General features: G+C 67.8%; 78 protein-coding genes (1 of these 78 cut by a window edge). 45 read left to right on the plus strand and 33 right to left on the minus strand.

Annotation, left to right across the window (positions count from 1 at the left end; genetic code table 11):
* Together AB0M15_RS36510 and AB0M15_RS36515 are read left to right on the plus strand one after the other, a co-directional pair.
* Positions 1 to 525, plus strand: the 3' portion of a protein-coding gene (locus AB0M15_RS36510; protein WP_363829513.1) for a sugar ABC transporter permease. The gene continues 447 nt to the left of window position 1, outside the view; only the last 525 of its 972 coding nucleotides appear in the window; its start codon lies beyond the left edge, outside the window; it ends in the stop codon at positions 523 to 525.
* On the plus strand, positions 522 to 1,355 hold the full coding sequence (locus AB0M15_RS36515; protein ID WP_363829515.1) for a carbohydrate ABC transporter permease: 834 nt from the start codon (positions 522 to 524) through the stop codon (positions 1,353 to 1,355). The genes AB0M15_RS36510 and AB0M15_RS36515 overlap by 4 nt, the downstream gene beginning before the upstream one ends.
* Here the strand turns inward: AB0M15_RS36515 and AB0M15_RS36520 are convergent.
* Positions 1,352 to 2,062 (minus strand): GntR family transcriptional regulator, encoded by a 711-nt coding sequence (locus AB0M15_RS36520; protein WP_363829518.1) that lies wholly within the window; start codon positions 2,060 to 2,062, stop codon positions 1,352 to 1,354. The two genes, AB0M15_RS36515 and AB0M15_RS36520, sit on opposite strands and share 4 nt — an antisense overlap.
* 128 nt (positions 2,063 to 2,190) lie before the next feature.
* On the opposite strand from AB0M15_RS36520, the gene AB0M15_RS36525 reads away from it, so the two are divergent.
* From AB0M15_RS36525 to AB0M15_RS36555, 7 genes are all read left to right on the plus strand, one after another.
* Positions 2,191 to 3,129, plus strand: coding sequence for a glycoside hydrolase family 16 protein (locus tag AB0M15_RS36525; protein ID WP_363829520.1), 939 nt, complete (start codon positions 2,191 to 2,193; stop codon positions 3,127 to 3,129).
* A gap of 343 nt (positions 3,130 to 3,472) precedes the next feature.
* Complete coding sequence (locus tag AB0M15_RS36530; protein ID WP_363829523.1) at positions 3,473 to 3,970, plus strand: SigE family RNA polymerase sigma factor; 498 nt, start codon at positions 3,473 to 3,475, stop codon at positions 3,968 to 3,970.
* On the plus strand, positions 3,967 to 4,683 hold the full coding sequence (locus AB0M15_RS36535) for a hypothetical protein (protein WP_363829526.1): 717 nt from the start codon (positions 3,967 to 3,969) through the stop codon (positions 4,681 to 4,683). Before AB0M15_RS36530 ends, AB0M15_RS36535 begins: the two co-directional genes overlap by 4 nt.
* A gap of 123 nt (positions 4,684 to 4,806) precedes the next feature.
* Positions 4,807 to 5,946, plus strand: a complete 1,140-nt coding sequence (locus tag AB0M15_RS36540) for an endonuclease (RefSeq protein WP_363829529.1) — start codon at positions 4,807 to 4,809, stop codon at positions 5,944 to 5,946.
* 26 nt (positions 5,947 to 5,972) lie between these two features.
* Positions 5,973 to 6,395 carry a VOC family protein gene (locus tag AB0M15_RS36545; RefSeq protein WP_363829533.1) on the plus strand — a complete coding sequence of 141 codons (423 nt, stop codon included), beginning with the start codon at positions 5,973 to 5,975 and terminating at the stop codon, positions 6,393 to 6,395.
* Between the two features lie 841 nt (positions 6,396 to 7,236).
* Complete coding sequence (locus AB0M15_RS36550; RefSeq protein ID WP_363829540.1) at positions 7,237 to 7,566, plus strand: metalloregulator ArsR/SmtB family transcription factor; 330 nt, start codon at positions 7,237 to 7,239, stop codon at positions 7,564 to 7,566.
* Complete coding sequence (locus AB0M15_RS36555; protein ID WP_363829547.1) at positions 7,563 to 8,306, plus strand: cation transporter; 744 nt, start codon at positions 7,563 to 7,565, stop codon at positions 8,304 to 8,306. The genes AB0M15_RS36550 and AB0M15_RS36555 overlap by 4 nt, the downstream gene beginning before the upstream one ends.
* A gap of 1 nt (position 8,307) precedes the next feature.
* On the opposite strand, the gene AB0M15_RS36560 is transcribed toward AB0M15_RS36555, so the two are convergent.
* Positions 8,308 to 9,636: an ATP-binding protein gene (locus AB0M15_RS36560; protein WP_363829554.1), complete on the minus strand. Its 1,329-nt coding sequence runs from the start codon at positions 9,634 to 9,636 to the stop codon at positions 8,308 to 8,310.
* A gap of 205 nt (positions 9,637 to 9,841) precedes the next feature.
* Between AB0M15_RS36560 and AB0M15_RS36565 the strand changes: the two genes are divergently transcribed.
* From AB0M15_RS36565 to AB0M15_RS36580, 4 genes are all read left to right on the plus strand, one after another.
* Positions 9,842 to 10,906, plus strand: a complete 1,065-nt coding sequence (locus tag AB0M15_RS36565; RefSeq protein WP_363829559.1) for a hypothetical protein — start codon at positions 9,842 to 9,844, stop codon at positions 10,904 to 10,906.
* Positions 10,906 to 11,967, plus strand: a complete 1,062-nt coding sequence (locus tag AB0M15_RS36570; protein WP_363829566.1) for a hypothetical protein — start codon at positions 10,906 to 10,908, stop codon at positions 11,965 to 11,967. The genes AB0M15_RS36565 and AB0M15_RS36570 overlap by 1 nt, the downstream gene beginning before the upstream one ends.
* An 81-nt stretch (positions 11,968 to 12,048) precedes the next feature.
* Positions 12,049 to 12,879: a siderophore-interacting protein gene (locus AB0M15_RS36575; protein WP_363829572.1), complete on the plus strand. Its 831-nt coding sequence runs from the start codon at positions 12,049 to 12,051 to the stop codon at positions 12,877 to 12,879.
* A 70-nt stretch (positions 12,880 to 12,949) separates the two neighbouring features.
* Positions 12,950 to 13,609 carry an NADPH-dependent F420 reductase gene (locus tag AB0M15_RS36580; RefSeq protein ID WP_363829579.1) on the plus strand — a complete coding sequence of 220 codons (660 nt, stop codon included), beginning with the start codon at positions 12,950 to 12,952 and terminating at the stop codon, positions 13,607 to 13,609.
* Here the strand turns inward: AB0M15_RS36580 and AB0M15_RS36585 are convergent.
* Positions 13,599 to 14,348, minus strand: coding sequence for a hypothetical protein (locus AB0M15_RS36585; RefSeq protein WP_363829587.1), 750 nt, complete (start codon positions 14,346 to 14,348; stop codon positions 13,599 to 13,601). The two genes, AB0M15_RS36580 and AB0M15_RS36585, sit on opposite strands and share 11 nt — an antisense overlap.
* Before the next feature lie 48 nt (positions 14,349 to 14,396).
* Here AB0M15_RS36585 and AB0M15_RS36590 point away from each other — a divergent pair, with 48 nt between their 5' ends.
* From AB0M15_RS36590 to AB0M15_RS36610, 5 genes are all read left to right on the plus strand, one after another.
* Positions 14,397 to 15,317, plus strand: coding sequence for an aminoglycoside phosphotransferase family protein (locus AB0M15_RS36590; protein WP_363829596.1), 921 nt, complete (start codon positions 14,397 to 14,399; stop codon positions 15,315 to 15,317).
* Positions 15,314 to 15,772, plus strand: a complete 459-nt coding sequence (locus AB0M15_RS36595; RefSeq protein WP_363829604.1) for a group II truncated hemoglobin — start codon at positions 15,314 to 15,316, stop codon at positions 15,770 to 15,772. Before AB0M15_RS36590 ends, AB0M15_RS36595 begins: the two co-directional genes overlap by 4 nt.
* 171 nt (positions 15,773 to 15,943) lie before the next feature.
* Positions 15,944 to 17,026, plus strand: coding sequence for a glycine betaine/L-proline ABC transporter ATP-binding protein (locus tag AB0M15_RS36600; RefSeq protein ID WP_363829614.1), 1,083 nt, complete (start codon positions 15,944 to 15,946; stop codon positions 17,024 to 17,026).
* Position 17,027: 1 nt separating this feature from the next.
* Positions 17,028 to 18,989, plus strand: coding sequence for an ABC transporter permease subunit (locus AB0M15_RS36605; protein ID WP_363829622.1), 1,962 nt, complete (start codon positions 17,028 to 17,030; stop codon positions 18,987 to 18,989).
* The gene (locus AB0M15_RS36610) at positions 18,983 to 19,948 is read left to right on the plus strand and encodes an ABC transporter substrate-binding protein (RefSeq protein ID WP_363829631.1); all 966 of its coding nucleotides are present in this window, start codon (positions 18,983 to 18,985) and stop codon (positions 19,946 to 19,948) included. The genes AB0M15_RS36605 and AB0M15_RS36610 overlap by 7 nt, the downstream gene beginning before the upstream one ends.
* A 3-nt stretch (positions 19,949 to 19,951) precedes the next feature.
* Here AB0M15_RS36610 and AB0M15_RS36615 read toward each other — a convergent pair whose 3' ends face one another.
* Complete coding sequence (locus AB0M15_RS36615; RefSeq protein WP_363829640.1) at positions 19,952 to 21,295, minus strand: FAD-binding protein; 1,344 nt, start codon at positions 21,293 to 21,295, stop codon at positions 19,952 to 19,954.
* Positions 21,296 to 21,371: 76 nt separating this feature from the next.
* Here AB0M15_RS36615 and AB0M15_RS36620 point away from each other — a divergent pair, with 76 nt between their 5' ends.
* On the plus strand, positions 21,372 to 21,968 hold the full coding sequence (locus AB0M15_RS36620; protein ID WP_164597010.1) for a ParA family protein: 597 nt from the start codon (positions 21,372 to 21,374) through the stop codon (positions 21,966 to 21,968).
* Between the two features lie 297 nt (positions 21,969 to 22,265).
* Here AB0M15_RS36620 and AB0M15_RS36625 read toward each other — a convergent pair whose 3' ends face one another.
* Positions 22,266 to 23,477 (minus strand): ROK family transcriptional regulator, encoded by a 1,212-nt coding sequence (locus AB0M15_RS36625; RefSeq protein WP_363829655.1) that lies wholly within the window; start codon positions 23,475 to 23,477, stop codon positions 22,266 to 22,268.
* Positions 23,478 to 23,639: 162 nt separating this feature from the next.
* On the opposite strand from AB0M15_RS36625, the gene AB0M15_RS36630 reads away from it, so the two are divergent.
* Positions 23,640 to 24,485, plus strand: a complete 846-nt coding sequence (locus AB0M15_RS36630) for an SAM-dependent methyltransferase (RefSeq protein WP_363829663.1) — start codon at positions 23,640 to 23,642, stop codon at positions 24,483 to 24,485.
* Here AB0M15_RS36630 and AB0M15_RS36635 read toward each other — a convergent pair.
* Positions 24,482 to 25,393, minus strand: coding sequence for an oxygenase MpaB family protein (locus AB0M15_RS36635; RefSeq protein ID WP_363829671.1), 912 nt, complete (start codon positions 25,391 to 25,393; stop codon positions 24,482 to 24,484). The two genes, AB0M15_RS36630 and AB0M15_RS36635, sit on opposite strands and share 4 nt — an antisense overlap.
* A 36-nt stretch (positions 25,394 to 25,429) precedes the next feature.
* Entirely contained in the window at positions 25,430 to 27,094 is a 1,665-nt protein-coding gene (locus AB0M15_RS36640; RefSeq protein ID WP_363829680.1) for a PHP domain-containing protein, read from the minus strand.
* Positions 27,095 to 27,224: 130 nt separating this feature from the next.
* On the opposite strand from AB0M15_RS36640, the gene AB0M15_RS36645 reads away from it, so the two are divergent.
* Positions 27,225 to 27,563: a PadR family transcriptional regulator gene (locus tag AB0M15_RS36645; protein WP_363829689.1), complete on the plus strand. Its 339-nt coding sequence runs from the start codon at positions 27,225 to 27,227 to the stop codon at positions 27,561 to 27,563.
* Complete coding sequence (locus AB0M15_RS36650) at positions 27,560 to 28,627, plus strand: hypothetical protein (protein ID WP_363829696.1); 1,068 nt, start codon at positions 27,560 to 27,562, stop codon at positions 28,625 to 28,627. The genes AB0M15_RS36645 and AB0M15_RS36650 overlap by 4 nt, the downstream gene beginning before the upstream one ends.
* Here the strand turns inward: AB0M15_RS36650 and AB0M15_RS36655 are convergent.
* Positions 28,591 to 29,127 (minus strand): GNAT family protein, encoded by a 537-nt coding sequence (locus AB0M15_RS36655; protein ID WP_363829704.1) that lies wholly within the window; start codon positions 29,125 to 29,127, stop codon positions 28,591 to 28,593. The genes AB0M15_RS36650 and AB0M15_RS36655 overlap by 37 nt on opposite strands.
* 8 nt (positions 29,128 to 29,135) lie before the next feature.
* Positions 29,136 to 30,431 (minus strand): XRE family transcriptional regulator, encoded by a 1,296-nt coding sequence (locus AB0M15_RS36660; protein WP_343967702.1) that lies wholly within the window; start codon positions 30,429 to 30,431, stop codon positions 29,136 to 29,138.
* A 230-nt stretch (positions 30,432 to 30,661) separates the two neighbouring features.
* Between AB0M15_RS36660 and AB0M15_RS36665 the strand changes: the two genes are divergently transcribed.
* A complete protein-coding gene (locus tag AB0M15_RS36665) occupies positions 30,662 to 30,844 on the plus strand; it encodes a hypothetical protein (protein WP_363829722.1) in 183 nt (60 codons plus the stop codon).
* Positions 30,845 to 31,222: 378 nt separating this feature from the next.
* Here AB0M15_RS36665 and AB0M15_RS36670 read toward each other — a convergent pair whose 3' ends face one another.
* Positions 31,223 to 31,642: a hypothetical protein gene (locus AB0M15_RS36670; RefSeq protein WP_363829729.1), complete on the minus strand. Its 420-nt coding sequence runs from the start codon at positions 31,640 to 31,642 to the stop codon at positions 31,223 to 31,225.
* Positions 31,643 to 31,670: 28 nt separating this feature from the next.
* Between AB0M15_RS36670 and AB0M15_RS36675 the strand changes: the two genes are divergently transcribed.
* Positions 31,671 to 32,102 carry a MarR family winged helix-turn-helix transcriptional regulator gene (locus AB0M15_RS36675; RefSeq protein ID WP_363829740.1) on the plus strand — a complete coding sequence of 144 codons (432 nt, stop codon included), beginning with the start codon at positions 31,671 to 31,673 and terminating at the stop codon, positions 32,100 to 32,102.
* Here AB0M15_RS36675 and AB0M15_RS36680 read toward each other — a convergent pair.
* Positions 32,089 to 33,186: a GNAT family N-acetyltransferase gene (locus tag AB0M15_RS36680; RefSeq protein WP_363829747.1), complete on the minus strand. Its 1,098-nt coding sequence runs from the start codon at positions 33,184 to 33,186 to the stop codon at positions 32,089 to 32,091. The genes AB0M15_RS36675 and AB0M15_RS36680 overlap by 14 nt on opposite strands.
* Before the next feature lie 69 nt (positions 33,187 to 33,255).
* On the opposite strand from AB0M15_RS36680, the gene AB0M15_RS36685 reads away from it, so the two are divergent.
* Positions 33,256 to 34,131, plus strand: a complete 876-nt coding sequence (locus tag AB0M15_RS36685) for a proline dehydrogenase family protein (RefSeq protein ID WP_363829754.1) — start codon at positions 33,256 to 33,258, stop codon at positions 34,129 to 34,131.
* Between the two features lie 16 nt (positions 34,132 to 34,147).
* On the opposite strand, the gene AB0M15_RS36690 is transcribed toward AB0M15_RS36685, so the two are convergent.
* The gene (locus AB0M15_RS36690; RefSeq protein WP_363829762.1) at positions 34,148 to 35,596 is read right to left on the minus strand and encodes an MDR family MFS transporter; all 1,449 of its coding nucleotides are present in this window, start codon (positions 35,594 to 35,596) and stop codon (positions 34,148 to 34,150) included.
* Positions 35,597 to 35,712: 116 nt separating this feature from the next.
* Here AB0M15_RS36690 and AB0M15_RS36695 point away from each other — a divergent pair, with 116 nt between their 5' ends.
* Positions 35,713 to 37,995 carry an NACHT domain-containing protein gene (locus tag AB0M15_RS36695; protein WP_363829923.1) on the plus strand — a complete coding sequence of 761 codons (2,283 nt, stop codon included), beginning with the start codon at positions 35,713 to 35,715 and terminating at the stop codon, positions 37,993 to 37,995.
* Here the strand turns inward: AB0M15_RS36695 and AB0M15_RS36700 are convergent.
* From AB0M15_RS36700 to AB0M15_RS36740, 9 genes are read right to left on the minus strand one after another with little or no spacing between them, the layout of a single operon-like run.
* Entirely contained in the window at positions 37,978 to 38,586 is a 609-nt protein-coding gene (locus tag AB0M15_RS36700; protein WP_363829770.1) for a TetR/AcrR family transcriptional regulator, read from the minus strand. The two genes, AB0M15_RS36695 and AB0M15_RS36700, sit on opposite strands and share 18 nt — an antisense overlap.
* Entirely contained in the window at positions 38,583 to 39,410 is an 828-nt protein-coding gene (locus AB0M15_RS36705; RefSeq protein ID WP_363829778.1) for an NAD(P)-dependent oxidoreductase, read from the minus strand. Before AB0M15_RS36705 ends, AB0M15_RS36700 begins: the two co-directional genes overlap by 4 nt.
* A complete protein-coding gene (locus AB0M15_RS36710; protein WP_363829782.1) occupies positions 39,403 to 40,959 on the minus strand; it encodes an AMP-binding protein in 1,557 nt (518 codons plus the stop codon). The genes AB0M15_RS36705 and AB0M15_RS36710 overlap by 8 nt, the downstream gene beginning before the upstream one ends.
* Before the next feature lie 47 nt (positions 40,960 to 41,006).
* Complete coding sequence (locus tag AB0M15_RS36715; RefSeq protein ID WP_363829785.1) at positions 41,007 to 42,164, minus strand: acyl-CoA dehydrogenase; 1,158 nt, start codon at positions 42,162 to 42,164, stop codon at positions 41,007 to 41,009.
* On the minus strand, positions 42,161 to 44,104 hold the full coding sequence (locus tag AB0M15_RS36720) for a biotin carboxylase N-terminal domain-containing protein (protein WP_363829788.1): 1,944 nt from the start codon (positions 44,102 to 44,104) through the stop codon (positions 42,161 to 42,163). Before AB0M15_RS36720 ends, AB0M15_RS36715 begins: the two co-directional genes overlap by 4 nt.
* A gap of 5 nt (positions 44,105 to 44,109) precedes the next feature.
* A complete protein-coding gene (locus tag AB0M15_RS36725) occupies positions 44,110 to 45,675 on the minus strand; it encodes a carboxyl transferase domain-containing protein (RefSeq protein ID WP_363829791.1) in 1,566 nt (521 codons plus the stop codon).
* On the minus strand, positions 45,672 to 46,793 hold the full coding sequence (locus tag AB0M15_RS36730; RefSeq protein ID WP_363829794.1) for an acyl-CoA dehydrogenase family protein: 1,122 nt from the start codon (positions 46,791 to 46,793) through the stop codon (positions 45,672 to 45,674). Before AB0M15_RS36730 ends, AB0M15_RS36725 begins: the two co-directional genes overlap by 4 nt.
* Positions 46,790 to 48,511 carry an acyclic terpene utilization AtuA family protein gene (locus tag AB0M15_RS36735; RefSeq protein WP_363829797.1) on the minus strand — a complete coding sequence of 574 codons (1,722 nt, stop codon included), beginning with the start codon at positions 48,509 to 48,511 and terminating at the stop codon, positions 46,790 to 46,792. Before AB0M15_RS36735 ends, AB0M15_RS36730 begins: the two co-directional genes overlap by 4 nt.
* Positions 48,508 to 49,296 (minus strand): TIGR03084 family metal-binding protein, encoded by a 789-nt coding sequence (locus AB0M15_RS36740; protein ID WP_363829801.1) that lies wholly within the window; start codon positions 49,294 to 49,296, stop codon positions 48,508 to 48,510. Before AB0M15_RS36740 ends, AB0M15_RS36735 begins: the two co-directional genes overlap by 4 nt.
* A gap of 175 nt (positions 49,297 to 49,471) precedes the next feature.
* On the opposite strand from AB0M15_RS36740, the gene AB0M15_RS36745 reads away from it, so the two are divergent.
* Positions 49,472 to 50,188: a GntR family transcriptional regulator gene (locus tag AB0M15_RS36745; RefSeq protein ID WP_363829808.1), complete on the plus strand. Its 717-nt coding sequence runs from the start codon at positions 49,472 to 49,474 to the stop codon at positions 50,186 to 50,188.
* Here AB0M15_RS36745 and AB0M15_RS36750 read toward each other — a convergent pair.
* Together AB0M15_RS36750 and AB0M15_RS36755 are read right to left on the minus strand one after the other, a co-directional pair.
* A complete protein-coding gene (locus AB0M15_RS36750; RefSeq protein ID WP_363829815.1) occupies positions 50,149 to 50,607 on the minus strand; it encodes a MarR family transcriptional regulator in 459 nt (152 codons plus the stop codon). The two genes, AB0M15_RS36745 and AB0M15_RS36750, sit on opposite strands and share 40 nt — an antisense overlap.
* 29 nt (positions 50,608 to 50,636) lie before the next feature.
* Positions 50,637 to 51,794, minus strand: a complete 1,158-nt coding sequence (locus AB0M15_RS36755; protein WP_363829824.1) for an ROK family transcriptional regulator — start codon at positions 51,792 to 51,794, stop codon at positions 50,637 to 50,639.
* Between the two features lie 99 nt (positions 51,795 to 51,893).
* On the opposite strand from AB0M15_RS36755, the gene AB0M15_RS36760 reads away from it, so the two are divergent.
* The 5 genes from AB0M15_RS36760 to AB0M15_RS36780 are packed head-to-tail and all read left to right on the plus strand — an operon-like array spanning position 51,894 to position 56,841.
* A complete protein-coding gene (locus tag AB0M15_RS36760) occupies positions 51,894 to 53,186 on the plus strand; it encodes an extracellular solute-binding protein (RefSeq protein ID WP_363829827.1) in 1,293 nt (430 codons plus the stop codon).
* Positions 53,183 to 54,070, plus strand: coding sequence for a sugar ABC transporter permease (locus AB0M15_RS36765; RefSeq protein ID WP_363829830.1), 888 nt, complete (start codon positions 53,183 to 53,185; stop codon positions 54,068 to 54,070). Before AB0M15_RS36760 ends, AB0M15_RS36765 begins: the two co-directional genes overlap by 4 nt.
* On the plus strand, positions 54,070 to 54,912 hold the full coding sequence (locus AB0M15_RS36770; protein WP_363829833.1) for a carbohydrate ABC transporter permease: 843 nt from the start codon (positions 54,070 to 54,072) through the stop codon (positions 54,910 to 54,912). The genes AB0M15_RS36765 and AB0M15_RS36770 overlap by 1 nt, the downstream gene beginning before the upstream one ends.
* Positions 54,909 to 55,889, plus strand: coding sequence for an SIS domain-containing protein (locus AB0M15_RS36775; RefSeq protein WP_363829836.1), 981 nt, complete (start codon positions 54,909 to 54,911; stop codon positions 55,887 to 55,889). Before AB0M15_RS36770 ends, AB0M15_RS36775 begins: the two co-directional genes overlap by 4 nt.
* 4 nt (positions 55,890 to 55,893) lie before the next feature.
* The gene (locus AB0M15_RS36780) at positions 55,894 to 56,841 is read left to right on the plus strand and encodes a carbohydrate kinase family protein (RefSeq protein WP_363829839.1); all 948 of its coding nucleotides are present in this window, start codon (positions 55,894 to 55,896) and stop codon (positions 56,839 to 56,841) included.
* 191 nt (positions 56,842 to 57,032) lie between these two features.
* Here the strand turns inward: AB0M15_RS36780 and AB0M15_RS36785 are convergent, their stop codons facing one another.
* A complete protein-coding gene (locus tag AB0M15_RS36785; protein WP_363829842.1) occupies positions 57,033 to 57,458 on the minus strand; it encodes a MarR family winged helix-turn-helix transcriptional regulator in 426 nt (141 codons plus the stop codon).
* 57 nt (positions 57,459 to 57,515) lie between these two features.
* On the opposite strand from AB0M15_RS36785, the gene AB0M15_RS36790 reads away from it, so the two are divergent.
* Together AB0M15_RS36790 and AB0M15_RS36795 are read left to right on the plus strand one after the other, a co-directional pair.
* On the plus strand, positions 57,516 to 58,658 hold the full coding sequence (locus AB0M15_RS36790; RefSeq protein ID WP_363829845.1) for a phosphotransferase: 1,143 nt from the start codon (positions 57,516 to 57,518) through the stop codon (positions 58,656 to 58,658).
* 71 nt (positions 58,659 to 58,729) lie between these two features.
* The gene (locus AB0M15_RS36795) at positions 58,730 to 59,443 is read left to right on the plus strand and encodes a hypothetical protein (protein ID WP_363829848.1); all 714 of its coding nucleotides are present in this window, start codon (positions 58,730 to 58,732) and stop codon (positions 59,441 to 59,443) included.
* Here AB0M15_RS36795 and AB0M15_RS36800 read toward each other — a convergent pair whose 3' ends face one another.
* The 3 genes from AB0M15_RS36800 to AB0M15_RS36810 all read right to left on the minus strand — a co-directional run bounded on the left by AB0M15_RS36800 (position 59,444) and on the right by AB0M15_RS36810 (position 62,544).
* Complete coding sequence (locus tag AB0M15_RS36800) at positions 59,444 to 60,637, minus strand: aminotransferase class I/II-fold pyridoxal phosphate-dependent enzyme (protein WP_363829851.1); 1,194 nt, start codon at positions 60,635 to 60,637, stop codon at positions 59,444 to 59,446. It abuts the gene before it with no gap.
* A 72-nt stretch (positions 60,638 to 60,709) separates the two neighbouring features.
* Complete coding sequence (locus AB0M15_RS36805) at positions 60,710 to 62,077, minus strand: FAD-binding oxidoreductase (protein WP_363829854.1); 1,368 nt, start codon at positions 62,075 to 62,077, stop codon at positions 60,710 to 60,712.
* A complete protein-coding gene (locus AB0M15_RS36810) occupies positions 62,062 to 62,544 on the minus strand; it encodes an Lrp/AsnC family transcriptional regulator (RefSeq protein ID WP_328331787.1) in 483 nt (160 codons plus the stop codon). The genes AB0M15_RS36805 and AB0M15_RS36810 overlap by 16 nt, the downstream gene beginning before the upstream one ends.
* Before the next feature lie 147 nt (positions 62,545 to 62,691).
* Here AB0M15_RS36810 and AB0M15_RS36815 point away from each other — a divergent pair, with 147 nt between their 5' ends.
* From AB0M15_RS36815 to AB0M15_RS36835, 5 genes are read left to right on the plus strand one after another with little or no spacing between them, the layout of a single operon-like run.
* Positions 62,692 to 63,879, plus strand: a complete 1,188-nt coding sequence (locus AB0M15_RS36815; RefSeq protein ID WP_363829858.1) for a spermidine/putrescine ABC transporter substrate-binding protein — start codon at positions 62,692 to 62,694, stop codon at positions 63,877 to 63,879.
* 6 nt (positions 63,880 to 63,885) lie between these two features.
* On the plus strand, positions 63,886 to 65,052 hold the full coding sequence (locus AB0M15_RS36820) for an ABC transporter ATP-binding protein (protein ID WP_363829861.1): 1,167 nt from the start codon (positions 63,886 to 63,888) through the stop codon (positions 65,050 to 65,052).
* On the plus strand, positions 65,049 to 65,963 hold the full coding sequence (locus AB0M15_RS36825) for an ABC transporter permease (RefSeq protein ID WP_363829864.1): 915 nt from the start codon (positions 65,049 to 65,051) through the stop codon (positions 65,961 to 65,963). Before AB0M15_RS36820 ends, AB0M15_RS36825 begins: the two co-directional genes overlap by 4 nt.
* The gene (locus tag AB0M15_RS36830) at positions 65,960 to 66,769 is read left to right on the plus strand and encodes an ABC transporter permease (protein ID WP_363829867.1); all 810 of its coding nucleotides are present in this window, start codon (positions 65,960 to 65,962) and stop codon (positions 66,767 to 66,769) included. Before AB0M15_RS36825 ends, AB0M15_RS36830 begins: the two co-directional genes overlap by 4 nt.
* Positions 66,759 to 68,126 carry an FAD-dependent oxidoreductase gene (locus tag AB0M15_RS36835; RefSeq protein WP_363829870.1) on the plus strand — a complete coding sequence of 456 codons (1,368 nt, stop codon included), beginning with the start codon at positions 66,759 to 66,761 and terminating at the stop codon, positions 68,124 to 68,126. The genes AB0M15_RS36830 and AB0M15_RS36835 overlap by 11 nt, the downstream gene beginning before the upstream one ends.
* On the opposite strand, the gene AB0M15_RS36840 is transcribed toward AB0M15_RS36835, so the two are convergent.
* The gene (locus AB0M15_RS36840) at positions 68,123 to 69,514 is read right to left on the minus strand and encodes an aspartate aminotransferase family protein (RefSeq protein WP_363829873.1); all 1,392 of its coding nucleotides are present in this window, start codon (positions 69,512 to 69,514) and stop codon (positions 68,123 to 68,125) included. The genes AB0M15_RS36835 and AB0M15_RS36840 overlap by 4 nt on opposite strands.
* 154 nt (positions 69,515 to 69,668) lie before the next feature.
* On the opposite strand from AB0M15_RS36840, the gene AB0M15_RS36845 reads away from it, so the two are divergent.
* Positions 69,669 to 71,366: an amidohydrolase family protein gene (locus AB0M15_RS36845; RefSeq protein ID WP_363829876.1), complete on the plus strand. Its 1,698-nt coding sequence runs from the start codon at positions 69,669 to 69,671 to the stop codon at positions 71,364 to 71,366.
* Between the two features lie 63 nt (positions 71,367 to 71,429).
* Entirely contained in the window at positions 71,430 to 72,854 is a 1,425-nt protein-coding gene (locus AB0M15_RS36850; RefSeq protein ID WP_363829880.1) for a gamma-aminobutyraldehyde dehydrogenase, read from the plus strand.
* Between the two features lie 3 nt (positions 72,855 to 72,857).
* Here AB0M15_RS36850 and AB0M15_RS36855 read toward each other — a convergent pair whose 3' ends face one another.
* Positions 72,858 to 73,688, minus strand: coding sequence for an LLM class flavin-dependent oxidoreductase (locus tag AB0M15_RS36855; RefSeq protein ID WP_363829885.1), 831 nt, complete (start codon positions 73,686 to 73,688; stop codon positions 72,858 to 72,860).
* A gap of 124 nt (positions 73,689 to 73,812) precedes the next feature.
* Here AB0M15_RS36855 and AB0M15_RS36860 point away from each other — a divergent pair, with 124 nt between their 5' ends.
* The 3 genes from AB0M15_RS36860 (at position 73,813) to AB0M15_RS36870 (ending at position 76,364) form a co-directional block, all read left to right on the plus strand.
* Positions 73,813 to 74,700 (plus strand): BadF/BadG/BcrA/BcrD ATPase family protein, encoded by an 888-nt coding sequence (locus tag AB0M15_RS36860; RefSeq protein WP_363829888.1) that lies wholly within the window; start codon positions 73,813 to 73,815, stop codon positions 74,698 to 74,700.
* A gap of 99 nt (positions 74,701 to 74,799) precedes the next feature.
* The gene (locus AB0M15_RS36865) at positions 74,800 to 76,065 is read left to right on the plus strand and encodes a hypothetical protein (RefSeq protein ID WP_363829891.1); all 1,266 of its coding nucleotides are present in this window, start codon (positions 74,800 to 74,802) and stop codon (positions 76,063 to 76,065) included.
* 14 nt (positions 76,066 to 76,079) lie between these two features.
* A complete protein-coding gene (locus AB0M15_RS36870; RefSeq protein ID WP_363829894.1) occupies positions 76,080 to 76,364 on the plus strand; it encodes a hypothetical protein in 285 nt (94 codons plus the stop codon).
* Here the strand turns inward: AB0M15_RS36870 and AB0M15_RS36875 are convergent.
* Both AB0M15_RS36875 and AB0M15_RS36880 read right to left on the minus strand, forming a co-directional pair.
* Positions 76,353 to 78,416, minus strand: coding sequence for a YhgE/Pip domain-containing protein (locus AB0M15_RS36875; RefSeq protein WP_363829897.1), 2,064 nt, complete (start codon positions 78,414 to 78,416; stop codon positions 76,353 to 76,355). The genes AB0M15_RS36870 and AB0M15_RS36875 overlap by 12 nt on opposite strands.
* Positions 78,413 to 79,162 (minus strand): hypothetical protein, encoded by a 750-nt coding sequence (locus AB0M15_RS36880; protein WP_363829899.1) that lies wholly within the window; start codon positions 79,160 to 79,162, stop codon positions 78,413 to 78,415. The genes AB0M15_RS36875 and AB0M15_RS36880 overlap by 4 nt, the downstream gene beginning before the upstream one ends.
* Before the next feature lie 58 nt (positions 79,163 to 79,220).
* Here AB0M15_RS36880 and AB0M15_RS36885 point away from each other — a divergent pair, with 58 nt between their 5' ends.
* Positions 79,221 to 79,829, plus strand: coding sequence for a TetR/AcrR family transcriptional regulator (locus AB0M15_RS36885; RefSeq protein ID WP_363829902.1), 609 nt, complete (start codon positions 79,221 to 79,223; stop codon positions 79,827 to 79,829).
* Here AB0M15_RS36885 and AB0M15_RS36890 read toward each other — a convergent pair.
* On the minus strand, positions 79,816 to 81,384 hold the full coding sequence (locus AB0M15_RS36890; protein WP_363829905.1) for a molybdopterin-dependent oxidoreductase: 1,569 nt from the start codon (positions 81,382 to 81,384) through the stop codon (positions 79,816 to 79,818). The two genes, AB0M15_RS36885 and AB0M15_RS36890, sit on opposite strands and share 14 nt — an antisense overlap.
* A gap of 79 nt (positions 81,385 to 81,463) precedes the next feature.
* Complete coding sequence (locus AB0M15_RS36895) at positions 81,464 to 82,018, minus strand: MarR family transcriptional regulator (protein WP_343966704.1); 555 nt, start codon at positions 82,016 to 82,018, stop codon at positions 81,464 to 81,466.
* Positions 82,019 to 82,227: the final 209 nt, after the last annotated feature.

Consider the following 82,227-nt stretch of genomic DNA (forward strand, 5'->3'; position numbering starts at 1 on the left):
GTGTTCCAGTGGCTGTTCCAGTCCCAGCTCGGCGTCGTCAACTGGGTGCTGGTCGCGCTCGGGTTCGAGCAGTTCGACGGCAAGGCCTGGTTCGCGGACGGCAACTCGACGTTCGCGATCGTGGTGCTGCTGATCGTCTGGCAGTCGGTGCCGTTCGCGGCGCTGACCCTGTACGCCGCGATGACGTCGGTACCGAAGGAACTGCACGAGGCGGCCCAGATCGACGGCGCCGGCTCGGTCAAGACCTTCTGGCTGATCACCTTCCCGATCCTGCGGCCGATGTTCGGGCTGATCCTGTGCCTGGAGGTGATCTGGGTGTTCAAGTGCTTCGTCCAGATCTGGGCGATCAGCCAGGGCGGTCCGGGCGACGCGCTGCTCACGCTGCCCGTCTACGCGTACCAGATCGCCACCGTGCTGAACCGGTACGACCTGGGCGCGGCGATCTCGATGGTCACAGTGCTGATCCTGGCCGTGGTGCTGCTGGCCTACTTCCGGCAGATGTTCAAGGAGGAGGGCGAACTGTGAGAACCCGCCTCAGCCGCAAGATCACCCTGAACGTGATCGCTCTCGGCGTCCTGCTGTTCTCGATCTTCCCGGTCTACTGGATGGTGCTGACCGCCTTCAAGCCGACCAAGGAGATCCAGGCCGAGACGCCGTCGTTCTTCCCGACCCACGTCACCTTCACGCACTTCAGCACCGCCGTGCACGCGGACGGCTTCTGGACCTTCTGGCGCAACAGCGGGATGGTCGCGATCAGCGCCGTCCTGCTGTCGCTGGTGGTCGCCTGCGGCGCGGCGTACGCGGTCGGCCGGATGAAGTGGAAGGGCCGGCAGGGCTTCATCCTGATGGTGTTCATCGCCCAGATGACGCCGTGGGAGGCGCTGTTGATCCCGATGTACGTGATCGCCCGCGACACGGACATGCTGGACAAGCTGCCGATCCTGACGCTGATCTACTTCATGATGACGCTGCCGTTCACGATCGTGACGCTGCGCGGCTTCCTGAAGGGCATCCCGGTCGAGCTGGAGGAGGCCGCCCGGGTGGACGGCTGCAACCAGTTCGAGGCGTTCCGGCGGGTCGTCTTCCCGTTGCTCGCACCGGGGCTGCTGTCGACGTCGCTGTTCGGCTTCATCACCGCGTGGAACGAGTTCGCCTTCGCGAACCTGCTGATCATCAAGAACCAGGACCAGCGCACGCTGCCGGTCTGGCTCTCCTCGTTCAGCAACACGTTCGGTACCGACTGGGGCGCGACGATGGCCGCCGCGACCCTGTTCATGCTGCCCGTGCTGCTGATCTTCCTGGTCCTGCAGGGCCGCGTCACCACCGGCGTCGCCGCGGGTGCCGTGAAGGGCTAGTCAGCTTCAGGGAACGACAACCGCGTCGTGATCCGGTACCGGTCTCCTCGATAGATGGAGCGGGTGTACTCGATCACGGCGCGGTCCGCGTTGCGGGTGACGCGCTCGAAGAGCAGCGCCGGTGAGTGCAGCGGTACTCCGAGCAGCGCGGCCTCCTGCGCATCCGTGACGGTCGGCTCCGCGGTCTGGACGGCGCTCCTCGCCGCGACCTGGTACCGCGTCCGGAGCAGCCCGTACAGCGACCCGATCTCGAAGTCACGACCGGTGATACCGGGGACGAAGGTGACCGGGATCCGGATCCGTTCGATGCACATCGGCGCCTCGTCGACGATCCGCAGCCGGACCACCGAGACGAGCTGGTCGCCCGGCGAGATCTCCATCCGCTGACCGATCCGGGCGCCGGCCGGTTCGAGGTCGAAGCTGATCAGCTTGCTCTGCCAGGGCGTCCCCTCGGCCGGCGGCACCTGGAAGTCGCCCTCGGCGGTCGGCTCGAGCGCTTGATGAATCTTGCGCGAGCTGATGAACGTGCCGCGCCCGTGCTCGCGGACGACCAGCCCGTCGCGGGCCAGATCGTCGAGTGCCGCCCGGAGCGTCGGGCGGGAGACGCCGAGCGACTCGCTCAGGCTCCGCTCGGACGGGAGCGGCTCACCGGGGTTGCGGAGCTGGATGAGCCGTAACAGCTCGTCCCTCGCCTCGGTCTTTCTCATGCTCTGGAGCTTACCAGTGGTAAAGCTATGAGAGCGGATTCACTCCGTGATTCAGGGTTGACTTTACCAATTGGATAGACCACCGTACGAAGGGATCTCTCCGCCCCGAGACGAAGGTGTGTGAACCCATGACTCGATCTCGCAAGCTCCGCGTCACCGCGGCAGCCGTCGTACTGGCCGCTCTTGCCGCGGCTGGCGCCAGTACCACCGCCAGTGCACGGACCGGCCCCGAGCAGTACCGGAAACCGGCCTGCGGCGCGTTCTTCGACGACTTCAACTACAGCTCCCGGACCGACCCGAACTTCACCGGCCACGACTGGAGTATCCGGACCGGCGGCGGTGGCCCGGGCATCGACGGCACCTGGCGGGCGAGCAGCGTGACCTTCCCGGTCGTGGACGGGCAGAAGTCGCTGCAGCTCCGCGCTTCGACCAATGGCACGGTCAGCGGCACCATCCAGTCGCAGGTGCAGCAGAACCAGGAGCGCTTCTTCGAGGGCACCTACGCGACCCGGTTCAAGTTCAGCGACACCCCGGCCAGCGGTGCCGACGGCGATCACGTCAACCAGACCTTCTACACGATCTCGCCGCTCGACTACGACTGGGAGCCGACGTACAGCGAGCTCGACATCTCGGAGTACCTGCCGAACGGCGGCTGGGGCGAGACCGGTCCGGTCGACTTCATCACCGGCTGGAACACGTACCAGGTTGACCCGTTCGACGGCTGGCGGATCAGCGCCGCCCGCCGCTTCAGCCACGCCGGCTGGCACACGCTGGTCGCCACGGTCGGCGGTGGCCACGTGAAGTACTACATCGACGGCAGCCTCGCCGCTGACCACACCACGGATGGCAGCGGCCACTCGGTCTACCCTCGGCGGCCGATGACGCTCAACTACAACGAGTGGTTCATCGACCTGGACGGGCACAGCGGCGGTACCAGCGCCTACGTGCAGTCGGCCGACTGGGTTTACTACGCCAAGAACGAAGTACTGTCGCCGTCGACGGCCACCGCACGGGTGAACTCCTACCGCTCGTCCGGAACGACACATGCGGACACAATCAGCTGCTGAATCAGTGACCGGTCAGTAGCGTGAGACAGCCTCCACGACCCATGGACTTTCGGTTCGGACCTGAGTACGGTCCGTAGCGGCGTCCGCACCACGCCACCGTCGGAGAAGGGCCTCAGGGTCCTCCTCTCTCAACTGACGGTGAGGTGCCGCCCGCCAGTGGTGCCTCACTGGTGGATGGGCAAGCAGCCCGTGGCAGCAGCTACGAGCTGATGGGGGCCCGTACACCTAGGTGGGGCGGTGAGCGCAAGCGCTCCCGCCCCACCGACTCAATTCTTCTGGGCTCACCCCCCAACGCCGCACCGCCCTTGTTCGTCTTGATGATTGACAGGGAAGGGTGGTGCGCATGGCTGACTGGGAATCCGCGTTCGGCGAGTTGCTGCAGGCTCGTGGTGGCGCGTTGCGTTCCTACGCCTATCTGCTGACCGGCGATACCGCGACCGCGGGCGATCTGGTCCAGGACGCGTTGCTGCGGGTCTTCAGCCGGCTACGCGTCGGCAGCGACGTGGCACAGCTCGAGGGGTACGTCCGCCGGGCGATCCTCAACCAGTACGTCGATGGCCGGCGGCGGGCCAAGCTGTGGCGGCAAGCCCAGCACCTGCTGGTGAACCCGCCGGTGCACGAGGACGCGGACGTCGGGATCGCCGACGAGGTACGACGAGCGTTGTCGACGCTCTCGCCCAAACAGCGGGCCTGCGTCGTGCTGCGTTACTACGAGGACCTGACCGTTCTCGACATCGCGGACCAGTTGGGCTGCTCTGAAGGCACCGTCAAGCGCCACCTGTCCGACGCCCGGACGAAGCTGGCCAGCCAGCTCGGCACGACCGAGGAGAGCATGAGATGACCTCCCGAGACTTGAAAGACCTACTCCAGACGATGGCCGCCGACGGTACCGACCGGGTGTCCGTGGACGAGCACGAACTCGTTCCCCGTATCCGCTCGCGCCGACGCCGTCGCGCGGGCGTGGCAGCAGCAGTCGCCGCGTCGACCGCGGTGGTGGTCGCGGCGGGTGCGTACGCAGTACTGCCTGGTGGTGCTGATGAGCAGCCGCCGGTTGCCGCTCCTCCGCAGCCGACGGTCACGCTGAAGCCAAGCGGGCCTTCCGTGCTCGACTGCGGATCGACCTTCACCGCACCGATCATCGGTAACCCCTCGCTGAAGCTCGACGTGTCGCAGACGGAGGTGGTGCGGGATGGCCCCGGCAAGGGTGCGCCGTTGGACATCCAGCTGACCAACACGACCGACAAGACGCTTGACCTGTTCGGCACCCGGTACGGACCGGCCATCACGTTGGTGAAGGACGGGGTCGTCGTCTCGACCTCGTCGATGGAGACGCTCGCCGGTCAGCGGTGGAAGTACGAAGCCGGCAAGACCGTCACCCAGAAGGTCTTCATCGACACCTTCCGATGCAACACCAACGGAGTGCCGAACAGCACCGAGCAGCTCGCGCCGGGCACCTATCAGGCCTACGCGACGAAGTCCTTCACGCAGACCACCGGCGCAAGCCAGTCGAAGGTCCTCGTCGCGGGCGGTCCCTGGACCATCGAGCTGAAGTAGCCGACATCCGGGGTTTGCCGGATTGTCGGACAAGTTTTGCCGGGGTTTGACGTTCGAACGGGGGCGGGCGGGGGCAGACTGTCTTGCGATGCAGTGGTTCCCAACCGCCCCTGGGAGATTGCCGTGACTGCCCAACGTCTTCTTCGTCCTGCCGTGGTGATGGGCGCCTTGCTGGCGCTGGTCGGCTTCGGCGTCACCCCGTCGACCGCCGCGACGACGGCCACCCTCACCGTGAGTGCTGCCATCGGGCAGCAGAACGGGTCGGTCGGCACCGTCGTCGGCTACGTGGTCGGGCAGCCGACCGCAGCCAACACGGTGATCCGCAGCGGCTACACCGCCGACACCGCACTCGCCTTGGCCGACTCGGCTTCGACGACCTCGACCGGGTCGATGCTGTACGTGCAGATCCCGAGCGCCTTCCGGGCGCAGTACGGACTGCAGACCAACCCGACTCTGCTGGGGAAGCAGATCACCGTCACGGGGACGCTGACGCCTTACTTCACGCCGCATGCGGGGCTGAAGGATCCGACGGCGTTCAGTGGTGGCGGCGGCTCGGACCCGGGTGATCCGCCGGACCCGGGCGACTACTACGCGGCTGCGTCCGGCAAGACCGGCGCCGCGCTGAAGTCCGCGCTGCACACGATCATCTCGAGCCAGACCAAGCTGACGTACGACCAGGTCTGGAACGCGCTGAAGGACACCGACCAGGACCCCGCGAACTCCAACAACGTGATCCTGCTGTACTCCGGTCGCTCGCAGGCCAAGAGCACCAACGGTGGTGGGGTCAACGACTGGAACCGCGAACACGTCTGGGCGAAGTCGCACGGTGACTTCGGTACGGCGACCGGTCCCGGTACTGACGTGCATCACCTGCGTCCCGAAGACGTCTCGGTGAACTCGGCGCGCGGCAACCTCGACTTCGACAACGGCGGCTCGGCGGTCACCGAGTGCCCGGGTTGTACCGCCGATGGCGACTCGTTCGCGCCGCGGGCCGCAGTACGGGGTGATGTCGCGCGGATGATCTTCTACATGGCGGTCCGCTACGAAGGCGGCGACGGCTGGCCGAACCTGGAGCCGAACAACTCGGTGAACAACGGCACCGCGCCGTACATCGGCAAGCTCTCCGTCTTGAAGGCCTGGAGCGCCGCCGACCCGCCGGACGCCTTCGAGAAGCGCCGCAACCAGGTCATCTACGACACCTGGCAGCACAACCGCAACCCGTTCATCGACCACCCCGAATGGGTCAGCTCGATCTGGCCGTAGCGTGGATCGTCGGTAGGTTTGGCCGTATGAGCCCATCAGTACCGCGCTTCCACCTGGCCATGCCGGTCGACGATCTAGCAGCCGCCGCGGAGTTCTACGGCTCCGTGGTCGGCTGCGAACGCGGCCGCAGCTCCGACACCTGGATCGACTGGAACCTCCGCGGCCACCAGTTCGTTACGCACCTGGCGCCGGCGCGCCCGGAGGCGATCCACAACCCGGTCGACGGCCACGACGTCCCCGTCCCCCACTTCGGCCTGATCCTCGAAATCCCCGACTTCCACTCCCTGGCCGACCGCTTCCGGGCTGCCGACACCCCCTTCGTCATCGAGCCGTACCTCCGCTTCGAGGGCAAACCCGGCGAGCAATGGACCATGTTCCTCCACGACCCAGCCGGCAACGCCCTGGAATTCAAAGCCTTCGCCAACGACGAGGATGTCTTCGCCACCTGACCTACGTACTGCCCACGCTGGCGCCTCGGTTCGCTCCTGCGTCGCTCACTCGGCGCTGAGCTCCCGCCCGCCCTGGGCGCGTACTCCTTCGTCGCCCGCTTTGCGAGTGCGAGCCGTCGTCGACGCGGCAGGTGTGGGGTGAGGTCGGTGTGAGCGTTTGGCGGGCTCGCCGTCGTCGGGTGTTTCCCACGCCGGCGCCTCGGTCGCTCCTGCGTCGCTCCCACGGCGCTGAGCTCCCGCCCACCCTGGGGCGCGCGCTCCTTCGTCGCCCGCTTGGCGAGTGCGGACCGTCGTCGACGCCGGGGGTGTTGGGAGCGGTTGCTGTGTGGGCGTTTGGCGGGCTCGCCGTCGTCGACGCGCAGGTGTTGCGGAGCAGGCGCCGTCTGGCCAAAGTGCTGCCGCCTGCCGCCTGCCGCCTGCCGCCTGCCGCCTGCCGCCTGCCGCCTGCCGCCTGCCGCAGATGGGACGGCCCGCGACAGCCGAGTGCAACGGGCGTTGTCGGCGGGCGATGAAGTGGACGGCAAGGTAGGCGGTGGCTGCTAGGCACCACCGGCTGTGCCGACGAGGACCGGCCCGCCGAGGCGGGTGATTGTGGTGCTCAGGTCGGGGGCAACGAGACGGCGTGACGGCGCGCATGCGCTGCCATCCACGAGCAGCCCTCCGAACGGGATCCATGGCGGCCACCTGCTTTCGCGAAGTGGGCGACGGAGGAGCCCGCGTCCGGGGTGGGCGGGAGCTCAGCGCCGTGGGAGCGACGCAGGAGCGAACCGAGGCGCCGGCGTGGGATCTACCGCTCGATACACCTTCCGATGAATACAGCTTTCGATGTACAGTCACGTCCGTGGACACGATCAGCCGTAGTGAGGTGCTGGCTCGGTTCGGGCATGCGTTGTCGGATCCGACCAGGACGCAGGTGATGCTGGCCCTGACCGAGGGGCCGAGTTATCCGGCTGATCTGGCTGAGCGGATCGGCGTCAGCAGGCAGTCCCTCTCCAATCACCTGGCCTGCCTTCGCGGCTGCGGCTTGGTCGTAGCCGAGCCCGAAGGTCGCCGGACCCGCTACGAACTCTCCGATCCCTCGCTCGGCACCGCCCTCACCCAACTCCTCAACGTCGTCCTCGCGGTAGACCCAGCCTGTTGTAGCCCCGACGCGACAGGTGAGTGCCGATGACGGAAGCCACAAACACCCCGCGACAACTCCCCATGATCACGCCGTTCCCAGCGCACGAGCAGCGGCTTCTTCCGCTCATGCAGGTGCAGCCATCGCCGGCGGAGGTTGCCAGGCGTAAGCAGTTGGGGCGGCGGGCGCAGTTGCTGGCTGGGACCAGCGTTGGCTACAACGTGATTGAGGCTGGGGTGGCCATCGCCGCCGGCACCGTGTCCGGGTCGGTGGCGTTGGTTGGGTTCGGGTTGGACTCCGTGGTCGAGGTGGCCAGTGGGCTGATTATCTTGTGGCAGTTCCGGAGTCCGTTGCCGGAGTCGCGGGAGCGGCGGGCGTTGCGGCTGATCGCGTTGTCGTTCTTCGGGCTCGCGCTGTACGTCTCCATCGAGTCCGTACGGTCCTTGCTCACCGGATCGACGCCCGACTCTTCGACGGTGGGGATCGGCCTGGCGATCGCCTCGTTGATCGTCATGCCGGTGTTGTCGGCCGCGCAACGGCGTACCGGAAAGGCCTTGCAGTCCAACTCAGTAGTTGCTGATGGCACCCAAACGTTGCTGTGCACGTACCTGTCGGCGGTGCTCCTGGTCGGTCTCGTGCTCAATGCGACGCTCGGCTGGTCCTGGGCGGACCCGATCGCCGGCCTCGTCATCGCCGCGATCGCCCTCCGTGAAGGAATCCAAGCCTGGCAAGGCAAGGGCTGCTGCGCCCTTAACGGCGCCGCACACGCTTGCGAAGACGGCTGCTGCTGAACTACCCGTTGACCCGGAACGTGGTGTTCCCGACCTGCCGAGTCGACGTGACCCGGCCCGGCACGTGCTGACCAGTGGGCTGAGTGATCGCCGGTGCCGGCGTACCGGGCAACGCAACCCCGGCGTGCGCAGCCGACTGCCCCACGCGTGTCTGTACCCAGTCCTGCAACCCAGGATCAGCCAGCGAAACTCGTGAACCGTTCGGGCTGTCCCGCAACATCCCGCGAGCCACCAGCCCTTGCCGGGCCGCGTCCACCTCTTGCCACTTGCCCGGCCCGGCCGCCTGCGTCTCGCCGGGCATCGCCAACCCCCGCGGTCCCCGTACGGCGACCTTCGCCAGCAGATCCTTCTCCGCCGGCGAGCAGGAATTCCAGGCAGCCTGGTAGAACACCCGAGCCTGATCGTTCACGCGAGCCGTCGCCGCCTTCGCCACGTCAGCAGTGATTCCGTACGGCGGCCGCGCGAACTCCAGCGCCGTCTCCGACAAATCCCGCAACCGGCTCGGATTGCCATTGGCCGACTTGAGCAGCTGCTCCACAGCCTCCGCCTGATAGGGAATCCCCGCCCGACGCAGCGGCTCCGTCACGGTCGGCCGCAACTCGTCGTCCATCAGCGGCGAGCACTCCCGTACGTCGAAACGCCCCGTGACCCCAGTAGCGATCCCCGACATCCCACCGGACGCAGCCATCAACCGAGTGGCAGCCATCTCGCCGCCCGCGCCGACGAGATAGACGCGCTGCCCCTGCCGCTCCAGATGCGCCGACAACTCCGTCAATGCCGCCAGATCCCGATCGGAGGCGACATCGAGGTTGTCGACCATCAGCATCACCGGCTGACCCTTCTTGGCAGCCAGTTCGCCCAGGTTGTCGGCGAGCTGGTTGAGCGTGCTGCCGACCCCGTCCTTGCCCGGCGCCTCCCACTGCTTCTTCACCACCGCCTGAACCGGTGCGACCCCGAAGCGGAGTTCCGCGCCGCGCTGCTCGCTGCGGCTGCGCTGGGTCAGATCCCGCAGCGTCTTCTTCAGCTTGCGCAGCGCGAAGTACCCGTGCTGTTTGCGAAGTCCACCGAGGTCCTCGCTCACCGCCCGGACGAAGCGGTTCTCCAGCGGCTCCCGCGGTGATGTGTCGACCCGGACCGCGATCCAGCCGTTCTGCTGTGCGAAGGCCTGGGCGCGGTCCAGCTCGAGACTCTTACCCATCCCGGGCGCACCGGTGAACAGCACCGAGTTGCCCTCGGGCCCGCGCCGGTCGAGCGAGATCGGCCGGCCCAGCCGATCGGTCCGGGTGACCATGTACGCCGGGCGCCGGGGCGTGCCGAAGACGCGACTCATCTCCCCAGCCAACGCCGCGCAACCTGCCGGGACACGATCAGCAGATGAACATCCGGGCAGTCGCCGTTGAACCCCTCAGAACACTTGATGCGGCCGGCGACGGAAAAGTTGCGCTAAATAGCCACCCAATTCTTTTTCGCCAGAAATAGCCAGGATAATGCACCACCCCCTGGGAAGTTTCCGCTTCCCGTGCCATTCTGCGCAAATGAACACATTTCGGGTGGGAATAACGGCTTTGCTGGGAATGGTGTCGATCCTGGTGGCGGCGCCCGCCACAGCGGTGCCCGGCGCGGCTCAGTCGCCCGACCCGAAGCTGACCGTCACGGACGTGGATCTCGGCCGGACGGCCGTCGCCGTCTCCGGCCTCAACCGGGTCGCCGTGCCGGTCACGGTCAAGGCCGGCTACAACTCTGATGACCCGATCGACCAGAACACCCTGCTCAATGTGTTCCTGAAGCGATCCGGCGGAATCGGCGCGGTCTCGCTGATGGTCGCCGGCCACCTGACCCGGACCGCCGGAACGCTGAAGAACGGCACCTGGACCGGCACGGTCGACGTGCCCTCGACCGCGAACGGGACCTTCCACGTGTTCGGCGTGCTCCCCGGCGAGACCCTCGACGGCTCGGACGGCAACTCGACCACCGAGACGCTCTTCAATGGGCCGAACCTCGCGGTCACCGGGTTGCACCAGCCGAAGCTCGGCGTCTCGGTGATCCCGAAAGTAGTGCCGTTCGGCTCGGGCTTCACGGTGAAGGCTGCCATCTACGACTCCGCCACCGGCAAGGCTTACAGCAGCCGGATCCTGCTCCAGATCCAGAACGACAACCTGTGCATCGAGCACGACGCCGGCTCGAAGTACACCGACCGCTCCGGCATCCTGATGGCGTCCTTCCCGGCCGCCGCCGCTGACTTCGTGACCTGCGTCCGGGTGCGCGGCAAGTACTTCGACACCCTGGCGACCAGCTGGCTCGTACTCCGGCCCGGCATCGTCAGCGCCACCCCGTCCAAGACCAGCGCCAAGGTCGGCACGATCGTGCCGGTCAACGGATCGGTGCGCGGTGCGCCGGCCGGCTGCGCGGTCACCCTGCAGCGCCTGTACGCCGGATCGCAGTGGCGCGGCGTCAGTACCGGAGCCGTCCGCAGCAGCGGCCGCCTCACCGTCAACGCTCAACCGCCGTATGTCGGCAACGTCAGCTATCGCGTCTCCTTGCCGACCTGCGGCAGGTACCAGGCCGGAGTCAGCAAAATCTTCGTGATCAGAGGAATCTAATGCACGTTCGAAGAATTCAGGTGGTGATCGCGGCGCTGGCCGTGATCGGATCGACGATGGTCGCGCTACCCGCGGCCCGAGCGATGCCACCGGACCCGGACCTGACCGTCACGAGCGTCACGCTGGGCCGTGCGTCCGTCGCGGTCTCGGGGCTCAACATGGTCCCCGTACCGGTGACGCTCAAGGCCAGCTATCCGCCCAGTAGCCCGCCGGACGCCCACAAGGTGCTCAGCGTCGTCCTCAGACGCTCGGGCGGTGTCGGTCCGCTCAACCTGATCGTCGCCGGCGACCTGGTGCGGACCGCCGGTACGGCGCAGAACGGCACCTGGACAGGCAAGCTCAACGTCCCGTCGACGGCCAACGGCACCTTCAAGGTCAGCGGGGTGGTCGAGTTCGACAGCTACACCGGCGACGACGGCAGCAAGCCCGGCCCGACGCCGTTCGCGGGCCCGAGTATCGCGATCCGTGGCGTCCACATTCCGAAGATCGGTGTCTCGGTGGTCCCGCGAGTGGTGCCCTTCAACGCGGCGTACCAGGTCAGGGCCGCCATCTACGACTCAGCGACCGGCAAGGCCTACGGAACCCGCATTCTGCTGCAGGTCGTCCGCGGCAACCTCTGCGCCGAGTACGACGCCGGATCCAAGTACACCAACACGGCCGGGCTCCTGGTGACGAACTTCGCGGGGGCCGGTGGAGACATCAACCACTGCGTGCGCGTGCGGGGCCGGTACGTGGACACGCTGGCCTTCCACTTCTACCCACTCCGGCCGGGCATCGTCTCGGCAGCACCGGTGAAGACGAGTGCGCCCGTCGGCGAGGTCGTACTGGTCAATGGTTCTGTCAAAGGCGGGTACTTCCCGACGCCGCGCCCGGTGACGCTGCAGCGGCTCTACGGGGCCGTGTGGCGCGGGGTCAGCGCCTCGTCGGTTCGGCAGAGCGGCCGGATCACGCTCACCGCGCAACCGCCCTCTGTCGGGAGCTTCACCTACCGGGTGTACTTGCCGGCCTTCGCCTATTACCAGGCCGGAGCCAGCAAGAGCTTCGTGATCCGCGGGACCTGAGGACCGTTTGGGCGGGGTGGGTTAGCCTGACTTAGGTATGCCTAACTCATTCCGCCCGACCGTCGAGAGGACCGTGCTCGCGTGAGTACCCCCGCACCCCGTAACCGCCGCGCCAAGCTGGGGGTCGTCCTCAGGACCGAGCGCGTCACCCCGCACATGATCAGGGTGGTGCTGAGCTGCGACCAGTTCGTCGACAACGGCACCACCGACCACTACGTGAAGCTCCTCTTCCTGCAGCCGGGAGTGGAGTATCCGGACCCGCTCGACATGGGCGAGGTCCGCGAGAAGCTGCCGTCCGAGAACTGGCCGACCATGCGGACGTACACGGTCCGCTCGTGGGACGACGCCACCAAGGAGCTGACGATCGACTTCGTCCACCACGGTGACGAGGGCATCGCCGGGCCGTGGGCCGCGGCGGCTCAGCCGGGCGACAAGCTCTGGTTCAACGGTCCCGGTGGGGCGTACTCGCCGCAGGAGACCGCCGCTTGGCACTTGCTGGTCGGCGACGAGAGCGCGCTGCCGGCGATTGGTGCCGCTATCGAGGGCCTGCCGCCGGGCGCGCACGCCAAGGTGTTCGTCGAGGTCGAGAACGAGACCGAGGAGCAGAAGTTCAGCGGCTCTGGTGAGGTCGAGCTGACCTACGTGCACCGCGCTGGGGCGACCGGTGAACGCGGTGACGGCCTGGTCGAGCTGGTCGAGGCGCTGGAGTTCCCGGCCGGCGACGTACAGGTGTTCGTGCACGGCGAGGCAGGCTTCGTACTGCGGTTGCGCAAGCATCTCTTCGCCGAGCGCGGTCTCGCGCGCGGCCAGGTCTCGCTGTCCGGCTACTGGCGGCTCGGCAAGAACGAGGACGGCTGGCAGGCCGAGAAGGCCGACACCGCCCGCAAGGAACGCGAAGCCGCCGGCAACTGAGCTGTCGCCGGATGATTCCGTGCTGTTCCGGTGTTGTCGCCTCTGGGGGACAACTTCAAAAGGAGCAGACGTGAAGATCGGCATCATCGGCAGCCGCAACATCGGTAGCGCGCTCACCCGGCGGTTCACCGCGCTCGGTCATGACGTCTCGGTGGCCAACTCACGAGGGCCGGAAAGCCTGCGCGAGTTGGCGGCCGAGACGGGCGCGACTCCGGTCGACGTGACCGAGGCGGCCAAGGGCGCGGAACTCGTCGTCGTGACGATTCCCGAAGGCAAGATCACGCAGCTGCCGTCCGGGCTCTTCGACGAGGCGGCCGAGGGTGTCGTGGTCGTTGATACAGGCAACTACTACCCGCAGCGGGACGGCCGGATCGCCGGCATCGAGGACGAGGGCCTGACCGAGAGCGGTTGGGTGGCTCAGCAGCTCGGCCGGCCGGTCGTCAAGGCGTTCAACAACATCATGGCCCTCCACCTGCTGGAGAAGGGCGTCCCTGCCGGCACGCCCGGCCGGATCGCCCTCCCGGTAGCCGGCGACGACCCCCAGGCGAAGGAGACGGTCTTCCGCCTGATCGATGACCTCGGCTTCGACACCGTCGACACCGGCTCCCTCACCGACTCCTGGCGCCAACAGCCCGGCTCTCCGGTCTACGTAGCTGACGCCGACGCCGACGGAGTCCGCAAACTCCTAGCCGAGGCAAGCCCGGACCGCCAGGACGCCTTCAAGGGCTGACTCGTCCGATGCGGCGTTCGAGGATTTCGGCGATGGCGGGGGCCTCGTTCTGCGGTAGGACCCAGTCCTGGCCCTGTGCTTGCAGGATGAGCGCGGGGCCGGGGCTGCTGGCGGGTGCGAGCTTCATCGCCACTGGGTATTTGAGTCGTTCGGAGCCCGACAGCGTCACCGCATGTATGCCGGTGATAGCGGTGAGCGGGTAGGACTTCTCCCGTACGGTGCTCTCTCCATCGACGGTCTGCAGCACCATCTGCTCGTGCAGGGTGACCTGGGAAGCGTCGACGGACAGCCGCAGCCGGGTCAGCCCGCGCATCCGGAAGCTCAGCTCGTACTCCGAATCCGCCAGCTCCGCGATGGCCGGCACCATCAAGGCCCGGAAGGCGTAGCGCCCGAAGCCAGAGCCGAGGATGGTGCCGCCGACCGTGATCGGCAGGGCCCACAGCGCCAGCGAGCCAGCGCCGAGGACATCCGCAGCGAACGCCGTGAACAGCGCAGTCACGCCACCGAGCAGGAATCCGGCCCGGGGCCAGTGGGCAGGCAGGTAGCGGCTCTTGCCCCGGCGCCACCATCCGACGGCCAGCACCGCGACCGGGACCAACGCGGCCGCCCACTTCGCCGCGCCCTCATCGGAGGCCGCGCAGACCCACAGGACCAGCCCGAGGAAGATCAGCGGGATGCCGACGTAGATGAACGACACGACCAGTTGCGCCTGCCGGTGCCTTGCCTCCAGTGAGCTCACCTGGAAAACCCAAGCACAGCGGACGCCAGACGCCTAAAGTTGCCGGGGATGACCGCGCTCTTCGACGTACCGGCCCCGCTCTTCAAGACGCTCTCCGACCAGCTGCCGTGGCTCGACGCCGCGCCCGCGCTGGCGGCGGAGTACCTCGACCGCTGGAACCTCCGCCTCGACGGCGAGCCCCTGCACGGGATGGCCTCGATCGTCCTGCCGGTCGTCCGGGCAGCCGACGGGACGCGGGCGATGCTGAAGCTCCAGCCCTTCACCGACGAGAACAAGGGCGAGGCCCTCGGCCTCAAAACCTGGAGCACTGACGACGTCGTCGAGGTGCTGGACGACGACCCAGCGACGGCGACGATCCTGCTCGAGCGGCTCGAACCGCGCTCGCTCGCCGACCTCCCTGACGACACCGAGGCGACGAGGATCCTGGCCGAGCTGCTCGCCCGGCTCTGCGTAGTACCGGCTCCACCCGGTCTGCGACGGCTGGAGGACATCGTCACCGAGATGCTGACGGACGCGACCGAGCTGATCCCGCGGTTGGCCGACCCAGACCAGCAGGACCTCGTACGCCGCTACGCCGCACAGGCAGCCGAATTGGTGCAGGAGCCAGGCGACCGACTCCTCCACTGGGACCTCCACTACGAGAACGTGCTCGCCGCCCAGCGCAAACCCTGGCTGGTGATCGACCCCAAGCCGCTCGCCGGTGACCCGGGCTTCGAGCTGCTGCCCGTGCTGCACAACCGTTGGGACGACCTGGTCGCCTCCGGTGATCTCCATCGGGCGATCCGGCGACGCTTCGACCTGATGCTCGAGGTGACCGGCCTGGAGCGTGAGCGTGCGGTCGGCTGGACGATGGTCCGCATCCTCCAGAACGTGCTCTGGGACCTCGACGGCGCCGAAGACGAGATCGATCCGCACCAGTTGGAAATCGCCCGTGCCCTGACCCTCAACCCTGATTACATAGTTACATGACTACACCGACGCTATACGAGTGGGCGGGCGGCGCCGAGGCGTTGCTCCGGCTGACCGACGTGTTCTACGACGCGGTGGCGAAAGATCCGATCCTCGCCCCGGTCTTCGCGCACATGAGGGACAAGCACAAAGAGCACGTCGCGATCTGGCTGGGCGAGGTGTTCGGCGGCCCGAGCCGCTACACCGATGAGCTGGGTGGCTATCCCGCGATGCTTGGCCACCACCTGAATCTCGGCCTGACGGAGGAGCAGCGCTCCCGCTGGGCCGCCCTGATCGCCGCCAGCGCCGACCCGGCCGGCCTCCCCAACGACCCGGAGTTCCGCTCGGCCTTCGTCGCGTACATCGAGTGGGGCACCCGCATCGCGCTCGCCAACTCGCAGCCCGGCGCCACCCCGCCCCCGAAGGCTCCGGTCCCACACTGGGGCTGGGGTGAAGCACCGCCGTACCAGCCGTGATAGTTGTGACACAACCGGTGCCGCGAGAGGCTTTTGCCGCAGTGACGCCGGGGTAAGACCTGGTAAAGGTTGCAGTGTCAGACACCCGTCGGGGGAAACCGGGAACCAGGGCTTCGATATTGTCGGCGGTTCACGACGAACCCGGTGGCCGGGATGCGAGGGTGAACCATAGTGACCGCTCAGCTCGAGTACCCCGACTTGCAGGACAGCGAGGCGCTGCTGTCGATCCAGGGTCTGTGGAAGGTGTTCGGGCCGAAGGCGGCCCGGGTGCCCCGCCGGCCGGAGCTGGCGGCGCTCAGTCGCGCCCAGCTGCTGGACCAGACCGGCTGTACGGCGGCCGTCCGCGATCTGAGCTTCGACGTCGCCCCTGGTGAGGTGTTCGTCGTGATGGGCCTGTCGGGTTCCGGCAAGTCGACGCTGGTCCGCTGCCTGACCCGGCTGATCGAGCCGACCGCCGGCAGCATCTTCTTCGAGGGCGAGGACCTGCGCGCCGCCGACGAGAAGCGGCTGCGGACGCTGCGCCGGAGCAAGTTCTCGATGGTCTTCCAGCACTTCGGCCTGCTCCCGCACCGCAAGGTGATCGACAACGTCTCGTACGGGCTCGAGGTCCGCGGTGAGAGCAAACCGGACCGCAAGCGCCGCGCCCAGGAGGTCATCGACCTGGTCGGCCTCCGCGGCAACGAGAACCTGTACCCCGAACAGCTCTCCGGCGGCATGCAGCAGCGCGTCGGCCTGGCCCGCGCGCTCGCCTGCGACCCTGACGTCCTGCTCTTCGACGAGCCGTTCTCCGCGCTCGACCCGCTGATCCGCCGGGAGATGCAGACCGAGGTCGTCCGGCTGCACCGCGAGGTCGGCAAGACGATGGTCTTCATCACCCACGACCTGAACGAGGCGCTCAAGCTCGGCGACCGGATCCTGCTGATGCGCGACGGCGAAGCGGTCCAGCTCGGCACCGGCGACGAGCTGGTCGGGGCGCCGGCCGACGACTACGTGCGCGACTTCGTCCGCGACATCCCGCGGGCCGACGTCCTCACCCTGCGCTGGATCGTCCGCCAGCCGCGCCCGGACGAGGAGCTGTCCGCGCTGGAGCTGGGCCCGGACGTGCTGGTCCGCGAGGCGACCCGGCAGGTGCTCGAGTCCTCGCTCCCGGTCAAGGTGGTCGCCGACGGACAACTGCTCGGCGTGATCGGCGACGAGGAGATCCTGACCGTCGTCGCGGACCGGGAAACTTACTCCTCACCCGCGCGCGCCTGACATGGCCTCCATCACCGGCTCGGTCCACATCGAGGTCAAGCGACCCCGACGGTCTGTCATCGTCGGGGTGCTGCTGGTCGTCTGGGTGGCCGCGTGGTTCGTGCTCAAGGGCATCGACACGCTCGCGCTCGGCGGGCAGGAGACGACCGGGCTGCACCGCTGGCTGACCGAGCATCGCGACTTCATGGGCAGCGGCAACGCGGTTCTCGACGGAATCCGGGTCGCCGTCGACCAGTTGGTCATCCTGCTCCAGGCGGTCATCTCGCAACCGTCGTACGGTCGGCCGGTGCCGGTCATCGGCTGGCTGGGGGTCGTGGCGGTTTCGGCGTACCTGGCCTGGGCCTTCGGCAACTGGAAGGTCGCGCTGCTGACCGCGAGCGGGCTGACCTTCCTCGGGCTGCAGGGGTTGTGGCAGGAGAGCATGGACACGCTCTCGCTGACCATCGCCGCCGTGCTGCTCGCGCTGCTGGTCGGCATCCCGCTCGGTATCTGGGCGGGCCTGTCGAATCGGGTGTTCAAGGTCGCGACGCTGATCCTCGACCTGATGCAGACGCTGCCGACCTTCGTGTACCTCGCCCCGCTGACCCTCTTCTTCGCGATCGGCCCGGCCGCCGCGACGATCGCGACGCTGATCTACGCGGCGCCGCCGGTCGTCCGGCTGACCGCGCACGCGATCCGCTCGGTGCCGCGGGAGAGTGTGGAGGCGGCGCGTTCGCTCGGCTCGTCGGGCGGGCAGACGCTGATGAAGGTGTTGCTGCCGATGTCGCGCAGCACGGTCGTCGTCGGCATCAACCAGACGATCATGGCCGCGCTGTCGATGGTCACCGTGGCTGCGCTGATCGACGCGCCCGGCCTCGGCCAGACGGTGCTGAAGGCGCTGCAGACGCTCGACGTCGGGGTCGCGTTCAACGCCGGCCTCGCGATCGTCGTACTGGCCATCGTGCTCGACCGGGTGACCACCGCAGCCGGCGACCGGCCATGGCGTACTGCGAGCCTGCGGCGCAAGGTGCTGCTCGGCGCCGGCGCAGCGGGCGTCTTGGTCGCTGTCTGGTTCTCGCGTACCTACGTGTGGGCGGCCGAGTTCCCGACTGGTGCGAATGTCGGCTCGAAGATCGCAGTCGCGGCGACTGAGGTGACCAACTGGGTGCTGGACGTCTTCGGCGGGTTCACCTACGGCGTCCGGGACGCGGTGACCAAGGGCGTGCTCAACCCGCTCGAGGGGTTGCTCACTGAGTCACCCTGGTGGCTCGTCGCCGCGGTGATCGTCGCGCTGGCCGCCTTGCTGGGGAGCTGGCGGGGCGCCGTACCGGCTGCTGTCTGCCTGGGGCTGCTGGTGGCGACCGGGGTGTGGCACGACAGCATGGTCACGCTGGCGTCGACGCTGCTCGCGACCGTCGTGGTCGTCGCCGTCGGGCTCGTGCTCGGGGTGTGGACCGGACGCAATCATCGCGCGGACAGTTGGCTGCGGCCCGTGCTGGACGCCGGGCAGACGATGCCGCCGTTCGTTTACCTCGTACCGTTCCTGGCGCTGTTCGGGACCAGCCGGTTCACCGCGATCGCGGCGGCCGTGGTCTTCGCCGTACCGGTGACCACCAAGATCGTTGCCGACGGCATCCGGGCGGTGCCGGTCGCGACGGTCGAGGCGGCCAACTCGGTCGGGTCGAGCACGTGGCAGGTGATCAGCAAGGTGCAGTTGCCGGTGGCCCGCCGGGCGATCACGCTGGCGGTCAACCAGGGCCTGATCTACGTGCTCTCGATGGTCGTCGTCGGCGGCCTCGTCGGCGCCGGGGCACTCGGGTACGACGTCGCCGCCGGCTTCGCGCAGAGCGAGCTGTACGGCAAGGGACTCGCCGCCGGGCTGGCCATCGTGCTGCTCGGCGTGATGCTCGACCGGATCACGCAGGCCGCGGCCGCGCGCACCCGGAAGTACAAGGGAACATCTAGAGGAGACAACCTGTGGTGACCAACAAGCTCCGTACTGCTGGAGTGCTGACCGCCCTGGCGCTGGCCCTGACTGCCTGTGGCGGTGCGAAGGTCGGATCCGACAAGCCGGCCGCCGGCAGCAGTGGCAAGGAGTGCGGCACCTTCAACCTGACCGTCAGCCCGTGGGTCGGCTACGAGGCGAACGCGGCCGTCGTCGCGTACGTCGCGACCAAGGAGCTCGGCTGCAAGGTGGTGAAGAAGAACCTCAAGGAAGAGATCGCCTGGCAGGGCTTCGGCACCGGTGAGGTCGACGTGAACCTGGAGAACTGGGGTCACGAGGACCTGAAGAAGAAGTACATCGAGACCGGCAAGGTCGCGGTCGAGGCCGGGTCCACCGGGGTCAAAGGCGTGATCGGCTGGTACGTGCCGCCGTGGATGGCGGCCAAGTACCCCGACATCACCGACTCGAAGAACCTGAACAAGTACGCCGACCTGTTCAAGACCTCGGAGTCCGGCGGCAAGGGCCAGCTGCTTGACGGCGACCCGTCGTACGTGACCTACGACGAGGCGCTGGTGAAGAACCTGAACCTGAACTACAAGGTGGTGCAGAGCGGGAGTGAGACCGCGCTGATCCAGGCCTTCCGGGACGCGGAGAAGAACAAGAAGCCGCTGCTCGCCTACTTCTACCAGCCGCAGTGGTTCTTCGACGAGGTCAAGCTGGTGAAGATCAACCTGCCGGCGTACAAGGCCGGATGTGACAAGGATCCGGTGAAGATCGCCTGCGACTACCCGCCGTACGACCTGGACAAGATCGTCTCGAAGAAGTTCGCCGACTCGGGCAGCCCGGCGTACGACCTGGTGAAGAAGTTCAACTGGACCAACGACGACCAGAACGTGGTGGCGAAGTACATCGCCGAGGACAAGCTGACCCCGGACGCGGCCGCCGAGAAGTGGGTCAAGGACAACCAGTCCAAGGTCGACGCCTGGCTGGGTAAGTAGCTCCTAGAAGACGCCCGGGCCGGGAGTGAGGATGCCGGCCGGGTCTGTTGTGTGCTTCAGCTGTTGAAGGTGGGGCCAGCGGTCGCCGTAGTGGTCGGCCCAGTCGGCCTGGGTGAAGACGACCGACTCGATCGGGTACCGCGTGCCGCCGAGCGCGCGGGCCCGGTCGTACAGCGTTCGGTTTCTGGTGAGCAGGTCCTCGCTGAAGTCGGTGGTAGCCGTCATCAGGGTGAAGAGGTAGACCCAGTCGCTGCCGTCGTCTTGCGGCAGGCGAAGAGATGGGCGGGTCAGCTTGGCGCGGCGGTGGGCGTAGAGCAGGACGAAGCCACCGGCGCCGATGTCAGTTGGGGTGAGGTTGTCGAGCACCTCGGTGACATAGCGCTCGGCGGTCGTCTCCGGCAGCCAGACGGTGAGCCACGGCTTGGCGCGGTGGTCCCAGTCGAGGGCCGCGCGGAGCTCTTCGACGGCGACATCGATACGGGTCACGTGCGGGAGGAAGTCGTTGTCGCTGATCGTGGTTTCGGTGGGCGTGAGATCTCGTAGTACGTATGCGTCGTCCGGCGGCTCGGCGGCCTGGTGGAAGGTGAAGGCGCTGAGGTGCTGGCCTTCGCCGAACTCGCCGTACAACTCGCTGACCTCTGAACGGTGCAGCAGAGTCCGGAAATCCCGAAAGAACTCGCTCAGCTCTGAATACGAAAGCTCATGGCCCCGCACCCGCTCCGGCGCGACCCCCAACCGGACAGTCGCTCTGGTGATGATCCCGTACTGACCCAGCCCAGCCAGCACGGCCTCGAACAGCTCCTTGTCGTGCTCCGCCGAACACGTCCGCAGCTCGCCGGTGCCGGTGACCACCTCCAGCTCGATCACCGAGTCGACCTGGCCGCCCGACTGGATCGCCGGCGGGATCCCGCCCAGTGAGAGGGTGCCGCCGAAGGTGAGCCCGAGGAAGCCGGTGAGCGCCGGCGGGGTCAGGCCTCTCGCGTTGGCCGCGTTGGTGAGCTGCAGCCAGTCGGCGCCGGCGTCGACGATCGCGTAGTCCGCACCGATCTCGTGGATGGTGTCGAGCGCCGTCATGTCGATCAGCACGCCGTCGGTGAGCCCCTGGCCGTCGGTGGTGTTGGCGAGGCCGCGGGCGGCGACCGGGATGCCTTCTCGTGCGCAACGCCTGACGATCTCCTGGATGTCCTCGACCGAGGCTGGCCTGAGGACACCTGCAGGCACCTTCGTCCGGTACCTCCCCGCGTCCTGCGACACTCGCTCGCGGCTGACTCGGTCGACTGAGTACTCACCCTGCAAGGAGACCTCCGGCGTACAGGTTGAAGGGCCGTTGAGCTTGTTCGGGGCCACCGGCAATTATCACGCGGCGCGCGAGCAACGCCGACGACACGCCGGAAATGTGGCCGGACCGGGTAGCGTCGGTTCCATGATCATCGTGACAGCTGCACTGAAGGGCGGGGTAGGTAAGACAACCACGTCGGTGTATTTGGCCGCGCTGGCATCTTCCAACCGTCGCACAGCCACCCTCATCGACGCCGACCCGCAGGGGAGCGCCGCGGACTGGATCGCCGACTCCGACGACGAACACCTGGCCAGGATCGAGATCGCCGAGGCGCCGACCGAGCGACTCCTGACGAAGGCGCTGGACCGGGTGCCACCGGAAGGCATCGGGGTGGTGGACATGCCCCCGTCGCACGAACGCCTCCTCAACAAGGCGCTCGAACGGGCCCGGATGGTGGTCATCCCCACCCGAGTAGGCGGCGTAGAAACCCCGCGGGTGAAGGCCGTCCTAGAGCTCGTCCCCAAAGAAATCCCCGTCGGCCTCGTGATCTGCTCCGCGCGCACTTACACGCGCTCCTACCAGGAAGCCATGCAGCAGTACGCCGAGGAGAACATCCCCGTCTGGGGCACCATCCCCGAACGAGTCTCCATCACCGCAGGCCCCACCGGCCCCCTGGCCGAAGACGGCCTGGAGTCCTACCGCAAGGTCTGGCGAAAAATCCTAGCCGCCGCCCGCAGCTAACCTCACCCCCCTCGGCCCGCCCTCCGCCCCACCACCGGAGGGCGATCCCGCCACGCCCCGCCACCTACCCACCCGGCTCGTGGCGCTACGCATCATCTCGCTCGAGATCGCAGGGGGAAGGGCACAGCCGGTTGGGAGCAAGATGTGTCCCGCTCGACAGGAGGTCGTCGGTTCTGGCGCCCGGGTCGACCATCGGTTGAGCGTGGGTAGCCGGCGAATCGGCGAGTACATCCTGTCGAGCGGGACACAGCAGGCCCGAGCTACGAGCCGGCGGAGCGCCGTCTCCAGCCCGATGGCTCAGCGGTTGAGGGGTGGTTCGCCTCGGACGTAGGAGCGGATCACCGTGGCGGCGGCGCCGCGGGCCCAGTCGTCGAAGGTGTGGGAGCGGAGCATCAGGCGGCAGTCGCCGGCGGCGCCGAAGGCGTGCTCGGCGAAAGCCTGGCGCATGCGCTGGTCGTAGAGGTCGTAGTCGGCCACGCCCTCGCCGGCGATGACGACCAGCTCAGGTCCTACCAGGTTGACCATGGCGGCCAGGGCCGAGCCGATGACCTCGCCGGCCCGGTCGAATGCTTCGCGGGCGTGTTCGTCGCCGTTGTGGGCCAGCTCGATGGCACCGGACAGATCCAGGTCCGGTTGGCCGGTGGTCTCCCGTACCCGGGCCAGAATCGCGTCCGACGACGCGACCGTCTCCACACACCCGCGCCGTCCACAGGTACAGACAAGATCCCCCGGCGCCAACGGCAGATGCCCGAGCTCGCCGGATACTCCGTGCGCTCCCGACACCACCTCGCCGTTGATGTAGAGCCCGCACCCAACACCGGACCCGATCGTCACCACCGCGAACGAGTCCGCGTCGACGCCGACCCCGAACCAGTGCTCAGCCACCGTCAGCGCCCGCACATCGTTCGACACCACGACCGGCACCTTCAGCTGCTCCGACAGCAACGAGGCAACCGGCACATCCCGCCATCCCATGAACGGCGAGTCCCGTACGACCCCGTGCTGCGCGTCGACATCGCCCGAGACCGCTACCCCGATCCCGATCAGCGGTCCGGCCGGGTCAGCAGGATCGTCGAGCGTCTCGATCAGCTCCTTGGCCAGCTCAGCCAGTCGCTTGATCACCGACTCCGCCGACGTGTCGGTCACCTGCTGGTGCCGTACCGCGCGAATCCCCGCCCGGAAGTCCGTCGTGACGCCGATCAGATCCGTCGGCGTCACCTTCAGCCCGATCACCGAGATGCTGTCCGGTACCACCGTCAGCGGACTCACCGGCCGCCCGATCCCCAGCTCGACCCGGCCCACGTCGTCGATCGGCACGGCGACCGGCTGGTCGGTCACGAAGCCGGCCTCGATCAGCGGCGCGACGGCCTTGGTGACGGCGGCTTGGGAGAGGCCGGTACGCCGGGCGATCTCGACCCGCGGGATCGGTCCCTGGGTCAGAATTCTGGTCAGCACCTCGACCCCCGCCGGAGTAGCGAGTGGCAGCGGGCGGTTCGGGCGCAACGGCACAGGACCAAACTACCGGCGTCGGACGCCTTTCATCGCTCCGGGCGCACCTCTCGCCGCAAAACAATGCAAAGACTGCCTCGCTGCCCGGGGCGTGACGGCCGCTCCGGTTTAGCCTCGGCGGAGGGGGAAAGCTTCCGGGGGCGACCGAAACGAGGTTGGTGAATGCCCGACCCGAAGAGCCAGGACCCCGTCGTGGCCCCCGGTGTCGACGCCACCAAGCCGAGTGTCGCGCGCGTGTACGACGCATTCCTGGGCGGCAAGGACAACTACGAGTCCGACCGCGCCGTCGTCCGGCAGATCCTCGAGATCGCCCCAGAACTGCCCGACTGGACCCGCGAGAACCGCCGCTGGCTCGGCCGCGTCGTCGAGTGGCTGACCCGCGAGGCGCGGGTGACCCAGTTCCTCGACCTCGGCTCCGGCCTGCCGGCCGCGCAGAACACCCACCAGCTCGCCCAGCAGATCAACCCGGCCGCCAAGGTCGTGTACGTCGACAACGACCCGGCCGTGATCGCGCACGGCCGCGCCCTGCTCCTCGACAACGACAACGCCTTCTTCGTACCGGCCGACTTCACCGAGCCCGAGAAGCTGCTCGCCGACCCGATCGTGGTGGACAACCTCGGCCGCCCGGCCGGGATGATCCAGGCGCTTGTCCTGCACCACCTCGAGGACTACGAGCAGACCCGTGAACTGGTCCGCACGTACGTCGACGCGCTGCCGTCCGGCTCGTTCCTCGCGATCAGCCATGCCTGCAACCCGCGCGACGGCAGCGAAGCGGCACGCCTGTCGACGGAGCTGGAAGCCAAGTTCCACGAACGGTTCCCGTCCCTGCGCTTCCGTACCCCCGCCGAGATCACCTCGTTCTTCGACGGCCTGGAGCTGCTCGACCCCGGCGTCGTCCGCCTCTACGACTGGTGGCCGCCCGGCGTCGTCCTCGAGGAGAGCCCGGCCGCCGGCCTCCGCGCGGGCGCCGGCCAGATCCTGTACTGCGGCCTGGCGCGCAAGGCCTAGTCCGCCAATCGCGACTTGTCGACATTCATCGCCGCCTCGAGTGTCGGCGACGCCAACGCCCACCGAATCGTCCGGGTCAGCCCCTCACCGGCAGCCCGCACGACAGTCCCCTCAGCCAGCGGCAGGAACGGCAGCCGCAGCGGCCACCGAGTCCACCAAGGCAGCAGGCCGACCGCCGCAGCAGTCAGTACGGCGTACGCAGGCCGCGCAGCAAGCGGCACGGGCGGATGTACCAGGATGAACCGAGCCGCCTGCCGCGCTTCCGTAGTACCGCGTAGCTCCGGCCGGTACTCCTCCAGCATCTGCCGCAGCTCCACCTGAGTCGTCGGCGGCTCCACCACGCCCAGTGCACGAGCTACGCGAGCGGTGTCCTCCACATACCCATCGCTCTCAGCACTGTCGAGCGGCGCAGCGCCGTACTGCCGATAGGCCGCCAGGAAGCTGTCCACCTCGGCCAGGTGCACCCACTTGAGCAGGTGCGGGTCAGACGCCCGGTACCGAACACCATCGGGGCTGGACCCGCGCACCCGCTCATGCACCCCGCGCACCCGGGCGACTGCGTCCTCCGCGTCAGCACTAGCGCCGTACGTCGTGATGGCAAGGAAGTAGCTGGTCCGTTGCAACCGTCCCCACGGGTCACCGCGATAGCCCGAGTGAGCCGACACCGCCGCCATCGCCAGCGGATGCAGCGACTGCAGCAGCAGCGCCCGCAGCCCACCCGCGAACATCGACGCATCCCCATGCACCCGCCGGATCGGCCGATCCGGCGCGAACCACCGCGGACCCGGGGTGTCGTGCACCCGCGCCCGCTCAGCCAGCGGATCCGGCCCGGCCACCTTCGTCAGGATCATCCGGGCAAGCCCGTCCCTCAAGGGGTTGAACAGGTTCTCCTGCGGAGTGGCGGACATGACTCCAGTCTGCCCACCACTCCAAGCCCTCGACCATCAGTGCGAGACGTCAACGAACACCGGGTTCGTGTACAGCCAGGTGTCGAGCCACGGGTCGCCATCACCGTTCGGGTGCTGGATCGGCCCGGCCGGGTCGATCTTCCGGCCCAGGTAGCCAGGACCGTTCCGCCGGCCGTCACTGCCCCGCAGCCGCAGGTAGTGCGACCGCTCTGCCCGGCCCAGCGGAATCCGCAGCGTGTAGGTGCCTGTCTTCCGGTGTACGTCGATCTGCTCGACCACTCGCGTGTCCGGTGCCCGCCAGTTGTCCTTGTCAGGCGCAGTACCGGTCACTACGCCCCGAATGACGTCCAGGTGAGCCAGTTGCGGCAGGAGACCGTGGAAGTTCGGCCGGGTCGCAGTGGTCACCGTGACACGCAGTTCGAGCCGCTCGCTGCGGCGTACCTTCAACCGCCCGCCCAGCGTGACCCCGCGATGCGACGAGCCGGCCGGAGCCACCCGTACATCGATCCCGTCGACCAGCTGCCCGTGGTCCACCCACACCCGGCCGGCGCGCAGTCCGGCCATCACGTCCAGGTAGCCGTACTTCGTCACGCCCACATGCGTCCTGCTGAACTGGCCCGGCCAGAAGTCGCTACCGGCCTGCGGTGTGCCCGCATCGGTCGGAGACGGCTTCCACCCGAGCGAGTCGAAGTTCTGCCCGGGCGGGAACACCCCATCCGTCCAGGTGTCCCAGATGGTCCGGTGGTTGTCGCTGTTCGAGGTGATCGAGAACAGCTTGCCCTCGGCGAGCAGGGCGTCCCACAGGCCACCCACGGTCGCCGTAGCCCAGTCGAAGCCGCCGTACGTCCGGTAGGCGTCGTTCGGGTACCCCGGGAAGCTGCCGGTACCCGGGTTGTTCACGTACTCGCCGCGCTGCGAGTTGGTCGTCCCGCGGAAGGCGACCCAGGCCGGGTCGGCGTCGCCCTGCGAGCCGGGCGCACCCTCCATCCCGATCATCACGCCACTGTCCCGCCAGGCCCTGATCTCGTGCGGCGAGTCGATGCCCAGCCGCAGCGGGTGGTTGGCCAGCACGAGCACGTCGTCGACGAACCCGCTCTTCTTCTGCGCGGCCAGCCACTGCAGTGCCTTGATCGCGTGCGCCTCGTTCTCAGCAGTGTCGGCGGAACGGTTGGTCAGCTTGCCGTCGTACTCGCGCTCGAACTGCTGGAGCAGCGCCACGTTGTTCGGTCCCGGCGCGACCAGCACGGTGCCGTGCTCCGCTGCAGGGATGTACCACTCGAGGCCCTGGAAGATCAGCATCCGCGGGTTCTCCGCCCGCGCCTTCAGCACCTCGGCGTTCTCGGCGGCCGCGCCCTTGTCCGCGTGCCCGAAGTTGCTGTGCTCGGTGAACGCCATCCAGTCCAGCCCGAACTGCGCCCCACGCTGCGCGTGCTGGGTGAAGTCGTACTTCGCGTCATGGCTGTACCGGGTGTGCACGTGATGGTCGCCGACCAGGTACACCAGCTCCGGGTCGCCAGCCGACGTACTGGTGCCGGCCGCCGCCTCACCGGCTCCCGCGACCCCACTGATCCCGGCCGCGGCGAACCCCGCACCCAGGAGTCCGGCGCCCCGGATCAACCCACGGCGCGACACCCCCTGCGGATCGAGCGCCTCTTCGGGAACGTCGGGATCGGCCCACTCGGGGACTTGCTGCTCGGTCATGGCGGGAACCTTTCTTGTGCTGACAAGCCACTGTCAAGGCCCGCGATGACGCGAAGATGTGCACCGGATGAACTGTCGCCGCACGTACCGATGATTGTCATATACCGATGAACTGACTATGGTGATCCGCATGCCTTCCACCGAGATGCGCGAGCCGACGTTCCTCGTCCTGGCCGCGCTGGCCGACGGCCGCAAACACGGCTATGCCGTGATCACCGAGGTGACCAGCCTGTCCAGCGGCCGCGTCACCCTCCGCCCAGGCACCCTGTACGCCGCCCTGGATCGCCTCTGTGAGGAGGGCCTGGTCCGCCCGGCCGGCGAGGAGGTCGTGGAGGGCCGCTTACGCCGGTACTACGAACTCACCGACGCCGGCGCCGAGGCGCTGGCCACCGAGGCGGCCCGCCTCCAGTCGAACGCCGCCCAGGCGATCACCCGCCTCCGCCTCCGCCCGACGGGGGGTGCCGCATGAGCGCGCTGAACCGGGGAGTGCTCAAGTGCTACCCCCGCTGGTGGCGTGAACGACATGGCGAGGAGGCGCTCGGCCTGCTCATCGACTCCGCCGAGGCCCGCGGTCGTACCGACTTCAGGGACCTGCTCAACCTGGCAGCCCATGCCGCCCGGGTCCGGCTGACCCAGTCGGGTCCGCCCACTCTGGTCCAGGGAATCCGCAACCGGGTGTCGGTGATCGCGGCGACCCTGCTCGCCGCGATCGGCAGTACCTTCCTGATCTTCGGTGAGTGGGCGCCCTGGGATCCGCGGACCAGCATGGGAGGTTCGCCGATCGCCAACGTGACCACCGGTTCGATCTGCTTCCTCGCCGGGGTGCTCGCCGCGATCGCGATGGTCTTCGACCGCCCCGTCGTCGCGCGCTGGTCAGCGGCAACCAGCGCGGTGACCGCGCTGGCCGCCATGTTCCCGCCAATCGAGCAGCTGGCCGAGTCGTTCGGCTTCACCCGCCCCCCAGGCACGATCCTGCTCTTCACCGCCGTGATCGCAACCCTCGCCGCCGTCGGCATCCCGGCAAGATCCCGGGCCTCGCACAGCTCGCCATCGCCCCACGCCTCGCGAGCGCCCCACGCCTCGCGAGCGGCCCGCGGCTCCCGCGGGCGGTTCGCTTTGCTGGCGGTGTGCCCGTCCATCGGTGCGGTGCTGGTGACAGGTCTGTCGATCCGGCCCGAGCCGTGGTTCTTCTACCGCCTGCCCGACCAGCAGTCGCTGCGGATCGGCCTAGGAGTCCTGCTCGGCACAGCATTGATCGTGATCGCCGTCGTCCTGCTGCTTGCCGGTCACCGCGCCTGGGGAGCGGCACTCGCCATCAACTCAGTGCCGTGGCTGCTGATGTTCTATCTCGATCCGCTGGCGAGCGGCACCTGGACCTCCGGCGGCCCCCTGGGCGTGGTCGGCACCATGCCGCTCGGCGGTCTCGGCGTACTGCTCTTGGTGATGCTGGCCGCGCTGGCAGCCGGGCTGATCGCGGTCCGGCTCAACCGCCGGCCTCAGCCTGCCGTGAACTCGGTGGCGAGCAGCGAGTAGAGCAGGGAGTCGCGCCAGTCGCCGTTGGTGAAGACGTGGTGCCGGATCCGGCCCTCGTAGCTGAAGCCGAGGCGCTTGACCACCGCGACCGAGGCCAGGTTGTCCGGGCCGATCGCGGCGCTGACCCGATGCAGCTCGAGCGGCCCGAAGGCGAACTTCAGCATCGCCCGGGCCGCCTCCGTGGCGTAGCCGCGACCCCAGTGGTCCGCGGCGATCGCATAGCCGAGGTGTGCTGCCTGCACCCCGGTCGGCCCGAGCCGGGCGAAGCCGATCATCCTGTCGTCGTCGAGGCGGGTGACGGCGAGCAGGTAGTCGGGCCGGTCGGGCTGCTGGGACCGCTCGACGATCGTGGTCAGCGTCTTGGCTGCCGCCTCGCGGTCCCGGCTGTCGAACGACAGCCAGTTGGTCACCCGATCGTCACCGACGATGGCCAGATAAGCATCCAGATCGTCAAGCTGGAACTCGCGCAGCCTGACGCCATCGCCGGTGAGCGGATCCATCCCGCCTGCTACCGCGGGAAGGTCTGCATCGGCGTACGGGTGAACATCTCGATCTCTTCCTGCAGCTCGCGGGCGTCGTCGCCGTGCCCGGACTGCCGCAGGGCCTGGTGCACCCGGCGGGCGGAGTGCACGACACCGTTGATCCGGCGCTCGGCCGGCAGGCCCAGGACCGGCGCGAGTGCGTCGGCGGCGCCTTCCAGCTCACCGCTCGCGATCCGGGTGATGGCCATGGCGGCGTGGCTGCCGGCGGCGTCGCCGAAGGCCCACTCGGGGTGCGATTGGTCGTTGTAGGCGTCCACTGCCTGCCGGGAGTACTGCTCGGCGGTCTCGCGCTCGCCCGGAAGCCAGGCCAGCGCGTCGGCCGCGTAGTACAGCTGGCGGTTGCGGCCGAAGGTGCACAGGCCGCCCATCTCGTCGAGCTCGTCGGCCTGGACCGTGCCCCACGCGTTCTCCGCGCGGACCAGGGCGGCCCGGGCGGCGTCCGCGTTGCCCAGTGCGGCCCAGGCGCGGGCCTCGCTCACCGGGAGCCAGACACCGGTGGTGCTGTTGGCCTGCTCGGCATACCCGGCGCCGAGCTGGGCGTACCGGACCGAGTCGTGCGGGTTGCCGGCCCAGTAGGAGACCAGCGACTGCAGTCCACGGACCCAGGCGCGCAGCCCGTGGTGGTCGGCGTTGTCGGCGCAGAGGAAGGCCGTCCTGGCCTGGGTCAGCGCTGCGTGCGGGTTGCCGAGGTCGTGCGACGCCTTGGCGAGCAGACCACCGGTCACGCCGCCGAGGAAGTACAGCTGCCGCAGGTGTTCCGGACGCTGCCGGCTCTCCAGCAACGCGAAGACCAGGTCCTGCGTCTCGACCAGTTGGCCGAGGATTTCCGGCAGCGGGCGCTGCGGGTAGGCCTTCGCGACGTGTCTCACGTCGTCGTACACCTGTTCCATGGCCTCGCTTCCGAGACCGGTCTGGGCCGCGAGGGCGAAAGCCCGCGCACGGCTGGCAGCCATGTCGAGTACCTCCATCTCATTACCTGTCGTGATCCGTCCACCTGCCGCAGGGGCCGGCACCACCTGGGCGGCCTGCTCGGGGACGTATGGAGCGAGGAGTTCCTCGACCGGCTTGCCGAACATGCGTTGCAGGGTGCGCCGGGTCTGTGGAGTGGTCCCTGCTCGCTCGCCCGATGCGAGGCGCCGCAGGTGCCGCTCGGTGATGGTTCCACCCAGCTCGACGAACTCGGCGACGATCTCGGAGTAGGTCTGGTTCCGGCGCTGGATCAGGTGCGCCAGGACCGTCTTTGGCGTATACCTACCCGCCATCGTTCCTCCCGTTCACGTCAGATAAGACGTTGTCTCGACTCATGCCCCACTACAAGGTGCAGTCACCCAGATGTCCGCCAGAGGTCCGGGAGAGGTCCGGCAAAGGTCCTCTCCAGGTCCTAGAGCGGTCACGGTCGGTCTGTGCACCATTACTGCCATGACAACCAGTAAGTCCAACTGGTTGCAAGGGCTGAGAGTTACGGGGTGAGCAAGCAGTGACTGTTGCGGAAATGACGTCGAGGCAGCACCGGCGCCGAGTGCGGGTCTGGTTCGGCGAGCATGTGATCGCGCAGTACGTGGCAGAAGCACCGCTGGCAGCGCGCTACGAGCAGGCGATGCGGCGCCGTTTCGCCGGCCTCAGGGTCACCAACGACCTGCTTGGCCCGCAGCAAGAAGCAGACGTTCAGCACTGAAAAAGACTTCCGGGTCCTCCTCAGACCCGGAGCTGCTCCTGGGGTCTCCTCACGTCCAGGGTCAGCGACCGAAGGTCCGGGGCACTCCTCAGCTCCGGACGAAACCAGAGGTGCGGTCCGGGGCATCCTCAGCTCCGGACCGCACCGCCCACCAGCCCGGCTGGGCTGGCGGCTGAGTCCCTGTATCGCCGCCGCCCAGCCGTTCCAAACCACCTCCTGGCCGACACCTCGGGCCGGGCGGGGCAAGTGTCCTTCGCCGGAGCTCCGCGCTAGTTGGCTCCGGAGCTCCGGCGCAGGACACGTGTGGCTCCTGACACCTCACCAGGAGCCACACTCCGAGGTGGCCGGATCCGCTGTGTGACCGCCGCGCCTGGGCGGTCACGCAGCGGAACCATTTCCGGGCCGGTAGCCGAGATTCACCGCCATCCGGCGCAGCACGTCGACGGTCTGCAGGTACTCCGCGTCGACGATCCCGTTGGTGATCCGCCGGCGCTGCGCCTGGACCTTCTCCCGCAGCTGCGCGTGCGCTGCCAGGCCGGCCGGCGTCAGCCCGCCGTCGTCGAGCCAGCCGCGAGCTGTCAGCGGACCTGTCAACGATGCCAGCTCGGCCGGATCGCCGGACAGGAACGGCGCCAGCGCGACCGCGACCGGCGCCTCGCCTTGGACGGCGTTCAGGATCTGCCACTGGCGCCGGCTCACCCCGTCCGCTGCGAGGACCTGCTCGAAGGACTGCTCGAGCAGCCGGTCCACTTCCTTCAGCCACCATCCGATAGGCTTGTTGTCATCTGACATGTGCATGTCAATGAGCATATATCTTGGAGGGCTGATGGTCGACCCCGCCGCCGAGGTCGAGGCCGCGATGGTGGCGATCCGCCGCCGCCAGACGAAGCGGATGTTCGCCCGCGCCGCCGACCTGGCCGACGACTCCGGTCAGCAGGTGATCGACGCGATCGAGGCCGCCGACCCCGAACTCCTCGGCGTCAACGGCATCGCCGAGGCTCTGGGCGTCGACCAACCCCGCGCCAGCAAACTCGTCGCCGCCGCGGTCTCCGCAGGCCTGGTACGCCGGGAAGCCGATCAACTGGACGGTCGACGAACCAACCTCGTCCTCACCCCGGCCGGCCACGACCGCCTGGCCGCGGTCCACGCCGTCCGCCGCACCCGCTTCGCCGAGGCGATGACCGACTGGCCGGACGCAGACAAAGAAACCTTCGCCATACTCCTGACCCGCTTCGTCACCGCCCTCAACCGGACGTAGCGACGTAGACCGCGAACGGTGCATCCGGGTAGACACCCTCCCGACCCTCGACCAGCCCATCGGTCTGAATCTCACCCGCATACGTCATCCCCAGCCGCTCCATCACCGCACGGGACGCGGTGTTGATCCGCTCGGTGAACGAGATCACCACCCGAGCCCCCAACACGCCGAAGGCGTAATCCAGCCCAGCCCGCCCGAGCTCGGTAGCAAAGCCTCGGCCGCGAGATGAGCTGAGTAAAGCCCACCCGAGTTCCAACCGGTCAGCAGCCCACGCACCCCCGAGCCCGCCGAGGCCGAGCTCGCCATCGCCGAGGCCGCCGGCACCGGGCCCGCCGGCACCGGGCTGCCCGCGGAGCGGGCCGTCATCGAGCAGGGCCGCGATCTTTGCGGTGACCTCTGAGTCTGCGGCCATGCGTTCCATGCCGCCGCGGCCGACGAGGGCGCCGGTGGAGCGGTCGTACGCCATCCACTTGCTGACGCCGTTGCTCTCCCACCGCGACTGGAAGCCGGCAGCCCGGCGTACCGACTCCTCGGTGGACCACGTCTCGTCGTACCACTGCGCCACCCACGGATCCGAGTGCAACCGCTCCAGGTCCGCTGCATGTCCGGGTAGGACCTCGCCCGGTCCAGTGATCGGCACCAGCATCAACCGCTCCGTCAAAACAGTCCGGACGGCGTACGCGACGATGTCCCGCAACCGCCGATCCCCATCGGTCCGATTGACCATCAACAACTCCAGGTCACCCGGACCCACCCAGGCACTCGCGTCGTGCTTCCCCTCCTCCAGCCGCGGCCGCGCAAGATCCCCGTCCACCTCGACGACGTAGTCGATCTCCCGCCGCACCCGCCCCGCGTACTCCCACTCCCAGTCGGTGACGGCCGCCACGACCTCCCGTACCTGCCACCCGGTCTCCTCCTCGACCTCCCGGGCCAACGCCTCCTCCGGCGTCTCCCCCTCCTCCAGATGCCCACCCACCACATCCCAGATCCCCGGCAACAACCGCCGCTCCGCAGTACGCCGGTGCACGTACACCCGCCCCTGCTCATCCCGGATCAACGCCCCGACACAGTCCACTGCCCGCATGCCCCAGGACCCTAGACCGGACGGGTAATTCACGTGGAGCGTGCGGCAGGCACTGGCAGACTGGCCGGTATGCGTGCGGACCGGGCGATTCTGTTCAAGCTGGCGACCAACGAGCGACTAGAGCAACTGGTGAAGGGCATCCCCGGCGGGGAGGAGAACGCCTGGCGGGCAGCCTCCCGGTACGTGGCCGGCCGGACCCGCGACGAGGCACTGCAAGTGGCCGAGGCCCAGATCGGCAAGGGCCACGGCATCAGCGTCGACCTGTTCGGCGAGATGTCCACCGACCCAGCAGACGCCGCCAAGGTGGTCGACGAGTACCTGGAGCTGGCCAAGCTCCTCCCCGAACCACCGGCCGACGTCTGGCTGTCCCTGGACCTCTCGCACCTGGCCCTGGACATCGACCCCGCCGGTGCCGCCGACCGCGTCGCCACGATCGCCGAAGCCCTCCCACCCGGCCGCCTGCTCCAACTCGGCGCCGAGGACACTGCCCGCACCGACGCCATCCTCCAAACCGTCCTGGACGTAGCCGGTCGAGGTCTGGCGGACCGCATCGGCGCGACCGTCCAGGCCAACCTGCAGCGATCCCCCGGCGACATCGACGCTCTGACCGAGGCTGGAGTACAGGTCCGCCTCGTCAAGGGCGCGTACGTCGAGCCAACCGGCGCCTATCCCTACGGCGAGCAGACAGACATCGCGTACCTCCGCCTAGCTCACCAGTTGGCAGCCAGCGAAGCCCGCTGGTCCCTAGCCACCCACGACGGCCGCCTCCGAGAAGCAGTAACGCTCTCACTGGGCACAGTCCCCGTAGAGCAACTACTAGGCATCCGCCCCGACGTCCTCGACGACCTGCGCCGCCGAGACATCCCCACCCGCGTCTACATCCCCTACGGCCCATCCTGGTTCCGCTACTGGCTCCGCCGAGTTGCAGAATCCCGCGGCGCCTAGCGGCTGACCTGACGAGCTAGCCTCGCGGCATCTCGGTCACGCGGTTGGGCATGAAGAGGACGGCGACGACGAGGAGTACTGCGGCCGCGGCGGCGCCGTAGTACACGTCGTGGATGGCGGGGGCCAGGACCGACGACGGCAGCTTCTCCAAGTCGTCGTGGTTGTCACCGAGCCGGCTGGCGACCATCGCGTTGGCGACCGCGCCGAAGATGGCGACGCCGACCGCGCTGCCGACCGAGCGGGCGAACATGTTGGCGCCGGTCACCACGCCGCGGCTGGTCCACTCGACGGACGACTGGGCGGCGACCACGCCCGGCGATGCGGAGAAGCCGAGGCCGATACCGATCACGAAGCAGGCGAAGGCGAGGTAGACGACCGAGCTCGTCGGCTTGACCGTGAGCAGTAGGGCCGAGCCGAGCACGACGAAGACCGAACCGATGAACATCGTCCAGCGGAAGCCGATCCGCAGGTAGATCCGGCCCGCGAGCGACGCCGCGATCGGCCAGCCCAGCGTCATCGCCGCCAGCGCGAAGCCGGCCACCAGCGCCGACGTCCCGAGCACGCCTTGCGCATAGAGCGGCACGTAGGTCGACAGGCCGATCATCAGGACGCCGACCAGCAGCGCGGACGAGTTGGCGGAGTTCAGCACGCGCTGGCTCAGTACCCACAAGGGCAGGATCGGCTCGGCCGCGCGGCGCTCGACGAAGCCGAAGGCGACCAGCAGGATGACGGCCACGGCCAGGATCGCGATGCTGGTGGCCGAGTCCCAGGACCAGATCACTCCGCCCTCGAGCAGCCCGAGCAGCAGCAGCGAGCCGCCGACCGCGAGCAGGATCGTGCCGGCGTAGTCGATCTGGTGCCGGGTGGTCTGGACGATGTTCTCCTGGAAGCGCCGGTAGAACACCACCCCGGCCACGAGTCCGAGCGGCACGTTGACGAAGAAGATCCAGCGCCACGAGATGTAGTCGGAGAAGACGCCGCCGAGGGTCGGGCCGACGAACGAGGCGATGCCCCAGACACTCGCGATGTAGCCCTGCACCTTGGCCCGCTCGGCGACCGAGTAGATGTCGCCCACGATCGTCATCGCGATCGGCTGGATCGCGCCGGCGCCGAGCCCCTGGATCAGCCGGAAGGCGATCAGCGCCGGCATGCTCCAGGCGAACCCGCAGAGCACCGAGCCGAGCACGAACAGCAGGATGCCGAACAGCATCAGCGGTTTGCGGCCACGCTGATCGGCGAGCTTGCCGTAGATCGGCACCGAAACCGCCTGGGCCAGCAAATAGATCGAGAACAACCAAGGGAACTGGGTGAAGCCGCCCAGGTCCTCGACCACCGACGGTACTGCCGTCGCCAGGATGGTCGCGTCGATCGCCACCAGCCCGACACTCAGCATCACCGCGAGCAGGATCGGTCCCCGCTCCGACCGCAGCCCAACACTTGCCCGGTCGATCCGTTCAGTAGTCATAACAGCTACACAACTTACGCGACGGGACATCGATTCCTGTAGGCAATGGCCAGCAGTTGGACGCTCCGGTACTGGAGGCGGTGGGACGGTCGCGTGGGTACTCTCCGTGGGTGAGGATGCACGGGCTGGTCAGGGTCGTCGTGCTGGTGGTGACGATCTCGCTGACACTGGTGTTGCTGCCGATCGCGATCAACGTCGGCACCGGTGGGACCGCCCCAGAGTTCCTCGAGCCGTACGTCGGCTGGACCTGGCCCGCGATCGGGGTGCTCTGGCTCGTCGCGATCGGCACCGGGCTCGCGCAGTACCGGAGCCGGCGAACCGTCGGCCACTCGGCACGAAGCGCCGACCAACCGCGCAACCGCCCGAACGCGCTGGCCCGCGTCGACCGCTACCTCGCCGACCGCTTCGCCAGCTCCCTCGCCTCCCGGGCCCGCCTGGCCCTGGCGCTCGACGTCAGCCCCGAGGCGGTGATCCGCCCGTACGATCTGCTCGTCCAGCCGCTGAACAGCAGCGTCACCGAGATCCGCGAGGACGCGAACATCGCGGCGGCCTTCGACGACCTCCAGGACTCCATGCTCATCCTCGGAGCCCCCGGCGCAGGCAAGACCACCCTCCTGCTGGAGCTCGCCCGCACCCTCGCCGCCGAGGCGCACACCAACCCGAACAACCCGATCCCCGTCCTGGTCGACCTAGCCAGCTGGACCGCGAGCACCGCGAAGGAACCAGACGACGACCCCGGCGACAGCCCGCTCCTGGCAGGCTTCATCCGCTGGCTCCTCACCGAGCTCAACAGCCGGTACCAGATCCCTGCCGCCGTAGGCCGGGTCTGGCTCACCAAGGGACGCCTCGCGCTACTACTGGACGGCCTGGACGAGGTAGCCCTGGCCCACCAGGACAAGCTCGCTCCAGTACTGGCCGAGCTGGGCCAGCGCTACCTGATCGGCCAGGTGGCAGTCACCTGTCGCATCCAGGAGTACGAGGCTCTCCACCACAAGCTCAAGCTGTACGGCGCGGTCCGCATCCGCCCGCTCAGCCGCGAGCAGGTACTCGACTACTTCGCCTCCGGTGGCGACGAGCTGGCCGGTGCGCTGGCCGCGATGGAGCGGGACGACGACCTCTGGGACCTGGTCAACTCCCCGCTGATGCTGAACGTCATGGCCCTCGCCTATCAGGGCAGGGACGCCCGCGACGTCGCTAGCGGAGTACTGGCCGACCATCGACGAGAACTGTTCGACACGTTCATCTCCGAGGTGCTCGCCCGCTACAGACCGAGCAGTTCGCACTTCGAGTCCCGTGCAGCCGTCCGCTCGCTCTGGTGCCTCGCCTGGTGGACTCGCACTCAAGCTGGTGATCGGATCGAAGTACCACGTCGGTTGACGCCCAGCGGCTGGTACGGCCTGGTGCTGCCCGCAGTCGGATACCTGGCCCACATGATCTGCCTACCGGGCCTCTTCGCCGGTCTGGCCGCCGGAGCAGCAGTGGGAGCCACTGCCCTGTACGGCGTATCGGCCGGCCTCGCCGTCTGCGCTGTCGCGCTCGTGCTGGTCCATGTGCGGCCGCAAACCTGGTGGATCCTTCAGCAGGGCCGCGACCAGCCACGCCACCTCCTGCTGGCCGTCATGATCTGCATCGGCATGGTCGCCGGGCTGGTCTCGGTCCTCGTCGTCACGGCCATCGCCGAGCGCTTGCCGCCCTGGCTCGGCCTGGTGCTCCAAGGTGTGGTGGTCTGGGCGTCCTTCGGCCTGGAGTACATCCTGTCCGGCAACAACCGGCGCCGCTTACTGCTCACCATCCGGTTGGTGGGTGTGACCGTGGCGAGCCTGATCGTCTTCGCCACCGTCGACGACCAGGCCGACTTCGTCGCCGGCTGCGCGATCGGCCTGGTAGTTGCCCAGGGCATCCGTTTTGTGAAGACACTGCCGATGGACCATCTGGTCTATCCGCACAGCAAGTCGGAACACCAGGACGGTCCGGGGGTCCGGTGGCGGATGGGCAAGTGGACCGTCGGCGGCGCACTGGCCGGCGTGCTCGTCGCAGCGGCTCTCGGCGCGAGCCTGTGGTGGACTACCGGCCCCGAGGCATTGCTGGGCATCATCGCCGGAACAGTCGCCTCGAAGGCCTGGCGTCGTCGCGCCCCCTTCTTCTCCGGCGCTCTCTCCCGCGGCCTGCACGGCTTCCTGCTCCGCTGGAGCGGCTACCTGCCTTGGCGCCGCGGTGCCTTTCTCCGGTACGCCGCCGAGCGCTACGTACTCGCCAAGACCGGCCGAGGCGAGTACGCCTTCATCCACCTACTAGTGCGCGACCACCTGGCCGAATGCGACCCCGACGCCCTGGCCGCCAAGGTAGACCAGCGGATCGCCGCAAGGTCCCAGCGAACCGGCCTAGCGCGCAGCCGCTAACACCTGGTCGAGGATCAGCGACCACTGCCGCACAATCCCGCGCCGCCGGGCCGCGTCGTCGGTCAGCAGGTCCGCCAACCCCAGCCCGCGGGCCAGATCGAGCACACCCTGGATGGTCTCCCGGACCCCCGGAGTGCGCTCCTCAACCTCCAGCACCTCCAGCAGTGCCCGGTGCGCCTGCCGCCCGACATGCGCCTCCAGCCGGACGATCTGCTGCCGCAGCGGCTCCTCGGTAGAGGCCGCTACCCAGAGGTGGAGGGCAGCTTTGAACAGAGGTCCGGTGTAGACGTCCGCGAGCATCCCTACGATCGCCTCGGTCCGCCCCTCGCCACTAGGCAGCCCGACGGCCTGCTCGCGAATCTCGGCCAACCGCACCTCGGTCATGTACTCCACAGCCGCAGCGAACAGGTCCGCTCGAGTGGGGAAGTGATGCTGTGCCGCCCCACGCGATACACCAGCCCGGGCCGCTACTACGGCGACAGTGGTCGCCGCATAGCCGACCTGCGACAGCGACTCGAGTGCCGCCTCCAGGAGCTTCTGCCGGGTCGCCCGACTCCGGTCCTGCTGCGGCTCTCGCAGTACCTCGCTCACAGCGAGTCCAGGAAGATGTCCGGCGCCAGATCCTCTTCAGCCCCAGCCGTCCGGTATCGCGAGAAGTCAGTCGTCCCGGCCTCGGTCAGCACCTCTTCGTCGATCAGGAACTCACCGGTCCGGCTGCCGGTCAGTACGAGGTAGGCCGCGTCCGCCACGATCTCCGGCGTCCGCGAGCGCTCGGTCGCCGCCGAGCCGCCCAACAGGTTCTGCACGGCTGCCGTGCCGATCAACGTGCGCGGCCAGAGCGAGTTCACCGAGATGCCGTCGGCACGCAGTTCCTCAGCGAGCCCGAGCGTCGTCAGGCTCATCCCGTACTTCGCCATCGTGTACGCCAGATGCTCGCCGGCCCACCGCGGATCCAGGTTCAGCGGCGGCGACAGCGTCAGGATGTGCCCGGCCGCCGACTTGCGCAGCCACGGGATGCACAGCTTCGACAGCAGGAACGTGCCGCGCGCGTTGATGTCCTGCATCAGGTCGTACCGCTTCATCGCGATGTCCGCCGTCGGCGTCAGGTCGATCGCCGACGCGTTGTTCACCACGATGTCGATCCCGCCGAACTCGTCGGCCGTACGCCGGACAGCCTCGACCACCGACTCGTCCGAGCGCACGTCGCCCACGATCGGCAACGCATGCCCACCGGCTGCCTCGATCTCCGCGGCAGCCGTGTAGATCGTGCCCGGCAACTGCGGATGCGGCTCGGCGGTCTTCGCCAGCAGCGCCACGTTCGCGCCGTCGCGAGCGGCCTTCAGCGCGATCGCCAGCCCGATCCCGCGACTGCCGCCGGACATGATCAGCGTGCGTCCCGCCAGGGTTTCACTCACGCGCGGCCTCCCGTGCCCTCAGCTCGCGCCGCAGGATCTTGCCCGAAGCGGCCTTCGGGACGGCGTCGATGAACTCCACCTGCCGAACCTTCTTGTACGGCGCCACCCGCTCGGCGACGTACTCGATCACGTCCGCCTCGGTCAGCTCCACTCCCGGCATCGCGACGACGAAGGCCTTCGGCACCTCGTTGCCATCCGCCTGTACGCCGATCACTGCCGCATCCGCGATCCGGGTGTCGGTCAGGAGCACCGCCTCCAACTCGGCCGGTGGCACCTGGTACCCGTGGTACTTGATCAGCTCCTTGAGCCGGTCGACGACGTACAGGTAGCCGCGTTCGTCGACCCGGCCGATGTCGCCGGTGTGCAGCCAGCCGTCCGGGTCGATCGTGGCGTCCGTCTCCGCGGGCCGGCCGAGGTAACCCTTCATCACCTGCGGCCCACGGATCCAGATCTCGCCCTCGTCAGCGTCGTTGCCATCGGCACCGACCAGCCGCATCTCGGTCGACGGGAACAGCTTGCCGACAGCGCCGGCCGGCGGGTCGATGTCGTCCTGCGGGACCGCGTGCGTGCCCGGCGACAGCTCGGTCATCCCGTAGCACTGCAGGATCGTGTGCAGGCCGAGTCGCTTGGCGCAGGCCTCGGCCAGGTCACCGTCGAGCGGTGCGGCAGCCGACGTCACGTACTTCAGCGCGGACAGATCCACCCCGTCGACCGCCGGGTGCTTCGCCAGCGCCAGCACGATCGGTGGCGCGACGAAGGCCCGGGTGATCTTCTGCTCGTCGAGCACGGTCAGGAACTGCTGCAGGTCGAACTTGGGCAGCACCACCACGGTCGCGCCGAGCCGCAGCGGCAGATTCATCAGCACGCTCAGCCCGTAGATGTGGAAGAACGGCAGGATCGCGATGATCCGCTCGCCCTCGTCGAGGTCGAACATCGCCTCGGCCTGGGTCAGGTTCGTGCCGATGTTGCGATGGGTCAGCATCACGCCCTTGGCGGCGCCCGTCGTACCGCTGGAGTACGGAAGTACGGCGACGTCGTTCGCCGGGTCGATGTCGACCACCGGCTCCGGCCCCGTCGAGGCCAGCAACTCCATCACCGAGCGGTATCCCTCGGCCTGGTCGCAGACGAGGATCTCCTGGACGTCGGTGTCCTTCACCGCCTCGGTCGCGATCGGCAGGAAAAGCGAAATCGTCACCAGCAATTTCGCCTTCGAGTCGACCAACTGCTTGTGCAGCTCGCTTGCCGTGTAGAGCGCGTTGACCGTGGTCACCGTCGCACCCGCCCGGGTCGCGCCGTAGAACACCGCCGGATAGATGATCGTGTTCGGGCTGTGCAGCGCGATCGTGTCGCCGTGCACGATGCCCAGCTCGGCGAACCCGGCGGCGATCCGCCGGCTCATCCCGTCGAGCTGGGTGTAGCTGACCTCGCGCCCGCTGACGCCGTCGACCAGCGCGATCCGGTCGCCGTACTCCTGCGCCCGACCGAGCACCACGTCGTGGATCGGCGCGTCGAGGATCTCGATCGGCGGGTACTGACTCTGAATGACCACGGGCGGGGTCCTCTCTACACGACTGGGTTGGAGGAACGATGACGGAATCAGTACGACTTCGGAAGCCCCAGACTGTGCTGCGCGACGAAGTTGAGGATCATCTCCCGGCTGACCGGCGCGATCCGGGACGCGCGGGCGGCCGTGACCAGCGAGGCAACGCCGTACTCGACCGTCATACCGTTGCCGCCGAGCGACTGCACCGCCTGGTCGGTGGCCCGGACGGTCGCTTCACCGGCGGCGTACTTCGCCATGTTGGCGGCCTCGCCGGCATCGAGGTCGTCGCCGGCGTCGTACAGGGCGGCTGCCTTCTGCATCATCAACCGGGCGAGCTCGAGCTCGATCTTGTTCTGCGCGAGCGGGTGCGCGATGCCTTGGTGGGCGCCGATCGCGGTCTTCCAGACCTGCCGTTCCTTGACGTAGGCGACGGCCTTGCCGAGCGCGTGCCGGCCGATCCCGATCGCGAACGCCGACGCCATGATCCGCTCCGGGTTGAGCCCGGCGAAGAGCTGCATCAGGCCGGCATCCTCGGAGCCGACCAGCGCCTCGGCGGGCAGTTGGACGTCGTCGAGGAAGAGCGAGAACTGCTTGTCCGGACTGATCAGGTCCATCTCGATCTGCCGGAACTCCACGCCCGCGGCGTCCGTGGGCACGATGAACAGCGCGGGCTTGAGCTTGCCTGTCTTCGCGTCCTCGGTCCGCCCGACGACGAGCACGGCCTTCGCGACATCCAGCCCGGAGATATAGACCTTCCGCCCGGACAACGACCAGCCCTCCCCGGTACGCCGTGCCGTCGTGGTGATCTCATGCGAGTTGGAACCCGCATCGGGCTCGGTGATCGCGAAAGCCATCGTGGTGGACCCATCGGCCAGCGACGGCAGCCACTGCTCCTTCTGTCCCTCGGTGCCGAACCGGGTGATCACCGTGCCGCAGATCGCCGGCGACACGACCATCATCAGCAACGGACAGCCGGCCGCGCCGAGCTCCTCCAAGACGATCGACAGGTCGGCCATACCGCCGCCACCGCCGCCGTACTGCTCAGGCAGGTTCACGCCCAGGTAGCCGAGCTTGCCGGCCTCCTGCCAGAGCTCCGTCGTCTGCCCGCCGGACCGCGCTCGCTCGTTGAAGTAGGCGTAGCCGTACTTCTTCCCCAGCTCGCTCACCGCCGCCCGCAGTGCGCGGCGTTCCTCGGACTCGACGAAGCTCATGCGCTCTCCTCAACTTGTACGACGGCCAGGACGGCCCCCACCTCAACCTGCTGCCCCGCTGCGACGTTCAGCTCCACCAAAACCCCGTCGGCCGGCGCCGAAATGGTGTGCTCCATCTTCATCGCCTCCAGCCACACCAGCCCCTGCCCCGCCGTCACCTTGTCGCCCACCTCAACCCCCACCCGCACCACAGTCCCCGGCATAGGCGCCACCAACGACCCAGCCACCAGTTGCCCCGCCGGATCCGCAAACCGCTCCACCGGCGTGAGCGCCACCGCTCCAACACACACCAGCCCGGGATAAGCAGCAACCTCGTACGCCCGCCGCACCCCATCAACTTCCAGCACCACCCGCTCGGCCTGGGCCTCGACCACCTCAACTCCCTCGACGGCGACGCCGTCCCGAGTCGCCCGATAGTCGACGTCGTACTGCCGATCCCCCACCAGATAACTCTTCCGCTGAGCCTGAGAAGCCAAATTCCGCCACCCACCAGGCAACCCACGCTGCACCTTCGCGCTCGCCCGTCGCCCAGCCGCATCCGCCAACGCCGCCGCAACCGCCGCAACCCGCTCGGCTGCCAGATCCGTCGGCTCACCAATCCCATGCGTCTCAAAGAACGCCGTATCCGTATCCCCAGCAAGAAACGCAGGATGCCGGAGAATCCAAATCAGCAAATCCCGATTAGTCCGCACCCCATGAATCACAGCCCGCTGCAACTCCGCCGCAAGCCGCGCCGCAGCCTGTTCCCGGGTCGCCCCCCAAACAATCACCTTCGCCAACATCGCGTCATAGAACGGCGAGACCACCGACCCACTCGCAACCCCGGAGTCAACCCGAACCCAAGGCGAACCCTCCCGAAGACCGCCCGGCTCAAAGGAAGAACCAGGAAGTGAGAAGCGGTGGAGGGTGCCGGTTTGGGGTTGCCAGTCGTTGGCGGGGTCTTCGGCGTACAACCGAACCTCGATCGAATGCCCAACCGCAGCAGGCGGCTCGGCCGGGAGTGCCTCACTTGAAGCAACAGCAAACTGCAAGGCGACGAGATCAAGTCCAGTGGTCGACTCGGTGACTGGATGCTCGACCTGCAGACGCGTGTTCATCTCCAGGAAGTAGAAGCCGCCGGACTCGTCGGCGAGGAACTCAACCGTCCCCGCCCCCACATACCCGATTGCCTCGGCCGCCTTGCGTGCCGCATCGAACAGCCGCGACCGCATCCCCGAAGTGCGTTCCACCAAAGGCGAAGGAGCCTCCTCGACCACCTTCTGATGCCGCCGCTGGATCGAGCACTCCCGCTCGCCAACCGCCCAAACCGTCCCATGCTGATCAGCCAGCACCTGTACTTCGATATGCCGCCCACTAGCCAGATACCGCTCGCAGAAAACGGTCCCATCACCAAACGCCGACAGCGCCTCAGCCGACGCCGCGTCGATCTCAGCCGCCAGATCCTCCAGCCGCCGGACAACCCGCATCCCCCGCCCACCACCACCGGCCGACGCCTTCACCAACACCGGAAGATCCGAGGCGCTCACCGAAGCTGGCGTCAGCTCCGCCAGCACCGGCACCCCAGCCGCCGCCATCAGCTTCTTCGCCTCGATCTTCGACCCCATCGACGAGATCGCCTCGACCGGCGGCCCGATCCAGGTCAGCCCCGCCTCGATCACCGCCGCCGCGAACCCAGCGTTCTCGGACAGGAACCCATACCCCGGATGCACCGCATCGGCCCCAGCCTTCAGCGCCGCCTCGATCACCAACTCCCCGCGCAAATACGTGTCCCCAGGCGCAGTGCCCGGCAAATGCACAGCAGCATCGGCCTCGCCGACATACGGCGCATCGGCATCGGCGGAAGAATGCACCGCCACGCACTCGATCCCCAACGAACGAGCGGTCCGAAACACCCGCCGCGCGATCTCGCCGCGATTGGCCACCAGTACCGACGTAATCATCGCCATCACATCCGGAAGACGCCGAAGTTGGCGCCATCGAAGCGGGTGCCCTCAACCGGGCCGGAGTGGATCGCCGACAGACACAGCCCGAGCACGGTCCGGGTATCACGCGGATCGATCACGCCGTCGTCATAGAGCCGTCCGGACAGGAACATCGGCAGCGACTCCGCCTCGATCTGTCCTTCCACATAAGCCCGCATCGCGGCATCACCGTCCTCGTCGTACGGCTGCCCCTTCGCCGCCGCGGCCGCCCGCGCCACGATCGACAACACCCCGGCGAGCTGCTGCGGCCCCATCACCGCCGACTTCGCCGACGGCCACGCGAACAGGAACCGTGGATCGAATGCCCGCCCACACATCCCGTAATGCCCGGCGCCGTACGACGCCCCCATCAGGATCGAGATGTGCGGCACCTTCGAGTTGGAGACCGCGTTGATCATCTGCGCGCCGTGCTTGATGATCCCGCCCTGCTCGTACTCCTGCCCGACCATGTAGCCGGTCGTGTTGTGCAGGAAGATCAGCGGCGTATTGGCCCGGTTCGCCAACTGGATGAACTGTGCCGCCTTCTGCGACTCCTCGCGGAACAGCACGCCCCGCGCGTTCGCCAGAATCCCGACCGGATACCCGTGCACCGACGCCCACCCGGTCGCCAGCGACGATCCGTAGAGCGGCTTGAACTCGTCGAACACCGACCCGTCCACCACCCGGGCGATCACGTCCCGCGGGTCGAACGGAATCTTCAGGTCTCCCGGTACGATCCCGAGCAGCTCGTCCTGGTCGTACAAGGGCTCCTCGTACGATGCCGCCGGCGCCGGCCCGAGCTTCTTCCAGTTCAGCCGCGACACGATCTGCCGCCCGAGCCGGATCGCATCCGGCTCGTCCACCGCGAAGTAGTCGGCCAGCCCCGAAGTCCGCGCGTGCATCGCCGCGCCACCGAGCGACTCGTCGTCCGCGTCCTCGCCGGTCGCCATCTTCACCAACGGCGGCCCGGCCAGGAACACCTTCGCGCCGCCGTCGACCATCACCACGTAGTCGCTCATGCCCGGGATGTACGCCCCGCCGGCGGTCGAGTTGCCGAACACCAGCGCGATCGTCGGAATCCCTTCCGCCGACAACCGGGTCAGGTTGCGGAACATCGCGCCACCCGGGATGAAGATCTCCTTCTGCGTCGGCAGATCCGCGCCACCCGACTCGACCAGGCTGATCACCGGCAACCGGTTCGCCCGGGCGATCTCGTCCGACCGCAACGCCTTCCGCAGCGTCCACGGGTTGCTGGCGCCGCCCTTGACCGTCGGGTCGTTCGCGGTGATCAGGCACTCGACGCCTTCCACCACACCGATCCCGGTGATCAGGCTCGCGCCGACCGTGAAGTCGCTGCCCCAGCCCGCGAGCGGCGACAGCTCCAGAAACGCGGTGTCCGGATCGAGCAGCAACTCGATCCGCTCCCGCGCGAGCAGTTTGCCGCGCTTGTGATGCCGTTCCACGTACTTCGGGCCGCCACCGGCCAGCGCCTTGGCGTGCTCGACCTCCAGCTCGGCCAGCTTGTCCAGCATCGCCTCGCGATTGCTCATCCGGTGAACCCCAGTCTCTTGGCCGCCAGGCCGGTCAGGATCTCGGTCGTACCGCCGCCGATGGCGAGGATCTTCTGGTCCCGGTACTGCCGTTCGACCTCGGCGTCGCGCATGTACCCGAACCCGCCGTGCAACTGCAGCGCCTGGTCACACACCCACGCGCCGGCCTCGACGGCGGTGTTCTTGGCGAAGCAGGTCTCGGCGATCACGTCCTCGCCGCGCTCGGCCCGCTGGGCGACCGAGTGCACGTAGGTCCGGGCGACGTCGATCCGCCGGGCCATCTCCGTCAGGGTGTGCTGCACGCTCTGCCGCGAGATCAGCGGCCGGCCGAACGTCTCCCGCATCCTGCACCACTCGACGCTGAGATCCAGCGCCCGTTGTGCCCCGGCATACGCCTGCACCGCGAGCGTCAGCCGCTCGGCGACGAAGTTCACCGCCAGCTGGACGAACCCTGTTCCCGCCTCGCCGACCAGGTTCGCCACCGGCACCCGGACCTCGGTGAACGACAACTCCGCCGTATCAGAGCAGAGCCACCCCATCTTCGACAGCTTCCGTGACACCGCGAACCCCGGCGTACCGCGCTCGATCACCAGCAGGCTGATGCCGTGCGCGCCCGGCCCGCCGGTCCGGACCGCCGTCGTCACGAAGTCCGCACGGCTGCCGGAGGTGATGTACGTCTTGGCCCCGTTGACGACGAAGTGATCGCCCTCGCGACGAGCCGTGGTCCGCAGCCCGGCGACGTCCGAGCCGCCGTCCGGCTCGGTGATCGCCAAGGCGCCGATCAACTCGCCTTCGAGCGTCGGTCCGACCCAGCGCGCGATCTGCTCGTCGTTGCCAGCAGCAACAATGTGGGGCAGTGCGATCCCGCAGGTCAGCAGCGATGCGACTAGCCCGCCGGAGCCGCCCGCGTAGTGCATCTCCTCGACCACCGCGATCGCATCGCCGAGCGATCCACCGCCACCACCCACAGCCTCCGGAAAGCCGACCCCGAGCAGCCCGAGCTGACCAGCCTTCTTGTGCAGCTCCCGCGGCAACTCGCCGTCCCGCTCCCACTGCTCCAGATTGGGCAGCACCTCCGCGCTCATGAAGCGCCGCACACTCGCCCGAAAGTCGTTCACAGCAACACTTCCGGTACGTCGAGATAGCGCGACCGGAGCCACTCGCCGACTGCCTTGGCCTGTGGATCGAACCGCGCCTGCGAGGCGACTCCATCACCCAGCAACCCGCTGACCACGAAGTTGAGCGCCCACAGGTTCGGGAAGACGTGCCTTGTGACGGTCAGGTCCTGGGTCTCTGGCAGCAGCTCCTGGAACTTCTCGACCGTCAACGTGTGCGCGAACCATCGCCAGGCCGTCTCGTTCCGCACCCACACCCCGACGTTCGCGTCGCCACCCTTGTCGCCGCTCCGCGCTCCGGCGATGCGGCCCAGCGGCACCTCGCGGGTGAGCGACCTAGCCGGCCGCCCAGCCGCGACGAGTTGCGGCAACGGCATCGGGAGCGCGCCGCCTTCCGCCTCCGCCAGCACCTGGGTGTCCTCGGACGGTTCGATCGTCTGGCGCCGGCCGTCCGGGAGTACGACGACGTGCTCCAGCTCGTGCGGATCGACGTACCCGGCGGTGAAGAGCCCGTACGCCTGTTCACTGCCGGGAGGAGCCGTCACGTGGAAGCCGGGATAACTCGACAGCGCAAGCTCGACCGCCGCGCTGGAGAACACGCGACCGGCGACCAGCGGGTCTGGGTCCTTGATGGTGCACTTGAGCAGGACACTTGCCTGCTCCTCGGTGCCCGCGTTCGGCTGCTCGCTCCACAGTACGGACCACTTCATCTCGGCCGGCCGTTTGACCAGGTCCCGCTCGAGTTGCTGCTGGATCAGCTCGGCCTTCGCCTCCAGCTCCAGCCCGGTGAGCACGAAGGTCACCTCGTTGCGGAAGCCGCCATGGCTGTTCAAGGACACCTTGTACGTCGGGGGCGGCGGCTCGCCCTCGACGCCGGTGATCCGGATCCGGTCCGGGCCGTCCTCGGACAGCTCGATCGAGTCAATCCGCGCGGTCACATCCGGACCGGCGTACCGGGCGCCGGTGATCTCGTAGAGCAGTTGCGCCTTGACCGTGTCGATCGTGACCGCGCCGCCAGTGCCGTCGTGCTTGGTGATCACGCTGCTGCCGTCGGCGTGGATCTCCGCGATCGGGAAGCCGGGCCGGCTGAGATCGCGGATCTCCTGGAAGAACGCGTAGTTGCCGCCGGTCGCCTGGCAGCCGCACTCGATCACGTGTCCGGCGACGACGGCTCCGGCCAGTTCGTCGTACTGGTCGCGTCGCCAGCCGTGATGCGCGGCGGCAGGGCCGACGATGACGGAGGCGTCGGTGACGCGGCCGGTGACGACGATGTCGGCGCCGGCCTTGAGTGCTTCGGCGATGCCCCAGGCGCCGAGGTACGCGTTGGCGGTGAGGGGGTCGCCGAAACCGAGCTCCTCCGCGCGCGAGATCAGGTCGTCGCCTTCGACGTACGCGATCTTCGGGTGCAGTCCGAGCTTGTCCGCGATCTCGTGGATCTTCTCCGCAAGTCCTGCCGGATTGAGTCCGCCCGCGTTGCTGACCACCTTGACGCCTCGATCGAGCACCTCGCCGAGCGCGCCTTCGAGCTGCGCCGGGAAGGTCTTCGCGTACCCCATCGAGGGATCCTTCGACCGGTCGCGACCGAGGATCAGCATCGTCAGCTCGGCCAGGTAGTCGCCGGTCAGCACGTCCAGCGGCCCGCCGGTCAGCATCTCCTGGAACGCTTTGAAGCGGTCGCCGTAGAACCCGGACGAGTTCCCGATCCGAATCGGCTCAGTCATCCGAACTGCCCCCGCTCCCGGCCCTTGCCCGGCATCCCGGCGAACGCCTGAATGATCCCCAGCCACTCGTCCGCCTCGGCACCCACCGCCTGTACGTCGAGGTCGTCGCGATGCCGTCGCTGCGTCGCCAGCAAACAGAAGTCCAGCGCCTTGCCCGTCACCCGCTGCTCAGCGTCCTCAGGACCCCAGATCCACACGTCACCCTCAGGCCCGGAAAGTTCCACGTGGAACGGCGCCGGCGGCGGCTTGCGATCATTCAGCAGATAGGCGAAGTCCCTGGTCCGTACTGCGAGGTGCGCCACGTGCCGGAGCCGACCCGACGGTCGCCGCGTCACCCCCAGCGCATCGGCCACGTCCTGCCCATGCGCCCACGTCTCCATCAACCGGGCCGTCGCCATCGAGGTCGGACTCATCGGCGGCCCGAACCACGCCACCTTCTGCCCGGCCGGCACCGCCTTCAGCGCATCCTGCAACTCCCCACGCGTCTGCCGCCAGTAGGTCAGCAAGTCTCCGGCCGGCAGCGCAGCCCCTTCAGCGGCTCCGTCATCCACAAACCCGGCTGGGTTTTCCACGGCCTTCTGCAACTCGACCTGGAACGCCTCCGGCTCGGCCGCCGCCAACCGGGCAGCCTCGTCCGTCCACGCCAGATGAGCGATCTGGTGGGCGACGGTCCATCCCTCGGCGGGCGTCGGCGTACTCCAGCCATCCGTCGTCAGCCCACCGACGAGCAGATCCAGCTCGACACTCTCGGCACTCAGATCGGCCAGCACATCATCCAGTTGCACGCGCGACTCCTGCCCTAGACCCGGTGTTCCCCGAGCCTCCCACCCCATCCGGAAAGAATCAAGCACGCGTGCTTGTTTTTGCTGGGAGCGATGCCGGTTGCCCGATTGGTCCAATTGCAGTTGCATGCTGTTGGAAAAGGTTCCGGGCGACCCTCGGGTGGTGCTAGGCAGAGGGATGCACAGTTCCCTGCCTGGTAAGGCCGCCGAGATCCGGGCGCTGCTGCTCAGCCTGATCGACACGTTGCCGGAAGGTGCCGCGTTGCCGCCTGAGCGGGAGCTGGCGGCTCGATGGAAGGTCGCGCGGATGACGCTGCGGCGGGCTGTCGACGAGCTGGTGATCGAGGAGTTGCTGGTCCGGCGGCACGGGAGTGGGACCTACACGGCCCGGCCGAAGGTGGCCAAGTGGCTGGGGATGATGGGGTTCTCCGAGGACATCCGGCGGCGCGGGATGCGGCCGGGGAGTCAGACGCTGGAGTTCCGCCATACGAGAGCCGAGCGCGCGGCCGCCCGCCGGCTGCGGATCCCGATCGGTGATCCGGTCCTCACCTTCACCCGGCTCCGGTTGGCCGACGAGATGCCGATGGTGGTCGAGCGCACCACGCTGCCGGGCAGCTACGTACCAGGCCTCGAAGCCGACGACCTGAGCGGCTCCCTCTACGACCTGCTGACGAATCGGTACGGCATCGAGCTCGCCTCCGGTACGTCGAAACTCGAGCCGGTGATGCCCGACGCCAAGACGGCCGAATGGCTCGACATCCCCAGCACCCAGCCGTGCCTGGCCTTGCACGGTGTCAGCTTCGACCGCCGCGAGCGCGTCTTCGAGTACACGTCGGCCGTCTACCGCGGCGACCGCTACGCCTTCACCGCCGAACTCCGGATGACGCCCTTCTGATGCTCGACGATGTCCTGAAAAGCCGCCTTGAACTCCGCGTACCTCTCCCGCCCGAGCCGCCGCGCGTGCCGTTCCTGCAGCGCCGCCAGGATCTTGTCAGCCGCCGCTAGCTCGGCCCGCCCGCGCTCTGTCGGGCAAATCAGCTTGGCCCGCCGATCGGCCGGATCCGGCCGCCGTTCCACATAGCCGAGCGCCTCCAGCTCGTCGACCATCGTCCCGATCACCTGCTTGTGCTGCCCCGATCGCCGCGCCAGCTCGGTAGCCCGAACCCCCTCGGACTCCAGATACGCCAGCACCGCCCCATGTCGCGGATGCAGATCATCGAACCCGAGCTCTGCCAACTTCCCGAACAGCTCTCCCTGCACCGCAAACAACAACTGCCCCGCCAGCACCCCAAGGTCCATCCGCCTGACAGTCATGATCACTGACTATCACAAATCACCTGCAGTTAGCCGGTGACCGAGTCCGGCGCTTCTACTCGGGAGAGCAGCTCGGTGGCTGCGTGCGTGGTGGCAGTGGTGATGGCGCCTACCAGGCTGGCTCGGTCGCCGAGGGCTGAGCGGACGATCGTGGGTGGGATCGGCAGGGCGGCAGCCAGTTCGGCGACCCGTCCGGCGAGGAAGTCGTTGTCGCCGATGCCGCCGCTGAGGATGACTGTCTCGGGGTCGACGACGGCGCAGATGGCGGCGACGATCTCGCTGATCCGGCGGCATTCGTCCTCGACCAGGGACAGGGCCTGGGGATCGCCTTGCTGGGCTCGTTCGAAGAGGTCGGCCACGTCTTTCAGGGCCGGGTCCAGCGCTTGGGCTTCGCGCAGAAGCGCTTTGCCGCCTGCTTCGTCGGCGCTGCTCGGAGTACCGCTGCGGTGGGCGTGGCCGGTGGGCAGGAAGGCGACCTCGCCGGCGGCTCCGTGGGCGCCGCGCAGGAGCGCGCCGTTGTGCATGATGCCGGCGCCGACGCCGGTACCGATCGCGATCACGGCGAACATCGACGCCTCGGTGCCGGCGCCGTGCCGCTGCTCGCCGATCGCGGCGAGGTTCACGTTGTTCTCCAGCAGTACCGGCCCGTCGATCGCGGCCGACAACTGGGAGTAGAAGTCGTACGGCTCGTCCTCACCGACGTTCCAGGCGTACCGGACCATCGGATCGTGCCGATTCACGACCCCGGGAATCGACACCCCCGCAGCCAGCAACGGCACGTCCACGCGATCAGCCGCCACCCGCGCCTCGGCCAGCAACTCCACCGCCTGCCGTACGACGCTCGCCGCCCCCTTCGCGCGCGTCGACCGTTTGAACTCCGCCAAAGGGGCACCGCTGAGGTCACAGACGGCTGCCCGAAGGTTCGTACCGCCGATGTCGATCCCCGCCACACACCCAGCACCAGCCGGTACGCCGTACAGCGTGGCCGTCCGTCCGGGTAGACCACTTCGCTGCGCGACCGGCTCCGCCAGGCCGAGCGACTCGAGCCGATCCACCGCGGCGAAGACCGTCGGACGGGACAGGGCACACGCCACCGCGAGCTCGGACCGGGTCTGTGGTCCAGACCGGGTCAGCAGCTGGGTCAGCACGACGCTCGCGCTGGGAGTGCCGCTCACAACACGGTTCATGCGTCACCTCCGGTTAAGCCTTGACTACCGCCTCGGAGCCTGATGATACTTCCCGTAAGTTAGGCAGGCTGCCTAACAAACTCGGAATCGGAGTGAGTCATGGCAGACAACCTCTCCCGGCGGACCGCCCTGCAAGCGGCGGGTGGACTCGGGCTGGCAGCGTTCCTGGCCGCGTGTGGCGGTGGCAAGGGCGCCTCGACGGGCGACCAGGGCAGCGGCAAGGGCGAGGTCCGCGCGCTGTTCATGAAACAGGCGGGCTACTCCGAGGACGACATCACCAAGATGACGGCCTCCTTCGCCAGCGCGAACCCGGACATCACGGTCAAGCCGGAGTTCGTCGCCTACGAGGCGCTGCACGACAAGATCGTCGCCGCCGGTCCGGCCGGTACGTACGACGTGGTGCTGATCGACGTGATCTGGCCGGCCGAGTTCGGCGGCAAGAAGATGGTCACCGACGTCACCAGCCAGTGGCCGGGCGACTGGAAGTCCGGCATGCTCGCCGGCGCGGTCGCCACCGCGGAGTACGACCAGAAGCTGTACGGCGTGCCGTGGATCATGGACACCAAGTACTTCTTCTACAACGAGGCGCACCTGCAGACCGCCAAGGTCGACGCGGCCAGCCTCGACACCTGGGACGGCGTGCTGGCCGGCGCCCGGAAGATCAAGGCGACCGGCGCCGCGAAGTACCCGCTGATCTGGTCGTGGCAGCAGGCCGAGGCGCTGGTCTGCGACTACGCGCAGCTGCTCGGCGCGATGGGTGGCAAGTTCCTCGACGACTCGGGCAAGGCGGCCTTCAACACTGGCGGAGGGGTCCAGGCGTTGGAGTTCATGCGGCAGACGATCGTCGACGGGCTGACCAACCCGGCGTCGACGCAGTCGCTCGAGGCCGACGTACAGCGGGTGTTCCAGGCCGGGCAGGCGAGCGCGGTACTGAACTGGACCTACATGTACGGCGCTGCCAACGACGCGAAGCAGAGCAAGATCGCGGGCAAGGTCAAGGTGCTCCAAACGCCCAAGGGCTCGGCCGGGCGGCCGGGTGTCAACGGCGGGATGGCGCTCTGCGTCACCACCGGCAGCAAGAACCAGGCGGCGGCCTTCAAGTACATCAGCTTCCTGACCAGCCAGGCTGAGCAGAACAAGTACGCCCTCGACTCGCTCCCGGTCTGGAAGACCTCCTACGACGACGAAGCAGTCGTCAAGACCAACCCCGCCGTCGTCCCCCAAGCCAAGAAGCAACTCGACGACCTGATCCTCCGCCCCCAGGCCCGCAACTACAACGCCTTCTCCCAAGCCCTCCAAGCCGAACTCCAGAACGCGTTGTTGGGCCGCAAACCGGCCCAAAAGGCCCTCGACGACGCCGCCGACAAAGCGAACAGCCTCCTGCAGTCGTGAGCCGAACCAGACAGGTAGTAGTCAAGGGGGAGGGCAAGTTCGCGCTGTTCTTGCTCCTCCCCGCAGCGCTGGTCGTCTTCGGCGTAGTGCTCTATCCGGTCATCCGCACGTTGTTGATCTCGCTCTACAAGGTCGACAGTGCGATGCCGGGGAGTTATCCGTTCGCAGGATTGAGCAACTACACCAAGGTTTTCAGCGACCCGTCGTTCTATCCGGTGCTCGGGCACACGGCGTACTTCACGCTCGTCTCGACCGCGATCGAGCTCGTCCTGGGGCTCGGCGTCGCGCTGCTGCTCAACGCGCCGCTGCGCTTCCGCTGGCTCTGGCGCAGTCTCGTCGTACTGCCGTGGGCGCTCCCGACGATCGTCAACGGCGCCCTCTGGCGCTGGATCTACAACGGCCAGTACGGCGTACTGAACCAGATCCTCGGCACCGACACCCAATGGCTCGGTTCGCCGTTCCTCGCGCTCAACATGGTGATCGTCGCCGACGTCTGGAAGAACACCTCGATCGTCGCGTTCTTCCTGCTCGCCGGCCTGCAGACGATCCCGGCCGAGCTGCACGAGGCGGCCGTTGTCGACGGCGCGAGCAAGCTGCGCACCTTCTGGTCGGTCGTCGTCCCGCTGCTCAAGCCGAGCATCGCCGTCGTCCTGGTCCTGCGCACGATCGAGGCCTTCAAGGTGTTCGACATCATCTACGTGATGACCGGCGGCGGCCCTGCCTCGGGCACCCAGACCGTTGCCTTCTACACCTACCTGCAGGCGTTCTCGAACCAGCTCTTCGGGTACGGCGCCGCGCTCGCTTACCTGATCGTGATCGCCGTCGGCGCGCTGGCGATGTTCTACCTGCGCATCCTCCGGCAGAACCAGTTGGCAGGTGTCTGATGCGCAACCGTCCTTCTCCCGTGCTCTACGTCTTCTGCGCGGTCCTCGCGGTGGTCGTGCTCGCGCCGTTCGCCTGGCTGGTGATCTCCAGCCTCTCGCCGTCGAACGAGCTGACCGCGGGCACGCTCTGGCCGGACCACCCGACGCTGGAGCGCTACCGCGACATCTTCACCTCGTCGTCGGGTGCCGACAACGTGGCCGGCACGTTCCGGATCGCGATGCTGAACAGCCTGATCGTCGCGTCCTGCACGACGGTCATCTCGCTGGTGGTCGGCTCACTAGGCGGATACGCCTTTGCCCGCCTGCGATTCCGCTTCCGCCGCACCACGCTGTTCGCGTTCCTGGCGATCTACATGCTGCCGCCGATCGCGCTGGTGATTCCGCTGTACCTGGCGATGGCGAACCTGCAGCTGCTCGACACCAAGCTCGGGCTGATCGTCACGTACTGCTCGATCGTCACCCCGTTCTGCCTGTGGACGATGAGCAATTTCTACCTGAGCCTCCCCGTCGAACTCGAAGACGCCGCCCGCGTAGACGGCTGCTCACGCCTAGGCGCCTTACTCCGCGTTGTCCTCCCGCTGGCCCGCCCGGGCATAGTCGCCACTGCCATGTTCGGCTTCCTCCTGGCCTGGGACGAGTTCTTGTATTCGCTGATCTTCACCTCGACCACCAACGCGAAAACCATCCCGGTCGCCATCGCCGAATTCACCGGCAAATTCTCCTCAGATTTCGGCCTGGTAGCCGCCGGCGGCGTACTGGCCGCCCTGCCCCCCGTACTCCTCGCCCTACTCTTCCAGCGCTACATCGTCAGCGGCCTGACCGCCGGCTCGGTCAAGGGATGAAGTTCCCCGAAGGCATCGCCGCCCAACCCGCAGCCCTGGCCACCAGCCTCGCCTCCCTCAAACTCCCTTCTTTCCAAGGCGGTCTGATCGCCCTGGTAGGCATCGGAGCCAGCGAACATGCCGCCCACGGAGCAGCCGCGGCTTGGCGCTCCGCCGGCCTCCAAGCAGTAGCCATCCCAGCCACCTCCCCACCAATCCCCGCAGCCCTAACCCTCCTAATCAGCGAATCCGGCCGCAGCACCGAAGTCCTCGCCTACAAGTCCCCCTCCAGAACCATCGCCCTGACCAACTTCGCAGACAGCCCCCTCGCGGCAGCCACCGCCGAGCTAATCCTCCTGAACTCCGGCCCAGACAGCCCCGTCTACACCACCGGCTACACCGCAACCCTCCAAGCCCTAGGCGTCTTGGGCGACCACTGGACAGCCACCGTCTCCGCATCGGCCGAGACCAAGTCGGCCGGCGCCTCTGCCTCACCGTTCGACTGGGCTGCGTTGCCGGCTCTTGTCTCTTCCGCGCTTGAGGCGCCGCTAGGCGCGGCGAGTGCGTACTTGGACGATGCGCGGCTGGTGGATGTGGTTGCCAGCGGGGTGAGTGTGGCGACTGCTGGTGAGGGTGGGTTGTTGTTGCGGGAGTCGGGACGGTTGCACACGGCTGTGCATGAGACTCGGAACTATCTGCATGGCCCCATGGAGATACTCGATCAGCAGACGACGTGTCTGTTGATCGGGGACGAGAGAGAAGTGCAGTTGGCGTATGACGTGCAGGACTACGGGACGAAGGTCGTGCTGATCACCACGCGCCAAGTCGAGTCAACGGAAGGGCTTGCGGTGATCAAGGTGCCTGAGGCAAGTAACGGGCTGGCCAAGGCTGTGCTGGAGATGGTGATCGTGCAGCGGTTGGGGTGGGACGTCGCGCAGCGGCGGGGGTTGACGGTGGATGGGTTCCGGCATCGGCAGAGTGATACGAAGGTGAGTTGAGGTTTTGCCTACGATTCATGTCATCGGCAACGTGCAGCTCGACGTACTGGCCGACCCGGTCACCGCTCTCCCGCGCCCAGGCGGCGACTCGATCATCGACCGGATCGACGTCCGCCCGGCCGGTGCCGCCGGCAACGTGAGCCTCGCGCTCGCCGCCCTCGGCACGCCGCATCGCCTGTTCGCCGCAGTGGGCGACGACTACGCCGGCCGCTGGGTGCTCGCCGAGCTGGAAAAGCTGAAACTCAACGAGGACATCCTCGTCAAACCCGGCGCCACCGGCATCTCCATCGCCGTCGAGGCTCCCGGTCGCGAGCGCGCGTTCATCACCGCGCACGGAGTCCTGGCCGACTGGACCCTCGCAGATCTCCCCGAGGACGCGACCGAAGCCGACTACGTCCTGCTCACCGGCCATTTCTCCCTCCCCGCGCTTCGCCCCGCGACCCACGAACTCCTCAAGAAGGCCCGCGCGAACGGCGCCACCACCATCCTCGACACCGGCTGGGATCCCGACGACTGGAAGACCACCGGCCGCCAGGAGATCCTCGACCTGCTCCCGCTCGTCGACCTCTTCCTCCCCAACGAACCCGAGGCGCTGGCCCTCACCAACCTCCCCATCCCGCACGACGCCGCCATCGCCCTCACCAGACACAGCAACCACCAGACGATCCTCAAGCGAGGCCCCGCCGGCGCCCTGCTCACCACCCCCACCCCACCCAACGGCCGCCCCGGCGCAGCAACTCCCGGCGCCGACACCATCGTCATCACCGCCCCACCCGCCATCCCCCTCGACACCACCGGCGCCGGCGACAGCCTCGCCGCCGCCCTCCTAGCCGAACTATCCACCGGCAAGCCCCTCAAAGAGGCCCTCACCTTCGCAGTCGCCTACGCGTCAGCAGTAGTAACCCGCCCCTCCCACAACCGCCACCCCACCCGCACCGACCTACCCCACTAACCAAGCCCCACGCCCCCAGCCAGCGCCCCACCAACCGTCGCCCCACCAACCGGCCCCCCAGCCAGCGCCCCACCAACCGGCGACCTCGGACACCAACCGGCGACCTCGGACACCAACCGGCGACCTCGGACATCTAATAACGTGTTCACGCCCGCCATTTGGTGTTCAAGGTCGCCACAAGTGCGCCGGATTCAGGGGAGTTTGGCCGCCAGCTCGCCCAGTACTTCGCGGAAGACGTCGAACCGCTCAGCTCCAACCTCAGCCCGCCACGCCTGCTCCACTCCGTCGAGCAGTGCACTCACCTGCTCCACCACGGCGTCCCCAGCGCCGGTACGCCGAATCAGCTTCGCCCGTCGATCGTCCGGGGCAGCCGCCAGCTCGACGTACCCCTCGCGCTCCAGGTGCTTGACCAGTTGCCCGAGCCCCTGACTGCTCACCCGCAACTCACCGGAGAGATCGACAATCCGGCACCCACCCGCCGGGATCACGTCGAGCACCCGCACCTGCGCCACGCTCAACTCCGTGAACCCGGCCGGCGGTACCGCGTCGAGCCGCAACCGCCGGTTCACCCGGTTGAGCAGCTGGGCGAGATGCTGCGGCCCGTTGACATCCGCCATGAGCACTCCCTACCGTCTATGCACAACCAACGTTCCTTTACTATATCCGAGGCCGCGATGACCGAACTGGAGCGCGTACTGCGCCCCCTGCTCACCGACGCGACCGTCACCGAGCTCGCCGCCTCCTTCGTAGACGACCCCAAGGTGACCCGCTGGTGGACCGAACCCGTCGGCTATGCCTTCGGTACCCCGACCACGGTCGGCGCTCTCCGCCTCAAAGCCGCGACCGCGACCGAGGCCGGCGACGTCGAGTGGTCGCTCTTCGTGAAGGCGATCTGGTCCGTCCGGCACTGGCCGCTGGTCCACGCCCTCCCCCTGGCCGTCCGCGAGGGCGCGCTCGCCAGCGACTTCTGGCGCTTCGAGGCGGACGTCTACGCGACCGACCTGACCGAAGCCCTCCCCGACGGTCTCCGTCTTCCGTTCGTCCACCGAGTCGTGGACCTGGGTGACGAACAGATCGCGATGATCCTCGAAGACGTCGCCACCCTCGACGACCCGGACCTCTGGGACACCGTCAGGTTCGCCAAGGCGGCAGAGCTCCTGGGCCGTGCCTCCGCCCGGCTGACCGAACGCGACGCGCTGCCGGTCCAATCCCGTACTCCGGCAGGCCCGCTCGCTGTCTTCTACGACACCTACCTCGTACCGCTGATCCTCCCGGCCCTGCAGAGCGACGACCTCTGGGCCCATCCACTCCTCAAGTCAGCCGATGCCATTCTCCGCACCGACCTCACGGAACTGGCGAGCCGGCTTCCCGCAGTACTCGACCGCCTCGCCCAGCTCCCGCAGGTGATGGCGCACGGCGACGCCAGCCCCCAGAACCTCCTCATTCCTGCCGACCAGCCCGATTCGTTCGTGGCCATCGACTGGAGTTTCGGCGGCCTCTCCCCGGCCGGCGAAGACCTGGCCCAGCTCCTTCTCGGCCTCGCCCACGCCGGTCACCTCGAACTCTCCGAGCTGACCACCCTCCGCCCGATCCTGGTCAGCGCCTTCGCCGACGGCCTTGGGGCCGAAGGCCGGGATCACCGGGAGGCCGACATCGAGTACGCCATGGACGGCGGCCTGCTCTTCCGGAGCGCGTTCACCGCCCTGCCGCTGGTACGCCTCCAGGAACCACTCACCGACGAACTAGCCGAAACCTTCCGCACAAGACTCGCGATGACCCGCTACCTCGTCGACCAGGCTCTCGCGATACCCCGCTGACACAGAGTGATCGTCCAGTCGCTATGATCACAAAAGTGATCATGTGCGCAGAATTGTGGGCACGGTAGCCGGTGGACTTCAGTACGCCGATCAGCACCGTCATCCCCTCGCTCGACGGACCCGTGCTCCAGGTGCTCGCCCGCTCCGACCGCATGCTCTCCGGCCGCCAGGTGCATGCCGAAGCAGGCACCGGCAGCGTCGCCGGCGTACGCCTCGTCCTGCAGCGCCTGGCGTCGACCGGCCTGGTCCACGTAGACGAGGCCGGCACCTCACTCCTCTACCGCCTCAACCGCTCCCACCTGGCGGCCCAAGCGGTAGAGCTCCTGGCCAACCTCCGCGCCACCTTCGCCGACACTCTCGCGGCCAACATCGACTCCTGGCGCATCCCACCACTGCACGCCAGCCTGTACGGCGCTGCCGCCCGCGGCGAAGGCGACCTCACCAGCGACGTCGCCCTCCTCCTGATTCGCTCCGACGAAGTTGCCACCGACAACCTTCTCTGGGAGCAACAGGTCGGCGGCCTGATGAGCGACATCGTCGAACTCACCGGCAACCCCGTCGACGTCGACGAACTGAGCCTGCAAGACCTCGCCAATCACCACCACGCCGCCGTCCCCGTGATCCGGGACTGGCTACACACCCCCACGATCCTGTACGGCCCTCCGCTCCAGGTCCTGCTGGCCGGCCGCGCCAGCGTCGAGCACCCGATCCTCGCCAACCTGCCGTCCCTCCCCAACCTGGCCAACTTCCCAGCCCTACCGGCCCTGACCGGCGCCCCCAGCTAGCTACACCAACGGGAGCCACTTGGCGATCGCCTGAACCAGGCCGGTGATGTCGTCCTCGGTCTGGTGGACGGTGAGAGTGATCCGCAGCCCCGACCGCTTCACCGGCACTGCGGGATAGCTGGCCGTGTTGACGAAGTACCCCGCCTCCTGAAGCCGGCGTCCCAGCCCGCCCACCGAGTGGATGTCCCGCCCGGCCGGGACGTACCTGATCGGCGTCTCGCTCTCATGCAACAGCGGCACCCCGTACGCCGCCGCTTCGCGGTTGAACAGCCGAATCCGCTCGATCACCGCCGCCTGCCGCTCGGCCAGTTCGTCCGAGAGGTGCAATCGGGCCGACGCGAGAATCCCGGCCAGCATCGGCGGCGGCACCGGTCCGGAGAAGATCATCGGCCAGCCGAGACTGAACACGCGATGGCGCAGTGCCTCGGTGGGAAACGTCATCACGCCACCGGCGATCCCGAACGCCTTGTTCAGTGACCCGATCACCACCGTCTTGGTGAGCGCAGCCGGGCTCAGGTGCTCGAGCACCTGGCCGCGGCCGTGCTGCCCGGTCCAGGAGATGGAGTGTGCGTCGTCGAAGTACAGCCACAGCTTCTCGTAGCGTTCGGCCAGCGCTCCGAGCTCCCGCACCGGCGCGAAGTCCCCGAACATGCTGTAGAGGCCGTCGGCGAGGAACCAGACTTTCTCGTGCCGGTCCGACAACTCGCGGACCCGACGCTCGAGCGCCTCCAGGTTGCTGTGCGGCACCCCGAGTGCGGGAGCCTCCGTCAACTTGGCAGCCATCCGCACACTGCGATGTACCTGCGCGTCGAGCAGCATCACGTCGCCGGTTCCGACCAGGATCGGGAGAGCCGCCAGGTTGCCCATGGTCGTGCTGGCGGAGATCGCCGCCGGCCGGCCGAAAAGCCGGGTCAACGCTGCCTCCGCCGCGGCGTACTGCGGAGAAGACAGGAACGTCCGCGTCGTGGCGAACTGAGTCCCGAACCGATCAGCAGCCGTCGCGACAGCGCCCTTCAACACCGGGTGCATCTCGAGCCCCGTGTAGCCGCAAGAGCTGAAGTTCACCAGCCGCCGGCCGTCGACGGTGACGACACGGCCGTCCAGCCGGTCGTCCTGCGCGGCCGCATGGACCACGCCGAGGGACTCGCCGACGGAGAAGATGTCGACGATCGTCTGGCTGGGGTCGGTCACCATTGCACCTCCTGAGGGCTCAACCCTAGGCAGCGTGAACGAGCGCAGTCGTGCCCGAAAGGGCACTGCCAGAGGTCAGCCTCCGAGGAGCGGTGACATCACGCGGGCGATCCGGCTGTCGTGGCGGGTCAGCTTCTCTTCGGTGTCGGCCAGGGTCATCGCCCGCAGGCCCGCGTTGATGCCGAGCCAGCGCAACGGTTCCGGCTCCCAGCGGGGCGAGCGGTGGTCCACCCAGGGAAGGTGGATCAGTGGAGTGTCTCGGCGGAGGATGAGATCGGTCAGTGTCCGGCCGGCCAGGTTCGTCGTACTGACGCCGTCGCCGACATAACCGCCGGCCCATGCCAGGCCTGACTGGTGGTCGATCCCGACCGACGCGCACCAGTCCCGCGGCACACCGAGCGCCCCGCCCCAAGCGTGCGTGAAGGCGACGTCATCGAGGCCGTCGAAGAGCTCCCGCAGCGTCGCCTGCAAGGCAGCGAACACGCGCGGCTCCTGATCGAAGGACGGCTTCACCCGGGACCGGAAGTGGTACGGCGCACCGCGCCCGCCGAAAGCGAGCCGCCCATCAGCCGTCCGCTGCCCATAGATCACCAGATGCCGGTGATCACTGAACGTCGGCCGATCCGCCAGCCCGATCCGATCCCAGGTCGCCGCGCTCAACGGCTCCGTTGCCACCATCAACGAATAGACCGGCGCCAGTGTCCGCGCCTCACCGGCCAGCGACGGCGTGAATCCCTCGGTGGCCCGGACGATCACCTCAGCCCGCACCACCCCGTACGCCGTACGCGCAGCCCCACCCGAAATGGAAAGCGCCGGAGTGTGCTCATGAATAGTCACCCCGAGCCCCTCCACCACGGCTGCCAACCCACGCACCAACTTGCCCGGATGGATCGCGGCGCAATGCGGCGTAAATGTTGCCCCCAGCACCTTTGTCGCCCGCACCTGCGACGCGACCTCGTCAGGCTCCAGGAATCGCAGATCCCCCGGCCCCCACTCACCAGCCTCAGCGACCTCCGCGCGAGCGCGAGCCAGCTGAGCCGCCGACCGAGCCAGCACAATCGTGCCGCCCTTGTGGTAATCGCAGTCGATGCCCTCAAGAGCACTGACCCGGCCGACCTCGTTCACCGATCCCTGCATCGCCAGGTGCATCGCGATCGCCGACTCGCGACTCGACCCCGGCAGCGAGGCCAGCCGATGCGAAGACACCGGGAACAACGCCGAACACCAACCACCGTTGCGTCCCGAGGCACCGAAGCCAACGGTCGCGGCCTCCAGCACGACGATCCGCAACGAGGGATCAGCCTTCGCCAGGTAATAGGCCGTCCACAGCCCCGTGTACCCGGCGCCGACGATCGCTACGTCGGCATCCCGGTCGCCCGCCAGCCCCGGCCGCTCGACCACAGGTGCTGCGGCCGAGCTCCACAGGATCAGCGCACACCCCACGAGTACGTCTGCTTGACCAGCTTCAGGTACACGAACGTCTCGGTCCCCTTGACGCCCTTGATCGACCGCACCCGCTCCGACAGCACCCGCAGCAGTTGCTCGTCACTCTCGCAGAGCACCTCGGCCAGCAGGTCGAACGAGCCGGCAGTGATCACGACGTACTCGATCTCGTCCATCGCGGCGAGCTCGTCCGCGATCGGCTCGAGCGCGCCCTCGGCCTTGATCCCGATCATCGCCTGCCTGGCGAACCCCATCTCGAGCGGATCGGTGACGGCCACCACCTGCATGATGCCGGCTTCGGTCAGCCGCTGGACGCGTTGCCGGACCGCGGCCTCGGACAGCCCGACCGCCTTGCCGATCGCGGCGTACGACCTGCGCCCGTCGACCTGGAGCTCGCGGATGATCGCCTTGGCGGTGTCGTCGAGCAGTACAGCGTTCTTTTCGGGGTTCCCCGTGCGTCCGGTCACCAGCAGATCCTGTCAGCGTCACCGGGGGTAGGCAAGCAGGAGTACCGGAATCCGTTGCGAAATCACCATCTAACTGCGGAATCCCTTGTCTTGGCGGAAACCGTTTGACAGTATCGCCCGCTAACAGACCCTGACAGGGAGGTCCGGATGAGCCCTCGTCCCCAGCCTGTGATCGGGCGTCGGACCGTTCTCCGCGGAGCCGCGCTCGGGTTGGGAGCCGCTGGACTGCTCAACGGCTGCGGCATCCCGGCCGCGAAGCAGAGCGCCGGCAGTTGCGTCAGTACGGACAAGTCGGCGACCGAGAAGGCGCTGATCTTCTCCAACTGGCCGAGCTACATGGACGAGTCCGACGAGAAGGTCAACGGCAAGACGGTGCTGCCGACGCTGGAGGACTTCGAGAAGCAGTCCGGCGTCCAGGTGACGTACACCGCGGACGTCAACGACAACTCCGAGTTCTACGCGAAGGTGCGCGACCAGCTCGGCGCCTGTCAGCCGTGCGGCCGCGACATCTTCGTACTGACCGACTGGATGGCCGCTCGCACGGTCGGCCTCGGCTGGATCCAGCAGCTCGACCACGCCAAGATCCCGAACGTCGACGCCAATCTGCTCAAGCAGTTGAAGGCGCCGCGCTGGGATCCGAACCGCGACTACAGCGTGCCGTGGCAGTCGGGGCTGACCGGCATCGCCTACAACGCGAAGTACACCAAGGAGGTCGGCAGTTTCGCCGACCTGCTGACCCGTGGGGATCTCAAGGGCAAGGTCACCATGCTGTCGGAGATGCCGGACACGATGTCGTTCATGCTCCGACTGGTCGGCGCCGATCCGGCCAAGTTCGACGACGCCGCCTGGAGCAAGGCACTCGACAAACTCAGCGGGTACGTCGCTTCCGGGCAGGTCCGCCGCTTCACCGGCAACGACTACGTGCAGGACCTGAACGCCGGCAACATCGTCGCCTGCCAGGCCTGGTCGGGTGATGTGCTGGCGCTCCAGGCGGACAACCCGGACGTCAAGTTCGTCGTCCCCGAAGAGGGTCTGGCGCTCTGGTCGGACAACATGCTGGTGCCGAACAAAGCGACGCACAAAGCCAATGCCGAGGCGCTGATGAACTACTACTACGACCCGGAAGTCGCGGCCACGCTGGCGGCCTGGGTGAACTACATCTGCCCGGTCGAGGGTGCCCGCAAGGCGATGGAGAAGGTCGATCCCGAGCTGGTCGACAGCCCGCTGATCTTCCCCGACACCGAAGTGCTCGAGAAGACCTTCGCGTTCATGCCGCTGGACACGGCCAAGGCGAAGCTCTACGAAACCGACTTCAACCTCGCGATCGGGGGCTGACCGCCAATGACCGTCATCGAAAAGGACGCAGTCGCCGGTACCACCGCAGGGACCAGTGATCTCGTGCTCAGCGGTATCACCAAACGGTTCGCGACCTTCACGGCCGTGAACGATCTGGACCTGACCGTGCCGCAGGGCGAGTTCTTCGCGCTGCTCGGCCCGTCCGGCTGCGGCAAGACGACGACGCTGCGAATGGTTGCCGGGCTGGAGGAACCGACCAGCGGGACGATCAGTCTCGGCGACCAGAACATCACCGGCCTGCGACCGTACAAGCGGCCGGTCAACACCGTCTTCCAGAACTATGCGCTCTTCCCGCATCTCGACATCTTCGAGAACGTCGCCTTCGGCCTGCGCCGGCGCAAGGTCAAGGACGTCAAGCAGAAGGTCGACGAGATACTCGAGCTGGTCGAGCTCGGCAGCTATGGCAAGCGGAAGCCGGGTCAGCTGTCCGGTGGCCAGCAGCAACGAGTCGCGCTCGCCCGCGCGCTGATCAACCGGCCGCAGGTGCTGTTGCTGGACGAGCCGCTGGGCGCGCTCGACCTGAAGCTCCGGCGGCAGATGCAGATCGAGCTGAAACGGATCCAGACCGAGGTCGGCATCACCTTCGTGCACGTCACGCACGACCAGGAAGAGGCCATGACGATGGCCGACACGATCGCCGTGATGAACGGTGGCGTGATCGAGCAGCTCGGGTCGCCGGCGGAGTTGTACGACCTGCCGGCGACGACGTTCGTCGCGAACTTCCTCGGGCAGTCGAACCTGGTGCGAGCCAAGATCGTCAGCCAGGCCGACGGCAACCTGGTCGTCGACGTGCATGGCGGCAAGGTCGTCGTACCGGTGCCGCGGTGCCGGGTGACCGAGGGCGACGTGTGGATGGGGATCCGACCGGAGAAGGTCTTCCTCGCGGCGTCGGGGTCCGAGGACGACAGTGGCTCGAACGTGCTGCGGTCGGCCGTGGTGACCGATGTGAGCTACATCGGCGTGAGTACGCAGTACCTGGCGAAGCTTCCGTGGGGGCAGGAGCTGACGGTGTTCGAGCAGAACACCGGCGCCCGGGAGGCGTTGAAGGTCGGCGACGCCGTCGATCTGCATTGGCAGCCGTCGCACACGTTCGTGCTCGACGCGGCACAGGACGCGCTGGCCGGCGTCGAGGACATCGCGGACGCGGGATGAGTGCCCTCGGCCAGCTTCCGGGGCCGGCGGCCGGTACTACGGCAGCCGCCGTGGAGCCGCCCGCCCGTAGAGGCCGCAGCCTGACGGGGTATCTGCTCCTCGCGCCGGGCGCTCTGTGGCTGTTGCTGTTCTTCGTCGTACCGATCGTGTCGCTGCTCGCGGCCAGCCTGTACGACCCGAACGGCTCGATCGAGGCCGGCTTCAAGATGACGTGGAGCTTCCACAACTATGTGGACGCGCTCGCCGACTACGCCCGGCCGTTCGCGCGATCGCTGTGGTACTCCTTGCTGACAACGGCTTTCTGCCTGCTGCTCGGGTATCCCCTCGCCTACGCGATCGCGTTCAAGGCGGGTCGGTGGAAGAACATCATGCTGGCGCTGGTGATCGCGCCGTTCTTCACCAGCTTCCTGATCCGCACGCTGTCGTGGAAGTTGCTGCTCAGCGACAACGGCTTCGTCGTCGACTTCCTCAAGACGGTCCACATCCTCGGCTCCGACGGCCGCCTGCTTGCCACGACCGCCGCTGTGGTCACCGGGCTCACGTACAACTTCCTGCCGTTCATGATCCTGCCGCTCTACGCCAGCCTCGAGAAGATCGACCACCGGTTGATCGAGGCCGGTGGTGATCTGTTCGCAGGGCCGTTCACCACCTTCCGCACGGTGACTCTGCCGCTCTCGATGCCGGGTGTCGTCGCAGGCACGTTGCTGACCTTCATCCCGGCCGCCGGTGACTACATCAACGCACAGCTGCTCGGTACGCCGAAGCAGCGGATGATCGGCAACGACATCCAGCGCCTCTTCGCCGCCGGCGCCTACCCGACGGCCGCCGCGCTCTCGGTCACGCTGATGGCCGCGATCGTCGTGCTCGTCCTCTTCTACGTACGCCGCGCCGGGACGGAGGAGCTGGTATGACTCGCGTCGGCCGCTGGATCGGGCGGCACCTGATCCTCTTCCTCGGGTTGCTGGTCCTGCTGTACCTCTTCGCGCCGATCTTCGTCGTGATCCTGATGTCGTTCAACGCGCCCAAGAGCAAGCTGTCCTACACCTTCGACGGCTTCACCTGGCAGAACTGGCAGCACCCGTGCCGCCCGTTCGGTCTCTGCGACGCGGTGGGCACCAGCCTGCAGATCGGTCTCGCCTCAACCGTGATCGCGACCGCTCTCGGCACGTTGATGGCGTTCGCGATGGTGCGTCAGCGCTTCCGTGGCCGGTCCGCGACCAACCTGTTCATCTTCCTGCCGATGGCCTCCCCGGAGATCGTGCTCGGCTCGTCGTTGCTCGCGCTGTTCGTGTCGTCGGGTTTCGGTGGGCGGCTCGGGTTCTGGACGATCCTGATCGCGCACGTGATGTTCTGCCTCTCGTTCGTCGTCGTCACGGTCAAGGCGCGGCTGTCCGGGATGGACTCACGGCTCGAACAGGCGGCGATGGATCTGTACGCCAACGAGTGGCAGACGTTCTGGCGGATCACCTTCCCGCTGGTCTTCCCCGGCATCATGGCCGCGGCCCTGCTCAGCTTCTCGCTCTCCTTCGACGACTTCATCATCACCAACCTGAACGCCGGCACCACGGTCACCTTCCCGATGTTCGTCTGGGGCTCCGCCCAGCGCGATCTCCCTCCGCAGATCAATGTCGTCGGTACCGCGATGTTCCTCCTCGCCCTGTTCCTGGTGCTTGGCGGCGAACTGGCCCGTCGGCGACGGAACGCCCGTGCTCACTGACGCCGAACCCAAGGTCTTCTGGCTCGACGATCCTGCAGCGCCCGAGCCGACCGAACAGCTCATCGGGGAACATACAGCGGACCTGGCGATCGTCGGCGGTGGATACACGGGCCTGTGGACAGCGCTCCGAGCCAAGGAACGCTACCCATCGCTGGATGTCGTCGTCCTGGAGGCTTCGACCTGCGGGAACGCAGCCAGTGGTCGCAACGGCGGCTTCTGCGACGCCAGCCTGACGCACGGGTTCGGCAACGGTCAGGCCCGCTGGCCGGACGAGTTGCCGGTGCTGGAGCGACTCGGTGAAGAGAACCTGGAAGCGATCGGCGCGACCATCGCGAAGTACGGCATCGACTGCAACTGGGAACGTACCGGCGAGCTGACCGTCGCCACCGCACCCCACCAACTGCAAGACCTCGCGGACGAAGCCGAAGCCCGCCAGGTGCTCGGCCACAAGGTGACCCTGCTCGACGCCACCCAGACCCGCGCCGAGGTGAACTCCCCGACCTACCTCGGCGCGCTCGCCGATCACTCCGATACGGCGCTCGTCGAGCCGGCAAGACTTGCCTGGGGCCTCCGTCAGGCCTGCCTCGACCTCGGCGTCCGGATCCACGAGCACTCACCCGTCACCAGCCTGCGTGGCGACTTGTTGCGCACGGCAACCGGCTCGGTGCGCGCCGGCCGAATCGCCCTGGCCACCAACGCTTTCCCGTCACTACTCCGGCGCCTACGCCTGTACACAGTGCCTGTCTATGACCTGGTCCTGATGACCGAGCCGCTGTCACCGTCGCAGCTGAACGAGATCGGCTGGCGCGGCCGCCAAGGTGTCGGCGACGCCTCCAACCTCTTCCACTACTACCGCCTGACCCGTGACAACCGCATCCTCTGGGGCGGCTACACACCCCTGTACTACTTCGGCAGCCGAATCGACCCAGCGCTGGAGCAACGCGACTCCATCCACGAAATGCTCGCCCGCCACTTCTTCACCACCTTCCCCCAACTGGAAGGCCTCCGCTTCACCCACCGCTGGGGCGGCGTCATCGACACCAGCACCCGCTTCTGCGCCTTCTTCGGCACCGCCTCCGAAGGCCGCCTCGCCTACGCCCTCGGCTACACCGGCCTAGGCGTAGCCGCCACCCGCTTCGGCGCCGACGTCATGCTCGACCTCCTGTACGCCGAGCAGACCGACCGTACGAACCTCAAGATGGTTCGCGAACGCCCGATGCCCTTCCCGCCCGAGCCGATCCGGTCTGCGGGCATCCACCTGACCAGATGGTCGATGGCCCACGCGGACTCCCACGCGGGCCATCGCAACCTCTGGCTCAGAACCCTCGACCGGTTGGGCCTGGGGTTCGACTTCTAGAGCTTGGTCTCCGCCTCGGTGAGGACCGAGCGGAGGATCTGCTCCATCTCGTCGAAGTGCGACTGGTCGCAGATCAGCGGCGGGGAGAGTTGGATGACGGGGTCGCCACGGTCGTCGGCGCGGCAGTACAGGCCGGCGTCGAACAGCGCCTTGGAGAGGAAGCCGCGGAGCAGGCGTTCGGACTCCTCGTCGTCGAAGGTCTCCTTGGTGGTCTTGTCCTTGACCAGTTCGATCCCGTAGAAGTACCCGTCACCGCGGACGTCGCCGACCAGAGGCAGGTCGAGCAGTTTCTCGAGCGTCGCACGGAACTCCCCCTCGGTGTCCCGGACGTGCTCGTTGATGCCCTCACGCTCGAAGATGTCGAGGTTCGTGAGCGCGACGGCCGCGGAGACGGGATGGCCCCCGAAGGTGTAGCCGTGGGCGAACGATGTGTTGCCCTGCAGGAACGGCTCCATCAGCCGGTCCGTGGCGATCATCGCGCCCAACGGGGCGTAGCCGGAGGTGAGACCCTTCGCGCAGGTGATCATGTCCGGCTGGTAGCCGTACCGCTCGGCGCCGAACATGTGGCCGAGGCGGCCGTACGCGCAGATCACCTCGTCGCTGACCAGCAGTACGTCGTACTCGTCGCAGATCTCGCGGACCCGCTCGAAGTACCCGGGCGGTGGCGGGAAGCAGCCGCCCGCGTTCTGGACCGGCTCCAGGAACACGGCGGCGACGGTCTCGGGTCCTTCTTGCTCGATCGCAACGGCGATCTGGTCGGCGGCCCAGCGGCCGAATGCGACCGGGTCGTCGCCGTGGATCGGGGCGCGGTAGATGTTCGTGTTCGGCACCCGGAAGGTGCTCGGGACGAGTGGCTCGAACTGCTGCTTGAGCTCCGGCAGGCCGGTGATCGACAGCGCGCCGTGGGTGGTGCCGTGGTACGCGATGGCGCGGCTGATCACCTTGTGCTTCATCGGCTTGCCGGTCAGCTTGAAGTAGTTCTTCGCCAGCTTCCAGGCGGTCTCGACGGCCTCGCCGCCACCGCTGGTGAAGAAGACGCGGTTGAGATCGCCCGGCGCGTAGTTGGCCACGCGTTCGGCGAGCTCGATCGACTTCGGGTGCGCGTAGGACCAGAGCGGGAAGAACGCCAGCTCGGAGGCCTGCTTGGCCGCGGCCTCGGCGAGCTCGGTCCGGCCGTGGCCGAGTTGGCTGACGAACAGACCGGCCAACCCGTCGAGGTAGCGCTTGCCGCGGGCGTCGTAGATGTACGCGCCGTCGCCGCGGACGATGACCGGTACCTCGGCTGTTTCGTAGCTGCCCATCCTGCTGAAGTGCAGCCACAAGTGGTCGCGCGCAGACTGCTGCAAACGGTCGAAGGCGGCGTCGTCAAGGGCGTCGGACGGCATCATAAGGTTCCTCATCTCAAGCTGGCCGTTCCCGCCATCCTGCCCGCCAGCTCATCGGCTGGCAAGTGATTTCGTTCCCCTGTGGCCTATATCCTGCCGATCTCATCGGTCGTAGATCGCATCTGATTCGGATTCCGCACTAGGCGAGGATGGCTCCGTGGACACCCTCTTCACCAACGGCTCCCTCTTCGACGGCCACACCCACCACCCGGGCTGGTCGGTGGTGGTCCGCTCCGGCCGGATCATCAAAGCCGGCCCCGGCCCGGCCCCCAGCCCCACCCGCGGAGCCAACTCCGCCCCCAGCCCCCGCCCCCGGGCGGACCGCCTCTCCTCGCTCCTCGATCACTTCGGTCTGCGCGCAGCGCAGACCGAAGTGATCGATCTTGCCGGTGGGCTGCTGCTGCCTGGCTTCGTGGATGCCCATGTCCATCCTGTGCAAGGCGGTCTCGAGCGAGCCCGCTGTGATCTCTCGCCTTTGTCCGGACGCGAGTCGACCCTCGCCGCGATCTCGGCCTACGCCGCCGCGCATCCGGAGGTGGGGTGGATTCTTGGTGGCGGGTGGCATCAACCCGACTATCCGGGTGGCGCCCCGCTCGCGGCTGATCTCGACGCGATCGTCGGTGACCGCCCGGTCTTTCTCGCCAACGCCGACCACCACGGCGCCTGGGTCAACTCCCGCGCGCTTGAACTGGCCGGCATCGACGCCCGTACGCCGGACCCCGCCGACGGCCGGATCGAGCGCGACCCCGACGGCAACCCCACCGGCACCCTGCACGAAGGCGCCATGGACCTGGTCGGCCACCACGTCCCGCCGACAACCCACGACGAGCAGGTCGCCGCCCTCCTCGGAGCTCAGGCGTATCTCCACTCCTTCGGCATCACCGGCTGGCAGGACGCCATCTTCGGCGACTACGCCAACCTCGACGACTCGACCCCCGCGTACGTCGAACTCGCCCGCGACGGCCGCCTCACCGCACGAGTGAACGGAGCCCTCTGGTGGCGCCGCGACCTCGGCGCCGAGCAACTCCCATCCCTGATCGACCGCCGCGAAGCCCTCCAGTTCCCGCGACTCCGCGCGGGCAGCGTCAAGATCATGCAGGACGGCGTGGCCGAGAACTTCACCGCTGGAATGCTCGACCCGTACTACGACGGCTGCGGCTGCCGAACAGCCAACGCCGGCCTCTCCTTCGTCGACCCGATCGCCCTGCGCGACCACATCAGCGCCCTCGACTCCGCCGGCTTCCAGGTCCACGTCCACGCGATCGGCGACCGCGCAGTCCGCGAAGCACTGGACGGCTTCGAGGCAGCCCTCGCGTCGAACGGCAACAACGATTTGCGCCACCACATCGCTCACCTGCAGGTCATCCATCCCGATGACATCGCCCGGTTCGCCAAGTTGGGCGTGGCGGCGAACATGCAGGCGCTCTGGGCCGCGCACGAGCCACAGATGGACGAGTTGACCATTCCGTTCCTCGGTCCGGAGCGGACGCGGTGGCAGTACCCGTTCGGTGACCTCGCGGGTTCGGGGGCACGGCTGGTGGCCGGTTCCGATTGGCCCGTTTCGAGTCCGGACCCGCTGGCCGCAGTACAGGTTGCGGTGAATCGGCGGCATCGCGATTCGGAGTACGAGCCGTTCCTTCCGGAGCAGGCGCTGGACCTGGCGACTGCGCTCGCGGCGTACACGTCGGGGAGTGCGTGGGTGAACCATGCCGACGAGACCGGGCGGATCGCTCCCGGGATGCTCGCCGACCTCGCGGTGCTCGATCGCGACCCGTTCGCGCAGCCGATCGAGGAGATCGGTGAGGCGCGGGTTGTGGCGACCTATGTCGAAGGTGATCGCGTGTATGGCGAGTGAATCCGTTGTGAGGTGTCCATCAGGCCTACCGAATTCGTTGTGAGTCCAGCTAGGCTCCCGGGCATGCAGACGCTCTCGAATCTTGTGGATGGCAAGCCGGCCGGTGCGCTCGGCGGCGCGACGTACGACGTGATCGACCCGACGACGGGTGAGGTCTACGCGCAGGCGCCGAAGTCCGGGGCGGAGGATGTCGACGCCGCGATGCGGGCGGCGGACCGCGCGTTCGAGACCTGGCGGGACACGACGCCGGCCGAGCGCCAGCGGATGCTGCTGAAGATCGCGGATGCGCTGGAGACGCGCGCGGATGAGTTCACCCGGGTCGAGAGTCAGAACACCGGCAAGCCGCTCGCGTTGACGGCTTCGGAGGAGTTGCCGCCGTGTGTGGATCAGCTGCGGTTCTTCGCCGGGGCGGCGCGGGTGCTGGAGGGTCGGTCGGCCGGTGAGTACATGGCCGGGCATACGTCGTGGATCCGGCGGGAGCCGATCGGTGTCGTCGGTCAGGTGACGCCGTGGAACTACCCGCTGATGATGGCGATCTGGAAGATCGCGCCGGCGCTGGCGGCGGGCAACACGATCGTCCTGAAGCCGAGCGACACGACGCCGGCGTCGACGGTCTTGCTGGCCGAGCTGTGCAACGAGTTCCTGCCGCCGGGTGTGTTCAACGTCGTCTGCGGTGATCGCGACACCGGGCGTGCGCTGGTGGATCACGAGGTCCCGCAGCTGGTCGCGATCACCGGCTCGGTGCGAGCGGGGATGGAGGTCGCGTCGGCCGCGGCCCGGCAGCTCAAGCGCACCCACCTGGAGCTCGGCGGCAAGGCGCCGGTGGTCGTCTTCGACGACGCCGACCTCGAAGCAGCCGCTGAAGCGATCGCCGTCGCGGGCTACTTCAACGCCGGCCAGGACTGCACCGCCGCGACCCGGGTCCTCGCCGGACCGCGCATCCACGACGACTTCGTCGCGGCCCTCACCGAGCAGGCGCGGGCGACCAAGACCGGGCGCCCGGAAGACGACGTCGCGTACGGCGCGCTGAACAACGCCGACCAGCTCAGCCGGGTCAGCGGTTTCATCGACCGCCTCCCCGACCACGCCGCCTTGCAGACCGGTGGCAACGCGGTCGGCGACCGCGGCTACTTCTACGAGCCGACAGTCGTGTCAGGTCTGAAGCAGGACGACGAGGCCATCCAGCAGGAGATCTTCGGCCCGGTCATTACCGTCCAGCGCTTCTCCGACGAGGCGGAAGCCCTCCGCTGGGCCAACGGCGTCGACTACGGCCTCGCCTCCTCGGTCTTCACCCGCGACCACGGCCGCGCCATGCGAATGGCCCGCCGCCTCGACTTCGGCTGCGTCTGGATCAACACCCACATCCCGATCGTCGCCGAAATGCCCCACGGCGGCTTCAAGAACTCCGGCCACGGCAAAGACCTCTCCATGTACGGCCTGGAGGACTACACCCGCATCAAGCACGTGATGTCGAACATCGAGGTCTGAACCTCACCGGTAGGAGTCGAGCTTGGCGGTCACCTTGTCGAAGACCGCCTGCTCGTGCTCCTTGGGAGCGTAGACGACGAGTTCGTTGAAGCCGATGGATTCGTAGCGGTCGACCAGGCGGGCGAAGCCGTCCTCGGAGGCCCAGGGGTCGATCTGTCCGTACGCCAGCAGGATGCGGCGGATCTGCCGGCCGGCGAGGCCTTCGTCGAGTGTCTTCGTGCGGTCGATCGACTTGGCATAGAACTCTTCCTCGGTCGCGGCGCCGGGGAAGGTCACCCAGCCGTCGGCATGGGCCGCGACGACCGCGAGTGCGCGCGGAGCGTTCGCCGCCACGATCAAGGGCAGTCGCTCCTGGATGGTCGCCGGCGTCATCGCGGCCAGCGTGTACGGGTAGTACGGGCCGTCGTGGTCGCTCACGTCACCCGACAGGAGCCGGTCCACCACCGCGACGAACTCGGCCAGCCGGTCGGTTCGCTCGCGGGCGGTCCAGACCGGCGTACCGGCCATCCCGTGGTCGGTCGGCCAGACGCCGGAGCCGATGCCGAGATCGAACCGTCCACCGGATATGTGGTCGAGGGTGGTGGCCGTCTTGGCGAGCACGGTCGGCTGGCGGAACACCATGTTCGCGATCAGCAGCCCGACTCGGATCCGGCTCGTCGTCGCGGCCCAGCCGGCGACGACGGTCGGGCCGTCATGCACCGGGACCGCAGCGTCGCGCGGGTTGCGCAGGTTGTCACCGGTCCACAGCCCGTCGAACCCGATCGACTCGGCGATCCCCGCCCAGCGCGCCGCGTCGTCCCACCCACCCGGATTCACCTTGAGCCCGAAACGCATCTCGTCCCCTCCCGAAGTCCTTGTTCCCCCACCCTCGCACGCCACCGGCCCGCAACCCCGAAACGCTGCCCACGAGCACCGAACGCTGCCCGGGAGGCCCGCCCCAGTGGTCTACTGACCACTCATGACCCACCTGGCTTTCGACGGCGGCCAATCAGCCCTCCGCCTCCGCGTCCTCCCCACCGGCACAACCGCCGAAGGCCCCGGCCACACCCACACCCCCCACTCCCTCCAAGCCACCCTCACCGCCATCCACCAAACCGCCACCAAAGCGGAGGTCGTCGAGCCGGTTGAGGTTGTTGCGCTTGGGCTGACGGGGTTTCCGCGGGATCCGGCGGTTGCGCGACAGCTGGCGGCTGGCATCGCGGACGTGTTGCAGGCAAAGGAGGTGCGGCTGACGCAGGACATGGTGACTGCTCATGCGGGGGCTCTGCCTGGTGGGTACGGGGTGGTGGTCGCGGCTGGGACCGGGTTGGTCTGCTTGGCGGTGGACCGGGATGGCGTTTGGTACAAGGTGGATGGGCATGGATATCTGTTCGGCGACGCGGGGAGCGCCTTCGCGATCGGGCGAGCCGGGCTGGTCGCAGTACAGCGAGCAAGAGACGGGCGTGGGCCTGCGACCACGCTGGCTGAGACATCGCTCGACCCCATCGCGCTCTACCCGTCGCCGACTTTGGTGGACGACGTCGCACGGTTCGCTCCGGAAGTACTGCGGTGTGCCGTCGAGCAAGACCCCATCGCCCAGAACATCGTCACCCGCGCAGCCACCGACATCGCCGAAACCATCGCCACCGCCGTCGCCCACCTGTCCGGCAACGAGCCCGTCCCCGTCGCCTGCGTCGGCGGCCTCTTCACCGGAGCAGGCGACCAGCTCGCTGACCCCCTTCGTGCACTCCTCCCGAACCGCGCCCACCCCACCGAACCGGCCGGCAGCTCCCTCGACGGCGCCGAACGCCTCGCCACCCAACCGCCCGGCCCCTACGCAGACCTCCTCGTCATCCACCGCGCCTGATGCCGCCGAAGCACCCTCGGTGGAGTCTCCGGATGTGCTGCCTGTCTACTTGGTCTGCACAAGCAGATCAGCACGGGGTTGACGGCTGGAGCATGGATAATGAGTGAGCTGCTGCTGGCAGCGGTGTCGCTGGACGTGACCCCACCGCCGGGTCATCGCCTCGACGGATACGCGGCCCGTGAGGGCAACGCCACCGGTACTGCGGACCCGCTCCGCGCGACGATGATCTGGCTCAGTACGGCGGACTCGCCCGGAGTGCTCTGGCTGAGCCTGGACGCGATCGCCGTCGGTACCGAACTGGTAGCCGAACTCTCCGCCGCGGCCGGAGCCGCCGCCGGCATCCCACCCGAATGCGTCCTCGTCTGCGCCTCCCACACCCACTCCGGCCCCGCCGGCTGGACCGGCCAGATCCACCCGATCATCCCCGTACGCCGCGAGCCCGCCCTGTACGAAGCGCTGTCGATCGCCGTCGCATCGGCTGTCCTGGAACGGCAGCCGGTACGCGCGTCCTGGCGCTCGACCGAGGTCACCGGCGTCGGCACGAACCGGCACCGACGCAACGGCCCGCACGACAACACGGCCGGCATTCTAACGTTGCATTCCGTCGCCGACGGCTCACTCACCGCCGTCCTCCTCGACTTCGCCTGCCACCCCACCACCTACGGCCCCGAAAACAACCTCTACTCAGCAGACTGGCCCGGCGCCACCCGCACAGCCCTGGCCCGACTGACCGAAGCACCTGTTGTGGGTCTTCTCCAAGGAGCCGCCGGCGACGTCAGTCCGCGCTTCACCCGGCAAGGCCGAGGCGCTCCCGAGGTAGCCCGCCTAGGCGGCCTCCTGGCCACCCAGGTAGCCGAAGCCATCGCCGCCCCCGGCCTCGACCTCCCCTCCGAGGCTCCCACCATTCGCCGCACCACAGTCAGCCTCAAGGTCCGCGACCTGCCCACCCCAACCGACCTGGAAGCAGTAGTCGCCACCGCCGAAGCCGGCCTCCACACCGGCCACGACGACCCCACCCAACGAATAGCCCAAACCCGCCTCGACGGCGCCCGAGGTCAGTCACTGATGGCCGCCGCCAACCTCCCACCCACCCTCGACCTCCCCATCAGCGTCGTCATGCTCGGCGACGTCGCCTGGGTCCACCTCCCGGTAGAACTCTTCGCCAGCCACGGCTGCTTCCTCCAAGCCGACAGCCCCCACCCCATCACCCGCGTAATCGGCTACACCGACGGCTACTACGGCTACGTAGTAGACCCAGACGCCGCCCACCAAGGCACCTACGAAGCCCTAATCACCTACTTCGACCAACCCACCACCCAAACCCTCCTAACCTCAGCCACCAACCTCCTCTCCGACCACGCGTGACCACCCTCATCGTGGTGACCGGCCTTCCCGGGGCGGGGAAGTCGACGTTGGCTGATCGGGTGGCTGGGGACGTGGGGGCGCCGTGTTTTGCTGGGGACTGGTTGATGGGGGCGTTGAAGCCGCACGGGGTGTTGCAGGGGCTGGATCGGGCGGGGTTTCTGGGCCTGTACTACGACCTGCTCGGGACGCTCGTCAGGCGGCAACTCATGCTCGGGCAATCAGCGGTTGACCTGGTGGTGGACGCGATGGACCCCGTCGAGGTGAATCTCGACGGGGTCCGGCGGGTGTTAGAGGGCTAGCTCGGGCTGGAGTTTCTTGGCGGGCCAGACTCGTTGTTTGCGGGCGGCCAGGGCGGAGGCGCCCAGGCCGGCCAGGAGCCAGGCGACCAGGACCAGGAGGTCCTTGCCGAGGCTGTTGCCGGGGCCGTCGTACATGAGGTGACGGACGCCGTCGATCGCGTAGCTCATCGGGAGTACGTGGTGGAAGAAGTACAGCGGGGCGGGGATCGTCTGCCAGGGGAAGGTACCGCCGGCGGAGACGAGCTGGATCACCATCAGGACCAGGCCCAGGAACTTGCCCACGGCTCCGAACCAGGACGAGAGAGCGTGCAGGATCGCCACGAAGGTGATCGAGGTCAGCATCAGGTAGAGGACCGTCAACAACGGATGCGCGGTGTCGATGCCTAGGCCGAAGATGACCGCCGTGAAGACCAGCGCCGCCTGGATCGCGCCGAAGATTGCCGGAGGCAACCAACCGCCGAGCGCCACCCGGATCGGCGCCTGCAGACCGGCCAGCGCTCGCGGCGACAGCGGACGTACCAGCAGGAAGAGGACGTACGCGCCGATCCAGCAGGACAGACTGAGGAAGAACGGAGCGAGCCCGGCGCCGTAGCTGTCCGCGGTCGCCTGCGAGTCGTTCTTCAGGCCGACCGGAGCGCCGAGGGTTTCAGCAACCGCCTTGCGAGCTTCGGGCGACGGATCCGGGATCGACTTCGCGCCGTTGGTCAGCGCTGTGTTCAGGTCGCCAGCGCCGGTCTTGAGCTTGCCGACACCCGTCGCGAGGCTGTTGACGCCGGTGAGCAGCTGACCTTGTCCGGTGACCGCCTGCTGCTCACCCGTCGCGAGCTGGGCAGCGCCGGACTGCAGCGCGTCGACCCCAGTCTTCAACTGACCAGCGCCCGAGTTGAGCTGCCCAGCGCCACTGGCGGCGCTCGAGATGCCGGCGGTCAGCGCCGGAGTCGCGTCGGCGAGCGTCTGCGCGCCGGTCGCCACCTGCCGCGCACCCGACGCGAGCTGGTTGAGCTGCTTCGAGGTCGACTGGATCTTGGTGTTCGCCGCGACTACCGGACTGCGCAGCTTGGCCGTCTCGGTCAGTACCTGGTTGATCTGCGCCTGGGTGAAGCCCCGCTCCTTCAGCCGGGCGGCAAGCCCCTTGTCGAGCGACGACAGATCCGACACCAGCGTGCTCGATGCCGTCGCCACCTCTTGCCCGACGCCGGCGATCTTCTCGTTGCCATCAGCAACTTGATCGGCGCCGTTCGCGAGCTTCCGAGTATCGGCCGGCAGGCTGGCCGTCTTGTTCTTCAGCGTCGTCAGCCCGGAGCTCAATTGACCGGCGCCGTTGGCGAGATCGCCCGCGCCCTTCGAGGCCGTCGTGAGCCCGGTGCTCAGCTTGCTGGCTCCGGCGGACAGCTGCTGCTGCGCGGTATTCAGCTGGCCAGCGCCGGACTGCAGCTTGCCGACACCAGTCGCGGCCGACGTGAGACCGGTCTGCAACTGCCCAGCACCGTCCGCAGCCTTGGTGATCTGCCCGTGGATCGTGCTGAACCCGGCCAGCAACTTGCTCGCCGCAGTCTCACTCACCTGCGCTGCAACGGACTTGGTCACCTGCGCGACAACCTGATTGGCGATCGTGTGGGCGAGGTAGTTGTTGGCGTCGTTGGTCAGCAGCTCGAGATTCGCCTGCCTGGGTTCGAATTCCGCGCTCGACGCGAGGTCCGACGAGAAGGACTTCGGCAGTACCAGGGCGAACTCGTACTTCCCGTTCTCCACACCCGCCAGCGCCTCGGCCCGATCGACCCGGTGCCAGTCGAAGCTCTTGGACTTCACGAGTTCGTCCGCGACCTGCGGTCCGACGGAGAGCTTCTCGCCGGTGGACAACGTAGTACCGGCGTCTTCGACGACGACCGCGGTCGGGACCTTGTCGAGCCGGCCGTACGGGTCGTGGTTCGCGTACAGGTAGAGGCCGCCGTACAGCGTCGGGACGAGGATCATCGCGATCACGGCCAGCTTGGGCAACCGCCCCGCGGTCAACCGCCGCAGCTCGCTCATCGCCATCCGGATCGAGGTCATGCTTCGTCCTTCTTCCCGTCAACCACGGGCTCTTCTTCTGTCTCTGCTTCTTCGGCTGCTGGTTCTTCGTCCTCGATCGGTACTACGGGATCGACCGGCGCGACCGCCTCCACCTGCACCGGATCGGGCTGACTCACCGACCCCAGCTGCGCCGCCTCCACGCCCAGCAACCGCGCCGACGCATCAGCACAGGTGATCACCACGCCATACCCGCGCGACGCCAGCTCACGACCCACCGCGTACCACTCGTGCGGATCCCCGCCGAGCCGATCCGGCATCGTCAGGATCACGAACTTCACCTCAGGCCGCGCCACCGTCAGCTCGGCAAGCATCTCGGTCCGCACCCCAACCGGCAGATGCTCGAACCGCCGCTCCGCGAACTCGGCCCAGTCATGCTCAGCCAGCCAGGCGTCAACCGCCTTGCGGCCGGCCTTGTGCCCAGCGATCGCCAGCTCCTCGCCCACGACCGTCCGCACCGGCAGCGCATCGTCAGGCTCGGTGATCCCCGGCGTATCGACCACGGCAACCCGCTGGCGTAGTACGCGCCCAGAGGTATCGCCATCCAGTTGTACGTCGCCACCGTTCGGCTTCAGCCGCCCGGAGAGCCCCAGGGCCAGCGCCACATGCCCAGGCCCGGGATAGCCCGTCAGCAGGACCAGCTGATGGTCACTGACGCTGATCGACGTCGCATGCAGCATCGGCGCGTGCGGACCCTGCACGCTGATCGCGTGAGCCTTGAGCTCCATCGTGAACTACCCCGTTCAATACGGTTGTGTATTCAATACAGAACTGTATCCTACTGCCATGGAAACGCCCAAGCGACGTCGCTCCGCCACCCGGGCCCGGCTGCTCGAAGGAGCCCTCGAAGTGTTCGCCGAGCGCGGCTTCCACGGCGCCTCGGTCGAGGACATCTGCGAGCGGGCCGGCTTCACCCGCGGCGCGTTCTACTCGAACTTCGCCTCCAAGGACGAGCTCGTGCTCGCCTTGTTCCAGGCGACCACGGATCGCCTGCTCGAGCAGATCGCCGCGCTGCTGCCCGACCTTGCGAATCAGCCAGGAACGCTGCTCGACGCAGTACTGGGCCTGCTGGACGAGGCCGCGCCCGACCAGCGGCAGTGGCACCTGATCTCGACGGAGTTCACCCTGCACGCCCTGCGGCATCCCGAGGCGGCGACGGCGCTCAATCTGCAGCGCGCGATGTTCCGCGATCAGCTGACCAGGCTGGTGGAGGAGATCACCAAGGCGAGCGGCTTGCGGATGAGCGTCCCGCCCCAGCAGTTCGTACGGCTGGTGATCGCGGTCCACGAAGGCGCCCGCGCCCAGAGCCTGCTAGAGCCCGACCTGGTCCCGGCCGGCTCGCTGGAACACACGTTCCTGCCGCTGGTACTGGATGCAGTTTCTAGCCGACCTTGATGTCGACGCTGTGCAGGCCGGTTGAGCCGTCCGGCGCGGGCGGAGCCTGCGCCTCGATCTGAGGGTTGCCCTTGGCGTCGAACGCTCGGACCTGCAGCACGTGGTTGCCACGCGGCGCATCCCAGGTCCAGTGCCACTGCCGCCAGGTGTCGATCGACGCGTCGGCAGCCAACTCGGCCTCTTGCCACTGCCCACCGTCGACGCGGACCTCGACCTTCGAGACCCCGACATGCTGGTCCCATGCGACGCCGGCCACGGTCACCTGACCAGTCGACGCCTTCGATCGCGGTACGTCGATCCGCGACGACAACTTGATCGGCCCCTTCTCCGACCAGCCGCGCGGAGTCCAGTACGCCTCGAACTGGTCGAAACGAGTCACCTCGATCTCGGCCAGCCACTTCGTCGCCGAGACGTACCCATACAGACCCGGTACGACGATGCGCACCGGGAACCCGTGTTCCACCGGCAACGGCTGCCCGTTCATCGCGAACGCCAACATCGACTCCCGATCATCGGTCAGTGTGCTCAGCGGCGTACCGGCGGTGAAACCGTCCTTCGACGTCGACTTGATCGCATCGGCGTTGGCCGACACCCCGGCCTCTGCCAGCAGGTCCTTGAGCAGGACGCCGGACCAGAGCGCGTTGCCGATCAGGTCGCCGCCGACCTCGTTGCTCACACAGGTCAGCGTGACCCACTTGTGCACAACCTTGCGCTGCAGCAGATCGCTGAAGTTCAGGTTGATCTCGCGATCGACCATGCCGTGGATGCGCAGCTTCCAATCGGCCGGCATGATCAGCGGAACGGACAGCGCCGTGTCGATCCGGTAGAAGTCCTCGTTGGGCGTCGCCCACGGATCAGCCCCGGCAGCCTGTACTCCGGCCGGCGGGTCGAGGCTCGGCGGCAAGGGCAGCTTGAGTGCGTCGCGTGCCTCCGCGACCGCTGCCCGGTGCCCACCGATGACCCGGCCGAGAGCGCCGACCGCGATGGTGCCCAGCGTCACGCCGGCCGAGAGCTGGAGGAAGCCGCGGCGACTGACGCCGTCCTCGGGATACCTGACCAGCCCGGAGAGCCTGGTGGCGAAGAGCCGCAGGGTGAGCAGGGCGGTGATTCCGGCGACGAAGGACGGGGCGAAGCCGGTCTGTCCGGCGTCGGGCCTTGTCGATGCGGCGATCACGGCGACGCCTGCGAGCACGATGACGACGGCCGCGCCGGCCCAGTACCGGAGTACGGACAGGATGCCGCCGAGAGCGGCGAGGGCGAGCAGGACGACGAGGATGCCGGTCTTGAGTGCCAGCTTGTCGTGCGTCCCGAAGAGCGAGATCGCGAGGTCTTTCAGCCACGGCGGGACGCGGTCGATGAACGCCGAGCCGATCGCCACGACGGGCGTCTGGCGGGTTCCGAGTACTGCGGCCGCTACCGAACCTGCGGCGAGACCTGCGACGGCGGCGAGCACGCCACCGGCAGCCGCTCTGACGAAGAGTCCATTCCGGCCGGGTCGCGCTGGGACGTTGCTACCGGGGTCGCTCAGGGGAGACCGGACCAGAGGATGGTTCACAGCTCAACCATCGCTCGGAGCGGCGTCCGACACCAGCCAGACGCCGCATCCGTTAGTAGCGGGTAATGCGAAGGGTGGATCAGATCCGGTCGGCCGCGGACAGCGAACCGAGGTTGGGCCGGCCGTTGGGCCAGCGACGGGCATTGTCGCGAACGCGACGGAGCTTGCCGAGGACGAGTTCCTGCTCGTCCGCCAGCTGGGACATCCACAGGCTGTCGATCTCCAGGAGGTGGTCCGGCAGCGCGTCGCGAAGCCGCCGCTTTCCCTCCTCCGTGAGGACCGCGTACGAGCCGCGGGCGTCATCGGGACAGGGCTCCCGGCGCACCAGACCGAGGTTCTCGGCGCGGTCGACCAGCCGGGTGATGCCGCCGGTGGTGACGGTCAGCTCCCGGGCGAGTGAGGTGAGACGCTGCTTCTCCCCGTGGCTGCGGGCAAGCCGCAGCAACAGTTCGAACATTGCCATTTGCAGACCACTGCGCTTCAGGGAATGGCGCATCAGGTGATCGAGTTCGGCTGCTGCTTCTCGCAGCAGGCCGTACGCGGTGATCACGTCGCTTTCCCAAGGTTCGGCGGCGTGAGTGGGTTCTGCATCGGCGAGCGCTAGGGGCGAGCAAAGCGAAGGCGCGATGGTCATGCGCGGACTCTATTAGCTGACGCGGTGACTTCGCTACACGGGGTGACCTATCGGCTACAGGTCGAGATGCGATTGATGGCTGATTGAGCGTGACTGAGGCCCGATCAGGTGCTGCCTGATGCTCCTATAGACGGTTGGGGGTCAAGTCTGGGGTGAGGGCTTGGGTGATGAGGGGGAGGAGCTCGCGGCAGAGGGCGCGTTTGAGGCAG

This window comes from Kribbella sp. NPDC051718 (genome assembly GCF_040681515.1).
Taxonomy (GTDB): domain Bacteria; phylum Actinomycetota; class Actinomycetes; order Propionibacteriales; family Kribbellaceae; genus Kribbella.

What these genes read in the sequence shown, in the direction of transcription:
- AB0M15_RS36620 (WP_164597010.1), top strand. Translation starts at nt 21,372, where the DNA reads ATGATCATCGTGACAGCTGCACTGAAGGGCGGGGTAGGTAAGACAACC.
- AB0M15_RS36545 (WP_363829533.1), top strand. Translation starts at nt 5,973, where the DNA reads ATGAGCCCATCAGTACCGCGCTTCCACCTGGCCATGCCGGTCGACGAT.
- AB0M15_RS36630 (WP_363829663.1), top strand. Translation starts at nt 23,640, where the DNA reads ATGCCCGACCCGAAGAGCCAGGACCCCGTCGTGGCCCCCGGTGTCGAC.
- AB0M15_RS36875 (WP_363829897.1), bottom strand. Translation starts at nt 78,416, where the DNA reads ATGACCTCGATCCGGATGGCGATGAGCGAGCTGCGGCGGTTGACCGCG.
- AB0M15_RS36590 (WP_363829596.1), top strand. Translation starts at nt 14,397, where the DNA reads ATGACCGCGCTCTTCGACGTACCGGCCCCGCTCTTCAAGACGCTCTCC.
- AB0M15_RS36695 (WP_363829923.1), top strand. Translation starts at nt 35,713, where the DNA reads ATGCACGGGCTGGTCAGGGTCGTCGTGCTGGTGGTGACGATCTCGCTG.
- AB0M15_RS36820 (WP_363829861.1), top strand. Translation starts at nt 63,886, where the DNA reads ATGACCGTCATCGAAAAGGACGCAGTCGCCGGTACCACCGCAGGGACC.
- AB0M15_RS36885 (WP_363829902.1), top strand. Translation starts at nt 79,221, where the DNA reads ATGGAAACGCCCAAGCGACGTCGCTCCGCCACCCGGGCCCGGCTGCTC.
- AB0M15_RS36690 (WP_363829762.1), bottom strand. Translation starts at nt 35,596, where the DNA reads ATGACTACTGAACGGATCGACCGGGCAAGTGTTGGGCTGCGGTCGGAG.
- AB0M15_RS36565 (WP_363829559.1), top strand. Translation starts at nt 9,842, where the DNA reads ATGAACACATTTCGGGTGGGAATAACGGCTTTGCTGGGAATGGTGTCG.
- AB0M15_RS36850 (WP_363829880.1), top strand. Translation starts at nt 71,430, where the DNA reads ATGCAGACGCTCTCGAATCTTGTGGATGGCAAGCCGGCCGGTGCGCTC.
- AB0M15_RS36685 (WP_363829754.1), top strand. Translation starts at nt 33,256, where the DNA reads ATGCGTGCGGACCGGGCGATTCTGTTCAAGCTGGCGACCAACGAGCGA.
- AB0M15_RS36725 (WP_363829791.1), bottom strand. Translation starts at nt 45,675, where the DNA reads ATGAGCAATCGCGAGGCGATGCTGGACAAGCTGGCCGAGCTGGAGGTC.
- AB0M15_RS36655 (WP_363829704.1), bottom strand. Translation starts at nt 29,127, where the DNA reads ATGGATCCGCTCACCGGCGATGGCGTCAGGCTGCGCGAGTTCCAGCTT.
- AB0M15_RS36785 (WP_363829842.1), bottom strand. Translation starts at nt 57,458, where the DNA reads ATGGCGGATGTCAACGGGCCGCAGCATCTCGCCCAGCTGCTCAACCGG.
- AB0M15_RS36800 (WP_363829851.1), bottom strand. Translation starts at nt 60,637, where the DNA reads ATGGTGACCGACCCCAGCCAGACGATCGTCGACATCTTCTCCGTCGGC.
- AB0M15_RS36770 (WP_363829833.1), top strand. Translation starts at nt 54,070, where the DNA reads ATGCGCAACCGTCCTTCTCCCGTGCTCTACGTCTTCTGCGCGGTCCTC.
- AB0M15_RS36660 (WP_343967702.1), bottom strand. Translation starts at nt 30,431, where the DNA reads ATGGCGGGTAGGTATACGCCAAAGACGGTCCTGGCGCACCTGATCCAG.
- AB0M15_RS36670 (WP_363829729.1), bottom strand. Translation starts at nt 31,642, where the DNA reads ATGCACATGTCAGATGACAACAAGCCTATCGGATGGTGGCTGAAGGAA.
- AB0M15_RS36635 (WP_363829671.1), bottom strand. Translation starts at nt 25,393, where the DNA reads ATGTCCGCCACTCCGCAGGAGAACCTGTTCAACCCCTTGAGGGACGGG.
- AB0M15_RS36760 (WP_363829827.1), top strand. Translation starts at nt 51,894, where the DNA reads ATGGCAGACAACCTCTCCCGGCGGACCGCCCTGCAAGCGGCGGGTGGA.
- AB0M15_RS36650 (WP_363829696.1), top strand. Translation starts at nt 27,560, where the DNA reads ATGAGCGCGCTGAACCGGGGAGTGCTCAAGTGCTACCCCCGCTGGTGG.
- AB0M15_RS36860 (WP_363829888.1), top strand. Translation starts at nt 73,813, where the DNA reads ATGACCCACCTGGCTTTCGACGGCGGCCAATCAGCCCTCCGCCTCCGC.
- AB0M15_RS36665 (WP_363829722.1), top strand. Translation starts at nt 30,662, where the DNA reads ATGACGTCGAGGCAGCACCGGCGCCGAGTGCGGGTCTGGTTCGGCGAG.
- AB0M15_RS36750 (WP_363829815.1), bottom strand. Translation starts at nt 50,607, where the DNA reads ATGACTGTCAGGCGGATGGACCTTGGGGTGCTGGCGGGGCAGTTGTTG.
- AB0M15_RS36530 (WP_363829523.1), top strand. Translation starts at nt 3,473, where the DNA reads ATGGCTGACTGGGAATCCGCGTTCGGCGAGTTGCTGCAGGCTCGTGGT.
- AB0M15_RS36815 (WP_363829858.1), top strand. Translation starts at nt 62,692, where the DNA reads ATGAGCCCTCGTCCCCAGCCTGTGATCGGGCGTCGGACCGTTCTCCGC.
- AB0M15_RS36715 (WP_363829785.1), bottom strand. Translation starts at nt 42,164, where the DNA reads ATGAGCTTCGTCGAGTCCGAGGAACGCCGCGCACTGCGGGCGGCGGTG.
- AB0M15_RS36855 (WP_363829885.1), bottom strand. Translation starts at nt 73,688, where the DNA reads ATGCGTTTCGGGCTCAAGGTGAATCCGGGTGGGTGGGACGACGCGGCG.
- AB0M15_RS36645 (WP_363829689.1), top strand. Translation starts at nt 27,225, where the DNA reads ATGCCTTCCACCGAGATGCGCGAGCCGACGTTCCTCGTCCTGGCCGCG.
- AB0M15_RS36570 (WP_363829566.1), top strand. Translation starts at nt 10,906, where the DNA reads ATGCACGTTCGAAGAATTCAGGTGGTGATCGCGGCGCTGGCCGTGATC.
- AB0M15_RS36825 (WP_363829864.1), top strand. Translation starts at nt 65,049, where the DNA reads ATGAGTGCCCTCGGCCAGCTTCCGGGGCCGGCGGCCGGTACTACGGCA.
- AB0M15_RS36830 (WP_363829867.1), top strand. Translation starts at nt 65,960, where the DNA reads ATGACTCGCGTCGGCCGCTGGATCGGGCGGCACCTGATCCTCTTCCTC.
- AB0M15_RS36745 (WP_363829808.1), top strand. Translation starts at nt 49,472, where the DNA reads ATGCACAGTTCCCTGCCTGGTAAGGCCGCCGAGATCCGGGCGCTGCTG.
- AB0M15_RS36675 (WP_363829740.1), top strand. Translation starts at nt 31,671, where the DNA reads ATGGTCGACCCCGCCGCCGAGGTCGAGGCCGCGATGGTGGCGATCCGC.
- AB0M15_RS36880 (WP_363829899.1), bottom strand. Translation starts at nt 79,162, where the DNA reads ATGGAGCTCAAGGCTCACGCGATCAGCGTGCAGGGTCCGCACGCGCCG.
- AB0M15_RS36595 (WP_363829604.1), top strand. Translation starts at nt 15,314, where the DNA reads ATGACTACACCGACGCTATACGAGTGGGCGGGCGGCGCCGAGGCGTTG.
- AB0M15_RS36555 (WP_363829547.1), top strand. Translation starts at nt 7,563, where the DNA reads ATGACGGAAGCCACAAACACCCCGCGACAACTCCCCATGATCACGCCG.
- AB0M15_RS36735 (WP_363829797.1), bottom strand. Translation starts at nt 48,511, where the DNA reads ATGACTGAGCCGATTCGGATCGGGAACTCGTCCGGGTTCTACGGCGAC.
- AB0M15_RS36840 (WP_363829873.1), bottom strand. Translation starts at nt 69,514, where the DNA reads ATGATGCCGTCCGACGCCCTTGACGACGCCGCCTTCGACCGTTTGCAG.
- AB0M15_RS36720 (WP_363829788.1), bottom strand. Translation starts at nt 44,104, where the DNA reads ATGATTACGTCGGTACTGGTGGCCAATCGCGGCGAGATCGCGCGGCGG.
- AB0M15_RS36520 (WP_363829518.1), bottom strand. Translation starts at nt 2,062, where the DNA reads ATGAGAAAGACCGAGGCGAGGGACGAGCTGTTACGGCTCATCCAGCTC.
- AB0M15_RS36775 (WP_363829836.1), top strand. Translation starts at nt 54,909, where the DNA reads ATGAAGTTCCCCGAAGGCATCGCCGCCCAACCCGCAGCCCTGGCCACC.
- AB0M15_RS36755 (WP_363829824.1), bottom strand. Translation starts at nt 51,794, where the DNA reads ATGAACCGTGTTGTGAGCGGCACTCCCAGCGCGAGCGTCGTGCTGACC.
- AB0M15_RS36525 (WP_363829520.1), top strand. Translation starts at nt 2,191, where the DNA reads ATGACTCGATCTCGCAAGCTCCGCGTCACCGCGGCAGCCGTCGTACTG.
- AB0M15_RS36790 (WP_363829845.1), top strand. Translation starts at nt 57,516, where the DNA reads ATGACCGAACTGGAGCGCGTACTGCGCCCCCTGCTCACCGACGCGACC.
- AB0M15_RS36680 (WP_363829747.1), bottom strand. Translation starts at nt 33,186, where the DNA reads ATGCGGGCAGTGGACTGTGTCGGGGCGTTGATCCGGGATGAGCAGGGG.
- AB0M15_RS36605 (WP_363829622.1), top strand. Translation starts at nt 17,028, where the DNA reads ATGGCCTCCATCACCGGCTCGGTCCACATCGAGGTCAAGCGACCCCGA.
- AB0M15_RS36535 (WP_363829526.1), top strand. Translation starts at nt 3,967, where the DNA reads ATGACCTCCCGAGACTTGAAAGACCTACTCCAGACGATGGCCGCCGAC.
- AB0M15_RS36560 (WP_363829554.1), bottom strand. Translation starts at nt 9,636, where the DNA reads ATGAGTCGCGTCTTCGGCACGCCCCGGCGCCCGGCGTACATGGTCACC.
- AB0M15_RS36895 (WP_343966704.1), bottom strand. Translation starts at nt 82,018, where the DNA reads ATGACCATCGCGCCTTCGCTTTGCTCGCCCCTAGCGCTCGCCGATGCA.
- AB0M15_RS36865 (WP_363829891.1), top strand. Translation starts at nt 74,800, where the DNA reads ATGAGTGAGCTGCTGCTGGCAGCGGTGTCGCTGGACGTGACCCCACCG.
- AB0M15_RS36640 (WP_363829680.1), bottom strand. Translation starts at nt 27,094, where the DNA reads ATGACCGAGCAGCAAGTCCCCGAGTGGGCCGATCCCGACGTTCCCGAA.